100 protein-coding genes, 1 tRNA gene, 1 pseudogene and 2 riboswitches (2 of these 104 cut by a window edge) are annotated in these 114,869 nt (G+C 63.5%); of the genes and pseudogenes, 52 read left to right on the plus strand and 50 right to left on the minus strand.

What is annotated here, in order from left to right; genetic code table 11:
- From B7G53_RS05605 to B7G53_RS05615, 3 genes are all read left to right on the plus strand, one after another.
- A protein-coding gene (locus B7G53_RS05605; protein ID WP_096664803.1) for an ATP-binding protein crosses the window boundary here: on the plus strand, positions 1-905 show its 3' portion. It extends 802 nt beyond the left edge of the window; 905 of the gene's 1,707 nt are visible here — the last part of the coding sequence; its start codon lies off the left edge, out of view; its stop codon occupies positions 903-905.
- 262 nt (positions 906-1,167) lie between these two features.
- Entirely contained in the window at positions 1,168-2,262 is a 1,095-nt protein-coding gene (gene aroC, locus B7G53_RS05610; RefSeq protein WP_096664807.1) for a chorismate synthase, read from the plus strand.
- A gap of 13 nt (positions 2,263-2,275) precedes the next feature.
- Positions 2,276-3,481 (plus strand): MFS transporter, encoded by a 1,206-nt coding sequence (locus B7G53_RS05615; RefSeq protein WP_096664810.1) that lies wholly within the window; start codon positions 2,276-2,278, stop codon positions 3,479-3,481.
- Between the two features lie 92 nt (positions 3,482-3,573).
- Here the strand turns inward: B7G53_RS05615 and B7G53_RS05620 are convergent, their stop codons facing one another.
- Positions 3,574-4,455, minus strand: coding sequence for a DMT family transporter (locus B7G53_RS05620; RefSeq protein ID WP_096664813.1), 882 nt, complete (start codon positions 4,453-4,455; stop codon positions 3,574-3,576).
- Positions 4,456-4,756: 301 nt separating this feature from the next.
- Here B7G53_RS05620 and arfB point away from each other — a divergent pair, with 301 nt between their 5' ends.
- Entirely contained in the window at positions 4,757-5,173 is a 417-nt protein-coding gene (arfB, locus tag B7G53_RS05625) for an alternative ribosome rescue aminoacyl-tRNA hydrolase ArfB (protein WP_096664816.1), read from the plus strand.
- A 105-nt stretch (positions 5,174-5,278) separates the two neighbouring features.
- Here the strand turns inward: arfB and B7G53_RS05630 are convergent, their stop codons facing one another.
- Together B7G53_RS05630 and B7G53_RS05635 are read right to left on the minus strand one after the other, a co-directional pair.
- Positions 5,279-5,860: an LNS2 domain-containing protein gene (locus tag B7G53_RS05630; RefSeq protein ID WP_096664818.1), complete on the minus strand. Its 582-nt coding sequence runs from the start codon at positions 5,858-5,860 to the stop codon at positions 5,279-5,281.
- A gap of 274 nt (positions 5,861-6,134) precedes the next feature.
- Positions 6,135-7,058: a LysR family transcriptional regulator gene (locus B7G53_RS05635; RefSeq protein ID WP_096664821.1), complete on the minus strand. Its 924-nt coding sequence runs from the start codon at positions 7,056-7,058 to the stop codon at positions 6,135-6,137.
- Positions 7,059-7,207: 149 nt separating this feature from the next.
- Here B7G53_RS05635 and B7G53_RS05640 point away from each other — a divergent pair, with 149 nt between their 5' ends.
- Positions 7,208-8,053, plus strand: coding sequence for a DODA-type extradiol aromatic ring-opening family dioxygenase (locus B7G53_RS05640; RefSeq protein ID WP_096664824.1), 846 nt, complete (start codon positions 7,208-7,210; stop codon positions 8,051-8,053).
- A 48-nt stretch (positions 8,054-8,101) separates the two neighbouring features.
- On the plus strand, positions 8,102-8,767 hold the full coding sequence (locus B7G53_RS05645; RefSeq protein WP_096664827.1) for an alpha/beta hydrolase: 666 nt from the start codon (positions 8,102-8,104) through the stop codon (positions 8,765-8,767).
- A 121-nt stretch (positions 8,768-8,888) separates the two neighbouring features.
- Here the strand turns inward: B7G53_RS05645 and B7G53_RS05650 are convergent, their stop codons facing one another.
- Positions 8,889-9,332, minus strand: a complete 444-nt coding sequence (locus tag B7G53_RS05650; RefSeq protein ID WP_441338964.1) for a phage holin family protein — start codon at positions 9,330-9,332, stop codon at positions 8,889-8,891.
- A 67-nt stretch (positions 9,333-9,399) separates the two neighbouring features.
- Here B7G53_RS05650 and B7G53_RS22985 point away from each other — a divergent pair, with 67 nt between their 5' ends.
- Positions 9,400-9,903 (plus strand): hypothetical protein, encoded by a 504-nt coding sequence (locus B7G53_RS22985; protein WP_217992591.1) that lies wholly within the window; start codon positions 9,400-9,402, stop codon positions 9,901-9,903.
- 3 nt (positions 9,904-9,906) lie between these two features.
- Here B7G53_RS22985 and B7G53_RS05660 read toward each other — a convergent pair whose 3' ends face one another.
- A complete protein-coding gene (locus B7G53_RS05660) occupies positions 9,907-10,917 on the minus strand; it encodes a ribonuclease Z (protein WP_096664832.1) in 1,011 nt (336 codons plus the stop codon).
- 308 nt (positions 10,918-11,225) lie between these two features.
- Here B7G53_RS05660 and B7G53_RS05665 point away from each other — a divergent pair, with 308 nt between their 5' ends.
- Together B7G53_RS05665 and B7G53_RS05670 are read left to right on the plus strand one after the other, a co-directional pair.
- Positions 11,226-11,459 (plus strand): hypothetical protein, encoded by a 234-nt coding sequence (locus B7G53_RS05665; RefSeq protein WP_096664835.1) that lies wholly within the window; start codon positions 11,226-11,228, stop codon positions 11,457-11,459.
- Positions 11,460-11,630: 171 nt separating this feature from the next.
- On the plus strand, positions 11,631-12,107 hold the full coding sequence (locus tag B7G53_RS05670) for a hypothetical protein (protein ID WP_141396296.1): 477 nt from the start codon (positions 11,631-11,633) through the stop codon (positions 12,105-12,107).
- Between the two features lie 332 nt (positions 12,108-12,439).
- Here B7G53_RS05670 and B7G53_RS05675 read toward each other — a convergent pair whose 3' ends face one another.
- The 9 genes from B7G53_RS05675 to B7G53_RS05715 form a co-directional block, all read right to left on the minus strand.
- The gene (locus tag B7G53_RS05675; protein ID WP_096664841.1) at positions 12,440-12,892 is read right to left on the minus strand and encodes a pyridoxamine 5'-phosphate oxidase family protein; all 453 of its coding nucleotides are present in this window, start codon (positions 12,890-12,892) and stop codon (positions 12,440-12,442) included.
- A 314-nt stretch (positions 12,893-13,206) separates the two neighbouring features.
- Positions 13,207-16,101 (minus strand): aminomethyl-transferring glycine dehydrogenase, encoded by a 2,895-nt coding sequence (gene gcvP, locus B7G53_RS05680; RefSeq protein ID WP_096664843.1) that lies wholly within the window; start codon positions 16,099-16,101, stop codon positions 13,207-13,209.
- A gap of 106 nt (positions 16,102-16,207) precedes the next feature.
- Positions 16,208-16,576 carry a glycine cleavage system protein GcvH gene (gene gcvH / locus B7G53_RS05685; RefSeq protein ID WP_096664846.1) on the minus strand — a complete coding sequence of 123 codons (369 nt, stop codon included), beginning with the start codon at positions 16,574-16,576 and terminating at the stop codon, positions 16,208-16,210.
- 25 nt (positions 16,577-16,601) lie between these two features.
- On the minus strand, positions 16,602-17,744 hold the full coding sequence (gcvT, locus tag B7G53_RS05690) for a glycine cleavage system aminomethyltransferase GcvT (protein ID WP_096665122.1): 1,143 nt from the start codon (positions 17,742-17,744) through the stop codon (positions 16,602-16,604).
- A gap of 43 nt (positions 17,745-17,787) precedes the next feature.
- Positions 17,788-17,889: riboswitch (glycine riboswitch) on the minus strand.
- Positions 17,890-17,912: 23 nt separating this feature from the next.
- Positions 17,913-18,015: riboswitch (glycine riboswitch) on the minus strand.
- Between the two features lie 182 nt (positions 18,016-18,197).
- Complete coding sequence (locus B7G53_RS05695) at positions 18,198-19,475, minus strand: TRAP transporter large permease (RefSeq protein WP_096664850.1); 1,278 nt, start codon at positions 19,473-19,475, stop codon at positions 18,198-18,200.
- A gap of 49 nt (positions 19,476-19,524) precedes the next feature.
- Positions 19,525-20,019 carry a TRAP transporter small permease gene (locus B7G53_RS05700; RefSeq protein WP_096664853.1) on the minus strand — a complete coding sequence of 165 codons (495 nt, stop codon included), beginning with the start codon at positions 20,017-20,019 and terminating at the stop codon, positions 19,525-19,527.
- A gap of 87 nt (positions 20,020-20,106) precedes the next feature.
- The gene (locus B7G53_RS05705) at positions 20,107-21,093 is read right to left on the minus strand and encodes a TRAP transporter substrate-binding protein (RefSeq protein WP_096664856.1); all 987 of its coding nucleotides are present in this window, start codon (positions 21,091-21,093) and stop codon (positions 20,107-20,109) included.
- Positions 21,094-21,179: 86 nt separating this feature from the next.
- Positions 21,180-22,178, minus strand: coding sequence for a D-erythronate dehydrogenase (gene denD, locus B7G53_RS05710; protein WP_096664859.1), 999 nt, complete (start codon positions 22,176-22,178; stop codon positions 21,180-21,182).
- Positions 22,179-22,295: 117 nt separating this feature from the next.
- The gene (locus B7G53_RS05715) at positions 22,296-23,981 is read right to left on the minus strand and encodes an electron transfer flavoprotein-ubiquinone oxidoreductase (protein WP_096664862.1); all 1,686 of its coding nucleotides are present in this window, start codon (positions 23,979-23,981) and stop codon (positions 22,296-22,298) included.
- A 139-nt stretch (positions 23,982-24,120) separates the two neighbouring features.
- Between B7G53_RS05715 and B7G53_RS05720 the strand changes: the two genes are divergently transcribed.
- From B7G53_RS05720 to B7G53_RS05730, 3 genes are all read left to right on the plus strand, one after another.
- A complete protein-coding gene (locus tag B7G53_RS05720; RefSeq protein ID WP_096664865.1) occupies positions 24,121-24,903 on the plus strand; it encodes an SDR family oxidoreductase in 783 nt (260 codons plus the stop codon).
- Between the two features lie 88 nt (positions 24,904-24,991).
- Entirely contained in the window at positions 24,992-25,411 is a 420-nt protein-coding gene (locus B7G53_RS05725) for an acyl-CoA thioesterase (RefSeq protein ID WP_096664868.1), read from the plus strand.
- Positions 25,412-25,610: 199 nt separating this feature from the next.
- Entirely contained in the window at positions 25,611-28,037 is a 2,427-nt protein-coding gene (locus tag B7G53_RS05730) for a Lon protease family protein (protein ID WP_096664870.1), read from the plus strand.
- A gap of 19 nt (positions 28,038-28,056) precedes the next feature.
- Here B7G53_RS05730 and B7G53_RS05735 read toward each other — a convergent pair whose 3' ends face one another.
- Positions 28,057-28,632 carry a peroxidase-related enzyme gene (locus tag B7G53_RS05735; protein WP_096664874.1) on the minus strand — a complete coding sequence of 192 codons (576 nt, stop codon included), beginning with the start codon at positions 28,630-28,632 and terminating at the stop codon, positions 28,057-28,059.
- A gap of 206 nt (positions 28,633-28,838) precedes the next feature.
- Positions 28,839-30,272 (minus strand): catalase, encoded by a 1,434-nt coding sequence (locus B7G53_RS05740; protein ID WP_096664877.1) that lies wholly within the window; start codon positions 30,270-30,272, stop codon positions 28,839-28,841.
- A 217-nt stretch (positions 30,273-30,489) separates the two neighbouring features.
- On the opposite strand from B7G53_RS05740, the gene B7G53_RS05745 reads away from it, so the two are divergent.
- From B7G53_RS05745 to B7G53_RS05770, 6 genes are all read left to right on the plus strand, one after another.
- The gene (locus B7G53_RS05745) at positions 30,490-30,858 is read left to right on the plus strand and encodes a carboxymuconolactone decarboxylase family protein (RefSeq protein WP_096664880.1); all 369 of its coding nucleotides are present in this window, start codon (positions 30,490-30,492) and stop codon (positions 30,856-30,858) included.
- Between the two features lie 117 nt (positions 30,859-30,975).
- Complete coding sequence (locus B7G53_RS05750; RefSeq protein ID WP_217992592.1) at positions 30,976-31,893, plus strand: hypothetical protein; 918 nt, start codon at positions 30,976-30,978, stop codon at positions 31,891-31,893.
- A 128-nt stretch (positions 31,894-32,021) separates the two neighbouring features.
- Positions 32,022-32,360 carry a hypothetical protein gene (locus B7G53_RS05755; RefSeq protein WP_096664882.1) on the plus strand — a complete coding sequence of 113 codons (339 nt, stop codon included), beginning with the start codon at positions 32,022-32,024 and terminating at the stop codon, positions 32,358-32,360.
- Between the two features lie 294 nt (positions 32,361-32,654).
- Positions 32,655-33,014, plus strand: coding sequence for an HPF/RaiA family ribosome-associated protein (locus B7G53_RS05760; RefSeq protein WP_096664885.1), 360 nt, complete (start codon positions 32,655-32,657; stop codon positions 33,012-33,014).
- 228 nt (positions 33,015-33,242) lie between these two features.
- Positions 33,243-33,995, plus strand: a complete 753-nt coding sequence (locus tag B7G53_RS05765; RefSeq protein ID WP_096664888.1) for a metallophosphoesterase family protein — start codon at positions 33,243-33,245, stop codon at positions 33,993-33,995.
- The gene (locus B7G53_RS05770) at positions 33,992-35,485 is read left to right on the plus strand and encodes a serine/threonine protein kinase (protein ID WP_096664891.1); all 1,494 of its coding nucleotides are present in this window, start codon (positions 33,992-33,994) and stop codon (positions 35,483-35,485) included. Before B7G53_RS05765 ends, B7G53_RS05770 begins: the two co-directional genes overlap by 4 nt.
- Before the next feature lie 59 nt (positions 35,486-35,544).
- On the opposite strand, the gene B7G53_RS05775 is transcribed toward B7G53_RS05770, so the two are convergent.
- The gene (locus B7G53_RS05775) at positions 35,545-36,099 is read right to left on the minus strand and encodes a PAS and helix-turn-helix domain-containing protein (protein ID WP_096664894.1); all 555 of its coding nucleotides are present in this window, start codon (positions 36,097-36,099) and stop codon (positions 35,545-35,547) included.
- A 113-nt stretch (positions 36,100-36,212) separates the two neighbouring features.
- On the opposite strand from B7G53_RS05775, the gene B7G53_RS05780 reads away from it, so the two are divergent.
- The 3 genes from B7G53_RS05780 (at position 36,213) to B7G53_RS05790 (ending at position 40,546) form a co-directional block, all read left to right on the plus strand.
- Entirely contained in the window at positions 36,213-36,917 is a 705-nt protein-coding gene (locus B7G53_RS05780; RefSeq protein ID WP_096664896.1) for a CoA transferase subunit A, read from the plus strand.
- Positions 36,918-36,928: 11 nt separating this feature from the next.
- A complete protein-coding gene (locus tag B7G53_RS05785) occupies positions 36,929-37,567 on the plus strand; it encodes a CoA transferase subunit B (RefSeq protein WP_096664899.1) in 639 nt (212 codons plus the stop codon).
- Positions 37,568-37,825: 258 nt separating this feature from the next.
- Positions 37,826-40,546 carry an ABC transporter substrate-binding protein gene (locus B7G53_RS05790; RefSeq protein WP_096664902.1) on the plus strand — a complete coding sequence of 907 codons (2,721 nt, stop codon included), beginning with the start codon at positions 37,826-37,828 and terminating at the stop codon, positions 40,544-40,546.
- Between the two features lie 34 nt (positions 40,547-40,580).
- Here B7G53_RS05790 and B7G53_RS05795 read toward each other — a convergent pair.
- From B7G53_RS05795 to B7G53_RS05805, 3 genes are all read right to left on the minus strand, one after another.
- A tRNA-Gly gene (locus tag B7G53_RS05795) sits at positions 40,581-40,654 on the minus strand.
- 69 nt (positions 40,655-40,723) lie between these two features.
- Positions 40,724-41,155 carry a DsrE family protein gene (locus B7G53_RS05800; protein ID WP_096664905.1) on the minus strand — a complete coding sequence of 144 codons (432 nt, stop codon included), beginning with the start codon at positions 41,153-41,155 and terminating at the stop codon, positions 40,724-40,726.
- Positions 41,152-42,630, minus strand: coding sequence for an NAD-dependent succinate-semialdehyde dehydrogenase (locus tag B7G53_RS05805; RefSeq protein WP_096664908.1), 1,479 nt, complete (start codon positions 42,628-42,630; stop codon positions 41,152-41,154). The genes B7G53_RS05800 and B7G53_RS05805 overlap by 4 nt, the downstream gene beginning before the upstream one ends.
- Before the next feature lie 208 nt (positions 42,631-42,838).
- On the opposite strand from B7G53_RS05805, the gene alaS reads away from it, so the two are divergent.
- A complete protein-coding gene (alaS, locus tag B7G53_RS05810; protein ID WP_096664911.1) occupies positions 42,839-45,481 on the plus strand; it encodes an alanine--tRNA ligase in 2,643 nt (880 codons plus the stop codon).
- A 75-nt stretch (positions 45,482-45,556) separates the two neighbouring features.
- On the opposite strand, the gene B7G53_RS05815 is transcribed toward alaS, so the two are convergent.
- The 4 genes from B7G53_RS05815 to B7G53_RS05830 all read right to left on the minus strand — a co-directional run bounded on the left by B7G53_RS05815 (position 45,557) and on the right by B7G53_RS05830 (position 53,687).
- Positions 45,557-46,027, minus strand: coding sequence for a RidA family protein (locus tag B7G53_RS05815; RefSeq protein WP_096664914.1), 471 nt, complete (start codon positions 46,025-46,027; stop codon positions 45,557-45,559).
- A gap of 144 nt (positions 46,028-46,171) precedes the next feature.
- Positions 46,172-47,116, minus strand: a complete 945-nt coding sequence (locus B7G53_RS05820) for a transglutaminase family protein (protein WP_096664917.1) — start codon at positions 47,114-47,116, stop codon at positions 46,172-46,174.
- 44 nt (positions 47,117-47,160) lie between these two features.
- Entirely contained in the window at positions 47,161-49,956 is a 2,796-nt protein-coding gene (locus tag B7G53_RS05825; protein WP_441338965.1) for a circularly permuted type 2 ATP-grasp protein, read from the minus strand.
- A 131-nt stretch (positions 49,957-50,087) separates the two neighbouring features.
- The gene (locus tag B7G53_RS05830; RefSeq protein WP_096664920.1) at positions 50,088-53,687 is read right to left on the minus strand and encodes a transglutaminase family protein; all 3,600 of its coding nucleotides are present in this window, start codon (positions 53,685-53,687) and stop codon (positions 50,088-50,090) included.
- A 225-nt stretch (positions 53,688-53,912) separates the two neighbouring features.
- On the opposite strand from B7G53_RS05830, the gene B7G53_RS05835 reads away from it, so the two are divergent.
- The 7 genes from B7G53_RS05835 to B7G53_RS22990 all read left to right on the plus strand — a co-directional run bounded on the left by B7G53_RS05835 (position 53,913) and on the right by B7G53_RS22990 (position 61,780).
- The gene (locus B7G53_RS05835; protein ID WP_096665130.1) at positions 53,913-56,450 is read left to right on the plus strand and encodes a DNA internalization-related competence protein ComEC/Rec2; all 2,538 of its coding nucleotides are present in this window, start codon (positions 53,913-53,915) and stop codon (positions 56,448-56,450) included.
- Between the two features lie 100 nt (positions 56,451-56,550).
- A complete protein-coding gene (locus B7G53_RS05840) occupies positions 56,551-58,077 on the plus strand; it encodes a circularly permuted type 2 ATP-grasp protein (protein ID WP_096664925.1) in 1,527 nt (508 codons plus the stop codon).
- 17 nt (positions 58,078-58,094) lie between these two features.
- Positions 58,095-59,054, plus strand: a complete 960-nt coding sequence (locus B7G53_RS05845; RefSeq protein WP_096664927.1) for an alpha-E domain-containing protein — start codon at positions 58,095-58,097, stop codon at positions 59,052-59,054.
- A 157-nt stretch (positions 59,055-59,211) separates the two neighbouring features.
- Positions 59,212-60,033: a transglutaminase family protein gene (locus B7G53_RS05850; RefSeq protein ID WP_096664930.1), complete on the plus strand. Its 822-nt coding sequence runs from the start codon at positions 59,212-59,214 to the stop codon at positions 60,031-60,033.
- A gap of 90 nt (positions 60,034-60,123) precedes the next feature.
- Positions 60,124-60,429: a type II toxin-antitoxin system prevent-host-death family antitoxin gene (locus B7G53_RS05855; RefSeq protein WP_096664933.1), complete on the plus strand. Its 306-nt coding sequence runs from the start codon at positions 60,124-60,126 to the stop codon at positions 60,427-60,429.
- A complete protein-coding gene (locus tag B7G53_RS05860) occupies positions 60,426-60,857 on the plus strand; it encodes a type II toxin-antitoxin system VapC family toxin (protein WP_096664935.1) in 432 nt (143 codons plus the stop codon). Before B7G53_RS05855 ends, B7G53_RS05860 begins: the two co-directional genes overlap by 4 nt.
- A gap of 188 nt (positions 60,858-61,045) precedes the next feature.
- Entirely contained in the window at positions 61,046-61,780 is a 735-nt protein-coding gene (locus B7G53_RS22990) for an FRG domain-containing protein (protein ID WP_141396297.1), read from the plus strand.
- 38 nt (positions 61,781-61,818) lie between these two features.
- On the opposite strand, the gene mltB is transcribed toward B7G53_RS22990, so the two are convergent.
- The 4 genes from mltB to B7G53_RS05885 form a co-directional block, all read right to left on the minus strand.
- A complete protein-coding gene (gene mltB, locus B7G53_RS05870; RefSeq protein ID WP_096665133.1) occupies positions 61,819-62,937 on the minus strand; it encodes a lytic murein transglycosylase B in 1,119 nt (372 codons plus the stop codon).
- Between the two features lie 97 nt (positions 62,938-63,034).
- Positions 63,035-65,044 (minus strand): transglutaminase family protein, encoded by a 2,010-nt coding sequence (locus B7G53_RS05875; protein WP_096664940.1) that lies wholly within the window; start codon positions 65,042-65,044, stop codon positions 63,035-63,037.
- Between the two features lie 160 nt (positions 65,045-65,204).
- Positions 65,205-66,206 (minus strand): DUF58 domain-containing protein, encoded by a 1,002-nt coding sequence (locus B7G53_RS05880; RefSeq protein ID WP_096664943.1) that lies wholly within the window; start codon positions 66,204-66,206, stop codon positions 65,205-65,207.
- An 82-nt stretch (positions 66,207-66,288) separates the two neighbouring features.
- Positions 66,289-67,209, minus strand: coding sequence for an AAA family ATPase (locus tag B7G53_RS05885; RefSeq protein ID WP_096664946.1), 921 nt, complete (start codon positions 67,207-67,209; stop codon positions 66,289-66,291).
- A gap of 29 nt (positions 67,210-67,238) precedes the next feature.
- Between B7G53_RS05885 and B7G53_RS05890 the strand changes: the two genes are divergently transcribed.
- The 3 genes from B7G53_RS05890 to B7G53_RS05900 are packed head-to-tail and all read left to right on the plus strand — an operon-like array spanning position 67,239 to position 70,321.
- A complete protein-coding gene (locus tag B7G53_RS05890; RefSeq protein ID WP_096664950.1) occupies positions 67,239-68,192 on the plus strand; it encodes a histone deacetylase family protein in 954 nt (317 codons plus the stop codon).
- 42 nt (positions 68,193-68,234) lie between these two features.
- Entirely contained in the window at positions 68,235-69,023 is a 789-nt protein-coding gene (locus tag B7G53_RS05895; protein WP_096664953.1) for an enoyl-CoA hydratase, read from the plus strand.
- Complete coding sequence (locus tag B7G53_RS05900; RefSeq protein ID WP_096664957.1) at positions 69,008-70,321, plus strand: mechanosensitive ion channel family protein; 1,314 nt, start codon at positions 69,008-69,010, stop codon at positions 70,319-70,321. The genes B7G53_RS05895 and B7G53_RS05900 overlap by 16 nt, the downstream gene beginning before the upstream one ends.
- 42 nt (positions 70,322-70,363) lie before the next feature.
- On the opposite strand, the gene B7G53_RS05905 is transcribed toward B7G53_RS05900, so the two are convergent.
- The 3 genes from B7G53_RS05905 to B7G53_RS05915 form a co-directional block, all read right to left on the minus strand.
- Positions 70,364-71,656 carry a TRAP transporter large permease gene (locus B7G53_RS05905; RefSeq protein WP_096664960.1) on the minus strand — a complete coding sequence of 431 codons (1,293 nt, stop codon included), beginning with the start codon at positions 71,654-71,656 and terminating at the stop codon, positions 70,364-70,366.
- Positions 71,653-72,138 (minus strand): TRAP transporter small permease, encoded by a 486-nt coding sequence (locus tag B7G53_RS05910; protein WP_255249918.1) that lies wholly within the window; start codon positions 72,136-72,138, stop codon positions 71,653-71,655. Before B7G53_RS05910 ends, B7G53_RS05905 begins: the two co-directional genes overlap by 4 nt.
- Before the next feature lie 81 nt (positions 72,139-72,219).
- On the minus strand, positions 72,220-73,230 hold the full coding sequence (locus tag B7G53_RS05915) for a TRAP transporter substrate-binding protein (RefSeq protein WP_096664963.1): 1,011 nt from the start codon (positions 73,228-73,230) through the stop codon (positions 72,220-72,222).
- A 377-nt stretch (positions 73,231-73,607) separates the two neighbouring features.
- Between B7G53_RS05915 and B7G53_RS05920 the strand changes: the two genes are divergently transcribed.
- The 6 genes from B7G53_RS05920 (at position 73,608) to B7G53_RS05945 (ending at position 80,606) form a co-directional block, all read left to right on the plus strand.
- The gene (locus B7G53_RS05920; protein ID WP_096664966.1) at positions 73,608-74,357 is read left to right on the plus strand and encodes an electron transfer flavoprotein subunit beta/FixA family protein; all 750 of its coding nucleotides are present in this window, start codon (positions 73,608-73,610) and stop codon (positions 74,355-74,357) included.
- Between the two features lie 9 nt (positions 74,358-74,366).
- The gene (locus B7G53_RS05925) at positions 74,367-75,299 is read left to right on the plus strand and encodes an electron transfer flavoprotein subunit alpha/FixB family protein (RefSeq protein WP_096664969.1); all 933 of its coding nucleotides are present in this window, start codon (positions 74,367-74,369) and stop codon (positions 75,297-75,299) included.
- A gap of 93 nt (positions 75,300-75,392) precedes the next feature.
- Positions 75,393-77,183 carry an acyl-CoA dehydrogenase gene (locus tag B7G53_RS05930; protein WP_096664972.1) on the plus strand — a complete coding sequence of 597 codons (1,791 nt, stop codon included), beginning with the start codon at positions 75,393-75,395 and terminating at the stop codon, positions 77,181-77,183.
- 105 nt (positions 77,184-77,288) lie between these two features.
- Entirely contained in the window at positions 77,289-78,251 is a 963-nt protein-coding gene (locus tag B7G53_RS05935) for an NAD(P)H-dependent flavin oxidoreductase (RefSeq protein WP_096664976.1), read from the plus strand.
- A 12-nt stretch (positions 78,252-78,263) separates the two neighbouring features.
- Positions 78,264-79,358, plus strand: coding sequence for an acyltransferase family protein (locus B7G53_RS05940; protein WP_096664979.1), 1,095 nt, complete (start codon positions 78,264-78,266; stop codon positions 79,356-79,358).
- Between the two features lie 159 nt (positions 79,359-79,517).
- Positions 79,518-80,606: a PA0069 family radical SAM protein gene (locus B7G53_RS05945; protein ID WP_096664982.1), complete on the plus strand. Its 1,089-nt coding sequence runs from the start codon at positions 79,518-79,520 to the stop codon at positions 80,604-80,606.
- 7 nt (positions 80,607-80,613) lie between these two features.
- Here the strand turns inward: B7G53_RS05945 and fghA are convergent, their stop codons facing one another.
- The 15 genes from fghA to B7G53_RS06020 form a co-directional block, all read right to left on the minus strand.
- Complete coding sequence (gene fghA / locus B7G53_RS05950) at positions 80,614-81,483, minus strand: S-formylglutathione hydrolase (RefSeq protein WP_096664985.1); 870 nt, start codon at positions 81,481-81,483, stop codon at positions 80,614-80,616.
- On the minus strand, positions 81,480-82,394 hold the full coding sequence (locus B7G53_RS05955) for an alpha/beta fold hydrolase (protein ID WP_096665138.1): 915 nt from the start codon (positions 82,392-82,394) through the stop codon (positions 81,480-81,482). The genes fghA and B7G53_RS05955 overlap by 4 nt, the downstream gene beginning before the upstream one ends.
- Before the next feature lie 16 nt (positions 82,395-82,410).
- Positions 82,411-83,517, minus strand: coding sequence for an S-(hydroxymethyl)glutathione dehydrogenase/class III alcohol dehydrogenase (locus tag B7G53_RS05960; protein WP_096664988.1), 1,107 nt, complete (start codon positions 83,515-83,517; stop codon positions 82,411-82,413).
- A gap of 266 nt (positions 83,518-83,783) precedes the next feature.
- On the minus strand, positions 83,784-84,929 hold the full coding sequence (gene dnaJ, locus B7G53_RS05965) for a molecular chaperone DnaJ (RefSeq protein ID WP_096664991.1): 1,146 nt from the start codon (positions 84,927-84,929) through the stop codon (positions 83,784-83,786).
- Between the two features lie 114 nt (positions 84,930-85,043).
- Positions 85,044-86,981 (minus strand): molecular chaperone DnaK, encoded by a 1,938-nt coding sequence (dnaK, locus tag B7G53_RS05970; RefSeq protein WP_096664994.1) that lies wholly within the window; start codon positions 86,979-86,981, stop codon positions 85,044-85,046.
- Positions 86,982-87,118: 137 nt separating this feature from the next.
- The gene (grpE, locus tag B7G53_RS05975) at positions 87,119-87,679 is read right to left on the minus strand and encodes a nucleotide exchange factor GrpE (protein ID WP_096664997.1); all 561 of its coding nucleotides are present in this window, start codon (positions 87,677-87,679) and stop codon (positions 87,119-87,121) included.
- Positions 87,680-87,934: 255 nt separating this feature from the next.
- Positions 87,935-88,258, minus strand: a complete 324-nt coding sequence (locus B7G53_RS05980; protein WP_096665000.1) for a winged helix-turn-helix transcriptional regulator — start codon at positions 88,256-88,258, stop codon at positions 87,935-87,937.
- A gap of 202 nt (positions 88,259-88,460) precedes the next feature.
- On the minus strand, positions 88,461-88,946 hold the full coding sequence (locus B7G53_RS05985) for a MarR family winged helix-turn-helix transcriptional regulator (protein ID WP_096665003.1): 486 nt from the start codon (positions 88,944-88,946) through the stop codon (positions 88,461-88,463).
- A gap of 150 nt (positions 88,947-89,096) precedes the next feature.
- On the minus strand, positions 89,097-89,840 hold the full coding sequence (locus tag B7G53_RS05990) for an ABC transporter ATP-binding protein (RefSeq protein ID WP_096665004.1): 744 nt from the start codon (positions 89,838-89,840) through the stop codon (positions 89,097-89,099).
- 172 nt (positions 89,841-90,012) lie between these two features.
- A complete protein-coding gene (locus B7G53_RS05995) occupies positions 90,013-91,779 on the minus strand; it encodes a branched-chain amino acid ABC transporter ATP-binding protein/permease (RefSeq protein ID WP_096665007.1) in 1,767 nt (588 codons plus the stop codon).
- Position 91,780: 1 nt separating this feature from the next.
- Positions 91,781-92,821 (minus strand): branched-chain amino acid ABC transporter permease, encoded by a 1,041-nt coding sequence (locus B7G53_RS06000; protein ID WP_096665010.1) that lies wholly within the window; start codon positions 92,819-92,821, stop codon positions 91,781-91,783.
- A gap of 90 nt (positions 92,822-92,911) precedes the next feature.
- On the minus strand, positions 92,912-94,051 hold the full coding sequence (locus B7G53_RS06005) for an ABC transporter substrate-binding protein (RefSeq protein WP_096665013.1): 1,140 nt from the start codon (positions 94,049-94,051) through the stop codon (positions 92,912-92,914).
- A 117-nt stretch (positions 94,052-94,168) separates the two neighbouring features.
- Positions 94,169-94,933 carry an SDR family NAD(P)-dependent oxidoreductase gene (locus tag B7G53_RS06010; protein ID WP_096665016.1) on the minus strand — a complete coding sequence of 255 codons (765 nt, stop codon included), beginning with the start codon at positions 94,931-94,933 and terminating at the stop codon, positions 94,169-94,171.
- On the minus strand, positions 94,930-96,813 hold the full coding sequence (locus B7G53_RS06015) for a feruloyl-CoA synthase (RefSeq protein WP_096665019.1): 1,884 nt from the start codon (positions 96,811-96,813) through the stop codon (positions 94,930-94,932). Before B7G53_RS06015 ends, B7G53_RS06010 begins: the two co-directional genes overlap by 4 nt.
- 29 nt (positions 96,814-96,842) lie before the next feature.
- Positions 96,843-97,637 carry a crotonase/enoyl-CoA hydratase family protein gene (locus B7G53_RS06020; protein ID WP_096665022.1) on the minus strand — a complete coding sequence of 265 codons (795 nt, stop codon included), beginning with the start codon at positions 97,635-97,637 and terminating at the stop codon, positions 96,843-96,845.
- Positions 97,638-97,761: 124 nt separating this feature from the next.
- Between B7G53_RS06020 and B7G53_RS06025 the strand changes: the two are divergent.
- The 5 genes and pseudogenes from B7G53_RS06025 to B7G53_RS06045 form a co-directional block, all read left to right on the plus strand.
- A pseudogene (locus tag B7G53_RS06025) lies at positions 97,762-97,917 on the plus strand (4-hydroxyphenyl-beta-ketoacyl-CoA hydrolase); the annotation flags it as partial.
- A 385-nt stretch (positions 97,918-98,302) separates the two neighbouring features.
- Positions 98,303-99,448 (plus strand): tyrosine-type recombinase/integrase, encoded by a 1,146-nt coding sequence (locus B7G53_RS06030; protein WP_255249919.1) that lies wholly within the window; start codon positions 98,303-98,305, stop codon positions 99,446-99,448.
- 221 nt (positions 99,449-99,669) lie between these two features.
- Positions 99,670-100,047, plus strand: a complete 378-nt coding sequence (locus B7G53_RS06035) for a DUF2384 domain-containing protein (protein ID WP_096665028.1) — start codon at positions 99,670-99,672, stop codon at positions 100,045-100,047.
- Positions 100,028-100,783: a hypothetical protein gene (locus B7G53_RS22815; protein WP_176491296.1), complete on the plus strand. Its 756-nt coding sequence runs from the start codon at positions 100,028-100,030 to the stop codon at positions 100,781-100,783. Before B7G53_RS06035 ends, B7G53_RS22815 begins: the two co-directional genes overlap by 20 nt.
- A 91-nt stretch (positions 100,784-100,874) precedes the next feature.
- Positions 100,875-101,381 (plus strand): helix-turn-helix domain-containing protein, encoded by a 507-nt coding sequence (locus B7G53_RS06045; RefSeq protein ID WP_176491297.1) that lies wholly within the window; start codon positions 100,875-100,877, stop codon positions 101,379-101,381.
- Positions 101,382-101,614: 233 nt separating this feature from the next.
- Here the strand turns inward: B7G53_RS06045 and B7G53_RS06050 are convergent, their stop codons facing one another.
- The gene (locus B7G53_RS06050) at positions 101,615-102,397 is read right to left on the minus strand and encodes a hypothetical protein (RefSeq protein ID WP_096665035.1); all 783 of its coding nucleotides are present in this window, start codon (positions 102,395-102,397) and stop codon (positions 101,615-101,617) included.
- Between the two features lie 161 nt (positions 102,398-102,558).
- On the opposite strand from B7G53_RS06050, the gene B7G53_RS06055 reads away from it, so the two are divergent.
- From B7G53_RS06055 to B7G53_RS06070, 4 genes are all read left to right on the plus strand, one after another.
- Positions 102,559-102,861 (plus strand): hypothetical protein, encoded by a 303-nt coding sequence (locus tag B7G53_RS06055; RefSeq protein ID WP_141396298.1) that lies wholly within the window; start codon positions 102,559-102,561, stop codon positions 102,859-102,861.
- A 232-nt stretch (positions 102,862-103,093) separates the two neighbouring features.
- The gene (locus B7G53_RS06060; protein WP_096665041.1) at positions 103,094-104,302 is read left to right on the plus strand and encodes an ABC-three component system protein; all 1,209 of its coding nucleotides are present in this window, start codon (positions 103,094-103,096) and stop codon (positions 104,300-104,302) included.
- A gap of 2 nt (positions 104,303-104,304) precedes the next feature.
- The gene (locus tag B7G53_RS06065; RefSeq protein ID WP_096665044.1) at positions 104,305-104,799 is read left to right on the plus strand and encodes a three component ABC system middle component; all 495 of its coding nucleotides are present in this window, start codon (positions 104,305-104,307) and stop codon (positions 104,797-104,799) included.
- Complete coding sequence (locus tag B7G53_RS06070; RefSeq protein ID WP_096665047.1) at positions 104,799-106,793, plus strand: DUF3732 domain-containing protein; 1,995 nt, start codon at positions 104,799-104,801, stop codon at positions 106,791-106,793. The genes B7G53_RS06065 and B7G53_RS06070 overlap by 1 nt, the downstream gene beginning before the upstream one ends.
- 155 nt (positions 106,794-106,948) lie before the next feature.
- Here B7G53_RS06070 and B7G53_RS06075 read toward each other — a convergent pair whose 3' ends face one another.
- Positions 106,949-107,686, minus strand: coding sequence for an SDR family oxidoreductase (locus B7G53_RS06075; protein WP_096665050.1), 738 nt, complete (start codon positions 107,684-107,686; stop codon positions 106,949-106,951).
- Between the two features lie 97 nt (positions 107,687-107,783).
- Here B7G53_RS06075 and B7G53_RS06080 point away from each other — a divergent pair, with 97 nt between their 5' ends.
- Positions 107,784-108,725: an AraC family transcriptional regulator gene (locus B7G53_RS06080; RefSeq protein WP_096665053.1), complete on the plus strand. Its 942-nt coding sequence runs from the start codon at positions 107,784-107,786 to the stop codon at positions 108,723-108,725.
- Between the two features lie 83 nt (positions 108,726-108,808).
- Here the strand turns inward: B7G53_RS06080 and B7G53_RS06085 are convergent, their stop codons facing one another.
- Positions 108,809-109,258 (minus strand): helix-turn-helix domain-containing protein, encoded by a 450-nt coding sequence (locus B7G53_RS06085; protein ID WP_096665056.1) that lies wholly within the window; start codon positions 109,256-109,258, stop codon positions 108,809-108,811.
- A gap of 893 nt (positions 109,259-110,151) precedes the next feature.
- Between B7G53_RS06085 and B7G53_RS06100 the strand changes: the two genes are divergently transcribed.
- The 4 genes from B7G53_RS06100 (at position 110,152) to B7G53_RS06115 (ending at position 111,949) form a co-directional block, all read left to right on the plus strand.
- A complete protein-coding gene (locus B7G53_RS06100) occupies positions 110,152-110,535 on the plus strand; it encodes a type II toxin-antitoxin system RelE/ParE family toxin (RefSeq protein WP_096665062.1) in 384 nt (127 codons plus the stop codon).
- Entirely contained in the window at positions 110,532-110,861 is a 330-nt protein-coding gene (locus tag B7G53_RS06105; RefSeq protein ID WP_096665073.1) for a helix-turn-helix domain-containing protein, read from the plus strand. Before B7G53_RS06100 ends, B7G53_RS06105 begins: the two co-directional genes overlap by 4 nt.
- 98 nt (positions 110,862-110,959) lie before the next feature.
- Positions 110,960-111,325, plus strand: coding sequence for a hypothetical protein (locus B7G53_RS06110; protein ID WP_096665075.1), 366 nt, complete (start codon positions 110,960-110,962; stop codon positions 111,323-111,325).
- 9 nt (positions 111,326-111,334) lie between these two features.
- On the plus strand, positions 111,335-111,949 hold the full coding sequence (locus B7G53_RS06115) for a BRCT domain-containing protein (protein ID WP_096665078.1): 615 nt from the start codon (positions 111,335-111,337) through the stop codon (positions 111,947-111,949).
- 303 nt (positions 111,950-112,252) lie between these two features.
- Here B7G53_RS06115 and B7G53_RS06120 read toward each other — a convergent pair whose 3' ends face one another.
- Positions 112,253-114,869, minus strand: the 3' portion of a protein-coding gene (locus B7G53_RS06120) for an ATP-binding protein (RefSeq protein WP_096665081.1). Its footprint extends 1,127 nt past the window's final position; only the last 2,617 of its 3,744 coding nucleotides appear in the window; its start codon lies off the right edge, out of view; it ends in the stop codon at positions 112,253-112,255.

Here is a 114,869-nt window from a genome sequence, read left to right on the forward strand (position 1 = left end):
TGGCCAGCGGCATCATTGAGGACATTCCGGAAGACCGGTTTTTCTCGCACAGCAAAGGCATGCGTTTGCTGCACACCCGCAAGGTGCCGGTTTTTGGCGAGGCCGCTGAGCCCACGCATGTGCTGGGAATTTCTCAAGACATCACCCAGAAGAAGGAACTGGAAAAGGTGATCGCCGATCTTCATTCCGCCCTGAAGGTGCGGGCCGACGACCTGGAGGCCACCAACAAAAGCCTGGAAAGCTTCACCTCGGCGGCCTCGCATGACCTGCGTTCGCCGCTGAGCGTCATTGGCGGCTATGCGGGCCTGCTGGAGAAAAATTACGCCAGCTGCCTCGACGAAAACGGCCTGCATTACCTGTCCGTCATCGGCAAGCGGGTCAAAAGCATGGCCAGACTGATTGATGACCTGCTGTCGTTTTCGCGGCTCAGCCTGCAGGAGGTCCAGAAAACCGATGTCGACATGAACGGGCTGGTGGCGCAGGTGGTGGCCGACCTGCCGGTCAGCGGCCCCGGTGCCAATAAACCTGCCATCCAGCTGGGCATGCTGCCATCAGCGCCGGCCGACACCGGGCTGCTTCGGCAGGTGTGGGTGAACCTGCTGTCCAACGCGGTGAAGTACAGCCGCCACACCGCCAGCCCGCTGATCGAAGTCAGTGGACGCGTCGAGGGTGGGGAGGCCATTTATTCAGTGCGCGACAACGGCGCGGGGTTCGACATGGCGCACTGCGACAAGCTGTTCCAGGTGTTCGAGCGGCTGCACACCGACCAGGAATTCGAAGGCACCGGCGTCGGCCTGGCCACCGTGCGCCGCATGGTCACGCGCCATGGCGGACGGGTGTGGGCGGAAGGCGTGGTGGACCAGGGGGCGGTGTTTCATTTTGCGTTGCCGGTGCAGGGCGGCTGAACCAGGCTGCCAGCCCCGACGCAGAACACGAATGGGCAAGACGACGGGCGCCTGCGTTTGGGGAGGCACCTAAAGCTTGTTGCGCTCCAGAGTCGTGAAGAATCGTCAACGTGGAGCCCAGGCTTCCCCTTCGCAGCCTCGACCACACAGTCTTTTTTTCCCCTTTACTGTCCGCCGTCCAGGTTCGACGTGCGATCATGACGTTGATCCGGCCTTCTGGCTCGTTCCCCCCGTACCAAAGCCATCTGGGATAATCTCCCGCATGAGCGGCAACACCTTCGGCACCCTATTCGCAGTCACCAACTTCGGTGAATCCCACGGCCCGGCCATTGGCTGCGTGATTGACGGCTGCCCGCCCGGCATGGCGCTGAGCGAGGCGGACATCCAGGGCGACCTGGACCGGCGCCGGCCCGGCACCAGCAAGTATGTGACGCAGCGCAACGAGCCGGACGCGGTGGAGATCCTTTCCGGCGTGTACGAAGGCAAGACCACCGGCACGCCGATCTGCCTGCTGATCAAGAACACCGACCAGCGCAGCAAGGACTACGGCAACATCCTGGACACCTTCCGGCCCGGCCATGCCGACTACAGCTACCTGCAGAAGTACGGCATTCGCGACCCGCGCGGCGGCGGCAGGGCCTCGGCCCGGCTGACCGCGCCCATGGTGGCGGCGGGTGCAGTGGCCAAGAAGTGGCTGCTGGAAAAATACGGCACCACCTTTCGCGGCTGCATGACGCAGATCGGCGACATCGCGATTCCTTTCGAGGCTTGGGCGCATGTGCCCCACAACCCGTTTTTTGCGCCTGTGGCTGACGTGTCAGCGCTGGAGGCCTACATGGACGAGTTGCGCAAGGCCGGCGACTCCTGCGGCGCGCGCATCCGCGTCACCGCCACCGGCATGCCGGTCGGCCTGGGCGAGCCGCTGTTTGACAAGCTCGACGCCGACATCGCCTTTGCCATGATGGGCATCAACGCCGTCAAGGGTGTGGAAATTGGCGCGGGGTTTGCCAGCGTCACGCAGCGCGGCAGCACGCACGGTGACTCGCTGTCGCCCGCGGGCTTCAAGTCCAACAACGCCGGCGGTGTGCTGGGCGGCATCAGCACCGGGCAGGATCTGGAAGTGTCGATTGCCATCAAGCCGACCAGCTCCATCCTCACACCGCGCGAGTCGGTGGACATGGCCGGCGCGCCGACCACCGTGGTCACCAAGGGCCGGCACGACCCCTGCGTGGGCATACGCGCCACGCCGATTGCCGAGGCCATGCTGGCGCTGGTGGTGATGGAGCATGCCCTGCGCCAGCGCGCGCAATGCGCCGACGTGGTGCCGCCCATGCAGGCGATCAAGGGCTCCGTGTGAACCGGGCCTGACCATGCCAGAAGCTGCAGCCAGGCGCCGCCAGCTGGTGCCGTTTGCGGCGCTGTCGGCCAGTTATTTTGCGCACATCGGGTTTTTCAACCCCTACCTGCCGCTGTGGCTGCAGGACCTGGGCTTCAGCATCCTGGCGATCAGCCTGCTGACTTCGGTGCAGGCCGCCACGCGGCTGTTTGCGCCCTACGGCTGGGGCGCGCTGAGCGACCACACCGGAGAGCGCGTCAAGCTGCTGCGTTACGGCGCCACGGTGGCGCTGATCTCGTCCCTCGGTCTGTGGCTGGACTTTGAATCCACTTACGGCGTCTGGTGGCTCACGGCGGTGCTGCTGGTGATGTTCACGCACACGAGTTCCATGATGCCCATGAGCGAAGCCGCCATGGCACACCTGATCAGCCAGGGCGGTGCCTTTGATGCACGGCGCTACGGCCGCGTGCGCCTGTGGGGCTCGCTGGGCTTCCTGTTCACGGTGTTTGCCGCGGGCAGCTGGTTCGAGATCTTTGGCATGAAACACTTTCCGGCCTGGACCTTCTTGTCGCTGCTGGCCGTGACGGTCAGTGTCTGGCTGCTGCCGGACCTGAAGGAGGCGGTCAGTGCCCACGACCTGAAGCTGCCGGTGTGGCCGATTTTTCGCCAGCGTGCCGTGGTGTGGTTTTTTGCGTCGGCTTTTTTTCATGTGCTGGCGCACATCAGCATCTATGTCTTTTTCTCGCTCTACCTCGACGCGAATGGCTATAGCAAAACCATGATCGGCGTGTTGTGGGCGTTTTCGGTGGTGGTGGAAATCGGCTGGTTCTACACCCAGGGCCGCTGGCTGCCGCGGCTGAGCCTGACCGCCTGGCTGATGGTGTGTTCGGCCGCCATGGCGCTGCGCATGGGCATCACCGCCGTCTGGCCCGGTGTGCTGCTGCTCATGCTGGTGGCGCAGGCGCTGCATGCGCTGACGTTTGCGACGCACCACACGGTCTGCATTGCGCTGCTGTCGCACCATTTCCCCGGACGGCTGCGCGGCCGCGGCCAGGCGCTGTACGTGGTGGTGGCTTACGGCCTGCCGGGCGTGCTGGGTGGACTGGTCGGCGGGCTGCTGAGTTCTGCGTTCGGGCTGGTCAGCGTGTACTGGGCCTGCCTGGCCGCCAGCCTGGTTGCGACAGCGTGTGCCTACCAGGCCTGGCGCGTGCAGCGCAGTTTGGAGGCTACCGCACCCTGACCGGCGGCAAATCTACACGCGTTTTACGCTTGTAGCCCTTGTGTCACGGGTGCTGGTAGCTATCAATACAGTAGCGTACGGCGCTGCGCCGCTCAGCGTTCCGGCGGGGCGCGGAAGGGGTTGAAGCCGGTGATCAGCGCCGTGGCGGCCAGTACCAGTACGCAGCCCGGCGCCATGCCCCAGGTGACCGGCTCGCCCAGGAACAGGCCGCCCCAGGCCACGCCGAACAGCGGAATCATGAACGCCGCCGAGGTGGCGGCGCTGGCCGTGATCTCGCGCATCAGGCGCATGCTGATCCAGTACATCAGGCCCGAGGTGAAGATGCCCAGCACCGCCACCGCGATCAGTGCGCCGCTGGTGTAGTGGGCCGAGGGCAGGGCCACACCTGAGGGCAGCAGCAGGAACAGCGCGGCCGCCACATGCACCACGGCCGAGGCCGGCAGTGGGTCGTGCGCCATGGTTGCGCGTTTCATCAGGATGGCGCCAAAGCCATAAGCGGCGGCTGCGGCGGTGCAGGCCAGCGCGGCCAGCACGACGCGCGGCGTCACCGCCACCGGCCCCAGCTGCACCAGCAGGGCGACACCGGCAAACCCCACGGCACAACCGAGCAGGCGGCGCGACGAGAGCCGCTCCTCGCGCGCCAGCGCGGCGCCCAGCACGCCAAACAGCGGCGCCGTGGCGTTGAGCACGGCCGAATACCCGGCCGGGATCACCAGCGCGGCCCAGTTGAACAGCACAAAGGGCGCGACCACGGTCAGCACACTGAGCAGCGCCAGGCGCGGCCAGGCGGCACGCGGCGGCCACTGCTCGCGCAGCGCGCGCATCAGCAGCGTCAGCACCAACGCCGCCAGCATGCAGCGCACGCCGGCCAACAGCCATGGGCCGAAAGCCGGGCTGGCAATGCGAAGCAGGGGAAAGGAGCCACCCCACAGGGCGGACAGGGCGATGAGCTGGAGGAAGTGTCGGGTGTGCATGAAAAGCCGGTGGGATCAGGGGATTGTCCGGGATTCGGGGCGGGTGTGCAGGGGGAACTCAGGCGTGTCCTGGCTCTTGTTCGCTTTTCTGACGTCATGGGTTTGCTGGTGCTCAGATAAGGAACGAAGAAGCTACAGACTTGGTTCATCCCATGGCAGCGTCTTCTAGAATGTCCCATGCCACTCCGCGACAACACCCTTCCACGCTCGCTGATGGACACCGCGCACTTGAATACGGTGTTCGTCCGGTTGCAGCCGGATTTTTTCGACGCGCAGCGTTCTTGATTAAAGCCGCTGCGTCATGCCACCTGCCATGCCCCTGGAAGTCAACGAAGCCGAAGTCGAGATCACTGCCATCCGCGCGCAGGGCGCGGGCGGGCAAAACGTCAACAAGGTGTCCAGCGCGGTGCACCTGCGCTTCGACATCATGGCCTCGTCGCTGCCCGAGGAGGTGAAGGAGCGGCTGCTTTGCCTGCGCGACAGCCGCATCACGCAGGAAGGCGTGCTGGTGCTCAAGGCCCAGCAACACCGCAGCCAGGAGATGAACCGCGCCGACGCGCTGGCCCGCCTCAACGAAATTGTCAACAGCGTCGCCACACCGCCGCGCGTGCGCCGCGCCACCAAGCCGACCTATAGCTCGAAACAGCGGCGCCTGGCGGGGAAAAGCCAGCGTTCGGAGATCAAGGCGTCACGCGGCAAGGGCGGGGTCAGCGAGTAGCTGGCTGTAAACATCAAGATTTCTTGGGCTCTGGCCCTTGTGGCACGGGGGCCATCCGCTATTGAATCGATAGCGGTTCGAGCGAAATCGTGACAAGGGAGGCCGTCAGTTGGCCAGCGCAGACGGCACGGATCGCGTCACGAAGTCCATGTGTTCAGTCCACCCCTTCAGGCAAGCCTTCCACTCGCCCGGTTGGCAATCGGCCTCGTACCTGCGCAGCAGCGCGAAGACACGTTCCTTCGGGATGCCGGTTGCTGCGTAGGCTGAAAAATCGGTGCTGGAATCTCCATAGGCAAACCTGACACGCCAGCCATGGGCCATGAAGTCTTTCAACATGCGTGTCTTGTAGGCATCGGGACGGTTGCGGTCTTCATCCGTTTGCGCCACATGGAGGCTGCCGGCAGGAAAACCGTTGTCCTTCAGCCAGCCGGGAATGTTGGCCGAAAACCAGCTGACACGGGTGCTGAGGTAGATGATGGTGTAGCCCTTGTCGGCGAACATGCGCACGCCCCTGGCCGCATCCTCGCGCGCTTCAAAAATGGTCGACACGGCGGGTGTGAGCGTCCCGTCGATGTCGAACACCACGGCTTGCGCCTGCCTGGGCGGCGCATCCGCCACCGCGGCAGGAGGAAGTTGCGCGCAACTGCTGCACAACACGGCGACCGAAAGAATGATCAGGTGGCGCATGGGAGCTCCTTTGCAGGGACTGTTGATGTTTTCGTCGCTTATGACACCACACCGTTCGGGCGAACGGTAGCAAGTTGCCTTGTCATGATTTATGGAGGTCTCGATGGTTCTTTTTATTGCGCAATTCTGATCGCGTGCCGACCGGAATGCATCCTCCAAATGGAGGAGCGCAGCGGCGAAAAAAACCAGTACCGGCCGATCTCCGAAAATTTCAGTAAAAAAGGCCTTTAGCCCTTATTCAATGGGCGCCAGCAGCCCCTGATTTAATAGCTAATCAGCGACCCGCCGGCACTACCTCCGCAGCCGCCCAGGCGGGCTTCTCAAACGCAGCCGCCAGAAACTTCACCATGCGCCTGACCTTGACCGACAGGTGTTGCCGGCTCGGGTACACCGCCTGGATGTCCAGCGTGGGCGCCTGGAAGCGGGGCAGCACCTCTTTCAGGCGGCCGTCGTGCAGGGCTGGCCCGACGATGAAGCTGGGCTGCAGGATCAGGCCCTGGCCGGCCAGCGCGGCGGCCAGGCAGGTGTCGCCGGAGTTGGTGCGCAGGCGTGGCTGGGTGAGCACGTCCTCTTTGCCATTCGGCCCTTCCAGCGACCAGGTGTCGCCGCCCGACCAGTAGGTGTAGGCAATCACCGTGTGCGCGGCTATGTCTGCCAGCGTGCGGATCGCGGTGTGCCGCTTCAGGTAGCCGGGTGCGGCACACAGCACCAGGCGCGTGGTTGCCAGGCGCCGCGCCACCAGGCTCGAATCTGGCAGGCGTGTGATGCGGATGGCGAGGTCATACCCTTCATCGACCAGGTCCACCACGCGGTCGGACAGGGTCACGTCCAGGTTGACCTGCGGGTACTGCTGCAGGAAGCGGCCCCACAGCGGCGCCAGGTGCAGGTTGCCGAAGGTCACCGGGGCATTGATGCGCAGGCGGCCGACCGGCTGCACGGTGTTGGCGCTGGCGGCAGCGTTGGCCTCGGCCAGATCGTCGAGGATCTTGAGGCTGCGCTCGGCGTACGCCACACCGGCTTCGGTCAGCGACTGGCGGCGTGTGGTGCGGTTGAGCAGGCGCACGCCCAGGCGCGCCTCCAGTTCCAGTACCAGGCGCGACACCATGGCTTTGGAGCTGCCCAGCCGCTCGCCCGCCTTGACAAAGCTGCCGCTCTGCACGACGGCCACAAAGGCTTCCATCTGGCGAAACTGGTCCATGGCGGGGCTTGGGTGAAGGGGAAACAAGAGGGGTGGAAAACTGGATTGTCTTTCATATAAGGACAATCAATCAATAAATCTGATATTTATCTTTCATGGGTAGACAACTACATTGGACGGATCCATCCCTGTCGTCAAGGAGTCCTGCCATGTCTGCCCATTCCCTTTCTGCCGTGTCTAGCGCTGCCCTTCCTGCCCTGTTCATCTCGCACGGGGCGCCGCTGTTTGCCACCGAGCCGGGGACGAGCGGGCCGGCGTTGACGCGCTGGGGCCAGGCCCTGAAAGAGACGACCGGGCCGGGCCTGCGCGGCATCGTGATCATGTCGCCGCACTGGATGGCGCGAACGCCCTCGGTGATGACCAACCCCGCGCCGGCCACCTGGCACGACTTTGGTGGTTTTCCGCAGGCCCTGTATGCCTTGCACTATCCGGCGCCCGGCCATCCGGAACTGGCGCGTGAGGTGCTGGGCTTGTTGCAGGGCGCGGGGATTGCCGCGCAGGGCGATGACCAGCGGCCGCTGGACCACGGCGCCTGGGTGCCGCTGATGCATTTGTTTCCGGACGCCAGCGTACCGGTGGTGCAGGTGGCGCTGCCGGTGTCTTATGGCCCGGCCGAAACCTATGCCCTGGGCCAGGCCCTGGCCGGCCTGCGCGAGCGCGGCGTGCTGGTGGTCGGCTCGGGCAGCATGACGCACAACCTGGGCGAATTTTTTGGCGGTGCGCGCGCGCCGGCGCCTTATGTCGTCGCTTTCAGCCGCTGGGTCGAGTCCACGCTGGAAAGCGGTGATTTTTCTGCCATGCTGGACTACCGGCGCCAGGCCCCCGGCGCGCAGCGCGCGCACCCGAGCGAAGACCACTTCCTGCCGATCTTCTTCGCGCTGGGGGCGGCAGGTTGGGGCGGCCCACAGGGTGCGCGGCCCGACTACCTGAGCCGGGAGGTGATGTACAGCATGCTGGCGATGGACGCTTTTGCCCTTTCCGCGCCCGCGCAATAAAGACCAATGAAGACAGCTGTTCCTGTTTGCCCAACCCGGAGTTCCCTGATGACAATGGATTTGCCCCTTTCTTTCCTGCACCGTCCCGCGGCGGCGGGTACGGCCCAGCCCTGGCTGCTGGTGCTGATGCATGGCGTCGGCAGCAATGAGGATGACCTGTTCAGCCTGGCGCCGCACGTGCCGACCAATTTCCACGTGCTGAGCCTGCGCGCCCCGAACGTGATGGGTGCCCGCGCCTATGCCTGGTTCGAGTTTGGCGTGACGCCGCAGGGTGAACGAGTCATCAACGAAGCACAGGAAGTCGCCAGCCGGCAGACGGTCGCGCAGACCGTGGCCGCGGCGGCAACGCAACTGGGCATCGCTCCCGGGCGTGTGGTGGTCGGCGGTTTCAGCCAGGGCGGCATCATGGCGCTCTCGCTGCTGCTGACGCAACCCGCGCTGCTGCAGGGGGCGATGGTGATGCACAGCCGCCTGCTGCCGCAGGTGCTGCCTTTGCTGGCGCCGGCCGAGGCGCTGCAGGGCCGGCAGCTCTGGCTCAGCCACGGCACGCGCGACCAGGTGATCCCGCTGGCCAATGCGCATGCAATTCGCTCGCTGGCGCAAACACTGCCGATCACGCTGCGTTATGCCGACTACCCGAGTGCGCACGAGATCATCCAGCAGGAGCTGGGCGAGGCGATGGCCTGGTTGCAGCAGCTCGCTGCCGCGGGCTGAGGACCCTGCGCCCCGGTGCCGGGCTGGGTGTGCTATTTAAAAGATAGCTGCTGGCGCCCGTCCTGTCTGGGCTGATGGCCGATTTGGTGTGATGTCTGGGCCGAACCGGTGTCTGCCGGACTCAGAGCCACACGCCGCTGCCGGGCATCTGCATCTGGATGGCATCCGGCCCGCTGCCCACCAGCACGAAGGCACCGATCACCCAGCTCAACACGGCGATGAAGATGCTGGCAAAAAAGGCCGTCCAGAAGCCCGAGACCTTGAAGCCCCGCACCAGCGCGGAGACCAGCAAAATCATCAGGGCATTGATGACCAGCAGGAACAGGCCGAAGGTCAACAAGGTCAGCGGCAAGGTCAGGACAATCAGCAGCGGCTTGACAATGGCATTCGCAAAACCGAGCAGCAGGGCCGAGATGACCAGCGACGAGGTGTCGTCAAAGCTGATTCCCCGGAAGACGCGACTGGCCAGCCAGAGCGACAGCGCGGTGATGGCCCAGTGCAGAAGGAAAAGGATCAGGTGGTCGAACATGGCAGATGAGCGGGTGGGTGCATGGCCGGGAATCATACCGGGCTGTCCCTGACCAGCGGCTGTACCTGTTTTTCGTGATCATTTGTGAGAAGGAGCGCCAGCGATGATTCACCAGCTGCATTCAGACGATTGGGTGGCCAACGGCGCCGAGACGGCGATCTGCCGGCTGCCCTTCACCGTGGCCCAGGCGGAAGGACAATTTGGTCTTGCATTTGCGCAAGGGGAGCCCGGCACGCCCGGCCAACCCGGGCAGTGGCACGCAGTCATTGAACACGATGGCCAGGTCTACCTTTTGCATGCGGCGCGTGAAGCCCCGCCACCCGACCATCTGCTGGAGGTGTTGGCCCGGGGCGACGTTCGTTATCCGGCGCCGCTGGTGGCCAAGATCTGCGCCGCGTTTCGCCTGGCACCGCAAGACCTGCCGTGGGTGTCCCAAGATCTGGGTGAACGCCGCTGGCTGCTCTGGCGACGCGATGACAACAACAACCGTGCGGTCATGGGCTACTTCAAGGACAGGCAGGTGGCCGAACGTGTGGCGCAGAGGTACACCGACCGGGGGCACAAGCAGCTGTATGGTGTGGACGAGGCGCCGGCTGACGCGCCGTGATCTTCAGACTTCTTGCCGCGCCGCCTCCATCTCCGCGCGCAGTTCGTCTTCGCGGCCGGCATAGCGGGGTGAGAAATGGAAGGGAATCACCAGCCTGGCGCCGGCCGCACGCGCGATGTGGCCGGCCTGCCGTGCGGTGAGATGCAGCTTGCGGGCGCCATGGCCGGCGTCCTGGTCGAGGAACACACATTCGATGAACAGCTGCGTGGCATCGGCCACCAGGGCCGTGATGCGTTGCACGTTGTCCGGGTGAAAGGCGACGTCGGTCACGTAGCCGATCTTCTCGCCCGGCACCAGCCGCAGGACCCCGGCCTTGAGTTCTCCCAGAGGCAACACGCGTTCATGCGCGCCGTGGCGGTCGCGCCAGAAGGCACGCACTGGCGTGGTGTCGGGTTCGCCCTGCATCACTGCCGCCTTGAGGTCCTTCAGCCAGGGCCCGACGGCCAGTCCGAGCCCGGCCAGCCGGTTCTTCCAGACGTTGACGTGGACTTTTTCCTCGACCGCAAAGCCGAGGCAGGGCGTCCCATGGTCGAGAAACGCCGCGCGAACGCGGAAACCCGGCTCATCGAGCAACACCCCGCCGTGCAACTGCCGCGGCGCGAGGGGCTCCGGCTGGAAATGCCGATGGCAGCGCAGGCGCGTGCCCCGGGCCTGCCAGGCGGCGTCGATCTCCCAGACATCGATCACGAAGTCGCCGGGATAGTTGTCAACCAGGTTCCAGGTGTAGGCGGCAAGCTTGTGCCCGACCTGCGCCGTAAAACCGGGCGGGCCGTACAGGCGGATGTGTTTGTGACGGCCCAGGCAGAGGCGAAGCAGCCGGTCGAAACCGTAGAAGTGGTCCATGTGGGTGTGCGTGACAAACACATCCGAGATCCGCAGTATCTTTTTGGCCGGCAGCACCGTGAGGTCGCCCAGATCGAACAGCAGCGCCCGCTTCTCGAACATGAAATCAACATACAGCCCGGCGTCGTCCAGCGGGTTGTTGACGAGTTCAGTGCTGAAGGTGGAGCGCATGGCGGAGGCCTTGGGCTGGGAGGTTGGCTCATTATCCCGCTTGTGCACGGCCAGGAGCGTCGATGTCGCGTGGATGCTGCATTTGGCCCCTGGCGACCATGCCGGCTAACGGAAACCCCACCTGATGCAGAGCAACCTTCCCGGTGCTGAGGCTATAGTGCTCCTACCATGCGCGCTCGCGCATCTGATCCAGCAAGCGAGTGGACATCAGCGGAGGAGTGCCGGATTTCATGGGAAATTTATAAGTGTTTATTTGTACGGCATATCCATGGGTAGCCGAGGCTGCAAGCCACTTTCAGGAGAAAGTAATGGCCAGAATATCGAACACGGGCCAGCAAGAAAAACTGGATGAGAAAGAATACTGGGAATATCAAGCGAAGCACCGCGCTATTCGCGCCAAGTACGACCCTAGCAATGAATGGAACGAAGCCACATCAGTGCCGCGCGAATACCTGACGGAGATTCACGATCTCAACCTTCAGCACGGCAGCATGCTGCAGCGTCGCAATGGATGGACCGCCGAAGATTTCGAAGATCAATGATGGTGATGCCTAACTACCCACTTCACCCCGACGCGCTGACGCGCGCGGGTGGGCGCGAACGTTAGGCTGTGTATGGACGCGATTCGTTTGCGTGAAGCAGCAAGACGAGAGTACCGTGATCCTGTGCCGTTTTTGAGACGCTTGCGGCGCATTGAGGAACGGATCCTGACGGTGACGATCGATCCCGAGATAAGGACGCTCCGGACGAACAAACTCAAAGAGTGGCGTGAGGCCAGGCTTGGAGCGCTGTTTTGCCATGGCTTCAGTGAGCGAACCGGACTGAAAGTCTTCTTCTCAAAAGGTGAGTTCGAGGATGCTGATTTCGTCTCGACCTGGATCGAAGACGATGTTCGGCACTTCGCGCCGGTTCAGATAAAGGAGCTAGTACCCGAGGAGAGGAACGCGAGTGCAACCTTCGATGCAGTGGTCCATGGGCTGTCGAAGTACACCGGCGCCAATGACCTCACGGTTCTGATCCACGTGAATAGAAGAATCCACTTCGATCCCACTTCGGTCACACTGCCGCGGCAACTTCCTATTGCAGCGCTCTGGGTCCTAGCCTGCCTAGATCCTGCGCAGGCCGAATGGGCGATATGGGGGAATCTTCTCGAGGAAGCGGAGGGCACGAGGTTTGTGTACCCAGCCTAACAAGGCAACGCGGACGCCCAAAGTCGATCCGCAGCTGCGCCGCTCCTTTTCTTGTTTGCCGGTCACGTCCGACGTTAAGCAGCTTCAAGAATGGCGAAGCAACCACGCTCCGAGAAGTCGGCTGAGTTCGACGCGTTATTGGAAATCCTTTCGCATTTGTACCCCGAGGAAGGCGCCGCCGCCATTCGAAGCCAGATCCGGCAACGGGTGCGTTTAACGGGTCTATCCTACGGACCGGCAAGCCGCTGAAGCCCCCATCGGCCAGATTCGGCCATTCGGGTCCGCAGAACGTCCGGTTTGCGGAAGAGAGCAAGGCCGCGAGAACGACGCCATCAGCAAGTGACCAGATCCGTATGCCCGAAGCCCTGGGTGTAATCAAGGACGGAGATGACCGCGGGTGTGACGCGGAAGATGCGGACCTCGTCCGGCTCCGGCATCTTCATCGGCAGGGGTTTTGCCTCCGGGTATTTCAGCGGCAGCATGCGCAGGACTTTCTCCGCTTCGGCCCGGTCGGTCACCGCCTGCGCGTGGGCGGCCATCGACAGGCCGGTGATGGCCATCAGGTCCGCCGTGTCGTCATCGATGGTCAGCGAGAGCCGATTGTCCCGCGCCAGGTTGTTTGCCTTCTGGCTGTCCAGCCCGCAAAGAAAATAAAGCGTCAGGCCCTCGTTCACATAGCCGACCGTCGTGGCCTGGGGCCAGCCATCGGGCCGCAGCGTCGCCACCGTCATGATGCGATGCTGGTCCAGCAGCGCCAGGATTTTCCGCTTGATGTCGTCGTTCATGGGTCACCTCCACAATCGTCAAAAGGGAAAGTTCGACGACATTCTGGGCTGGCATGGCCGCGCGGCCTTGATCGCCGTCAAGGGCTGACGACATCGGGTCGGGTTCGCCCGCTGGCGCAGTGACCGTGACCGGCCGCTCCGTGTGGGGCAGGTGGCCTCCCACCCGCCTGGCCATCGGGCGTCAGGCGGCAGCGCGATTGGCTACCACCTCCGGCTTCAAGTGAAATCGGCCTCCAACCCTTTTAAGACGGGCGGAGACTGCTATTGAATCAGTAGCAAAAAGGCCCGGGGCTGCGGGCGCCCGGGACGCTGGTTCACGCGTAATCGGCCACCGGCACGCAGCTGCAGAACAGGTTGCGGTCGCCGTAGACGTTGTCGACGCGGCCCACGGGCGGCCAGTACTTGACCTGCTTGAGCGAGGCCAGCGGGAAGGCACCGGTTTCGCGCGAATACGGCCGGTCCCACGTGTCGCCCAGCAGGCTGGCGGCGGTGTGGGGCGCGTGTTTGAGCGGGTTGTTGTCCTGCGGCCAGCTGCCGTTTTCGATCTGGCGGATTTCTTCGCGGATGGCCACCATGGCGTTGATGAAGCGGTCCAGCTCGGCCAGGGTTTCGCTTTCGGTCGGTTCGACCATCAGCGTGCCGGGCACGGGGAAGCTCAAGGTGGGCGCGTGGAAGCCGTAGTCCATCAGGCGCTTGGCCACGTCTTCGGCGCTGACGCCGCTGGTTTCCTTCAGCGGGCGCAGGTCCAGGATGCACTCGTGCGCCACATGGCCGTTCTCGCTGGCGTACAGCGTCGGGTAATGGTCCTTCAGCCGCGCGCTGATGTAGTTGGCGCTGAGGATGGCCACTTCGGTCGCCTGTTGCAGGCCTTCGGGGCCCATCATGCGGCAGTACATCCAGCTGATCGGCAGCACGGCCGCATTGCCCAAAGGGGCTGCTGAAATCGCGCCCACGCCGTTGACCGGCAGGCCCGCCGTGGCGTGGCCAGGCAGGTAGGGCACGAGGTCGGCTACGACGCAGACCGGGCCGACACCGGGGCCGCCGCCGCCGTGCGGAATGCAGAAGGTCTTGTGCAGGTTCAGGTGGCTCACGTCGCCGCCGAACTCGCCGGGGGCAGCCACACCGACGAGCGCGTTCATGTTGGCGCCGTCCACGTAAACACGGCCGCCATGGCTGTGGACCAGGGCGCACAGCTCTTTCACCTGCGTCTCGAACACGCCGTGGGTGCTGGGGTAGGTGATCATCATGCAGGCCAGGTTCGCGCTGTGCTGTTCGCACTTGGCTTTCAGGTCGGCCATGTCAACGTTGCCCTGGGCATCGCAGGCGGTCACCACCACTGTCATGCCGGCCATCTGCGCGCTGGCCGGGTTGGTGCCATGGGCCGACGAAGGGATCAGGCAGATGTTGCGGTGGCCCTGGCCATTGGCTTCCAGCCAGGCCTTGATGACCAGCAGGCCGGCGTATTCTCCCTGCGAGCCGGCGTTGGGCTGCAGGCTGATGCCGGCGTAACCGGTGGCCTGGCACAGCCAGTCGCGCAGCTGCTGGTCGAGTTCGGCATAACCCTGCAACTGGTCGGGCGGCGCAAACGGGTGGATGTTGGCAAACTCGGGCCAGGTGACGGGAATCATCTCGCTGGTCGCGTTGAGTTTCATGGTGCAGCTGCCCAGCGGGATCATGCTGCGGTCCAGCGCCAGGTCCTTGTCGCTGAGCATGCGGATGTAGCGCAGCATGCCGGTCTCGGAGTGGTGGGTGTTGAACACCGGGTGCGTCAGGAAGTCGCTGGTGCGGCGCAGATCTTCGGGGATCAGCGGCTCCACGCCTTTTTCAAAGTCGCTCAGGCGCGGCATCGGCTGGCCGGGCTTGACGAAGAAGGACCAGAGCATCTCCAGGTCTTCGCGCGTGGTGGTTTCATCCAGCGACACGCCCAGGTGGTTGGTCAGGCGGCAGCGCAGGTTGGCCCCCGACTGGCGCGCGCGTTCAGCGATCGCATGGGTCGCGTCATCGGTCTTGATGGTGACCGAGTCGAAGGCGCTGGCGTTGGCGATGTCGTAGCCCATCTGCTGCACGCCGCGCGCAAAAATCGCGGTGTAGCTGGCCACGCGCTGGGCAATACGCTTGAGGCCCTGCGGCCCGTGGTACACCGCGTACATGCTGGCCAGCACGGCCGGCAGCACCTGCGCGGTGCAGATGTTGGAGGTGGCTTTTTCGCGGCGGATGTGCTGCTCGCGGGTCTGCAGCGCCAGGCGGTAGGTCGGGTTGCCATGCACGTCGATGCTGACGCCCACCAGCCGGCCCGGCATGGAGCGCTTGAACTCATCGCGGCAGGCGAGGTAGGCCGCGTGCGGCCCGCCGTTGCCCATGGCCACGCCGAAGCGCTGGGTGTTGCCCAGCACGATGTCGGCGTCCCATTCGCCGGGAGGCGCCAGCAAGGTCAGTGCCAGCAGGTCGGCGGCCACACACAGGGCGGCGCCATCCACATGGGCCTGGCCGGCCAGCGGCCGCAGGTCATGGATGCTGCCGGTGGTGGCCGGGTACTGCGCCAGCACGCCGAAGTAGGGGCCCTCGGCCATCAGCTGCGGCACGGTCGCGGCGGCGGTGCTGACCTTGACCTCGATGCCCAGCGGTTTCGCACGCGTCTGGATCACCTCGATGGTCTGCGGGTGGCAGTCGCCGGCAACGATGAAGACATTGCTTTTGCTCTTGACGCTGCGTTTGGCCAGGGTCATGGCTTCGGCGGCGGCCGTGGCTTCGTCGAGCATGGAGGCGTTGGCGATCGGCATGCCGGTCAGGTCGCAGACCATGGTCTGGAAGTTGATGAGCGCCTCCATGCGGCCCTGGGAAATTTCAGCCTGGTAAGGCGTGTAGGCGGTGTACCAGGCGGGGTTTTCCAGGATGTTGCGCAGGATCACGCCGGGCGTGTGCGTGCCGTAATAACCCTGACCGATGAAACTCCTGAAAACCTTGTTCTTCGCCGCCATGGCTTTCAGTTCGGCCAGGGCGGCCGCTTCGGTGACGGGCGCCGGGATGGCCATCGCCTGGCTGCGGGCAATGCTGCGCGGCACAATGCCGTCGATCAGCGCACGCCGGGACGCAGAACCCACGACGCTGAGCATGTGGGTTTCGTCAGCCTCATCGATGCCGATGTGGCGGGCAATGAACTCGGAAGTATTTTCAAGCTCGCGCAGCGGCTTGGCGGTGGGCATCAACATGGCGGTTTCCAGGATTCGTTGGCCCCGAGCTTGTCGAAGGGGCAGTGAACAGTGAGGCAAGACTTCGACAGGCTCTGTCCGAACGGTGGGGCGGGAGGGCTGCTATTTACGCTGTTGCGGAAAAGGTGGTGTAGCTGGTCTCATCCATCAGCGCGTCCAGTTGCGACTTGTCAGACAGCTTCACCTTGAAGAACCAGCCGGCGCCCAGCGGGTCGGTGTTGGCCAGCGAGGGGTCGTCGCGCAGGGCTTCGTTGACTTCGGTGACCTCGCCGCTGATGGGCATGTAGACGTCGGCCGCGGCCTTGACCGATTCGACGACACCGGCGACCTCTTTTTGCGCCAGCGTGCTGCCGACGGAAGGCAGGTCGACAAACACCACGTCGCCGAGTGCGTCCTGCGCGTGGGGGGTGATGCCGACGGTGGCGATGTCGCCGTCAACGTTGATCCATTCGTGGTCTTCGGTGTACTTGATCATGGGGTTCTCCAGAATAATAAAAATTTCAACCGCGGAAATAGCGATTCGGAACAAAAGGCATGGGGCTGACTTCCATGGGCACAGGTTTGCCACGCACGATGGCGTTCACGCGTGTACCGATGGCCGAGAACTCAGGCTTCACGTAGCCCATGGCCACGGGTTTGTCGATGCTGGGGCCGAGCAGGCCGCTGGTGACTTCGCCCATCGGCGTGCCGTCCAGGCTTTGCAGGGCCGTGTGGTCGCGCACGGGAATGCGCTCCAGCGCCACCAGGCCCACGCGTTTGCGCGTCAGCGCGGCGGGGTCGGCCAGTTGCGCCAGCACCCTGTCGGCACCCGGAAAACCGCCGGCCCGTGCACCGCCGGTGCGGCGCACTTTCTGGATCGCCCAGTTGAGGCTGGCTTCGACCGGTGTGGTGGTGGTGTCGATGTCGTTGCCGTAGAGGCACAGGCCGGCTTCGAGCCGCAGCGAATTGCGCGCGCCCAGGCCGACCGGTTTGACTTCGGGCTGGGCCAGCAGGGCGCGGGCCAGCGTGTCGGCCTGCGCGGCAGGCACGGAAATCTCGAAACCGTCTTCGCCGGTGTAGCCGCTGCGGGTGAGAAAGCAGTCGCAACCGGCGACGCTAAAACGCCCGCCGGTCATGAACACCAGCTTCTCGACGCCGGGGGCTAGGCGCGACAGCGCGGTGACGGCCTGCGGGCCCTGCAGTGCCAGCAGCGCCATCTCGGGCATGGGAATGACCTCGCAGCGCGTGCCGATATTTGCCTGAATATGCGCGATGTCGCCGACCTTGCAGGCGCCGTTGACGATGACGAAGATGTCGCCGCCGTTCAGGTAGTCGCGGTTGAAGAACATCAGGTCGTCGATGATGCCGCCGTCCTCATTGAGCAGCAGGCCGTAGCGCTGCTTGCCGGCGGGCAGGTCGATCACATCGACCGGGATCAGGGTTTCCAGCGCGGCCGCGGCGCCGGCACCGACCAGGCGCAGCTGGCCCATGTGCGAGACATCAAACAGGCCGGCGGCCTGGCGCGTGTGGTGGTGCTCGGCCATCAGGCCGGCCGGGTATTGCACCGGCATGGCATAACCGGCAAACGGCACCATGCGCGCGCCCAGTTCCAGGTGCAGGTCGTAAAGCGGTGTTTTCAGCAGTTCAGGGGCGATGGCGGACAAGGCGTTCTCCGGGGCAAACATACAACATGGCCATAAGCCATGGGCTGCCCCTGCTGTCCTCTTTACCTGAGAGATTCGCCTGGCGATGCAGGTTTGCTCCTTCGGTGGACCACCTCGAGGATGGCCTCTCTCCAGTAGGGAACGCCGCCCGGAAAATGATCGCCCGGGTGGCGGTTGCCAGTCCTTTTGCCTGAGCGTTCAGCGCACCATTGGGGTGCCGCATGCGCCTTCGGCGGTTTTCGCGAGGAAAACTCTCTCCTGACCGCGTAAGTGTAGCCCAAGGCCGGGACAGCCGGCCCGCAGGCGCAGCGCGCTGTCGAGGCAACGCCCCATGTTTCGGGCGCGTGGATCTTTTCAAGCAGGGGCCGCGGAGCCGGCTTTGCCGGTCCGCAGGCGCAGCGCCCCCTCGGGGGGCAGCGACCCACACGCAGTGGGGGAGCGTGGGGGCCCTATTTACTTGGCATAGACCAGATCGCGCAGGGTCAGCGCGACGGCCGGGAAATAAGTGATCACCATCAGGCAGGCCAGGATCACCAGCACGAACGGGATCAGGTGGGTGATGATCCGGTCCAGCGATATTTTGGCGACAGTGCAGGCCGCAAACAGGTTGACGCCGAACGGCGGCGTGATCATGCCGAGCGCCAGGTTCACGACCATCACCAGGCCGAAATGCACCGGGTCGATGCCGAAGTGCATGGCCACGGGGGCCAGGATGGGCGCCAGCACGATGATGGCGGCGCTGGTTTCGATGAACATGCCGATGATGAACAGCGCAGCGTTGACACCCAGCAGGAAGAGGGCGGGGGACTGCAGCACGGCTTCCAGCCAGCGGCCAATCGCATCGGGCACGCCGGCACGCGTGATCAGGAAGGCGAACAGCCCGGCATTGGCGATGATGAACATGATGACGGCGCTGGAGATCACCGACTTGCGCAGCACCAGCGCCAGCGTCGGCAGCTTGATTTCGCGGTAGATCACCCCACCGACGATCAGCGCGTAGAACACCGCCACGGCCGCCGCCTCGGTCGGCGTGAAGATGCCGCCATAGATGCCGCCAAGAATGATGACCGGCATCAGCAGGGCCCAGCCGGCCTGCAAGGTGGCCTTGAAGAAACCCAGGCGCCCGTCGCCGTCGTTCTTGCCCCAACCCTTGATCTTGCAATACACATAGACAAACGCCATCAGCGACAGGCTGATCAGGATGCCCGGCCCGACGCCGGCGATGAACAGCTCACCGATCGAGACCTCGGCGCTGACGCCGTACAGGATCAGCGGAATCGAGGGTGGAATGATCACGCCGAGTTCGGCGCTGGTGGCCTGCAGGGCCGCGGCGTAGCTGGTGGGGTAGCCGTGTTTGATCAGGGCGGGAATCAGGATCGCGCCGACCGCAAACGTGGTGGCCACCGACGAGCCGGAGACCGCGGCAAAAATCATGCAGGTCAGCACGCAGGTCATGGGCAGGCCGCCCTGCACGCCGCCGACAATGCTTTTCGCAAACTCGACCAGGCGGCGCGAAATGCCGCCGGTCTCCATCAGGTTGCCGGCCAGGATGAAAAACGGAATGGCCGCCAGCGGAAACTTGTTGATGGCGTTGAACATCTCCTTGACGGAGATCAGCATGTGGGCGTTGGACGCCTGGATGCCGAAGATGGAAGCCAGTCCGATGGACACGGCAACGGAGATCGTCAGTGCAAAACACACGATCATGGTGGTCAACATGACGGCGGTCATTGTGCAATCCCCGGAAAAAAGTTGTTGTCAGTGGTGTTGATGATGCAGCTCATGTCGCCGTCTCCAGTTCTTCGCGCTGCGGATCCAGCAGGTTGCCGATGATGCCGATCACGCAGAACATGCCGCCTATCGGCATGGCCACATAACCCCAGAACATGGAAATGGACTCCAGGCCCGCCATGGACTGCACCTGCCCGCGGATGGCGTAGTCCCAGCCCCACCAGATGATGACGCCGATCAGGGCCAGGGCGGCCAGGCAGACCACCCAGTCGAGGAGGCGCTTGACCTTGATCGGGCTCCAGCGGTACAGCACATCGACGCTGACCATGGCGCCCTGGCGGAAGGCCGCCGGTATGCCCATGAAGACCATCCAGATCAGCGACAGGCGGATCAGGATCTCGGTCCACTCGGCCGGCTGCTCGAGCACGAAGCGCGTCACGATCTGGAACATGCCCAGCGAAGATGCAATCACCATCATGAGGCAGGCCACCAGCGTGGCAAACCCCGTGGTCCAGCGTTCGATTTCGAGAAAGGTGTTTTTCATGGGAATACCGGTTCTACAAGGAAAACGCCCGCAAGCCTAATGGCTGCGGGCGTGTTCAGCTACAAAAAAAGTAGCGAACGAGGCCGCTTACTTGACGCTGCGGATCTTGTCGATGTTGGCCTTGCCGAACTGCTTTTCAAATTCGGCGTTCACGGGTGCCAGGGCGGCGACGAACTTGGCCTTGTCGACGTTGTCGATCACGGTCATGCCCTTGGCGCGCAGGTCGGCCACGCCCTTGGCGTCGTCTTCGTCGACACGGGCGCGGTTGGCCTTGGTGCCTTCAGCGGCAGCTTCGAGGAAGGCCTTCTTGTCGGCAGCGCTGAGTTTGTCGAAGACGGCCTTGTTCATCACCCAGATGCAGGGCGAGTAGACGTGGCCGGTCAGCGACAGGTGTTTCTGGACCTGGTCAAACTTGGACGCAATGATGACCGACAGCGGGTTTTCCTGGCCGTCAACCGTGCCCTGCTGCAGAGCGGTGAACACCTCGGGGAAAGCCATGGGGGTGGTGATGATGCCGAAGCCCTTGTAGGCTGCAATGTGCACCGGATTTTCCATGGTGCGCATTTTCAGGCCCTTCAGGTCCTCGGGCACCTTCACGTCACGCTTGCTGTTGGTCATGTGGCGGAAACCATTTTCGCCCCAAGCCAATGCCTTGAAGCCCTTGGCTTCGAACTTGACGAGCAGGTCCTGGCCGATCGGGCCGTCCAGCACCGCACGTGCGTGGGCCTTGTCGCGGAACAGGAAAGGCACGTCGAGAATCTTGGTTTCCGGCACGAAGTTGGGGACCGGGCCGGTCGACGAGAAAGCCAGTTCCTGGGTGCCCAGCTGCACGGCCTCGATGGACTCGCGCTCGCCGCCGAGGGAGCCGTTGTAGAAGGTCTGGACCTTGTAGCGGCCACCGGTGCGCTTTTCCACTTCCTTGGCGAAGGTGTCGATGGCCACGCCCTGGTGGGAGTTCTGCGACGTCGAGATGCTGATCTTCATGGTCGTCTGCGCTGCTGCACCAGCTACCAGGCCGAGTGCCAGCGTCATGCCCAGGGCGAGCCGGGTCAGCGTGGGTTTGAAAAAAGTCATGGAGTGTCTCCTCGGGGTGAAAAAAGGGGTGGAGGGAAAAGTTGTCATACAACTTGCAATTTTCACCTCCTGGCGGACTGTGCCGCCTAGGGGTTTTCGCTTAAGTACTCTCCGATGATGGCATCGAAATTGGCGTCGGGCAGCAAGCCCAGCCGGCGAGCCCGCGCCGCGTCGATGTGGGCCGGCCAGCTGGTCACGATGTTGGCAATCGCGGCGTCCGGCGTCCAGTCGATCAGCCCGGCAACCTCCTTGCCTGCCAGGCGCTCCAGCGCCGCCGCCATCTCGCCGGGGGTTGTCTTGAGGGCTGGCAGGTTGATGGCGGTGCGCGCGCCCCAGTCGGCGTCGCTGGCCTCGGCGGCCCGGATCAGGCCGTGGATGGTGCGGCTGGGCGAGGACAGCGCCACCGGGGTGTCGGGCGCCACCGGGCACGCGGCTCGCACGCCGGCCAGCGGCTCACGGATCATGCCGCTCAGGAAGCTGGAGGCCGCGCCGTTGGGTTTGCCGGGGCGCACACTCACGGTCATCAGGCGCACATTGCGGCCGCGGACAAAACCCTTGCGGGCATAGTCGGCCACCAGCTGCTCGCCGATGAATTTCTGGATGCCGTAGCTGTTCTGGGGCGTCGGCAAGGTGGTGTCTTCAATCACCGCGGGCAGGGGTTGTTCGGGGGAATTGCCGAACACGGCCAGTGAACTGGCAAACACCACTGTCGGCGAGGTCTTCAGGCGCCGGCAGGTCTCCAGCAGGGCACGCGTGGCGTCGAGGTTGCTGCGCATGCCGAGGTCGAAATCGGCTTCGCATTCACCGCTGACCGCAGCGGCGAGGTGAAAAACCACGGCTGTGTCCCTGGCGATCACGGGGCTGGAGGCCGGGTCTGCTTCGAGCAGGGCGTTCAGGTCCCCCTCGACCGCGCGAACCCGGCTGTCGGCCATCAGGTCGGCCGGTGGTGCCGCCCTGTCCACCAGGGTCACGCGGGTGATGGGTTGCGCGGGGCTGCCAGCCAGGGACAGCGTGCCTTGTCGGAGCAGTTCACGGGCCAGGCGAACGCCCAGGAAACCGGCGCCGCCGGTAATGACAATGTTCATGGGAGATCGGGTCTTTTCTGAATGTTGATCGGAAAGGGCGTTGCGGCGGGTGAAGGTTCGGGCCGGGCAGGCCGGCGGTTTCCGCTTTTCCAGGGGCGCACGCGCCGGGCGGCGATTTTACATGCCGCTGTAGTTGGGGCCGCCGCCGCCCTCGGGCGTGACCCAGACGATGTTTTGGGTCGGGTCCTTGATGTCGCAGGTCTTGCAGTGCACGCAGTTCTGCGCGTTGATCTGCAGGCGGTCGCTGTTGTCGGGATTTTTCACAAACTCATAGACGCCGGCCGGGCAGTAACGCGACTCCGGCCCGGCATAGGTCGCCAGGTTGATGTTGACCGGCACGCTGGCGTCCTTGAGGGTCAGGTGTGCCGGTTGCTGCTCTTCATGGTTGGTGTTGGAGACAAACACCGAACTCAGGCGGTCAAAGGTGATCTTGTTGTCGGGTTTGGGGTAAACAATCTGCGGGCACTCGGCCGCCGGTTTGAGCGTGGCATGGTCGGCCACCTTGCGGCGCAGCGTCCACGGCGGGTTGCGAATGCCCAGTTTGGGCAGCAGCCACTGCTCGATGCCGGTCATGAAGGCGCCGACATACACGCCTTTCTTGAACCATTGTTTGAAATTGCGTGACTGGTTCAGCTCAGCATGCAGCCAGCTTTTGGCAAAGGCTTGCGGATAGGCGCTCAGTTCGTCGTGCTGGCGGCCCGCGGTCACGGCGTCGAAGGCGGCTTCGGCCGCGAGCATGCCGGTTTTGATGGCGGCGTGGCTGCCCTTGATGCGTGCGGCATTGAGGTAACCGGCTTCGCAGCCGATCAGCGCGCCGCCGGGGAACACGGTTTTGGGCAGGCTGACCAGGCCACCGGCCGTGATGGCACGCGCGCCGTAGCTGATGCGTTTGCCGCCTTCGAGGTAGGCCTTGATGCTGGGGTGCGTTTTCCAACGCTGCATTTCCTCGAACGGGCTGAGCCAGGGGTTGCTGTAGTCGAGGCCGACCACCAGGCCCAGCGTGACCTTGTTGTCTTCCAGGTGGTACATGAAGCCGCCGCCATAGGTCTGGCTGTCCATGGGCCAGCCAGCGGTGTGCACCACCAGGCCCGGCTTGTGTTTGGCCGGGTCGATCTCCCAGAGTTCCTTGATGCCCAGCGCATAGGCCTGCGGGTCCTTGCCGTCGTTGAGCTTGAACTGCGCCATGAGCTGGCGGCCGAGGTGGCCGCGCGCGCCTTCGGCAAAAATCGTGTACTTGCCGTGCAGTTCCATGCCGAGCTGGAAGTGGTCCGTCGGCTGGCCGTCCTTGCCGACACCCAGGTTGCCGGTGGCCACACCCTTGACCGAGCCGTTGTCGTTGTAAAGCACTTCGGCGGCTGCGAAGCCGGGGAAGATTTCCACCCCCAGGTTCTCAGCCTGCTGCGCCAGCCAGCGCACCACGTTGCCGAGGCTGACCACGTAATTGCCTTCGTTGTGAAAACACTCGGGCACAAAAAACGCCGGTGTTTTGGTCGCACCCGTTTCACTGAGGAACAGCACCTCGTCGCTGGTCACGGGTTGGTTGAGCGGGGCTTGGAGTTCTTTCCAGTCCGGAATCAGCTCGGTGAGGGCCTTGGGGTCCATGACCGCGCCTGAGAGAATGTGCGCGCCGGGCTCGGAGCCTTTTTCAAGCACCACCACGGAAAGCTCCGTGCCTTTTTCTGCGGCCAGCTGTTTCAGCCGAATGGCCGTGGCCAGACCGCCGGGGCCGCCGCCGACCACGACCACGTCGTATTCCATGGCTTCACGGGGGCCGAACTGGGCCAGGATCTCTTGGTTATTCATGGTGGACTCGCTGATAATGAATTTCAGGGACGGTTGTCCGTCAGGTAACGGCCGCAGCTCTGCGCCTGATTTTATGTCTTGAATCCACCGGGTCGAACCCTTGTTCGCCTCGGCCCCCTTTTATCGAGAGGACCCTCTAATGGCTTACAGCCTGGATCTTTCAGGGCGTGTCGCGCTCGTGACCGGCGCATCCGGCGGCCTGGGTGCCCAGTTTGCCAAAACCCTGAGCCGTGCCGGTGCAGCGGTGGTGCTGGCCAGCCGCAGGATGGACAAGCTCAAGGATCTGCGCGCGCAGATCGAGGCCGAAGGCGGCGATGCGCATGTGGTCACGCTGGATGTGACCGACCATGCGAGCATCAAGTCGGCGGTGGCGCACGCCGAAACCGAGGTCGGCCCGATTGACATCCTCGTCAACAACTCCGGCGTGAGTACGACGCAGCGCATCCAGGACGTCGGCGAGGATGACTACGACTTCATTTTCGGCACCAATGTCAGGGGCGCTTTTTTTGTGGCGCAGGAAGTCGGCAAACGCATGCTGGCGCGGTCGCGCGGCGCGGCGCCGGGTGCCTTTTCCGGCGCGCAGATCATCAACATTGCCTCCATGGCGGGTCTGCGCGTGTTGCCGCAGATCGGCGTGTACTGCATGAGCAAGGCGGCGGTGGTGCAGATGACCAAGGCCATGGCGCTGGAGTGGGGCAAGTTCGGCATCAACGTCAACGCCATCTGCCCGGGCTACATCGACACCGAGATCAACCACCATCACTGGGAAACCGAGCAGGGAAAAAAGCTGGTGCAGATGCTGCCGCGCAAGCGCATCGGCAAGCCGGAGGACCTGGACGCGCTGCTGGTGCTGCTGGCCAGCGGGCAGAGCCATTTCATCAACGGTGCTGTCATTGCGGCAGACGACGGCTTCGGGCTCTGAGGCAAGCGTCGCCGAGCGCTGGGTCTTCAGTCATCCCCCTTCCGTCTTTTGTTCTTCCTTTTTGACTCTTCCTCTTCTCCACAGCGCCATGAAAATTGACATTCCCGACATCAAGAAACTGGTTTTTGAAATGCGCGTCCCGATCCGGTGGGGTGATATGGACGCCATGGGCCACGTCAACAACACCAGCTATTTTCGTTACCTGGAAACGGTCCGCATCGACTGGATGCATTCGATCGGTTGTGTGCCCGACCCCCAGGGCGAAGGCCCGGTCATCGTCAACGCGTTCTGCAATTTCTACAAGCAGCTCGAATATCCGGGCGACGTGCTGGTCAAGATGTACGTCAGCGACCCGGCACGCACCACCTTCGAGAGCTGGGGCACGATGGAGCGCGCCGACCAGCCCGGGGTGATCTACGCCGCCGGTGGTGCCACGACGATCTGGGTCGACTTTCCGAGCCAGAAGGCCGCCGCCTTGCCGGACTGGATGCGCCAACTGGTCAGTTGAGAGGCTGAGAGTCTTTTGTTCCTACCCGCTTATCACGCCAAAACGCCCCCACTCGTCGTTGCAAATGCGCGCCATAGCCCGAGCTATGGCTGTGCTTTGCGCCTCGATTGGGCCCGTTTTGGCGCGCTACTCGGGCACGACCAACAAACTCTCAGCCTCTGAGCGCAAAATCCGGGAATCCAACCAACTTGCCAGACCCATGCCTGTCGCCAAAGTCCTTCCCGCTGACCTCTGTCTGGCCATCGACCCCGGGCTTCTGGGGTTTGCGGACACGTCCGAACTGCTGGACCAGCCGATGCACTGGATCGGCCAGCAGCGTGCCGAAACCGCGGCCCGCTTTGGCTTGGCGATGGCGCAGCCCGACTACAACCTTTTTGTGCTGGGCGAGGTCGGCACGGGAAGATCGACCCTGCTGCTGCAGATGATGAATGCGGCGGCGGCCAGCCGGCCTGTGCCCCCGGACCTCTGTTATCTCCACAACTTCGACGCCCCGGAGCGGCCCCGGGCCTTGCGCATGCCGGCCGGGCAGGGCCGGCTGCTGCGCCAGCTCATGCTGCAGTTGACCAAAACGCTGCAGGCGGAAATTCCCAAACGACTGGTGGACCAGGATTTCCGCACGGAAAGCGAGCGCATCGAAAAAAGTTACAAGGCGGAAGAGGACCCGGCCTATGCGGAGCTGGATGCGTTTGCCGAAGCCCGGAACTTTTCCTTGTTTCGCGAGGCGGGCCATCTGGTCTTCACCCTGAGGGATGACAAGGGCCGGGCCCTGACCGAAAGCGAGGCGCTGGCCCTGCCGAAAGAGCGGCGTGTCGAGATTGACCGCGCCGAGCAGGAACTGCGTGCCGAAATCGCCCGCTTTCTCGACAAAACCCGGTCCATGGAACGGGTCCTGCACGAAGGCCTGGCGGCCTTGCGCCGCCAGGTGGTCAAGCCGATGGTGGAGCACGAGCTGCAGGAGATCCGCAACGAGCTGCGCAAACAGATCAAGGACTCGGTCAAGCTGGGCAACTACCTCGACCTGGTCCTGCACGATGTGCTTGAAAACCTGGAGCTGTTCCAGGCGGGCGACACGGACGAGGAGGTCCGGCTGGAGGCGCTGGCCTCCGTGCTGGGCCGTTACCGGGTCAACCTGGTGGTGGATAACCATGGCCTGACCGGCGCGCCGGTGATGGTCGAGGACAACCCCCTGCTGCGCCGGCTGTTTGGCAGCATCGAGTACCAGTCCGACAACGACGTGCGGGTGACGGATTTCTCGCGCATACGCGCGGGCAGCCTGCTCAAGGCGAACGGCGGCTTCCTGATGCTGCACCTGAACGACCTGCTGGCCGATGATCTGGTGTGGGAAAAGCTGCGCCGCTTCCTGCGCAGCGGCCTTGTCCAGATCGAGGAGTCCGGCGTGACGTATTCGCCCATGGCCGCCGTGGCGCTGGAGCCCGAACCGGTCGATGCGGATGTCAAGATCATCCTGATCGGCTCGGTCGAGGAGTACTACCTCCTGCAGGAGACCGATCCGGAATTCACCCGCCGTTTCCGCTGCAAGGTGGACGTTGCCGAAAGTTTTCCGGCCAGCGCGGATACCCGCCGGGCGTCGGCGATTTTTGTGGCGCACACCTGCCGCAAGATGGGCTTCCCCCACTTTTCTGCAGCGGCCGTCGCGCGCCTGCTGGAAGACTCCCACCGCGAGGTGGACGACCAGGCCCGCCAGAGCGCCATCTTTGCCCGCACCGAGGCCCTGGTGATGGAGAGCGCCTCCATGTGCCGCGCGCGGGGCGCCCTCCTGGTGGACCTGCAGGACGTCGAGGCGGCGCTTCGTGCCCGCAACTACAGGCACGATTACCTCGAACAGCGCCAGCAGGAAACCATTGCGGATGGGGAGCGGCTGCTGGTCTTGACCGGCGCGAAGGTCGGGCAGCTCAATGCCTTGACCGTGATTGACCTGGGCGACTACCGTTTTGGTTTCCCGGTGGGTGTCACGGCACGCACCTACGCCGGCGACGAGGGCCTGCTCAACGTGGAGCGCGAGGTGGAGCTTTCCGGCCCCATCCATGACAAGGGGGTGCTCATCCTGCACAGCTACCTGTCGGCGCTGTTTGCCCATCTTGCGCCGCTGGCGCTGAATGCGGCCATTGTTTTCGAGCAGGAGTACCACGGCGTCGAAGGCGATTCCGCTTCCTGCGCCGAACTGTATGTGCTGCTGTCGTCCCTGTCGGGGTTGCCGCTGAAACAAGGTGTCGCCGTGACCGGTGCGATCAACCAGCATGGCGACATGCTGCCGGTGGGCGGGATCAACGAAAAAATCGAGGGCTACTTCCGCAGCTGTGAGATTGTCGGGCTGGACGGTAGCCAGGGGGTGCTGATTCCGCACCGCAACCGGCGCCACCTGATGCTTGAGCGCAAGGTGGTGGAGGCGGTGGCCGCGGGACGGTTCCACATCTATACGGCCGAACATGCCAGCGATGGCCTGGAACTGCTCACCGGTGCGTCGTTTGGCGAGTTGAACGCGGCGGGCGTTTACCCGGCTGACAGCGTGCTTGGCGGTGCGCAGAAAACGCTGGAGGATTTCCGGCGTTCCTGCCAGCGCGCGGAGCAGCACAAGCCTGAACGCAAACCCGGCAAACTGCGCTGACCGGGGTCCGTGCTGGCTGCTATTTCTGTTTCGGCAGCCGGCCCATCAGGTAAAACTCGGGGTTGGGCATCATGCTGGAAAAACTGGCGATGCGGTTGGACAGGCCGAAGAAGGCGGTGATCGCGGCGATGTCCCAGATGTCCTCGTCGTCGAAACCGTGGGCATGCAGCGCGGCAAAGTCGGCGTCTTCCACCTCGTCCGACTTCTGGCAGACTTTCATCGCAAAGTCCAGCATGGCGCGCTGGCGCGGCGTGATGTCGGCCTTGCGGTAGTTCACCGCCACCTGGTCGGCCACCAGCGGCTTTTTCTCGTAAATCCGCAAGAGCGCGCCATGCGCCACCACGCAATACAGGCAGTGGTTGGCCGCACTTGTGGTGGTCACGATCATCTCGCGGTCGCCTTTGCTCAGGCCCGACTCTTCGCGCAACATCAATGCGTCATGGTAGGCAAAAAAGGCACGCCACTCTGCCGGGCGGCGCGCCAGCGCCAGAAACACATTGGGGACAAAGCCGGCTTTTTCCTGCACCTCCAGCACTTTGGCTTTGATGTCGTCGGGCAAGGTGTTGAGGTCGGGCAGGGGGTATCTGGTGGTCATGGGGTGTCTCATTGCGGGTGACTGTTTTGGCAATGATACGTTCAGTGTGAGGTGGATCAGGGGAGGTCGGGTCTGCCGGCTGGCCGGGGCGCGAACCGGTCAGCATGACGCCAGGGCAAGCAGTTAGCGCCCATAAAAAAAGCGCGTGGTGAAGGCCACGCGCTTTTTGTCGGGCCGCGCAAGCAGCGCGGGGAGATCACACCAAATCAGCCCAGCGCTTTCAATGCGCTGGCCACCCCCGCGCCATAAGCCGGGTCGGCTTTGGTGCAATTGGCAATATGCCGCTCCTGGATGGCCTTCGAGGCGCCACCAACCGAGCGGGCGGTATTCTCAAACAGCGCCTGCTGCTGCGCCGGTGTCATCAGCCGGAACAGGTTGCCCGGCTGCGAGTAGTAGTCCTCGTCGACGCGGTGGTTCCAGTGATCGGCTGCGCCTTCAATCGACAGCGGCGGTTCGGCAAAATCCGGCTGTTCCTGCCACGAGCCCTTGCTGTTGGGCTCATAGCCAATCTCCGCGCCCTTGTTGTCGTCGACACGCATGGCGCCGTCGCGGTGGTAGCTGTGGAAGGGGCACTTAGGCGCGTTTACCGGAATCTGGTGGTGGTTCACGCCCAGGCGGTAGCGCTGCGCATCGCCGTAGGAGAACAGGCGCGACTGCAGCATCTTGTCGGGCGAGAAGCTGATGCCCGGCACCACATTGGCCGGGTTGAAGGCGAGCTGCTCGATTTCGGCAAAGTAGTTTTCGGCGTTGCGGTTGAGTTCCAGCACGCCGACGTCGATCAGCGGGTAGTCCTTGTGCGGCCAGACCTTGGTCAGGTCGAACGGGTTCAGGTGGTAGGTCGCCGCGTCTTTTTCGGGCATGACCTGGATCTGCAGCTTCCAGCGCGGAAAGTCCTTGTTGTCGATGGCGTTGAGCAGATCGTTCTGCGCGCTTTCGCGGTCCTTGCCGACCAGGGCTTCGGCTTCGGCATCGGTCAGGTTGTCAATGCCCTGCTGTGTGGGCAGGTGGAACTTGACCCAGAAGCGCTCGTTCTGCGCATTCAGGAAGCTGAAGGTGTGGCTGCCGAAGCCGTGCATGTGACGGTAGGACCTGGGCAGGCCGCGGTCGCTCATGACGATGGTGACCTGGTGCAGGGCTTCGGGCAGCAGGGTCCAGAAGTCCCAGTTGTTTTCGGCGCTGCGCATGTTGGTGCGCGGGTCGCGCTTGACGGCGCGGTTCAGGTCGGGAAACTTCAACGGGTCGCGCAGAAAGAACACCGGCGTGTTGTTGCCGACCAGGTCCCAGTTGCCCTCTTCGGTATAAAACTTCATCGCAAAGCCACGGATGTCGCGCTCGGCGTCGGCAGCGCCGCGCTCGCCCGCCACCGTGGAAAAACGGATCGCCAGGTCGGTTTTCTTGCCGATGGCGGAAAAGATTTTGGCTTTGGTGTATCTGGTGATGTCGTGCGTCACGGTGAAGGTGCCGAAGGCACCCGAACCCTTGGCATGCATGCGGCGCTCGGGAATCACTTCGCGGGCAAAATGCGCCAGCTTTTCAAGGTGCCAGACGTCCTGCAGCAGCACCGGGCCGCGCGGGCCGGCGGTCATGGTGTTCTGGTTGTCGGGGACCGGTGCGCCGGCGGCGGTGGTTAATTTGGTCATGGTGCGTTCCTTCCGGTTTATGGGGCTGGCCTTGTCGGCGCAGGCGACAAGGTGGCGGTCAATTAATAGTTTTATGCTATTGGTTGGTGGTTTATTTTCGCTCTTGACTATTTAAAGAGCAATGGCAAGTCCATAGTCATTGCTCAAGGCCGCGATAGGCGCAGGCTTATGGGGAGTCAGCGGCTATGCTGGTGATTTGCCCAGGAGCGCACAACCCATGGAATCTCAATTCGACAAAGGCCTCGCCACCCGCAAGCAGGTGATGGGCGAAGATTTTGTAACCAATGCTTTCGCCAACGCCACCGATTTCACCCGTCCGATTCAGGAACACATCACCGCCAAGGCTTGGGGCGATGTCTGGCAGCGGCCGGGCCTGGAGCTCAAGACGCGAAGCCTGATCACCGTGGCCATGCTCACGGCGCTCGGCAAGCAGCATGAACTCAAGGCGCATGTGCGCGGTGCGCTCAACAACGGCGCAACCTCCGCGGAGATTCAGGAGGTGTTGCTGCACGCCGCCGTTTACTGCGGTGTGCCCACGGCGGTGGATGCCTTCCGCAGCGCGGCCGAGGTGATTGACGGCAAGTAGGAAGGGGAAACTGCCGGCCAGCCGGCCAGCCGGCCGGACGGGGTTTCCTGTGCATTGGTGTGACAGGTCTTGACCTGCCGCAAAGCGCATGGCGAAACGGCTGCCAATAATGGCAACATGATGTGGTTTATCCATGCCATCCGGCGGGTCGCCCGCTACTCGATTGTGTTGCCATTCTGGCTGGGGCTGGCCATGCCCGCCTGGAGTGCCGGTGGCTCACAGGCGCTTGGACCGGCCGCTTTGCGTGCCAAACTCGTTGCGCTGGGTCCTCAACTTGCCAGCAATCAATTCCAGGGTCCCCTGTACCTGGCATCGACTGAACGCGCCGATCAGCTGGAGGGTGACGTCTATGCCCTGGTCAAGCACCCGTTCGGGTCGGTCAGTGCTGCGCTGAGCGACCCCAGGCACTGGTGTGACATGCTGATCCTGCATCTGAACATCAAGTTTTGCCGCGCCAGAACCGACGGGGGGGCGACTGAGCTGGATGTGCGGATCGGTCGCAAGCATGACCGGCCGCTGGTGGAGGCGTCCACGGTTCTCTTTTCCTACCGCGCGGCGGTCGTGGAGCCGGACTACCTCGATATCGAGCTTGAAGCTGCGGATGGTCCGCTGGACACCCACGATTACCGGATCCTGCTGGAGGCCATCCCGCTGGCGGAAGGCCAAAGCTTCATTCATATGCGGTACTCGTTCTCCTACGGTCGCACGGGGCGTGTCGCCATGCAGCTGTACCTGGCAACCCTCGGCCGCGGAAAGGTTGGTTTCACGCCAGTCGCAGCGGGTGCTCCTGGCGAGCCGCAGGCGCTTATCGGCGGGGTGCGCGGTGTGGTGGAGCGAAACACGATGCGCTACTACCTCGCAATCGAGACCTACCTCGACGCACTGTCGGCGCCGCCATCGCAACGGCTGGAGAAAGGTCTGGAGGGCTGGTTCGCGGCGACTGAGAAATATGCCCGCCAGTTGCATGAGGTCGACCGCGCCGCCTACCTCGACATGAAACGCAAGGAGTACCAGCGACAGCAGACGGCACCTTAGGCGGAAAGCCGCATGCCGCGCGTGGGCAGTTCTGGTTCATGCTGTCCAGTTGATAAAGCTCAAGTTCGCAATATCGCCAGCATGAAATACTTGATTGCCTTGTTCATCAACCTTCCTGGAGATTTCTCATGAAAAAACTGTTGCTGCCCTTAAGCCTCGTTATCGCCCAGATGTTGGCCGTGAGTGCCTTCGCCCAAACCAAGGGGGGTGAAGCTGATCCGGAACAATCCAAGGGCCAGACCCCGCCCAAAGCGACGCCTGCCGAGAAGGCCACCGCCAAGGCTGCCCGCAAGGTCGAAGGCGCGGACACTACCGCCAAGACGACCTTGCGGCGCCCTGGTGAAGAGACGGGCGCCGGTACCGCCAAAGCAGCCACCAAGCAGGAGCGCGCTGCGGCCCGGGCCAAGCGCAAAGCCGCTGCCGCCGCCGCCCTCAAGAAAGGCGAAATCGCTTCTGGTGAAAAATAATCCAGCTTGGCGGGTGAGCGAAAAACGGACCCTTCGGGGTCCGTTTTTCATGGCGATGCCTTTTCGCGTATGCGGGGGCTGGCGTGCCCGCAAGCCGCGAAACGACCCTGATGCCCGGGAAGTGACGCTGCAGAAAACAGCCCTGGTTTTCAGTCTCCCTACTTTGGTGGAGGAACGGGGACTACACGCCGCCAGGCGGGCAGGGCGCACAATGAATTTTCAGTCGCCACCGTGTGACTTCATGGCAGCCCGGCCTGCACGCCGCAGGTTGCCGAGCCTGAAAGGAAAAATGACATGCAAGTTCAAGTCAACTCCAACCACACCATCCATACCGGTGAGTCGTTTGAGCGCTGGGCGAGTACGGAACTCAACGAGTCGCTGAGCCGCTTCAAGGACGACATCACCCGCATCGAGGTGCACATGAGCGACGAAAACAGCGACAAGGTCAGCATTGACCACAAGCGCTGCATGATCGAGGCGCGGCTGGCGCACCACGAGCCGCTGGCCGTCAACCACCACGCCTCCAGCCAGGACGAAGCCTTTCGGGGCGCGAGCGAGAAACTCAAGCGGGTGCTGGAACACACGCTGGACAAGCTGCGTGACCACCGTTCACGCGAGTCCATCCGCCGCGAGCCCGATCCGGGCGCCCCCTGAGCGGGCAGTCCGTCAGCGCCGGCAGCTGGCGCTGGCCCCGGAACAAGCCCTCTGTTTGAAGTGTTTTTGGCCGCAAGCCCAATGATTGCATGCGAACTTAGCTATTAATATGATAGCAATCTGGCCGGTGAGTGTAGCTGCCTTCAGGCATGGCGGCGGCCCCATGCCGTCCGCTTGCCGATGCAAGCCTGGCATCAGGTTTACGGGCGATGATGTGCGCAACGACCCATGAAAATTGCCCTGCTGTCCGACATTCATGCCAACCTGCGCGCGCTGGACGCTTGCATGGAGCACGCTGCCGCCCAGGGCGCGCAGCGTTTCGCCATGCTCGGCGACCTGGTGGGTTACGGGGCGCAGCCTGTCCAGGTGGTGCGCAAGGTGCGCGAGCTGGCGCAGAAGGGCGCCATCGTCCTGCAGGGCAACCACGATGCGTTGGCGGTGGCGCCGCAGGGCCAAGCCGGCACGATGGATGCGGGTGGCGCGGCATGGACGCGCGCGCAACTGGCGCCCGCCGACCTGGATTTCCTGGCCGGCCTGCCGCTGACCGCCACCGACGACGCCGTGTTTCTGGTGCATGCCAGCGCCGACGCGCCGCAGCGCTGGCGGTATGTCGACAGCGGGCAACGCGCCGAGGCCAGCCTCCATGCGGCCTGCGCGGATACGCGCGTGCGGTATGTCTTTGGCGGCCACGTGCACCAGCAGACCCTGTATTTCCGGGGCGCGAGCCAGCGCCTCCTGCGTTTTGAACCGACCTCGGGCGCCACCATTCCGGTGCCGCCGCATCGCCGCTGGATTGCCACTGTGGGCTCGGTCGGACAGCCGCGTGATGGGGACACCGACGCGATGTATGCGATGTTTGATGCGGTCCGTGCCGAACTGACCTTTCACCGGGTCGCCTATGACCACCTCGCGGCGGCGGCCGATGTCCGGGCCGCAGGGCTGCCGGAGGATTTTGCGAAACGGCTGGAGCAAGGCCTGTGAAGCTGTTGAACCCGGGCACGGTGATTGACGGCTTCCAAGTCGGCGACTGCCTGCATGCTGGCGGCATGGCCCACATCTACCAGGTCAGTTATGCGGACGCTGCGCAGCGCGAGCCCTTTCCCATGGTCATGAAGGTGCCACGCATGACCGAGGGCGACGGCGCGGAGAACATCGTCGGGTTCGAAGTGGAGCGGCAGATCCTGTCGGTGCTTACCGGGTCGCATGTGCCGCGCCTGGTGGCCGCCGGCGACCTGGCGAAGCTGCCTTACCTGGTCATGGAGCACGTGCCCGGGCGCACCCTGCAGCAACGGCTGGACGACGACCCCGCGCCGCTGCCGGCTGAAGAGATCGCCCGGCTCGGCGCGGCCGTGGCGCAGGCCGCGCACAGCCTGCACCTGCAGGACGTCTGCCACCTGGACCTCAAGCCGGCCAATGTGCTGATTCGGCCGGACGGACTGGCGGTGCTGCTTGACTTCGGCCTGTCTTGCCACGCCCACTACCCGGACCTGCTGGCCGAGGAGTTGCGCCCCGCCGTCGGATCGCCCACCTGGATGGCGCCCGAGCAGGTGGTGGGCATGCGCGGTGACCCGCGCAGCGACATTTTTGCCATCGGTGTCATGCTGTACGAGCTGGCCACGCGCGAGCTTCCTTTTGGCAATCCGCAGACCACCGGCGGACTGCGCCAGCGCCTGTGGATGGACCCGGTGCCGCCGCGCAAGCGGTGCCCGGCGCTTCCCGAATGGCTGCAGGAAGTGATCCTGCGCTGCCTGGAGCCGGAGGCCGCGCGGCGTTATGCGTCGGCCGCGCACCTGGCCTTCGACCTGTCCCATCCGCAGCAGGTGCAGGTGACCGATCGTGGGCGCCGCGTCCGGGCCACCGGGTTCTGGGCGCACCTGAAACGCTGGGTGCGCACCGCCGGCATGCACTACCAGCCCAGCGCGTTGCCGTCGCGGCAGATTGACGAGGTGCCCATCATCATGGTGGCGGTTCCCAACCGTGACGTGAGTGATGCCACCCTGTACTCCCTGCGCGGGGCGGTGTCGCGTGCCCTCGGTACCGTGCCCGGTGCCCGGCTGGCCTGCGTGAGTGTGATTGACCCCGGTGAAACGCCGGGCCACGATAGCGCCTCCAGTGAGACCACGGTGCACCGGCGCTACCTCGGCATGTTGCGGCAGTGGGCCCAGCCGCTGGACCTGAGCGGCCAGACCGCCTCCTTCCACATCCTCGAAAACGGTGACGTCGCCCAGGCCCTGCTGCGTTACGCGCAAGGCAACCAGGTCAGCATGATCGTGATGGGCGCGGCCACCCACGGGCTGCAAATGCAGCGGCTGCTGGCCACGGTGCCCATCCGGGTCGCCATGGCGGCGCCGTGCACCGTGGTGCTGGTCAAGCAGGCGCTGCCGTTCGACCAGCTGGCCGCGGCAGACGGCGGCCCCGAACAGGACAAGCTGGAAGAAAGCCCTGCGCGGGTGTCCAGGGTGATGATCTAGGCAGCCGCCAGCTCTTTACTGGAAAGCGATAGTTGCTATCAATAAAAGAGCACTTTGGCTCAACCCGCCATCAGCTTGTGCACCAGGTCGGCGGTCGTCGATGCCTTGTACTTGCGCATCAGGCGGGCGCGGTAAATCTCGACCGTGCGGTGGCTGATGACCAGGGCGCGGCCGATTTCCTTGGACGTCAGGCCGTCCATCAGGTGCGCGGCCACCTCACGTTCGCGCGCGGTGAGTTCAGCCTTGACGGGCCGGCGTGAACTGAGGTCCTCGAAGGTCCAGATGCCGGACTCGTGCGGCGCCGCCCGGTTCAGCGCGCGCCCTGTCACATGGCACCAGAAGGTCTCGCCCTTGAGGCGGCCGTCCACACGTTTCATGATGCGGTCGTCCGCGTAATGTCCTTTCGCATTGAGGATGGGCAGCATGCGTGCACCCGTACGCTCATATTCGTCCGCGCTGGGGTAGAGAATCTGGAAAGACTGGCCGATCAGCTGCTCACGCGTGGCGCCGAACATCTCGCACAGATGCTGGTTGCAATCGACAATGGCCCGGTTGCGCGACAGCACCAGGCCCACGGGGGCCATGTCGAAGGCCAGGCGGTAATCGATGTCCATGGAGGTGCAGGCGAGCCGGGAGTGCGGGTTTGACTTTAGGGATAACTACGTATGTAGATAGGTAGTATCGTAAGGCTTTTGAAGTTCGTGTTGAAGCTCTGCAGGAGATTTTTGTGAATAAACTTTTCCCCTCCGCTGACGAGGCCCTGAAGGGCATTGTCAAGGACGGTCAGCTGATGGCTGTCGGTGGTTTTGGCCTGTGCGGTATTCCCGAGGCCCTGATCGAAGCGCTGAAAGCCAGCCAGGTCAAAAACCTGACCGTGATCTCCAACAATGCCGGTGTGGATGGCTTCGGCCTGGGCAAGCTGCTCGAGACCCGGCAGATCAAAAAAATGATTTCCAGCTATGTGGGTGAGAACAAGGAGTTCGAGCGCCAGTACCTGGCCGGCGAGCTGGAGCTGGAGTTCACGCCACAGGGCACGCTGGCCGAGAAGCTGCGCGCCGGTGGCGCCGGCATCCCGGCTTTTTTCACGAAAACCGGTGTTGGCACCCTCGTCGCCGAAGGCAAGGAACTGCGCGAGTTCGATGGCGAAACCTATCTGATGGAACGCTCGCTGGTGCCCGATGTGGCGCTGGTCAAGGCCGATGTCGCCGACCGCTCGGGCAACCTGCGTTTCAACCTGACGGCGCGCAACTTCAACCCGGCTGCTGCCATGGCGGGCAGGGTCTGCATCGTGGAAGTGGAGCGCATCGTCGCCACCGGCGAGCTGGCGCCCGACGACATCCATCTGCCCGGTATCTATGTGCACCGCATCGTGCACAACCCCACGCCCGAGAAGCGCATTGAAAAGCGCACCACCCGCGACCGTAAAGTTTGAGGAGCACGAACATGGCATGGACCCAGGATCAAATGGCCGCGCGCGCGGCGCAGGAACTCGAAGACGGTTTTTATGTGAACCTCGGCATCGGCATCCCGACGCTGGTGGCGAACTTCGTGCCCGACCACATCGAGGTGTGGCTGCAAAGCGAGAACGGCATGCTGGGCATTGGGCCTTTCCCGTATGAAGACGAGGTGGATGCCGACCTGATCAACGCCGGCAAGCAGACCGTGACCACCATCAAGGGTTCGTCGATTTTCGGCAGCCACGACAGCTTTGCCATGATCCGCGGCGGCAAGATCAACCTCAGCATCCTGGGGGCCATGCAGGTCAGCGAGCATGGCGACCTGGCCAACTGGATGATCCCGGGCAAGATGATCAAGGGCATGGGCGGCGCCATGGACCTGGTGGCCGGCGTCAAGCGGGTGATCATCCTGATGGAGCATGTCGCGAAGAAGAAAGACGGCACGGAAGATCTGAAAATCCTTGAAAAATGCACCTTGCCCCTGACCGGGGTTGGTGTGGTGGACCGCATCATCACCGATCTGGCCGTGATGGATGTCACGCCGGAAGGCCTGAAAGTGGTTGAACTGGCACCCGGGGTCACCCGCGAAGCTCTGCAGGCCAAAACCGGCTGCAAGCTGCTCTGAGGCTTATCCCGCCTTCAGACGGCGTTCGCGCCATCTGAAGGCCAGGACCGGTTCCCCCACCTCACCTCGCAGGCTGGGGGCGCCGCCGCCCGTCCTCCGGTCACCCGCCTGGATGGCCAGATACCGGAATAGGGCATTCATGGCCATGACGCGCGCTCATCCTGCGGGGATAGCTATCAAAAAAAGAGCGTGACCTGAGGCGCCGGGCGCCGTACTTCCCCCCGGAAAAAGTCATGCGCGTGCTAGACTGAAAACACGATGTTCCGCACGCGCCGCCTGCCCAAGTCCTTGCTGAATCCGGTGGGGCGGTCGGTGGCTGGCACGGCCATTTTTGCGGTCTTTGTCCTTTGGTTCGCATGCGCAGGTTCGGCCCATGCCGCACCCGCCACCAAAGCACCCGAGCGCGTCACCCTGCAGCTCAAGTGGCTGCACCAGTTCCAGTTTGCCGGTTATTACGCTGCCCAGGCCAAGGGGTTTTACCGCGAGGAAGGCCTGGACGTCACCATTCGAGAGGGCGGTGCAGACCGACCGGTCATCGCCACGGTTCTCAAGGGCGACGCGCACTACGGTATTGGCGACTCGGACCTGCTGATCAACCGCATCAACGGGCAGCCTCTGGTGGCGCTGGCGGCGATATTTCAGCACTCGCCCTACGTCCTCATGAGCCGGGCGGACCGCGGGATTCGCGCTCCTAGCGACCTGGTCGGCGCCAGGGTCATGCTCTCCGAAGGTCAGGGCAGCATCCAGCTGCGTGCCATGCTCAAGCGCGAGGGTATTGACCCCCAGCGCGTCAACATCCTCCCGCAGTCCTGGAAGCTCGAGGACCTGATCGAGGGCAGGGTGGACGCGGTGTCGGCCTATTCGACGGTGGAACCCGCCTTGCTTCGCGCCCGCGGCGTGGCGCCTGCGACCATGCGCAGCCTGGACTACGGCGTTGATTTTTATGGCGACATTCTCTTCACGACGGAAACCGAAGTCGCCAAATTTCCCGAGCGCGCCGCAGCCCTCCTGCGCGCCACGCGCAAGGGTTGGGAATACGCCTTCACCCACGAACAGGAAATCGCCGATCTGATCACCGGCATGAAGGGCGTCCGGCAGAGGGGGCTGACCCGGGAGGCCCTGCTCGAGGAGGCAGCGCAGATGCGGCCCTTGGTGCTGCCCGATCTGGTGGAGATCGGGCATCTGAACCCCGGCCGGCTGGAGGCCACCGCGCGGACACTGGCGAGCCTGGGCTTGGTCAAGGCGGACTATTCCCTGGCAGGGCTGACGTTCGAACCACGGACCGGCCTGCCGCCTACTCTGGTGCGGTGGCTGGCCGGTGCGGTTTTTGGCGTCGTCGCCCTGATGGCCCTGGTGCTTCTCTGGAATTTGCAGATGCGCCGCAGTGTTCGCGAGCGCACCTGGCAGCTGCATGCCGAGGTGTTGCGGCGCACCGAGGCGCAGCAGCAGCTCAAGGTCAGCCAGGACATGGTCCAGCTGATGTTTGGCACCGCGGCAACCGGCATCGTGATGAACACGCCCGATGGACGCTTCCTGATGGCCAACCCGGCCTACTACGCCATCGTGGGCTACACCGAAGCCGAGTTGCAGGCCATGGACACGCGCGAGTTGACCCACCCCGATGACCGGGTGCGTTATGCCGCGCAGAGGGACCGCATGCTGTCCGGCGAGCTGGAGAGTTTTTCGGACGAAAAACGGTATGTGAAAAAGGATGGCTCCGCCGTGTGGGTTCATTCCACGGTGTCCATGGTGCGGTCTGCGTCGGGGGAGGCCACACACATCATCTCGGTGACCGAAGACATCACGGAACGCCGGGCTATCCAGGACAGGCTGCGCCAGAGCGAAGCCTTGCTCAGGATCGCAGGGCGCACCGCGCGCATAGGCGGCTGGATGCTGGAACTGCCGTCGAACCATGTGGTCTGGTCCGACGAGGTCTGCAAGATCCACGAGGTGCCGCCCGGAACCAGCCCTTCGCTTCAGGAATCGCTGGGGGTTTATCCACCGCCCCAGCGCGCGAAGATAGAAGCGGCCGTCCAGGCCTGCATCGACAGTCAGACGCCCTTTGATGAAGAACTTGAGATGGTCGTTGCCAGTGGACGCCGTGGCTGGGTGAGGGTGATCGGCGAAGCGGTGCGCGATGAAGGCGCCCTGGTTGTCCGGCTCCATGGATCTGCCCAGGACATCACCGAGCGCAAACAGGCCCAGGAAAGCATCCTGCGCCTCAATGCCGAACTGGAGGAGCGGGTGCGGCAGCGCACCTCGCAACTCGAGGCCGTCAACCGCGAGCTCGAGGCGTTTTCGTATTCCGTCTCACACGACCTGCGTTCCCCGCTCAACACCATTGATGGCTTCAGCCAGCTGATGGAGCGCATGGCATCGGACAAAGTGGGCGAAAAGGGAAAGCACTACCTCAGCCGTATCCGCGCCGGCACCCGTCAGATGGGTGAGCTGATCGAAGGGCTGCTGTCGCTCGCCAAGCTGTCGCGGGACCCGTTGCGCGCCGGGACGGTGGATCTGGCAAGGATCGCCACGCAGGTGGTTCAGGCGTGCCAGGAGCGGGAGCCGGAACGCGAGGTGGAGATCCACATCCAGGAGAACCTGTTGGCGCTGGGCGATCCGCTCCTGCTGTCCGTGGTGATCCAGAACCTGCTGGGCAATGCGTGGAAGTTCACGTCCCTGCAGCCGTCGGCGCGCATCAATGTGGGGTGCAAAACGGGGGAAGACGGCGAAGCCGTCTATTTCGTCCGGGACAATGGCGCCGGCTTCGACATGGCCTATGCCGACAAGTTGTTTGGAACCTTCCAGCGGCTGCATTCCTCCACGGACTACGCCGGTACCGGCATCGGGCTGGCCACCGTCAAGCGTGTCATTGACCGGCATGGGGGCCGGGTCTGGGCCGAGGCTGCCGAAGGGCAGGGGGCGACGTTTTACTTCACCCTTGGCGCGGTGGCGGTGGACAGTCCGGCGGTCGCCGTGTGAGAGTCGCGCCGGCAGGGGCCGGGGTGGGGAGATGTGGAGCGGGTGATGGGAATCGAACCCACGCTATTTGCTTGGGAAGCAAAAGTTCTGCCATTGAACTACACCCGCATGTTTGCCTGCATTATAAAAGCCAACCGGCCGGTTGGCTTTTCTTTCATCAGGGAGCGCGACGGCGCCTCAAGGACGCACGTAGGCCCAGCCTTCATCCTGCCTTTTCATGAGCTGAACCACGCCTGAACGGGCATAGCTGATGGACGCGTTCATGTCTGCCTTGGTGAGTTTTTGGGTCGTCATGGTGTTTTCGCAGGCCACGACCTGGATGCCGGATTTGGTGGCCTCGGTAATGCGGTTGTTTGTCGTGGCGTCGGACTTGAGCATGCCGATGCCGGGGCCGTAGGCCACAATTTCGATGCTTACCTTGTCGGCGCCGCCGTATTCCTGCTGCACATTCTTGGCGTTGTTCAGGGCCAGGTTCCATTTGGCGGCATCGCCGTCGCTGACCTGGAGCACCACCCTGGGCTTGGCCGGCGCTGCGGTGACCGCGCAGCCGGTGAGGAAGGTGGCGCTGAAGGCCAGGACAACGGATTGAATGTATTTATTTATGATCATTTTTGAATGTCTCCTATGCAAAGGTACTTGATTTCCACGTAGTCATCCATGCCGTGATGGGAGCCTTCGCGGCCCAGTCCGGACTGTTTGACACCTCCGAATGGTACATGCTCGGTGGCCAGAACGCCCACATTGATGCCGACCATGCCGTATTCCAGGGCCTCGCTCACCCGGAAGATGCGGCCCACGTCGCGGCTGTAGAAGTAGCTGGCCAGGCCGAATTCGGTGTTGTTGGCCGCATCCACGGCCTCTTGTTCGGTCTTGAAGCGGAACACCGGGGCGAAGGGGCCGAAAGTTTCTTCCCGCGCGCACAGCATGTCGGATGTGGCATTGGCCAGCACCGTGGGCTCGAAGAACTGGCCTTTCAGCTTCTTGCCGCCCACCAGCACCTTGCCGCCCTTGGCGACCGCGTCGGCCACATGGCGGGCCACCTTCTCCACCGCCGCGTCCTCGATCAGCGGGCCTTGCGACACGCCGTTTTCGAAGCCGTTGCCCACCTTCACGGTACGAACCTTGGCGGCAAACTTCTCCACGAACTCGTCGTACACGCCGTCCTGCACATAGATGCGGTTGGCGCAGACGCAGGTCTGGCCGGCATTGCGGTACTTGCTGGCCATGGCCCCTTCCACGGCCGAATCCACGTTGGCATCGTCGAACACGATGAAGGGCGCGTTGCCACCGAGTTCGAGCGACATTTTCTTGACGGTGGGCGCGCTCTGGGCCATCAGGATGCGGCCCACTTCGGTCGAGCCGGTGAAGCTGATGTGGCGCACCACGTCGCTGGCGCAGAGCACCTTGCCCACCGCGATGGAGTTGGCGCCGTCGGCCGTGATCATGTTGAGCACACCGGCGGGGATGCCGGCGCGGATGGCCAGCTCGGCCGCGGCCAGCGCCGTCAGCGGGGTCAGTTCCGCCGGTTTGATGATGACCGGGCAGCCCGCGGCCAGGGCCGGCGCGACCTTGCGCGTGATCATGGCCAGCGGGAAGTTCCACGGCGTGATGGCGGCGCAGACACCGATGGGCTGCTTGATGACCATCAGGCGGCGGTTGTTGTCGAACTGGGGCAGGGTCTCGCCGTTGACGCGCTTGGCCTCTTCGGCAAACCACTCCACGAAGCTGGCGCCGTAGGCGACTTCGCCCTTGGCCTCGGGGAAGGGCTTGCCCTGCTCGGCGGTCATGATGCGGCCCAGGTCCTCCTGGTTGGCCATCAGCAGGTTGAACCACTTCATCAGGATGGCGTGGCGCTCCTTGCCGGTCTTGCTGCGCCAGGCGGGCCAGGCCGCGTTGGCGGCGGCGATGGCGGTCTCTGTTTCAGCCGGGCCGAGGTTGGCCACGTCGGCGAGTTTGAGGCCGGTGGCGGGGTCATTCACGTCAAAACGCGAACTGCCTTTGACCCATTGGCCGTTGATCAGGGCGTCGGTCTTGAGCAGGCTGGGATCTTTGAGCAGCGAAATGGGGGAGGTTTTCATGTCCATGAGGGTCTCTTTAGGGGGTGCCGCTCTGGCGCGGCTCATTGGTACAGCCTGCAAGCATAGCGCGTCGGGCGGTATTGTGTCTAAACCGGGCTGGGTGCCGGCCCCAAACTTATAATCAAAGGTTCAGGCAAATCAAGCATCCAGGTGCGGTCGGCCGCTCCGGGTCCTTCGCCCGGCGGGCGCCGGCGTCACCAGCAACTACCAAAACATGAGCACACCCACTTTCACCGTCGCCGACATCCGCAAGAGCTTCCTGGACTTTTTCGCGTCCAAGGGCCACACCGTGGTGCCGTCGAGCTCGCTGGTGCCGGGCAACGACCCGACCCTGATGTTCACCAATTCGGGCATGGTGCAGTTCAAGGATGTGTTCCTCGGCACCGACAAGCGCTCCTATGTGCGCGCCGCGTCGGTGCAGGCCTGCCTGCGCGCCGGCGGCAAGCACAACGACCTGGAAAACGTCGGCTACACCGCGCGCCACCACACCTTTTTCGAGATGCTGGGCAACTGGAGTTTTGGCGACTACTTCAAGCGCGAATCGCTGAAGTGGGCCTGGGAACTGCTGACCGAGGTCTACAAGCTGCCGGCCGACAAGCTGTGGGCCACGGTGTACATCGACGACGACGAGGCCTACGACATCTGGACGAAAGAAATCGGCCTGCCACCCGAACGCGTGGTGCGCATCGGCGACAACAAGGGCGCCAAATACGCAAGCGACAACTTCTGGATGATGGCCGACACCGGCCCCTGCGGCCCCTGCAGCGAGATTTTCTTCGACCACGGTCCCGAGATTGCCGGCGGCCCGCCCGGCTCGCCCGAGCAGGACGGCGACCGCTACATCGAGATCTGGAACAACGTGTTCATGCAGTTCGACATGCAGCCCGACGGCTCGGTCAAGCCGCTGCCGGCGCCCTGCGTGGACACCGGCATGGGCCTGGAGCGCCTGGCCGCCATCCTGCAGCATGTGCACAGCAACTACGAAATCGACATCTTTGACGCGCTGATCAAGGCGGCCTCGCGCGAGACCGGCGAGAAGGACCTCGGCAACAAATCCCTGTTTGTCATCGCCGACCACATCCGCGCCACCGCCTTCCTGGTCAGCGACGGTGTCAACCCGTCCAACGAAGGCCGCGGTTATGTGCAGCGCCGCATCATCCGCCGTGCGATCCGCCACGGCTACAAGCTGGGCAAGAAAACGCCGTTTTTCCATAAGCTGGTGGCGGACCTGGTCAAGCTGATGGGTGAGGCCTATCCCAAGCTCAGGACCGACGAGGCGCGCATCACCGCCGTGCTCAAGGCCGAGGAAGAACGTTTCTTTGAGACGCTGGAAATCGGCATGACCATCCTGGACACGGCCCTGGCCCCTTCGACGGGCTCAGGACATGCTCCGAAAATGCTGCCCGGTGACGTGGCCTTCAAGTTGCACGACACCTACGGCTTTCCGCTGGACCTGTCGGCCGATGTCTGCCGCGAGCGCGGCGTCGAGGTCGACGAGGCCGGTTTCACCGCCGCCATGGACAAACAGAAAAACCAGGCGCGCGCCGCCGGCAAGTTCAAGATGGACCGCGCGCTGGAATACACCGGCGAAGGCAATACCTTCACGGGTTACGAAGGCCTGGAAGCCAGCGGAAAAATTGTTGCCCTGTATGCCGACGGCGTGCCGGTGGTGGCGCTCAAGACCGGCCAGCAGGGCGTGGTGGTGCTGGACCGCACCCCGTTTTACGCCGAAAGCGGCGGCCAGGTGGGCGACCAGGGCGAACTGGTCAGCGGTTCGGCCCACTTCGAGGTCGGCGACACGCTCAAGATCAAGGCCGATGTGTACGGCCACCACGGCAGCGTGGCGCAGGGCACGCTCAACGTGGGCGACCATGTGTCGGCACGTGTCAACCCGGCCGTGCGCGCCGCCACCGTGCGCAACCACAGCGCCACCCACCTGATGCACAAGGCCTTGCGCGAAGTGCTGGGCGACCATGTGCAGCAAAAAGGCTCGCTGGTCGATGCCGATAAAACCCGCTTTGACTTTGCCCACAACGCACCGGTGACCGACGAACAGGTCCGCGAGATCGAGGCGCGCGTCAACGCCGAGATCCTCGCCAACGCCGCCACCGACGCCAGTGTGATGGACATGGAAGCCGCCCAGAAAACCGGCGCCATGATGCTGTTCGGCGAGAAGTACGGTGACAAGGTGCGTGTGCTCAGCATAGGTTCGAGCAAGGAGCTGTGCGGCGGCACCCACGTGGCGCGCACCGGCGACATCGGCCTGTTCAAGATCGTGGCCGAGGCCGGCGTGGCCTCGGGTGTGCGCCGCATCGAGGCGGTGACCGGCGAAAACGCGCTGGCCTACCTGCAGTCCCTCGAGGATGCGGTCCAGTCAGCGGCCGGCGCGCTCAAGGCCAGCCCTTCCGAGTTGCAGGGCCGCATCGGCCAGGTGCTCGACCAGGTGCGGGCGCTTGAGAAGGAAGTGGCTGCCCTCAAGGGCAAGCTGGCCTCATCGCAGGGTGACGAGCTGATGGCGCAGGCGGTCGATGTCAAGGGCCTGAAGGTGCTGGCCGCCAAGCTCGAAGGCGCGGACGCCAAGACCCTGCGCGACACCATGGACAAGCTCAAGGACAAGCTCAAGACCGCGGTCATCGTGCTGGCCGCCGTGGACGGCGACAAGGTGCAGATCGCGGCCGGCGTGACCGCTGACAGCGTGGGCAAGGTCAAGGCCGGCGAACTGGTCAACTTCGTCGCCCAGCAGGTGGGCGGCAAGGGCGGCGGCAAGGCCGACATGGCCATGGCCGGCGGCACCGAGCCTGCCAAACTGCCTGAGGCGCTGGCCTCGGTCCAGGCTTGGGTGGCCGAGCGCGCCTGAGGCGGCGGGCCGGGCGGCTCTTGGCGCAATAAAAAAGGACGGCCATGCCGTCCTTTTTTCATGGCAGCGAGGTTCTCAGGCGACTTCGGCGATCAGCTCGATCTCGACGCAGGCGCCCATGGGGATTTGCGCGACGCCAAAGGCGCTGCGTGCATGGCTGCCGGCCGGACCGAACACTTCGCCCAGCAATTCGCTGGCGCCGTTGGTCACCAGGTGCTGCTCGGTGAAGTCGCCGGTCGAGTTGACCAGGCTCATGACCTTGACGATGCGCGTGATCTTGCCCAGATCACCGACAGCGGCCTGCAGCGTGCCCATCAGGTCGATCGCAATCGCGCGTGCCGCCGCCTGGCCTTCCTCGGTGCCCATGGTCTTGCCGAGCTGACCGACCCAGGCTTTGCCTTCTTTTTTGGCAATGTGGCCGGAGAGGAAAACCAGCTTGCCGGTCCGTACAAAAGGCACGTAGGCCGCTGCCGGCGTGGAGACCGGTGGCAGGGTGATGCCCAGGGCTTTCAGCTTGTCGTAGATGGGGCCGGTGGGTTGGGTCATGAAACGCTCCTGAAAGGGGTGGTTTGAAAAAATATGAACGAAACAGGTGTCTGGCCCTTATTCGGCGGGCGCAGGTAGCTATGAAAAATATAGCTGTTCTGGGGGCGATCAGCAATTCTAGTCCGGCACCGCTCTCCGGTGGCATCACTCGGGCTCAGGTAGTTTGGTGATGGGTGTCATCGTCACGGCCACGTTCAGCACGTGGCGCGCCCCGCCGCGTATCACGCCGCGCATCGGCGAGACGTCCAGGAAGTCGCGGCCAATGGCCAGCGTGACATAGTCCTCGCCCGGGGCGCGGTTGTTGGTGGGGTCGAAGTCCAGCCATACACCGGGGCTTTGTCCTTCTGCCAGCGCCAGGCCGCCGGCCTCGCTTTCCACCGGGCAATAGACCGAGGCCCAGGCATGGGAGGCATCGCTGCCGATCAGGCGCGGCTGGCCGGGTGCGGGTGTGGTCAGCAGGTAGCCGCTGACGTAACGTGCCGGCACGCCCATGGCGCGACAGCAGGCGACCATGATGTGGGCAAAGTCCTGGCACACACCCTTGCCCAACTGCAGCGCCTCCAGCGCCGGCGTGCCCACCTCGGTGCTTTCGCTGTCGTAGGCCATGCCGGTGTGGATGCGCTCCATCAGGTCCTGCGCCGCTTCAGGCAAGGGCCGCCCGGGCGTGAAGCTAGGCCGGGCAAATTCCGCAAAGGCCTCGTCGCGCGGGATGTAGGGCGATGCGAACAGGAATTCGCAGGCGCTGTCATAGGCGGCGCCGGCGTGGTAGCGGAACTGCTCGCGCACCTGCTCCCAAGGCAGGCCGGCTGGCGCGTCTTCCGGCGTTGCGGCCAGCGCCAAGGTGGAGACGATGCTGTCGGCGACCACCGTCAGCTTGTCATGCGGTGTGTGCAGCGAGAAATAGGTGCGGGTGTTGCCGTACACGTCAGTCAGCTCCTGCAGCCGTGCCGGTTGCGGGCTGATCGTCAGCCGGTGGCGCAGCAGTTGCTGGCCGGCATGGCTGGCCGGCTTGAGGTGCAGCACATGGTGGGCACTTTCCACGGTGGGGCTGTACGCATAACGCGTTTCATGAACAAGGTGAAGCAGCATCGCCAAAAAAGGAAAAGAAAGGTTGTGCGGCCCGAACCCCGGGCTCAGGCGCCCAGGCTGTGTTCGTCCGGGGCCACATGGCTGAAATAGCGCCGGCTCAGCGTGTCCGAGAGCTCGAAGGCGGCGCTGCAGCACAGCTCAAGCTGCGCCAGCAGGCCGGCATACGGTTCGCTGTCCGGTGCGCCGGGGGCGGGGTAGCACAGGTCGTCCAGGCGCCAGCTGCCCGGGTCGGGCAGGGCGGGTGCCAGGTCGGGCACCGGCTGCGGTGCGCCCGCGGTGTTTTCGGCCAGGCGCGCAAGCCGACCGCGCAGCGTCTGGGTGACCCATCCGAGCGAGCGCGGGTTGTCGCGGTCGAGCACCAGCAGGTCCAGCAGCGCCGGCACATCGCGCTGCTGCTGGTACTGGGCATGAAAGGTGATGGTGCTGTCGAACAGCGTGAGGATGGCGCCGAAGCCACCCTCGTCGAACACGGCGCCGGTTTCAAAGCCGAGGATCAGCGAGGAGGCCAGCGTGTTCAGCCGCTCGATGTGGCGCCCCGTGCTGAGCAGGCGCCAGCCATCGTCGCGGCTCATGCGGTCGGTTTGTGCGCCGGTCATGGCGGCCAGGAAGCCGCTGGCCGACTCCAGGGCCGCCAGCGCTTCCACCGAGGAGTATTCGAGCGCCTGGGAGGCGGGGTGGTCGGGGCCGCTGAAGGCTTCGCAGCGTGAGAAAAAATCAGCCTCGGCGCGCATGATCACATGCCACTGCTCCTGCGACAGCCGCTCGCGCACCGCCGAGGCCGCGCCCTTGAGTGCACCCAGGCTGTAACCCACGCTGGCAGCGTTGCGGGTGTCGGCCAGGCTGGCAATCAGCGAGCGTTCGAACACGCGGCGCGACTGCGTCGCGGGCGGCACCGAGTCCATCACCAGGCCGTTTTTCACGGCCAGCTCTGACAGCCAGGCCAGCAGCGGTTGTGAGGACTGGTCTTCACCGTTGAGGGACTGCAGGGTCAGCTGGGCCATGCGGATGGCGTTTTCGGTGCGCTCGGTGTAGCGGCCCAGCCAGTACAGGTTTTCGGCGGCGCGGCTGGTGACCGGGGGTTTGTGCCGCGCAGGCGTCGCCGCCCGGGGCTGGGCGCCCGGTTCCGCCGCCAGGCTGACCGCCGACGGTGGGCCATTGGCGGGGGTGTCCATGGCGGCGCCGGTCCTCGCCCTGGGCGGCGAGGCAGATTCGGCCAATGCCCACACATCGGCGCTGCTGCCGCCTTGCTGCATGGAGGCAATCTTGTCATTGGGGCCGGCCAGCCGCGCGAGCCCACCAGGCAGGACTTGCCAGGAGCCGGCGCCGTCGGCCACCGCAAACACGCGCAGCATGGTCGAGCGCGGGGCGATCCGCTGACCCTGCCAGGTCGGCGTCTGCGACAGCGGCAGGTAGGCCTGCACGGTGTAGTCTTCGCCGCGCCGGACCAGGCGACCGGCCCACTCGTCGAGTTCGCGGCGCGACAGCGTCTGCGCAATCACCGATTCAATGCCGGACTCCGGATAGGTGCCCTTGATGACACATTCCTTCAGCCGCGGCAGCACCGCTTGCAGGGCGGCCTGCTCGCCACACCACCAGGTGGCCAGCGAGGGCAGGGCCAGCGGCTCGTCGAGCAGGTGGCGCGACAGAGCCGGCAGAAAGCCCAGCAGCGCGCTGGATTCGAGAAAGGCCGAGCCCGGGGCATTGGCCACCAGCACGTTGCCCGCGCGTATCGCCTGCAGCAGGCCGGGCACGCCGAGCGTGGAGTCCGAACGCAGCTCCAGCGGGTCCAGAAACTCGTCGTCCACGCGCTTGAGCAGGCCGTGCACGGGCTCCAGGCCCTGCAGGGTCTTGAGGTAGAGCCTGTCGTCGCGCACCAGCAGGTCGCTGCCCTCCACCAGGGTCAGGCCGAGGTAACGCGCGAGGTAGGCATGTTCGAAATAGGTCTCGTTGTAGGGGCCGGGGGTCAGCAGCACGATGCGGCTTTCTTCGCCGCGCGCGGGACTGGCCGCCTTCAGGCCATCGACCAGCGCCTTGTAGGAAGCGGCCAGGCGCTGCACCTTCAGTTCGCGGAACGCCTCGGGAAACAGCCGCGAGATCGCCAGGCGGTTTTCCAGCAGGTAACCCAGGCCCGAGGGCGCCTGGGTGCGTTGCGACACCACCCACCAGCGCCCGTCGGGGCCGCGCGCCAGATCAAAGGCGACGATGTGCAGAAAGGTCCCGCCGGCCGGCCGCACGCCGTGCATGGCGCGCAGGTAGCCGGGGTGGCCCTGCACCAGCGCGGGCGGCAGCAGGCCCAGCGCCAGCAGTTGCTGCGGGCCGTACACGTCGGCCATGACGCGCTCCAGCAGCCGGGCGCGCTGCTGCACACCGGCGGCGATCTGCGCCCAGTCCTGCGCCGACAGGAGCAGCGGAAACAGGTCCAGCGACCAGGGCCGCTGCGGGCCATTGGCGTCGGCATACACGTTGTAGGTCACGCCGTTGTCGCGGATCTGGCGTTGCAGGTTGGTGGTGCGGTGGTTCAGGTCGTCAAAACCGTCGCCGCCCAGAAAGTTGAAGAACCGGCTCCAGTCGGGCGCCAGGCGGGCTGCGGGGGCAGCGGCCGGGCCGGGTGCCGGTGCTGGCGCCGCGGCGGCCCCCGCCCGCTGCCGCATTGGTTGGGTCAGGCTGGTCTGGCTTTGACTCTGGTCCTGCAGCTGGCCGGCCGCAGGCGGGGCCTTGTCCAGGGTTCGGCCGTGCAACTCGTCAAAATGGCCGGGGGAAGCCGGCAGCGCCAAGGCCAGCGCCAGATCGCCAGGCGCTTCCAGTGCGGCGGCTGCAAAAAGGGAGGGGTTGTTTTCCACGGTGGCCCAAGTATGCCTTTATGCTTACCTTGCAGGCCATCTGGGGCGGCATTCGGGCGCGGTTCGGCGCACGATCAGACGGTCAGGGCGCGCCGTTGTTGCTGCCGCAAGACAGGCGTCGGTCGTACGCGTTAGCGCAGGTCCAGCGTGAACGGAAACTCCCGGCTTGGCTGTGCCGGCTGGACGCGCATTTTGCCGGGGCTGTGGCCCATCTGGAAAAAGCGGTTCAGGCGCCGGCTCTCGGCCTCGTAGGAGTTGACCGGCAGGGTGTCGTAGCTCAGGCCGCCCGGGTGCGCCACGTGGTACTGGCAGCCGCCCAGTGAACGTTCCATCCAGGTGTCGACGATGTCGAAGGTCAGCGGCGCATGCACACCGATCGAGGGGTGCAGGGCCGAGGGCGGGTTCCAGGCCTTGTAACGCACGCCGGCCACGTACTCGCCGACCGTGCCGGTGCTTTGCAGCGGCAGGGCCCGGCCGTTGGCGGTGATCACGTAGCGGTTGTCGTTGAGGCCGGTCACATGCACCTCGACCCGTTCCAGCGAGGAGTCCACGTAACGCACGGTGCCGCCGGACGAGCCTTCCTCGCCCATCACATGCCAGGGCTCCAGCGCGCTGCGCAGCGTCAGCTCGATGCTGTTGGCTTTCACCTGGCCAATCATCGGGAAGCGGAACTCGAAATGCGGTTCGAACCAGGCCATGTCGAAGGCGTAGCCGGCTTCGTTAAGCTCGGTCAGCACGTCGGCAAAATCCATGCGCACAAAACCCGGCAGCAAAAAGCGGTCGTGCAATTCGGTGCCCCAGCGCGTCATGCGGCCGTGGTAAGGCTTGTTCCAGAAACGCGCGACCAGTGCACGCAGCAGCAATTGCTGCACGATGCTCATGCGGGCGTGCGGCGGCATTTCAAACGCACGCAGCTCCAGCAGGCCGAGGCGGCCGGTGGCCGAGTCGGGCGAGTACATCTTGTCGATGCAGAACTCGCTGCGGTGTGTGTTGCCGGTGACGTCGACCAGGATGTTGCGCAAGGTGCGGTCGACAATCCACGGCGGCATGTCCTGGCCGTATTTCTCGCGGTTGGCGGCGATTTCGCGCAAGGCGATTTCGAGTTCGTAGAGCTGGTCGTTGCGCGCCTCGTCCACGCGCGGGGCCTGGCTGGTCGGGCCGATGAACATGCCCGAAAAAAGATAACTCAGCGAGGGGTGGTTGTGCCAGTAGGCGATCAGGCTGCCCAGCATCTCCGGCTTGCGCAGGAAAGGGCTGTCCGGCGGTGTCGCGCCGCCGAGCACAAAGTGGTTGCCGCCGCCGGTGCCGGTGTGGCGGCCGTCGGTCATGAACTTTTCGGCCGACAGGCGCGTCTCGTGCGCGATCTTGTAGAGGAACTCGGTGTGTTCGACCAGTTCGTTCCAGTTGTAGGCTGGGTGGATGTTGACCTCGATGACGCCGGGGTCGGGCGTGACCTGCAGCATCTTCAGGCGCGGGTCGCGCGGCGGCGGGTAACCTTCGAGCACGATCTGCAGGCTAAGGGCCTGCGCGCTGGCCTCGACGGCGGCCAGCAGGTCGAGGTAGTCTTCGAGGCGCTCCAGCGGCGGCATGAAGATATAGAGCGCGCCGGCCTCCGCCTTCGCGCCTTTTTCTTTCGGCGCGGCCTTGGGTTTGTCCTGGGGGCCGTTGGCGCGCGTCGGGTCGCGCACTTCCACACATAGCGCGGTGCGGGTCAGCCAGGCGGCGGACTCGCCGGGTTGGGGCAGGCGGGCGTTGTCATCAACGGCGACCGGTGCCGGCTTGGCGGTCACGACGGGTGCTTTGGCGCTTTGGTCGAAGCGCGTGCCGGTGCTGACCGTGGCCGGCCTGAATTGCAGCAGGCGGCTGGCTTCGTTGCGCGGGCCGCTGCCCGTCATGTAGCGCGCCATGTACTGGGCCAGCATGCTCGCACTGTTGTGGCCGGTGGCGGGCGCCGCTGCTGCAGGCGCGGAAACCACCGGTGCGGCCTGCCCAGTGGCCGCGTTGTAACGCGCCGCCAGGGCAGCAGTGGAGGGCAGCTCGTCCCGCGGCGCAAATGGGTCGGCCTCGGTCATGTAGGGGAAGTCGGTTTTCGACACCCAGGGCACCGAGTCCAGCGGCAGGCGGTAACCCATGGGCGAGTCGCCCGGCATCAGGTACATGCGTTCGTCGCGGAAAAACCAGGGGCCGGTGGACCACTGCGGTCCACTACCCGCAGCACTTTCTTCGCGAACCTTCAGCGGCAACACATACCCCACCACCGCATCCAGCCCCTGCGAGAACACACGGCGCAGTCGGGCACGTTCCATGGTGTCGTCGAGCTTGGTGTCGAACGGGTCCACATTGACCGGCAGGCGGCGCTCGCGCCACAGGTAGTACCAGGTGTCTTCGTAGCCGGGCGTGATGTGTTGGGCGGACAGGCCCAGCTTGCCGGCCAGCGTCTCGGTGAAACGGCGCGCATCGTCACTGGTGTAGTGGCAGGGCTGGCGTTCGTCGGTGAACAGCGCCGGGTTCTGCCAGACCGGCTGGCCGTCCTTGCGCCAGAAAATGCTCAGCGCCCAGCGCGGCAACTGCTCGCCCGGGTACCACTTGCCCTGGCCGAAATGCAGGAAGCCGCCGTTGCCGTATTCGGCGCGCAGCTTTTGCACGAGTTCGGTCGCGTAGCCGCGTTTGGTCGGGCCCAGCGCGTCGATGTTCCATTCGGCGGCGTCGCGGTCCTGGGTGGCGACAAAGGTCGGCTCGCCGCCCATGGTCAGGCGCACGTCGCCGGCGACCAGGTCCTGGTCCACCTGGTGGCCGAGCTTGAGCACATCGGCCCACAAGGCGTCGGTGTAGGGCTGGGTCACGCGCGGCGATTCGAAGATGCGCTGCACGCCCATGTGGTGGGCAAAGTCCACTTCGCTTTCGTCCACACCGCCTTCAATCGGCGCCGCGCTCGACGGCTCGGGTGTGCAGGCCAGCGGGATATGGCCTTCGCCGGCCATCAGGCCCGAGGTCGGGTCCAGGCCGACCCAGCCGGCGCCGGGCAGAAACACCTCGCACCAGGCGTGCAGGTCGGTGAAGTCGGTCTCGGCGCCGCTGGGGCCGTCGAGCGACTTGACGTCGGCCTTGAGCTGGATCAGGTAACCCGAGACAAAACGTGCGGCCAGCCCGAGGTGGCGAAACAGCTGCACCATGAGCCAGCCGGTGTCGCGGCAGGAGCCGACGGCCAGTTGCAGGGTTTCTTCCGGCGTCTGCACGCCGGGCTCCATGCGGATCGCGTACTTGATGTCGTGCTGCAGCTTCTGGTTCAGCCCGACCAGGAAGTCGATGGTGCGTTTGGGCGTGCGGTCGATGGTGGCCAGATAACTTTTGAGCAGCGGCGTGGCCGGCTCGGTGGCCAGGTAGGGCGCGAGCTCATGCGCCTGCGCCTTGCTGTACTTGAATGGGAATTCCTCGGCGTCGGGTTCGAGGAAAAAATCAAACGGGTTGAACACCGCCATCTCGACGACCAGGTCCACCGTGACCTTGAACTCGCGTGTTGGCTCGGGAAACACCAGCCGCGCCTGGTAGTTGGCAAACGGGTCCTGCTGCCAGTTGATGAAATGGCCCTTGGGCTCCACCGTCAGCGAATACGACAACACCTTGGTGCGGCTGTGCGGCGCTGGTCGCAGCCGGACCACCTGCGGGCCGAGGCGAACCAGCCGGTCGTATTGGTAGTGGGTGATGTGACTGAGGGCAACATGAATGGACAAGGCAATCTCGCTTTTCGAATATTTCGGGAGCTATGCTGGCACTATGCCGCAGAAACAGCTTGCTTCGGGGGCGGACCCCCTGAACAACGGTTTTAATCCGATCCACACAAGCAAGAGCTGCGCCAAAGGCGGACATGGCTGTCAGCGCAAGGCCTGAGTTCTCCGTTAAGTACAAAACCGGAAACCGCAAGCAGAAAAACAAAAGGGGGGCGTTTGGTGCAAGTGATGTCAGCCGCGACGCCTCCCGGGGCCAGGTTGCTGGGCCCCATCCTGGTCGGCTTTGTGGCGGGCGCCGCCCTGCAGTTGCAGCAGCGGGGGCTGTGGGAGGCCGGAGGGTATGCGGGCATCGCCGTCGGTGCCGCCGTGCTGGCCGGCCTGGCGGCGTTCACCACGTCCCCGGCGAAGGCGGCTTGGTCCGCGCGCAGCCTGGCGGCGCTGCTGCTGGCTCTGGTGGCCGGGTTTGCCTTGACCGGCCTGCGCGCGGCAGCCTTCCAGGCCAGCGCACTGGCCCCGGCGCTGGAAGGCAAGGACATCGAGGTCACGGGGCGGGTGCTGGCCATGCCCCAGCGCAGCGACGACGGCCTGCGTTTCCGGTTTGCCGTGCAGAGCGCCCGGCTGGACGGGCAGCCGGTGGTGTTGCCGGCGCAGGTCTACCTCGGCTGGTATGCGGGTTTTGGCAGCCGGGAGCCCGCCGATGCCGAAAGCCTGGATGCCCCCGCGGCGCTTCTTGCGCTGCAGCGCCAGCCGCAGAACCTGCGCGCCGGTGAGTCCTGGCGCATGACGGTGCGCCTGAAGGCGCCGCACGGCAACAGCAACCCGCACGGCTTTGACTACGAACTCTGGCTGTGGGAGCAGGGCCTGCAGGCCACCGGTTATGTGCGTGCCGGGCCGCGCGATGCGCCGCCGCAACTGCTGGCCGGTGGTTGGCGCCACCCGGTCGAGCGGGCGCGGCAGTGGATGCGCGATGCCGTGTATGCCCGCGTGAGCGATCGCCAGCTGGCCGGCGTGGTGGCGGCCCTGCTGGTCGGCGACCAGAACGCCATCGAACGCGCCGACTGGGATGTGTTCCGGGCCACCGGCGTGGCGCACCTCATGTCGATCTCAGGGTTGCACATCACCATGTTCGCCTGGCTGGCGGCGCAGGCCATCGGCTGGCTGTGGCGGCGTTCGGCGCGCTGGAGCCCGGCCCTGTGTCTGGCGGTTCCGGCGGCGAGTGCCGCAGCCTGGGGCGGCCTGCTGCTGGCCGCGGCTTACGCGCTGTTTTCCGGCTGGGGCGTGCCGGCGCAGCGCACGGTCTGGATGCTGGCGGCCGTGGTGCTGCTGCGCCAGAGCGGCAAACGCTGGCCCTGGCCGCAGGTGTGGCTGCTGGCCATGGCGGTCGTGGTGGCGCTGGATCCCTGGGCCTTGCTGCAGGCCGGCTTCTGGTTGTCGTTTGTGGCGGTGGGGGTGTTGTTTGCTACAGATGCAGGAGCTGGATACGACCGTTCGACAATGGGTACAGGCCAAATCGACTCCCAAGCCTCAGGTGGGACGGCGATGCTGCCCGTCTGGCTGGGGGCGGCGGCTGCGTCTGTGGTTCGCGTTGCCCGCGAGCAATGGGTGGTGACCCTGGCGCTCACGCCGCTGTCGCTGCTGCTGTTCAACCAGGTCTCGCTGGTCGGCCTGCTCGCCAATGGCCTGGCGATTCCATGGGTGACCCTGCTGGTCACACCCCTGACCATGCTGGGCGTGCTCTGGGCGCCGTTCTGGGACCTGGCGGCCGCGGCGGTGGCGGCCCTGATGGTGTTTCTGCAATGGTTGGCACGCTGGCCGCTGGCCAGCATCAGCGTCGCGGCCGCGCCGCTGTGGTGTGCGGTGGCCGGTGTGGCGGGCGGTCTGTTGCTGGCCATGCGTCTGCCCTGGCACTGGCGGGCATTGGGCCTGCCGCTGCTGCTGCCGGTGTTGCTCTGGCAGCCGCTGCGTCCGCCGGCCGGCGAGTTTGAACTGATTGCCGCCGATGTGGGGCAGGGCAATGCACTGGTCGTTCGTACCGCCGGGCACACGCTGGTCTACGACAGCGGGCCGCGCTTTTCGCGCGAGAGCGACGCCGGGCACCGGGTGCTGGTGCCCTTGCTGCGCGCCCTGGGTGAACGCGTGGACACGCTGATGCTGAGCCACCGCGACAGCGACCATATTGGCGGCGCGCCGGCCGTGCTGGCGATGCAGCCCCAGGCGGTCTTGCTGAGTTCTATTGAAGACGGCCACGAACTGCAGGCGCTGCGCCCCGCCACGCGCTGTGTGGCGGGCCAGCGCTGGCAGTGGGACGGGGTCGATTTCGAGGTCCTGCATCCCGCCGCCGGCGACTATGCAACGCCGACCCGGTCCAACGCCATGAGTTGTGTGCTGCGCCTGTCCAACGGCCGGCGCAGCGCCCTGCTCGCCGGCGACATCGAGCTGGCGCAGGAGCAGCGCCTGGTGGCGGCGGGTGCGCTGCTGCGGGCCGACGTGTTGCTGGTGCCGCACCACGGCAGCAAGACCTCGTCCAGCGCAGCGTTTCTGGAGGCCGTGCAGCCCACGTTGGCGTTCGCGCAGGCTGGTTACCGCAACCGTTTTGGCCACCCGGCACCGCTGGTGCTGGCGCGTTACCGCGAGCGCGGGATTGCCGTGGTCACCTCGCCGGTCTGCGGCGCCGCGAGCTGGGCCAGCCAGCACCCGGCCGAGGTCCGCTGCCAGCGGCAGGCGGCACTGCGTTACTGGCAGCACCGGATGGACACGCCGCGCTAGAAATCGGCACAAATAGTGATTCGCCTACGAACGTCTGGCGCATTACTTGCTAAGCTAGCTGCATAACGATCCATTCGTAAACCTGCTGGAGACCAAGCCGATGAGCCGCCCCATGTTTGATGAGATGAATGCAACGGCGTCCAGCGTCCGCGAGCACTACCAGGCGTACCAGCGCTGGCTGGCCAGGCAGCCGGATGCGGTCATGCAGGCCAGGCGTGCCGAAGCCGAAATGATTTTCCGCCGTGTCGGCATCACCTTTGCGGTGTATGGCGACAAGGACGATGGCAACCCCGACAACGGCGGCACTGAGCGGCTGATTCCGTTTGACCTGATCCCGCGCATCATCCCCGCGCACGAGTGGGCCAGCATGGAAAAAGGGCTGATCCAGCGTGTCACGGCGCTGAACCGCTTTATCCACGATGTTTATCACGACCAGGAAATCATCAAGGCCGGCGTGATTCCATCCGAGCAGATTTTCCAGAACGCGCAGTTCCGCCCCGAGATGATGGGCGTCGAGGTGCCCGGCAACATCTACTCGCACATCAGCGGCATCGACATCGTGCGCGCCCCGAACGCGCAGGGCGAGGGCGAGTACTACGTGCTGGAAGACAACCTGCGCGTGCCCAGCGGCGTGAGCTACATGCTCGAAGACCGCAAGATGATGATGCGACTGTTCCCCGACTTGTTCAGCGAAAACCGCGTGGCACCGGTCGCGCATTACCCCGACCTGTTGCTGGAAACCCTGCGCGACAACTCGCCGGCGCACCGCGCCGAACCCACGGTGGTGGTGCTGACGCCGGGCATGTACAACTCGGCCTACTTTGAGCACGCCTTCCTGGCCCAGCAGATGGGCGTCGAGCTGGTCGAGGGGCAGGACCTGTTCGTCAAGGACAACTTCGTCTACATGCGCACCACACGCGGCCCGAAACGCGTCGACGTGATTTACCGCCGCGTCGATGATGACTTCCTCGACCCGCTGGCTTTCCGGCCGACCTCGACGCTGGGCTGCGCCGGCCTGCTCAATGTCTACCGCAGCGGCAACGTGGCGCTGTGCAACGCCATCGGCACCGGCGTTGCGGACGACAAGTCGATTTACCCCTATGTGCCCAAGATGATCGAGTTCTACCTCGGCGAAAAACCCATCCTGAAAAACGTGCCGACCTACATGTGCCGCAACGCGGACGACCTCCAGTACACGCTGGCCAACATGAAAGACCTGGTCATCAAGGAAGTGCATGGCGCCGGCGGCTACGGCATGCTGGTCGGCCCGGCGGCGACGCAGGCCGAGATCGAGGATTTCCGCCAGGCCTTGCTGGCCAACCCGGCCGGCTACATCGCCCAGCCGACGCTGAGCCTGTCGACCTGCCCGACCTATGTCGACAGTGGCATCGCGCCGCGCCACATCGATCTGCGGCCTTTTGTGCTGAGCGGCAAAACCGTGCAGATGGTGCCGGGTGGGCTGACCCGCGTGGCGCTGAAGGAAGGGTCGCTGGTGGTCAATTCCTCGCAGGGCGGCGGGACCAAGGACACCTGGGTGCTCGAAGACGGTGACAGCCCCTTGCAGTCCCAATCGCAGTCCCAGTCGCAGTCCGGACAGTCCCAGACACAGTCGCTGGCCTCCAACTGAAGGAAAAGGGAATCACCATGCTTTCAAGAACCGCTGATCACCTTTTCTGGATGTCTCGCTACACAGAGCGCGCCGAAAACACCGCGCGCATGCTGGATGTGAACTACCAGACATCCCTGCTGCCGCAGTCAACCGCCGTGGCGCAAGTGGGCTGGCAGGGCCTGCTCAGCATCAGCGAGCTCTCGGTCGCCTACGAAAGCAAATACGGCGGCGTGAACGCGCGCGACGTGATGGACTTCATGGTGCGTGACGAGAAAAATTCGTCGAGCATCATCTCCTGCCTGAAAAACGCGCGCGAGAACGCGCGCGCCGTGCGCGGCACGCTGACCACCGAGGTCTGGGAAACGCAGAACCAGACCTACCTCGAAATTTTCCGCATGCTGCGCAACGGCGACTTCGAGCGCGACCCCAGCCAGTTTTTCGAGTGGGTCAAGTTCCGCTCGCACCTGTCGCGCGGCGTCACCGTCGGCACCATGCTGCAGGACGAGGCGCTGTACTTCATGCGGCTGGGCACCTTCCTCGAGCGCGCCGACAACACCGCGCGCCTGGTCGACGTGAAGTTTCATGCGGTGCAGAGCGATTTTTACGGTGCCGCCAGCGAGAAGGACCAGGAGTACGACTTCTACCACTGGAGCGCGATCCTGCGCAGCGTCAGCGCCTTCGAGATTTACCGCCGGGTCTACCGCAACGTGATCAAGCCCGAACGCGTGGCCGAGTTGCTGATCCTGCGCGCCGACATGCCGCGTTCGCTGGCCGCCAGCCTGCAGGAGGTGGTGAGCAACCTGGCGAAGGTGACCGATGACCAGACCTGCGAGACCGTGCGCCGCGCGGGCAAGCTCAATGCCGAGCTGCAGTACGCGCGCATTGACGAGATCCTGGCCACCGGCCTGCACGCCTACCTGACGCAGTTCCTCGACCGCGTGAACGAACTCGGCGCCCACATCAGCCGCGACTTCCTGGTTCCGGCGACGGCGTGAAGCACTACCTCGCGCCGGGCCGCTCCTGGCAAGGCAGGCACCGAGGGGGGGCTTCATCCAAGCAGGGGCCGCGGAACCGGCTTTGCCGGGCCGCAGGCGCAGCGGCCCCCCCGGGGGGCAGGGAGCGACACGAAGTGCGCGACCGTGGGGGCCAGTCATGAAACTCCACGTCCGGCACACCACGCGGTACCGCTATACCGAGCCCCTGCGTTATGCGCTGCAGACGCTGTGGCTGACGCCGAAATCCGGCCCCTCGCAAACCGTCCTCTTCTGGACGCTGGGCGCGCCCGGCGTGTTGCACGAGCAGCATGACGGCTGCGGCAACAGCATCCACTCCTATACCTTTGTTGCAGATGCCGCGGCGCATGTGACGGGCAGCCTGGTCAACGCGGCGGGGCAGGTGGACACGCTGGGCGTGGCCGAATTCACCGACGAGGCGGCGATGCCGCACCCGGCCTTTTTTCTGCGGCCGACGGCATTGGCCGCGCCGCATGCGTCGCTGGCCGGATTCGGCCGCCGCTTTGTGCAGCCGTCCAGCCTGCCTGGCGTCACGGATTTAAACATGCTTTTGGCCCTGAGCCAAGGTGTGGCGGGTGCCGTCAGCTATCAAAAAAATAGCACCAGCGTGACCACCACGGCACTGCAGGCCTTTGAGGCCGGCGCCGGTGTCTGCCAGGACCAGGCCCATGTGATGGTGGCCATCTGCCGCAGCCTGGGCATTCCGGCGCGTTATGTCAGCGGTTATTTCTACGCCGCCAATGAACCCGACCTCGCCAGCCACGCCTGGGCCGACGTCTGCCTCGACGTGGCGGCCCGGCGCTGGGTGAGCATCGACGTGACCCACAGCTGCATGATCGACCAGCGCCATGTGCGCCTGGCCGTCGGCACCGACTACAACGCCTGCCCGCCCATCAAGGGCATACGCCATGGCGGCGGGGAGGAAGAGATGCTCGTGGATATCACGATTGAGCCGGTTTGAAGGGTGCGCTTGAAAGCCATCTTTTTTGAATTGGACGGGGTTGCATTTCCCGCGTAAAATCTGACTAGTTCATCAAACTAGTCAATTAATATGCGAACCGATGCCCCTCAGTCACCCGTACCCGCCTGGCGACTTCAAGATGCCAAGGCGCAATTCAGCGCCGTGGTGGACAACGCCATGCGCGGGGTGCCGCAACACGTCACACGCAGCGGCAAGCGGGCCGTGGTGGTTCTGTCGGAGGAAGACTTTGAAGCCCTGCAGCGCAGCGCGGCCAGCAGGGCTCATGCGCCTGTGAGCCTGATCGAGCATTTGCTGGCCATGCCTAAAGCGCCTCGCGGTGCGCAGACTGATTCGCCCCGCCTCGACATACAGCCCCGCGACGTGGATTTTTCATGATTCTGCTGGACACCATGGTGCTGTCCGAGTTGCGCAAGGCCAGGCCAAATGCGGGTGTGGTGGCGTATCTGAAAAGCCAGTCGCCTGATGCCGTCTTTGTGAGCGCCCTGACCATTGGCGAGATTGAAGCGGGCATTGAAAAGCAACGCAGCACGGCACCCGAATTTGCCGCGGAACTCGCCCAGTGGCTGGCTCTGATGGAATTGCAGTTTGCCCACAACATCCTGCCGGTGACCCCGGCGATTGCCAAACTGTGGGGACGGCTGTGCGTGCAGACGGGTAACAAGGGAATTGACAACCTGATTGCTGCCACCGCCTTGTGTCATAACCTGACGGTGGTCACACGCAATGTGAAGGATTTTGAGCCGACGGGGGTGCGGGTGTTTGATCCGTTTAGTGGGATAAAAGAGAGTGGGAGTTTTGCCTAACGGCCGCACTTATCCTTAAAGATTTTGATGATGCTAAAGAGTTTCTTGTCAGCCTTCGTAGGTCAAATGATGCTTGGTGGAAAAGTGATTCGGTTGCCTCGCCGTGGGTCTTTCGAGGGGTTGGCGATTTGGATAATTGGCGCTTGATCCCCTCTGCTTGGAGGCTTACCGCCAATCCATTGAATCCCTTGATCGAAAGAATCAAATCAGCGTGTCTGCAGTTCGATAGAGATGATGGCAATAACTTGATTTTTAGACGGCATCGTGAGTGGCAAGCCGCCGAGCAAGAAGCATTATTTCAATTCGCTGAGCTTGCTAACTCTGTAGGGTTCGAGACGAAGCCGGCGTTGTTCGGTAGAGACCGTAGCCCACTTGCCGTGGGTTGGTTACGGGGTTTTCGAGGAGATGGGCTATTTCCAGACGTGGAGCTGATGGCCCTGGCTCAGCATCATGGCATTCCGACTCGCCTGTTAGATTGGTCAACTAACCCGATGATCGCGGCCTTTTTCGCAGCAATTGCTGTCGGTAAGAGTAATCCCGATCAAAAAATTTGCGTGTGGGCACTTGACACTAGCGGCCCAGTGCAGTCAAGCGGCCTTATGAATTTCGGGAAATTTCGGATTGCAATCCATGCGCCTGCAAGAAGCAACAATCTCTATTTGCGATCTCAAGATGGGGTGTTAACGGAGCTTTTCGGTACAGACAATTTTTTTTGTGAACATGACAGATGGCCGGCCCTTGAAGATGCTTTTGATGGAACCGAGTTGCAGGAATCTTTACTGATTGGGCACACTTTAAAAGCTCAACATGCTCCTCTTCTTTTGACTTTACTGGAGAGGGAGGGTGTTAATCGTACGATGCTGATGCCATCACTTGATAACGTTGCGAAGTCGGTCATCACCAAATGGGGCATTGACCATTAGAAAAAGTTTTTTGTAGTGTAGGACTTGGGTTTGCGCTACTACCTCACCCGCGCCGCCACTTCCCGCCCCAGCTCGATCACCGCCATCGCGTAATAACTGCTCCAGTTGTAGCGCGTGATGGCATAAAAATTTTCCGTGCCCGCGACGTAACTCGGTGCGCTGCCGCCGTTGTTGGGGTCGCCATTGATCAGCTCGATCAGCGCCAGCGGCCCGGGGTGCTTCAGGGCTTCGCCTTCGAGCACCGCGCCCTTGGCGCTGAAGCTGGGCACGCTGAAGGTCGGCAGGATGTCGGGGGCCATCAGGGCGTCCATGTCCAGCGTGGCCGTGTCAAAACGCACGGGGTAATGCGTGGGCATGCCGGGTTGCCAGTTGAAGGCCTTGAAATAACTGGCGACCGAACCGATCACGTCGGCGGGGCTGTTCCACAAATCCACTTTGCCGTCGCCGTCGAAGTCCACCGCGTACTTGACCCAGCTCGAGGGCATGAACTGCGGCATGCCCATGGCGCCGGCATAGCTGCCGCGCGGGGCCAGCGGGTCGCTGCCCAGGCGGCTCTGGTGGCTGAGGAACTGTTCGAGTTCGCTTTTGAAAAACTCGCTGCGCTCCCGGGCCCGCGGATGGGCGGACGGAAAGTCGAAGGCCAGCGTGGTCAGGGCGTCCAGCACGCGGAACTTGCCGGTGTCGCGGCCGTAAATGGTCTCCACCCCGATGATGCCGACGATGATGTCGGCGGGCACGCCGTATTCCGCCTCAGCACGCGCCAGGCTGGCCTGGTTGTCCCGCCAGAAGGCGGCGCCGGCGGCGATGCGGACCGGGTCGATGAAGCGGCTGCGGTAGGTGCGCCAGTTCTTGGTGAAGGTCTTGGCCGGCGGCTGCATCAACCGCACAACGGTCGGGCTGAAGCGTGCTTGGCCGATGGCGTCGCGCACCCATGCCACGTCGAGGTCGCGCCGGCTGGCCAGGTCTTCGGCAAAACGCATGGCTTCGGGGCGGCTGGCGTAGGCGGTTTCCTGCTCGGCCGCCTGCTGCACCTTGATCCTCCCGGGTTTGAGGTCTTTTGCGGTGCTGGCGCCTGCTGTGCCTGCGCAGACAGCTATCAAAAGAAGAGCGGCCAGGACGCGGGGCGGGGCCGGGGGAGAAAACGGGCGGGCAATCATGCGGAAGGGTCGGGTCCAGAAAAACGGAAAGAAGGCAGGGCAGGCTGACAGTATGGCGCCAAGCGCATCCCCTGCTGTGTCAGGCGGGGAAAAAAAGTCAGGCCGGCCAGCGCAGGCCGGCATATTGCTTTTTGAGCAAGGCCACGCTGGTGGCCGTGCCGCCGGTAGGCGTGACGGCATAACGCTGCGCTTCGAGTTGCAGCAGCCAGTCGTGCAGCGCCTGGCCCTCGTCGCCATACCGCTGCCGGACCTGCAGCGCCAGCTGGCGCGGGGAGGTGGCGCCGTGGCTGTCCAGCCCGGCCTTGGCCAGCTGCTTGCGGACGCGGCCCAGCAGGCGCAGCCAGGGGTCGCGCTGGCTGCGGTCCCACAGGGTCCAGGCCGCACCGGCCAGGCTGACTGCCACGACGATGGCGATCAGCACATACGCCAGGTCTTCCCAGCTTGGGGATTCAAACCCGATGTCCTTGAGCAGTTGCAGCTGCTTGCCCTGCGTGTAGTTGAGGATCAACTGGTTCCAGCGGTTGTTGACCGCCTCCCAGGTGGCGCGCAGTTGCGCCGCCAGTGTCGGGCTGAAGGTGCCCAGGGCCTGCCCAACCAGCCCTTGCGGTGCCGCCAGCCGCTGGAAGGCGCCGGTGCGACCGGGCGCCACGGCCGAGGTCGGGTCCACACGCACCCAGCCCTGGCCGGCCTGCCAGACCTCGGCCCAGGCGTGGGCGTCGCTCTGGCGCAGCGCCCAGAAGCCATCGACTGCGTTGAGCTCGCCGCCCTGGTAGCCGGTGACGATGCGGGCCGGCACGTCCAGGGCGCGCATCAGCACCACAAAGGCGGACGCGATGTGTTCGCAAAAACCTTGCTTGCGGTCGAACCAGAATTCGTCGGCGGTGTTGGCACCGTACACGCCGGGCTCCAGCGTGTAGGTGTAGCCGCCGGTGCGCAGGCGGTCCAGCACGGCCTGCACCAGCGCCTGGGCACCGGCCTGGGCGTAACGCGGGTCGCGCCGGATCTCGGCGGCCAGCGCCAGCGTACGTGGGTTGAAGCCCGGCGGCAGTTCGACAAACTCCTGCAGGCCCACTTCCTGCCGGTCGGGCCCGTGCCTGAACACCGGGTGGCTTTTCACCTGGTAACGGACCAGGTCGGTGATGGGCCGGTCGGTCAACCATTGCAGGTCGCTGCTCATGCGGGTCTGGTAGCCCGGCAGGCGGGGGCTTTCGGCCGCGGCCTCCATCACGAACAGCCAGGGCCGGCTGGTCGGCTCGAGCGTGACCTGATAGGAAATGGGCGCGCCCTGCACGCTCAGGTTGTCGGCCAGCTTGTAGCGGGACGGAAACCCCGAGCGGGACGAGGGCCGCCACTCGCGCCCATCGAAGGCGGAGAGCACCGGCCCGCGAAAGTACAGCTCGCGCTGGGGTGGCGGCCGGCCTTCAAACGCCACGCGCATGGCGATGCTGCTGTCGAGCGCCAGGCTGGCGATGGTGCCGACCTGCATGGTGGCGCTCAGGCCGCTGCGGCCCGTCATGGCGTCCGAGGGAACGCCCCACAGCGGCGCCAGGCGCGGGAACAGCACAAACAGCAGCACCATCACCGGCGCGCCGAGCAGCGCCATCCAGCCGGCGGTTCTGGCGGCCTGCAGCAGCGGCGGTTTGCCGACCGGCATGTGGGCATTGACCAGGGCCGTCAGCAGGCCCAGCAGGCCCAGCAGCATGCTGAAGGCCGTCAGCAGCGACTGGGAGTAGAAAAAGTTGGTGAGCATCGTGAAGAAGCCCAGGAAAAACACCACAAAGGCGTCGCGCCGGGCACGCAGCTCCAGCGTCTTGAGCGCCAGCAGAATCACGATCAACGTGACGCCGGCGTCGCGGCCCAGCAAGGTCCTGTGGGTCAGCCATGTGGCGCCGACCGCCACAGCCAGCAGTACCAGCAGCCACCATTTGTTCGGCAGCGGTTTGCTCCCCAAGGCCAGCTGGCCGCGCCACAGCAGCATGCCGGCCGCCAGCGCGCTGCACCACCAGGGCAGCGCGTTGACTTGCGGCAGCAGCACCCAGGCGATGACGGCCAGCAGGAAGAGGGTGTCGCGGCTGTCGCGGGGCAGGGTTTGGAGGCGGGCTAGCATGTGGCTTTCCCGCACGTCCGTGGGCGTGCCTGCGCCTGTTGGCCGGGCAACCCCCGGCTTGTTGGCCCACCTCCACCGCAGGAGGTGAAGACAGCTTGTACAAGTTCAGCCCCAACCACGCAAGGCTGACGCGCCCAGCTTGCAGGGGTATGCGCGCTAGTCAACATACAGCCAGCGCCTCCAGACATTGCCGTTTGTGCGCCTCACCACTGGAGGGCTTGATCTCCAGCCCCGGCAAGCGCAGGCCGTAATTCAGGCCGAGCCTGTCGGCCTGCAGCACCCAGGCGCACAGCCGCGACAGCCGCGCTTCGGTGCCAAGCGAGCCGGCCTGCAGGAAATCCAGCCAGAGCTCGTGGCGCTGGGCCTGTTGGGTGTCGCGCACCACCAGGCCGTTGCCCTGGTCGTCGGCCTTGGCCGCCTTTTTCCACATGACGAGTTTGAGCGGGTCGCCTCGGCGGTAACCGCGTATGCCGTCGAACTCGCCGGCGCTTTGCCAGCGGGCCGAGGCGTCGGCGCCGCCGGAGCGCGGCTCGCCGGGGGGCAGGGGCGGTGGGCGTGACTCCGGCGCCGGGTAGACCAGCATCTGCGCGGCGGGACGCCAGACGGTCCAGACGCGGAAGGTGCCCAGCGGGAAGCGGGTTTCGGCGGTCAGCGTCGGCAGGCGGTGCAGGCCGCGGCGCTGCGCTGTGAAGGCGACCTGCACCGTGGCGCTGTTTTGCGCCGGCACATCGGTCCAGGCCCAGTGCGGCTGGCCGGTCCCGCCGGGTGCAGCCAGCACGCTGATGCCGATGCCGTGCCGCACGGAACGCCGGCTGTTCGTGAGTTTGACGTCGAAAATGGCTGCAGTGCCCGCGAAATGGGCGGGAGGTGCTATCAAATTCATGGCAAGGCCGCGCAGCGTGCCGTGGCACACATGCATGCCGGTGAGGGCGCTGCCGGCCAGCAGAAAGGTCAGCAGGTAGCCCAGGTTGAGCTGGTAGTTGATGGAGGCGACCAGCAGCACCATCAGCGTGAGCGCCAGCATCAGCCCGGGCCGCGTCGGCAGGATGTAGACATTGCGCTGGGTCAGCAACACGCTGTCGGTCAGCGGCAGGCGGCTTTGCCACCACTGCTGGAAACGGCCACGCACAAACGTCAGGGGGTTGAGAATGGCGACGGTCATGGACCGGTGGCCCCGCCGGGAGGCCTGCCGCAGCCACTGGCCGCCACGGATTGCGGATCAGGCCCGCCATGACCGGGCCGCCTCATGGCAGAGGCACGGCCTCGATCATGGCGCGCACCTGCTCGACCGCGCCGCGCCCGGCGTCGCTGACCGGGATCAGCCGGTGCGCCACGGTTTGCGGCAACACGGCCACGATGTCGTCCGGCGCCACGTAGTCGCGCCCGCTCAGGAAGGCCTGGGCGCGTGCGGCGCGGACCAGGGCGATGCCGGCGCGCGGGCTCAGGCCCTGCAAAAACCAGCGGCCCGAGCGGGTGGCTGCGATCAGGTCCTGCAGGTAATTGAGCAGGGGCTCGGACGCATGCACCTGCTGCACCTGTTGCTGCAGGTCCAGCAGGTCATGGGGCATGAGCACGGTGGCCAGCTTGTCGACCATGTCGCGGCGGTCGCCGCCGCCCAGCAGTTCGCGTTCGGCGGCGCGGTCCGGGTAGCCCAGCGAGATGCGCATGTGAAAACGGTCCAGCTGCGACTCGGGCAGGGCGTAGGTGCCGAGCTGGTCGTGCGGGTTCTGGGTGGCAATCACAAAGAACGGCACGGGCAGGGGCCGGGTTTCGCCCTCGACGGTGACCTGCTTTTCTTCCATGGCTTCGAGCAGGGCGCTTTGGGTGCGCGGGCTGGCGCGGTTGATCTCGTCGGCCAGCAGCACCTGGGCAAAAATCGGCCCGGGGTGGAACACGAAACTCTCCTTCTGGCGCTCGTAGATCGACACGCCGGTCAGGTCGCTGGGCATCAGGTCGGCGGTGAACTGCACCCGTGAAAACTGCAGTCCGAAGGAACGCGAGAGCGCGTGCGCCAGCGTGGTTTTGCCGACGCCCGGCACGTCTTCGATCAGCAGATGCCCGCCGGCCAGCAGGCAGGCGACGCAGTCCTGCACCTGGGCCGGCTTGCCCACAATGACCGTGTTAAGCTGATTCAGAAGCGTTTGAATTTTTTGTTTCGCGTTCATGCCATCAACCTTACCGCAAAATTTCTCCTATGAACGGCACCGCGTATTTCACCCATAAAGACTGCTGGAAACACGAGATGGGTGCCGGTCACCCCGAGTGTCCGGAGCGGCTCGACGCGATTGAAGACCGCCTGCTGATCACCGGCGTCGGCGATGCACTGGACCGGCGTGAAGCGCCGCTGGCCTCCATCAGCGACCTGGAGCTGGCGCATGGCCGCATGCTGATCGCCTCGCTGCGCGGCCTGAGCGACCAGCTCGCCGACGAGATCCTGGCGGGCGGCCCGACCCACGCGCAGATCGACCCCGACACCTCGATGAACGTGCACACCTGGACGGCGGCCCTGCGGGCGGCCGGCGCCACATTGGCCGCCACCGATGCGGTGATGGCGGGCGAGGTCGAAAACGCCTTCTGCGCGGTGCGGCCGCCCGGCCACCATGCCTGCCGTGACAAGGCCATGGGCTTCTGTTTTTTCAACAACATCGCGGTGGCAGCCAAATACGCGCTGGAGCGGCACGGCCTCAAACGCGTGGCGATTGTCGATTTCGACGTGCACCACGGCAACGGCACGGAAGACATCATCCGCGGCGACGACCGCATCCTGATGGTCAGTTTTTTCCAGCACCCCTATTACCCCTATACCGGCGCCGAGACGCAGGCCGCCAACATGGTGAACCTGCCGGTGCCGGCCTACACCAAGGGCATGGACATCCGCGAGCTGATCGAGATGATGTGGATTCCGCGCCTGGAGGCGTTCAAGCCGGAAATGATCTTCATCAGCGCCGGTTTTGACGCCCACCGCGAAGACGACCTGGGCCAGATGGGCCTGACCGAGCAGGACTACGCCTGGATCACCATGCGCATCAAGGACGTGGCCAGGCGTTACGCCAGGGGCCGCATCGTCTCCTCGCTCGAAGGCGGCTACAACCTGGGCGCGCTCGCTCGCAGCGTGGAGGCGCACATCCGCGTGCTTGCCGATTTATAGAACCGAAGACCTGTCGCTTTTCACACCCTCCAGAGTCCTGCCATGAATGATTCTCCGGCCCCCGTGCTGCACACCCGCGACGAACGCGGCGTGAACTGGCTGACGCTGAACCGTCCCGCCGCCTTCAATACCCTGAGCGAAGAGATGCTGGCCGCCCTGCAGGCCGCGCTGGATGCCGTGGGCGCCGACCCTGCCGCACGCATCGTGGTGCTGGCCGCCGAGGGCAAGGCTTTTTGCGCCGGGCACAACCTCAAGGAAATGCGCGCGCAGCCCGACCTGGCCTACTACCAGAAGCTGTTTGCGCAATGCACCCGCATGATGTTGACCATCCAGGCCTTGCCGGTGCCGGTGCTGGCCCGGGTGCAGGGGGTGGCCACGGCCGCCGGCTGCCAGCTGGTGGCGCAATGCGACCTGGCGGTGGCCGCCAGCCATGCCAGTTTTGGTGTCAACGGCATTGACGTGGGCCTGTTCTGCGCCACGCCCAGCGTGCCGCTGGTGCGCAACATTCCCGCCAAGCAGGCCATGGAAATGCTGCTGACCGGCGGCTTCATCAGTGCCGATGAGGCACGCGTGCGCGGCCTGGTCAACCGCGTGGTGGCGCCCGAGGCGCTGGATGCCGAAATAGAGCAGATGCTGCAGGCGATCCTGGCGAAACCGCGCGAGGCGATTGCCATGGGCAAGGCCTTGTTCTACCAGCAGCGCGAAACCGGCATCGCGGCCGCCTACCAGCTTGCCGGCCAGACCATGGCCTGCAACATGGTTCACCCGGTGGCGCAGGAGGGCGTGCAGGCCTTCATCGACAAAAGGAAGCCCCAATGGCCGGCCCTGTGAGCTCCCGGGCGGCGTCAGCCCGGATCGATACGCTCGATGAATGGTTTGCGGCCCTGGCCCAGCCCACGGCGTTGACCGAGCTGGCGGCACTGGTCGCCTGTGTGCTGCTGGCCTGGCTGCTGGTGCGGGTTGCCAGCCGCGCGCACCTGGTGGCCGACGGCAACTCCATCCTGTTTGGCCGGCGCGTGATTGACGGCGTGCTGTTTCCGCTGCTGCTGCTGACGTTTGCCTACGCCGCCCAGACCCTGCTGGCGCGGCTGTTCCCTTTGGCCGTGTTCAAGGTGGCGGTGCCAGTGCTGCTGGCGCTGGCGGTGATTCGGCTGGGCGTCAAGGTGCTGCAGGTCGCCTTCAAGGAAGCCCCGTTTGTGCGGGCCCTGGAGCGCACCATTTCGTGGCTGGCCTGGCTGGCGATGGTGCTCTGGGTCAGCGGTTTGCTCCCCTTGATTCTCGAAGAGCTGGACAACATCAAGTGGAAAGTCGGCAACTCGACCTTGTCGGTGCGCACCATGCTCGAGGGCGCAGTGACGGCCGGGGTGGTGCTGCTGATCGCGCTGTGGATCTCCGCGGCGATTGAAACACGCCTGCTGCGTTCGGCCACCGGCAACGAGCTGTCGCTGCGCAAGGCCGTCAGCAACGCCACCCGCGCGGTGCTGATGTTTGTCGGCCTGCTGATGGCGCTGTCGGCGGTGGGCATCGACCTGACGGCCCTGTCGGTGCTGGGCGGGGCGATCGGCGTGGGCATAGGTTTCGGCCTGCAGAAGCTGGCCGCCAACTACGTCAGCGGCTTTGTGATGCTGGCCGAACGCAGCGTGCGCATCGGCGACAACGTGCGTGTCGACAACTTCGAGGGCCGCATCACCGACATCAACGCGCGTTACACGGTGGTGCGCTCGCTGGGTGGCCGCGAGTCCATCGTGCCCAACGAGATGTTCATCAGCAACCGCATTGAAAACCTCTCCCTGGCCGATTCGCGCGTGTTGCAGGCCACCGTGGTGTCGGTGAGCTACGACAGCGACGTGGAGCTGGTGATGCGTTTGCTGACCGAGGCGGCGCTCGCGCAGGACCGCGTGCTGCGCGATCCCGGGCCGGGTGTCAATCTCACCAATTTCGGGGCCGACGGCCTGGAGTTCACGCTCAACTACTGGATGACGGACCCCGAGAACGGCCAGCAGAACCTGCGCTCGCGCATCAACCTCGCCATCCTGCAGTCCCTGCGCGAGCACCACATCCAGATTCCTTACCCGCAACGGGTGATTCACACGCGGCCCCTGCCGGCGGAAGACGTCAAGCCCGCCTGAGGTCGCCCGTGCCGCCGCGCCCGTTCCGGCGCGACGCTTCCCTTACTTCATGAAGGACGGCAGCCAGAGGCTGAGCCCGGGGAAGGCCAGCAGGATGCCCAGCGCCACCACCTGCATCACCACAAAAGGCCAGACGCCGCGGAAGATGTTACCCAGGCCGACCTTGGGCAGCAGGGTGTTGAGCACAAACAGGTTCATGCCCACGGGCGGCGAGATCAGGCCGATCTGGATCACCATCACGATCAGCACGCCGAACCAGACCGGGTCGAACCCCAGGGACACCACAATCGGGAAAAACAGCGGAATGGTCAGCAGCACCATGGTGAGCTCTTCCATCACGGTGCCCAGCAGCACGTAGATCATCATCATCGCGGCGACGATCATCACCGGCGACAGCCCCAGGTGGGTGATCCACTCCTTGAGGTCGTTCGGCATGGAGGTGAAGTTCACGAAGTTGGCAAAAATGGTTGCCGCGATCAGCAGGGTGAACAGCATGGCCGTGGTGCGCGCCGATTCGACCAGCACCTCGAACGTGGCTTTCACCGTCAGCCGGCGCCGCGCCAGTGCAAACAGGAAGGCGCCCGCCGCACCGATGCCCGCGCCCTCGGTGGCGGTGAACACGCCGCCGTAAATGCCGCCCAGCACCAGCACCACCAGCAGCAACACGCCCCAGATGCCGCGCAAGGCCTTCCAGCGCTCGGACCAGCTCGACTTCTCGCCGGCCGGCGCATGCTCCGGGTCCATGAAGGTCATGAACACCACGGCCACCATCAGCAGCAGGGCGATCAGGATGCCGGGAATCACGCCGGCTGCAAACAGCTTGCCGATGTTGGTTTCGGTCACGATGCCGTAAATGACCATGATGGTCGAGGGCGGAATCATGATGCCCAGCGTGCCGCCCGCGGCAATCACGCCGGTCGAGAGCGAGTCGCTGTAGCCCAGCCGTTTCATCGACGGGTAGGCGACCTTGCTCATGGTGGCGGCGGTTGCAATCGACGAGCCGCAGATCGCACCAAAGCCGGCGCAGGCCGCGATGGTGGCGTGCGCCAGGCCGCCGCGCAGGTGGCCGATGAAGGCGTAGGCGGCATGAAATAGTTCATGGGCCAGCCCGGCCCGTGCGACAAAATTTCCCATCAGGATGAACAGCGGAATCACCGACAGCGTGTAGGCAAAACCGGTTTCATGGACGACCTGGGCCGTGCTGGCAAGCGCCGGGTGCCAGCCGCGTGTCAGGCCCATGCCGACGATGCCGACCAGTCCCATCGCAAAAGCCAGCGGCAGGCGCAGCAGCGCCAGCACGAAAATGGCTCCAAAACCAAGCAGGGCTTCGGTCACAGCGTGACTCCTTCACCCGTGTCGGTATCGGCGGCGGGGCGGAACGCCATGCCCAGGTGGATCACGCCGGCCACGGCGCACAGCAAGGCCATGCCGTAGATAAACGGTGCCTTGAGGATTTTCAGCTGGGCGGTGGTCTCGCCGGTTTCCAGGTACTGGCCGCCGGTTTGCCACATCAGCCAGCCCAGGGCCAGCAACACAACCCCGCAGACCAGCTGCATCAGGGCGCGTTGCACCTTGCGCACAGCCTCGGGCAGGTAGTGGTCCAGCGAGTCGAACACCACATGTTCGCCGCGCAGCGAGACCAGCGGCAGGGCCGCAAAAATCACCACCACCATCAGCAGCTCGGTGAGCTCCAGGGAGCCGGGGATGGAGTTGGAGAGCAGCTTGCGGCCGCCCACGTCAAAAAAAGTCAGCGCCATGATGGCGAACAGGGCAGCTGCGGCCAGCAGGCCGCAGACCCTCTCGATGAGCTTGTTCAATCTATGTGCCTCAATCCATGAAAAAAAGCGCGGCCCTCATTGTCGAGGCCGCGCCGGGGCTGGCGTTCGGACGTCAGTCGCTTATTTTTCCTGGCGGGCGATTTCAGCGCGGAACTCAGCCAGCACCTTGGCCGCGTCTTTCAGGCCCTTGGCTTCGGCGTCCTTGATCCACTTCTTTTCCAGCGGAGCGGTCTTGGCCTTGACGTCGGCGACAAAGGCCGCATCGGCCTTGACGACCTGCACGTTGTTGGCCTGCATCAGACCCATGGCGCGGCGATCCACGCGGTCCCAGCCGCGGCCGTAAATACGCGCAGCCACTTCGCCGGAAATGGCGTCAACCGCTTTTTTCTCGTCGGCCGACAGCTTGTCATATTTGGCCTGGTTCATCATGAAGACAAAGCTGGTGTTGTACAGCCCACCGGGAAAGGTGGTGGCGTGTTTGATCAGCTTGTCGATCTTGAACGACTCGGTGGACTCGGCCGGGAACAGCGTGCCGTCCATGACACCGCCGGAGAGCAGCTCGTACGAGTCGGGCGCGGGCTTGAGCGTCACGTTCATGCCCAGCGTTTTTGCGATCTCGTTGACCATGCCGCCGCCGACGCGCCACTTCAGGCCGCCCAGCTCGGCCACGTTGGTCACGGGCCGTTTGGTGTTGAACACAATCCCGGGGCCGTGGGTGAAGAAGGACAGGACTTTCACGCCCTGGTGTTCCGCCTGGAACTGCGGATTTTTCATGGCCACCTTGTTGAAAGCCACGGAAATCGGCTCCGAGGTGTTGCCCAGGAAGGGGAACTCGGCCATCTGGGTGTAGAGGAAGCGGCCCGGGGTGTAGCCGTGCACGGTGTAGGACACGTCGGCCAGGCCGTTCTTGACGGCATCCATGGTGCCGGGCGCTGCGGTGACGCCGCGCGGCAGGATGTTGCACTTCATCTTGCCGGTGGTGTTTTTCTCCAGCAGATCGCACCATTCCTTCTGGGCCATGCTCAGGGTGTGGGTCGGTGGCAGCCAGCTCGAAACGGTCAGCACGGTCTGGGCGGAAGCAAGGCCGCTGCAGACAGTAAGCAGGGCGGCGGCAATCGGTTTGATTTTCATAAACACTCCGGGCGGTCAGGGGGCTGACCGGATGACTTTGTTGAGGGCTGACTCAGTGGCGGTGCTGCCCTGATTCATTCGGAACGCTCACTTTAAGTCAGCGATGGGCGCCAGTCTGTCCATGCTTACCCCAATTAACCGACCCAACGGTCTGTTAATTTGGCGCGCAAATGTCGCCTGGGCAACAGTGCTTTGGGGCGGCGGCTCTAATTCGGGCGCAAGCGGTCTTTATAATGAAATAGAACGATCGTTCTTTTTTGTTTTCTCCTGCCGGTGCAAGTCCATTCCCAAAGCCTGGGGTTCAGGAAGGCCGGCAGCCGCAGCATAGAATCAAGTGCTTTACGTACACGTCAATTCAATCAACTCTGGAGTCCTGCATGAAGGTCTTGGTACCCGTCAAACGCGTTGTGGATTACAACGTCAAAGTCCGCGTCAAATCCGATGGCACCGGCGTCGATATCGCCAACGTCAAGATGAGCATGAACCCGTTTGACGAGATTGCCGTCGAAGAAGCCACGCGCCTGAAGGAAAAGGGCGTGGTGACCGAAGTGATCGCTGTCAGCTGCGGCGTGGCGCAATGCCAGGAAACCCTGCGCACGGCCATGGCGATTGGCGCCGACCGGGCCATCCTGGTGGAAACCGCCGAAGAGCTGCAGCCGCTGGCTGTGGCCAAGCTGCTCAAGGCCCTGGTGGACAAGGAGCAGCCGCAACTGGTGATCCTGGGCAAGCAGGCGATTGACGACGACTGCAACCAGACCGGCCAGATGCTGGCCGCGCTGCTGGGCTGGCCGCAGGCAACGTTTGCCTCCAAGGTCGATGTCGCCGACGGCAAGGCCGTGGTCATGCGCGAAGTCGACGGCGGCATGGAGACCCTGAGCCTGACCCTGCCGGCCATCATCACGACCGACCTGCGCCTGAACGAGCCGCGTTACGTGACCTTGCCCAACATCATGAAGGCCAAGAAAAAGCAGCTCGACAACATCAAGCCCGAAGAGCTCGGTGTTGATGTCAAGCCGCGCATCAAGACGCTCAAGGTCAGCGAGCCGCCCAAGCGCAGCGCCGGCATCAAGGTGCCCGACGTCGCCACGCTGGTGGACAAGCTCCGCAACGAAGCCAAAGTAATCTAAGGAATTGACATGACCGCACTCGTCATCGCAGAACACGACAACGCCAGCATCCGTCCCGCCACCCTCAACACCGTCACCGCAGCCGCCCAGTGCGGCGGCGAGGTGCATGTGCTGGTGGCCGGCCTGAATGCCGGTGCCGCCGCCCAGGCCGCCTCCACTATCACCGGCGTGGCCAAGGTCATCCACGTGGACGGCGCCCACTTCGAACACGGCCTGGCCGAGAACATGGCTGCCCAGGTCATCGCGCTGGCCGGCAGCTACTCGCACATCCTGTTCCCCGCCACCGCCTCGGGCAAGAACATTGCGCCGCGTGTGGCCGCCTTGCTGGACGTGGGCCAGATCTCCGACATCACCAAGGTCGATGCGGTCGATACCTTCGAGCGCCCGATCTACGCCGGTAATGCGATTGCCATCGTGCAGAGCTCGGACGCCACCAAGGTCATCACCGTGCGCACCACGGGTTTTGATGCGGCGGCGGCCAGCGGCGGCTCTGCCGCTGTGGACGTCGTGACCGGCGTGGCCGACAGCGGCAAGTCGGTCTTTGTCGGCAGCGAAATCGCCAAGAGCGACCGCCCCGAACTGACGGCGGCCAAGATCATCGTCAGCGGCGGCCGCGCCCTGGGCAGCGCCGAAAAATTCAACGAGGTCATGACGCCGCTGGCCGACAAGCTCGGTGCCGCGCTTGGCGCCTCGCGTGCTGCCGTTGATGCCGGTTATGCACCCAACGACTGGCAGGTTGGCCAGACCGGCAAGATCGTCGCACCCCAGCTCTACATTGCCGCCGGCATCAGCGGCGCGATCCAGCATCTGGCCGGCATGAAGGACAGCAAGGTCATCGTGGCGATCAACAAGGACCCGGAGGCGCCGATTTTCAGCGTGGCCGACTACGGGCTGGAGGCCGACCTCTTCACGGCAGTCCCCGAACTGGTCGCCGCCCTGTAATCGGGTGGGATGAACAGGGCATCGCTGGCGGTGCCCTTTTTTTGCGCCGGATCACCGGCCGATGGATTGACTTCTGGACACTGGAGACACGACATGAGCTACAAGGCCCCCCTCAAGGACATGCTGTTTGACATCAAACACCTGGCCAACATCGACGCGGTGGCGCAGATCCCCGGCTTTGAAGAAGCCGGCTTTGACACCGCGCAGGCCGTGCTCGAGGAATGCGCCAAGTTCAATGAAGGCGTGTTGTCTCCGCTGAACTGGGAGGGCGACAAGAACCCGTCGAGCTGGAAAGACGGCGTCGTCACAACGACACCTGGCTTCAAGGAAGCCTACAAGCAATACGCCGAGGGTGGCTGGCAGGGCTTGCAGCATCCTGTGGATTTTGGCGGACAGGGTTTGCCGAAAACCATAGGCGCAGCCTGCGGCGAGATGCTCAACTCCGCCAACATGAGTTTTGCGCTGTGCCCGCTGCTCAGCGACGGCGCGATCGAGGCGCTGCTGACGGCCGGCTCGGACGAACTCAAGGCGGTCTACCTGGAAAAGCTGGTCAGCGGCAAGTGGACCGGCACCATGAACCTGACCGAGCCGCAGGCCGGCTCGGACCTGGCCATGGTGCGCAGCCGTGCCGAGCCGCAGCCCGACGGCACTTACAAGGTGTTCGGCACCAAGATTTTCATCACTTACGGTGAACACGACATGGCCGAGAACATCGTCCACCTCGTGCTGGCCCGTGTGACCGGCGCGCCCGAAGGTGTCAAGGGCATCAGCCTGTTTGTCGTGCCCAAGTTCCTGGTCGGCCAGGACGGCACGCTGGGCGCGCGCAACGACGTGCACTGCGTGAGCATCGAACACAAACTCGGCATCAAGGCCAGCCCGACGGCCGTGCTGCAGTACGGCGACCACGGCGGCGCCGTCGGCTACCTCGTCGGCCAGGAAAACCGCGGCCTCGAGTACATGTTCATCATGATGAACTCGGCGCGTTACGCCGTCGGCATGCAGGGCATCGCGATTGCCGAGCGCGCCTACCAGAAGGCCGTGAGCTTCGCGAAAGACCGTGTGCAGAGCCGCCCGGTCGATGGCTCGATCAACGCCAGCGCGCCCATCATCCACCACCCCGACGTCAAGCGCATGCTGATGACCATGCGCGCCTACATCGAAGGTTGCCGTGCCATGGCCTCGGTGGCGGCGGCGGCGTACGACGCCTCGCACCACCACCCGGACGCCGACGTGCGCAAGCAGAACCAGGCCTTCTACGAATACATGGTGCCGCTGGTCAAGGGCTACAGCACCGAGATGAGCCTGGAAGTCACCTCGCTGGGCGTGCAGGTGCACGGCGGCATGGGCTTCATCGAGGAAACCGGCGCGGCGCAGTATTACCGCGACGCCAGGATCCTGACGATTTACGAAGGCACAACCGCCATCCAGGCCAACGACCTGGTCGGCCGCAAGACCGCGCGTGATGGCGGCCAGACGGCCAAGGGGATTGCGGCGCAGATCGAAACCACCGAGGCGCAGTTGCTCAAGCAGGGCGGCGCCGCGGCGAAGACCGTGGCCAGGCGCCTCAAGGCCGCACGCGAAGCCTTTGTCGATGTGGTGAACTTTGTCGCCGGCAACACCAAGACCTCGCCGAATGCCGTGTTTGCCGGCAGCGTGCCTTACCTGATGCTGGCCGGCAACGTGGTCGCCGGCTGGCAGATGGCGCGTTCGCTGCTGGTGGCCGAAGAGCATCTTGCCCGCGGTGAAGACGCCGCCTTCATGCAGGCCAAGATCACCACGGCGGTGTTCTACGCCGACCATCTGCTGAGCAAGGCGCCCGGCATGCGCGACAGCATTGTCGAAGGGGCCGACAGCGTGACCGCGCTGGCGCTGGAGGCTTTTTAGGCCGCCACTGATTAGCTATTGATTTGATAGCTGTTGTCGCCCGATTGACAAGGGCCAGGCTCATTTTTCGCTCAAAATCCGACAAGAACCATCCCCGGAGACACCATGTCCAGACTTCCCGCCCCGCTGAACGCGCTGCCGCTGCCCATCATCGGCTCGCCGCTGTTCATCATCAGCAACCCCAAGCTGGTGATTGCCCAGTGCATCGCCGGGGTCGTGGGCGCCATGCCTGCCTTGAATGCCCGCCCTGCATCGCAGCTCGACGAGTGGCTGGCCGAGATCACCGAGACGCTGGCGGCCTACAACCAGGCTCATCCCGACAAGCCGGCCGCGCCGTTTGCGATCAACCAGATCGTGCACAAGTCCAACGAACGCCTCGAGCACGACATGGAGATGTGCGTGAAATACAAGGTGCCCATTTACATCACCTCGCTGGGCGCGCGCGAAGACATCAATGCCGCGGCGCACAGCTACGGTGGTGTGGTGCTGCACGACATCATCAACAACAGGTTTGCGCGGAAGGCGATTGAAAAGGGCGCCGACGGCCTGGTCGCCGTCGCGGCCGGCGCGGGCGGACATGCAGGCGTCAAGAGCCCGTTTGCGCTGATCCAGGAAATCCGCCAGTGGTTTGACGGCCCGCTGGCGCTGTCGGGCGCCATCTCCACCGGTGGCGCCGTGCTGGCCGCGCAGGCCATGGGTGCCGACTTCGCCTACATCGGCTCGGCCTTCATCGCCACCGAAGAGGCGCGCGCCTCGGATGCCTACAAGCAGTCCATCGTGGACAGTAACAGCGATGACATCGTTTATTCCAGCCTGTTCACCGGTGTGCATGGCAATTACCTTCGGCCTTCCATTGTTGCCGCGGGCATGGACCCCGACAACCTGCCCGACGGCGACCTGAAGACCATGAACTTTGCAAGCGGCGAGGGCAGCAAGTCCAAGGCCTGGAAAGACATCTGGGGCTGCGGGCAGGGGATTGGCGCGGTTACCAAAGTGCAGAGCACCGCCGACTATGTCGCGCAGGTCAAGCGCGAATACCAGGAAGCGCGTCAAAGGGTTTGCGTTTAGGTTTTCTGCCGCATGAAGACGCCGGTCGCTGTCCTGACGCCATCCGCGCAGCGCCTGCCCGGTGTTGATGCCCTGAAGGCGCTGGGCTGCGTGCTGATCGTCTGGCACCACCTGGCGTTTTACGGCCCCATGAGCGACGTGGTCCACACGGCGGCGCCGGGGCTGATGAACTGGCTTTACGACTACGCCCGCATGGCGGTGCAGGTGTTTCTGGTGGTGGGAGGTTTTCTGGCCGCCAGCGTGCTGGCGCCAGAGGGGGTGGCCGTGTTCCGGCAGCCCGGCCGCCTGATCCTGCGCCGCTACCAGCGGCTGGCGCTGCCCCTCTTCGTGGCCCTGCTGGTCACCACGCTGGTCGCGGCGCTGGTGCGGCCTTGGCTGCCGCATCCTTCGGTGCCCGACATGCCCACCGTCTGGCAGGTGCTGGCCCATGTGTTCCTGCTGCAGGACATCGTGGGGCAGGAGGCCCTGTCGGCCGGCATCTGGTACGTGGCGATTGATTTCCAGCTGTTCGTGATGACGGTGCTGCTGTTCACGCTCACCAGCCACGCGCACAGGCGCTGGCCCGGCCTGCCGGCGCAGGCCGGGGTCTGGGCGGTGCTGGGGCTGGCGGCCGCATCGCTGGGGGTGTTCAACCGGCACGCGGCACTGGACATGACGGGGCTCTATTTTTTTGGCGCTTACGCCCTGGGCATGCTGGCCTGGTGGGCATCGCACAGCCCGCGGCCGGCGCGCTGGCTGCTGGCCATCGCGGTGCTGGGCGTGCTGGCGCTGGCGCTCGACTTCCGCGGTCGACTGCTGGTGGCGCTGGTGGTGGCCCTGAGCCTGGTGGCGCTGCAGCGCAGCCGGCCGGTGCGCTGGCTGCAGGCGCCGTGGCTGCTGCAGCTCGGCCAGATGTCCTACTCGGTGTTCCTGATCCACTTTGCCGTGCTCCTGGGGGTCAATGCCGTGGTCAGCCAGTTCTGGCCCACGCAGCTGGTGGCCAATGCGCTGGGTATGCTGGCGGCCTTCGGCCTGTCGCTGCTGGCGGGCCAGGCGCTGTACCTGGGCGTGGAGTCGCGGCGCCGGCCGGCGCGGGTGTCGCCCGGGTCGGGCGTCAGCGTCCCCTGAAACCCGTTTTATTGATGAAAAGTGATTCCAGCCAAGGAAGAACGGGCGCAGGCTGCTATTGAATAAATAGCGCTTCAGGCGGCGGCGATTGGCGAGCGGCAGGGCGGTGGCGGAGTGGCTATACTGTTCGTTTGTACAGTATATTTCTGTGCGTACCCCATGACCGAAGTCACCATTCCCCTGCACGCCATCAAGGGCCGCGGCACGGCCACGCGCCTGGCCCACCGGTTCGAGAAGGACACGCGGGCCGCTTATGACGACGGCTGGGGCACGCTGGAAGAGTCCGCCGCGGACCAGGCGGCCATCCCGACCGAGGTGGTGTTCGAGGACGCGCGCAGCGCGATCTGCCGCAATGATTCGCCCGACATCTACTTCGACTATTCGGTCAATCCCTACCGCGGCTGCGAACACGGCTGCATCTACTGTTACGCGCGGCCGACGCACAGCTACCTCAACCTCTCGCCGGGCCTGGACTTTGAAACCAGAATCATCGCCAAGCGCAACATCGCCGCCATGCTGCGCGCCGACCTGGGCAAACGCAGCTACGTGCCCAAGCTGATCAACATCGGCTCGGCCACCGATTGTTACCAGCCGGTCGAGCGTGAGCTGCGCCTGACGCGCGGCCTGATCGAACTGATGCAGGAGGTGCGGCACCCGCTGGCGCTGGTCACCAAGTCCAGCGGCGTCGAGCGCGACCTGGACCTGCTGGCGCCGATGGCGGCCGGCCATCTGGCGGCGGTCTACGTGACCATCACCACGCTGGACGGTGAACTCGCGCGCAAGCTGGAGCCGCGGGCGGCCGCGCCGCACCGGCGCCTGCGCACCATCCGGGCGCTGGCCGACGCCGGTGTTCCCGTGGGTGTGAGTGTGGCGCCGCAAATCCCGTTTGTGAACGACGACATGGAACAGGTGCTGCAGGCCGCCTTTGAGGCCGGCGCACGCACGGCGTTTTACACCGTGGTCCGCCTGCCCTGGGAAGTGGCGCCGCTGTTCAAACAGTGGCTGGCGCTGCATTACCCGCAGCGCGCGGACCGCATCATGGCGCGCATCCAGGAGATGCGCGGCGGCAAGGACTATGACAGCGACTTTGCCTCGCGCATGAAAGGCAGCGGCCTGTGGGCCGACCTGATCAAGCAGCGTTTTGAAAAAACCTGCCACCGGCTGGGCCTGAACCGCCAGCGCACCGAACTGGACTTCAGCCAGTTCAGGCCGCCGGTGCGGCCCTCCGCGCAGGGCAGCCTTTTCTAAACGACTGCTACTGCGACAGCTGCCGCGCGTGGTGCTGCAGGTGGTCGTCCATGAAGGTGGCGACGAAGTAATAACCGTGGTCGTAGCCCGCATGGCGGCGCAGCTGCAAGGGCTGGCCGGCTTGGGCACAGGCGGCTTCAAAAAGATGCGGGTGCAACTGCTCCGGCAAAAACTTGTCGGCCAGGCCCTGGTCGATCAGGATGCCGCCCGGGTAGGGCGCCCAGTGCGTGCTGGCTATCAAGGCCGTGGCATCGTGGGCCGACCAGGCGGTGGTGTCGGCGCCCAGGTAGCCGCTGAAAGCCTTGTGGCCCCAGGGGCACTGGCTGGGCGCGCAGATCGGCGCAAAAGCCGAGACCGACTTGAACAGGCCGGGGTGGCGCAACGCCAGCGTCAGGGCGCCGTGCCCACCCATCGAATGGCCGAAGATGCCGATGCGGCTGGCGTTCAGGGGCAGGGTGCCGGTCAGTAGTGGCAGCAACTCGCCGGTGAGGTAGCTTTCCATGCGGTAGTGCTGCGACCACGGCGCCTGCGTGGCATCGAGGTAAAAGCCGGCACCGACGCCGAAGTCCCAGCTCTCGGCTTCGCCGGGAAGGTTCGCGTCGCGCGGGCTGGTGTCGGGCGCGATCAGCGCCAGGCCGAGGCTGGCGGCCAGGCGCTGCGCACCGGCCTTGACCATGAAGGTCTCCTCGTTGCAGGTCAGTCCCGCCAGGTAGACCAGCGCAGGCAGGCTGCCGCCGGCGGCATCTATCGCGGCCTGCGGCGGCAGGAACACCGAAAACTTCATCGGCAGGCCGATGGTGCTGGAGGGGTGCTGGTAAAAACGCTGCACACCGCCGAAGCAGGCGTGTTCGCTGAGCAGTTCGGGCGATGTGTTCATGTCTGGAGTCGCTGTTGCACGAGTTCAAGCACGGCGTCGGCAAACAGCTGCGGCTTTTCCTGCGGCAGGTTGTGGCCGGCGCCGGGCACGATGCGGTGGGACCGCGGGCCGGTAAACAGGCGCGCGTGTTGGGCTGCGGCGGCGGGCGGGCGCACCCCGTCATCGCTGCCATCGAAGGTGATGCTGGGCACGCTGATGGGCGGCTGCGCCGCCAGGCGCCGCTCGATGTCGGCCAGCGTCGGATCACCCGTCACCAGGCCGAAGCGGTGGCGGTAGGACTGGATGACAACCTCCACGAAGTCCGGGTTGTCGAAGGCGGCGGCGCTGCGCTCAAAGGTAGCGTCATCAAAGGCCCAGGTCGGCGACCACAGTTTCCAGAGCAGGCGGCAGAAGGCACGCCGGTTGGCCGTCAGGCCCGCGCGGCCGCGCTCGCTGTGAAAGTAATACTGGTACCAGAGGCTGTGCTCGTTCTCTGGTGAGTCCGGCACCATGGCCCTGGCGATGTTCTGGATGTTGTAGCTGTTGAGCGACACCAGCCCGGCGCAGCGTTCCGGCCAGAGGGCGGCCACCACGCAGGCCGCACGGCCACCCCAGTCGTACCCCGCGAGCACGGCGCGTGGCACGGCCAGCGCATCCATGAGGGCCAGCAGGTCGGCGCCGATCGCGGCCTGTTCGCCCGATCGCGGCGCGGCGTCGCTGAGAAAACGCGTGGCGCCAAAGCCGCGCAGGCTCGGCACATACACCCTGCAGCCTTGCGCTGCCAGCAAGGGCGCCACCTCAGCGTAGGCATGCATGTCGTAGGGAAAACCGTGCATCAGGAACACCGGCGGGCCGTCCGCTGGTCCGGTCTCGTAGAGGGCCACATCCAGCACACCGGCGGTGACATGGCGCAGGGGCTGGAGCGTGTTCATGGGCATGACATCCGGTTCAGTAAAGCACCACGCCGCGGATCGACTCGCCGCTTTTCATCAGCTCGAAGCCCTTGTTGATGTCTTCGAGCGGCATGGTGTGGGTGATCAGATCGTCGATGTTGATCTTGCCGTCCATGTACCAGTCCACAATTTTCGGCACGTCGGTGCGGCCGCGCGCGCCGCCGAAGGCCGAGCCTTCCCATTTGCGGCCGGTGACGAGCTGGAAGGGCCGCGTGCTGATTTCGGCGCCGGCCTCGGCGACGCCGATGATGATGCTGCGGCCCCAGCCCTTGTGGGTGCATTCGAGCGCCTGGCGCATCACGGTCGTGTTGCCGATGCATTCGAAGCTGTAGTCAGCGCCGCCGTCGGTCAGCTGCACGATGGCGTCCACCACGTTGTCCACTTCCTTCGGATTGATGAAGTGGGTCATGCCGAACTTGCGCGCCATGGCCTGGCGGGCCGGGTTGATGTCCACGCCGATGATCTTGTCGGCGCCCACCATGCGGGCGCCCTGGATCACGTTCAGGCCGATGCCGCCCAGGCCGAACACGACCACGTTGGCGCCGGCCTCGACCTTGGCGGTGAACAGCACCGCGCCGATGCCGGTGGTCACGCCGCAGCCGATGTAGCAGACCTTGTCGAACGGCGCGTCCTCGCGGATCTTGGCCAGCGAAATTTCAGGCGCCACCGTGTAGTTGCTGAAGGTACTGGTGCCCATGTAGTGGAAGATGGGCTGGCCGTCCAGGCTGAAGCGGCTGGTCGCGTCGGGCATCAGGCCCTTGCCCTGGGTGCCGCGTATCAGCTGGCACAAATTGGTCTTGCGGGACAGGCAGAACTTGCACTGGCGGCATTCCGGCGTGTACAGCGGAATGACGTGGTCGCCCTTTTTGAGCGTGGTCACGCCGGGTCCGACATCGACGACGATGCCCGCGCCTTCATGGCCGAGGATGGCCGGGAAGATGCCCTCCGGGTCGGCGCCCGACAGCGTGTAGTAGTCGGTGTGGCAGATGCCGGTGGCCTTGATCTCGACCAGCACCTCGCCGAACTTCGGACCCTCGAGGTCCACGGTTTCAATGGTCAGGGGCTGGCCTGCTTTCCAGGCGACGGCGGCTTTGGTTTTCATGGGGGGCTTGTGTGTGAGGAAGGAGGAGAAGTTGGCACTATATGCCAGCGCCCGCGCGATCGCAGGCCGGGTCATGCATGACCCGCCTGCGCCGGTGTTTCAGGGGGAGAAAAATCGCGGTGGCCGATGGCCGGGTGGTCCCACCCGGCCATACTCCGCGCCGTTTTCTGTAATAAAAAGTGCCCGTAGCCCTTTCCTGCCGGATGCAGGTAGCTATGTTTTCGATAGCGGACTGCGGACTGCGGACTGCGGACTGCGGCCTGGCCTCAGGCGCTGAAGAAGCCCTTGAGCTTGTCGGTCCAGCTTTCTTCGGTCGGCGAGTGTTTGGCGCCGCCCTTTTTCAGGGACTCGTCGAGTTCCTTGAACAGCTTGCGCTGGTGCTCGGTCAGCTTGACCGGCGTTTCCACCGTGATGTGGCAGTACAGGTCGCCGGGGTAGCTCGAACGCACACCCTTGATGCCCTTGCCGCGCAGGCGGAACTGCTTGCCGGTCTGCGTGCCTTCGGGGATGTCGATGGCGGCCTTGCCGGCCAGCGTCGGCACCTCGATCTCGCCGCCCAGCGCGGCGGCGGGCATGCCAATGGGCACCACGCAGTGCAGGTCGTCGCCGTCGCGCTCGAAGATGTCGTGTTTCTTCAGGCGGATCTCGATGTAGAGGTCACCCGGCGGGCCGCCGTTGGTGCCGGGCTCGCCATTGCCGGTGGAGCGGATGCGCATGCCGTCGTCGATGCCGGCCGGAATCTTGACTTCCAGGGTCTTGGTGGTTTTGGTCTTGCCGACGCCGTGGCAGGCGACGCAGGGCTCGGGGATCAGCTTGCCGGTGCCCTTGCACTGCGGGCAGGTCTGCTGCACGCTGAAAAACCCCTGGCGCATCTGCACCACGCCGTGGCCGTGGCAGGTGGTGCAGGTGACCACCTTGGTGCCGGGTTTGGCACCGGTGCCGTGGCAGGTGTTGCAGTCGTCCCAGCTCGGGATGCGGATCTGCGCGTCCTTGCCGGTGGCCGCTTCTTCCAGCGTGACTTCCATCGCATAGCTGAGGTCGCCGCCGCGGTAGACCTGGCGGCCGCCGCGCTGGCCGCCGCGCCCCTGCTGGCCGCCAAAGACGTCGCCAAAAATGTCGCCGAAGGCTTCGGCGAAACCACCGAAACCTTCCGCGCCGGGGCCGCCGCCGCGGTTCGGATCGACACCGGCGTGGCCGTACTGGTCGTAGGCGGCGCGTTTTTGCGCATCGGAAAGCATCTCGTAAGCTTCCTTGGCTTCCTTGAATTTCTCCTCGGAGGCCTTGCTGGCGCTGCCCTGGTTGCGGTCAGGGTGGTGCTTCATCGCCAGCTTGCGATAGGCTTTCTTGATGTCTTCATCGCTGGCGTTTTTCGGAACACCCAGCGTGTCGTAGTAGTCTTTTTTGATGGCCATGGGAATTGCGTGTTCAGTGGAAAGGATTCCTGTGCCCCGGATACGGCAAAGCGGAATGCGGGGAAAACCCCCGATTCCGCTTCGCTGCCCGGAGGCGATGCATCAAAAAGGGGATCAGCCCTTTTTGACTTCCTTGACTTCGGCGTCCACCACATTGTCGTCGGCGGCCGGTTTGGCGGCGGCTTCTTCGCCACCTGCCGCGCCGCCCGCCTGGGCAGCCTGCGATGCCTGCATGTCGGCGTACATTTTTTCACCGAGCTTCTGGCTGGCTTCCATCAGGGCGGCGTTCTTCGCGTCGATGGCGTCCTTGCTCTCGCCCTTGAGCGCTTCTTCCATGTCCTTGATGGCCGCTTCGATCTTTTCCTTCTCGCCAGCGTCCAGCTTGTCGCCGTACTCGGTCAGCGATTTTTTCACGCTGTGCACCATGGCTTCGGCATTGTTCTTGGCCTGCACGAACTCGACCCGCTCCTTGTCCTCGGCCGCGTGGAGTTCCGCATCCTTGACCATTTGCTGGATCTCGGCTTCGGACAGGCCCGAGTTCGCCTTGATGGTGATCTTGTTTTCCTTGCCGGTGCCCTTGTCCTTGGCGCCCACGTGCAGGATGCCGTTGGCGTCGATGTCGAAGGACACTTCGATCTGCGGCGTGCCGCGTGCGGCCGGCGGAATACCCTCGAGGTTGAACTCGCCCAGCGCCTTGTTGCCCGAGGCGATTTCGCGCTCGCCCTGGAACACCTTGATGGTCACGGCCGGCTGGTTGTCTTCAGCGGTCGAGAAGGTCTGTGCAAACTTGGTCGGGATGGTCGTGTTCTTCTTGATCATCTTGGTCATCACGCCGCCCATGGTTTCGATGCCCAGGGACAGCGGGGTCACGTCGAGCAGCAGCACGTCGGAGCGGTCGCCCGACAGCACCTGGCCCTGGATCGCGGCACCGACGGCAACGGCCTCGTCGGGGTTCACGTCCTTGCGCGGCTCCTTGCCGAAGAATTCCTTGACCTTTTCCTGCACCTTGGGCATGCGGGTCTGGCCGCCGACCAGGATCACGTCATGGATGTCGCTGCTGGCGACGCCGGCGTCCTTGACCGCCACGCGGCAGGGCGCAATCGTGCGCTCGACCAGTTCCTCGACGAGTTGCTCCAGCTTGGAGCGCGTCATCTTGATGTTCAGGTGTTTCGGGCCCGAGGCGTCGGCCGTGATGTAGGGCAGGTTGATGTCGGTCTGCGCGCTCGACGACAGCTCGATCTTGGCCTTCTCGGCGGCTTCCTTCAGGCGCTGCAGGGCCAGCACGTCGTTCTTGAGGTTGACGCCGGATTCCTTCTTGAACTCGTCGATGATGAAGTCGATGATGCGCTGGTCGAAGTCCTCGCCGCCCAGGAAGGTGTCGCCGTTGGTGGACAGCACTTCAAACTGTTTCTCGCCGTCGACATCGGCAATCTCGATGATGGAGATGTCGAAGGTGCCGCCGCCCAGGTCATAGACCGAGATCTTGCGGTCGCCCTTTTCCTGCTTGTCCATGCCGAAGGCCAGCGCCGCGGCGGTGGGCTCGTTGATGATGCGCTTGACGTCCAGGCCGGCAATGCGGCCGGCGTCCTTGGTCGCCTGGCGCTGTGCGTCGTTGAAGTAGGCGGGCACCGTGATCACGGCTTCGGTGACCGGCTCGCCGAGGTAGTCTTCGGCGGTTTTCTTCATCTTGCGCAGGATGTCGGCGCTGACCTGCTGCGGCGACATCTTCTTGCCGTGCACCTCGACCCAGGCGTCGCCGTTGTCGGCGGCCACGATCTTGTAGGGCATCAGGTCGATGTCCTTCTGCACTTCTTTTTCGGTGAACTTGCGGCCGATCAGGCGCTTGACTGCGTAGAGCGTGTTCTTGGGGTTGGTCACGGCCTGGCGTTTCGCCGAGGCACCGACCAGCACTTCACCGTTTTCGAGGTAAGCCACGACCGACGGTGTGGTGCGCGCACCTTCCGAGTTTTCGATGACGCGGGGAACGTTGCCCTCCATCACAGCCACGCAGCTGTTGGTGGTGCCCAGATCGATACCGATGATTCTGCCCATGATTTACTCCTAGATTTTCTTGGTTAAGTTGTTTGAAGACGGGTGGCCGGGGATGTCAGCCGGGGGTCATGCGACCGTGGTGTTGACTTGTGGATAACTTGTCATGTTTCAAGTGCACCTCCCTCGATTCGCGGCGTTTATTTGGGCGCGGCCACGGTGACCAGCGCGGGCCGCAACACGCGGTCGGCGATCAGGTAGCCTTTTTGCAGCACGCCGACCACGGTGTTGGCATCCTGGTCGGCCGGCACCATGCTGATGGCCTGGTGCTGGTGCGGATCGAAGCGGGTTCCGGCAACGGGGTTGATCTCGATCACCTTGTTGCGTTCGAGCGCGCTCTTGAGCTGCTTGAGCGTGGCTTCGGTGCCTTCGCGGATCTGGGCAGCCGTGGCGTCCGCCTGCAGCAGGCCGGCTTCCAGGCTGTCGGTGACCGGCAGCAGGCTTTCGGCAAAACTCTCGACGGCGAACTTGCGCGCCTTGGCGATTTCGTCGTCGGCGCGGCGGCGGGCGTTTTCGGCCTCGGCCTTGGCGCGCAGGAAGTTGTCGGCCAGTTCGGTGTTTTTGGCCTGCAGCACGGCCAGTTCAGCCTGCGCTGCGCTCAGTGCATCGGCCTCGTTGGCGGCTTGGGCGGCCTCCAGCTCTTCCGGGCTGGGGGCGCCGCTAAGGTCTTGATTTTGTTCAGGTTGTTTGTTGTCGGACATGGTCGAAGGCGGTTGTTCAGGAGGACAAGAGGGCAGCTTGGGGCGGAAAAGCCCTTTTCAAGACAAGGAATTGCAGCCAGGTGCTGCGTTGTTTGCCGCCGCCGGTCGCAGATCGGTGCTATTGAATTAATAGCTGACTGCGCAGGTTCTAAAAGGGCTAGGGCCAGATTTTATGCCTGAAAACCGGCGCTGAAAGCGACCGCCACAAATAAAAAGACAGGCCCAGGGCCTGTCTTTTGTGGGGGCGGCGGTGCCTTATTTTTTCTTGACGGCCGCGACCTTGGTCTGGCTGGCGGTCCATTTGGCGGCGAAGGCCTGCACGTCGTTCAGGCGTTTGAGCAGGTCGGCGCCGAGGGCGGTGACGATGTAGCCGTCGTTGCCGTGACCCATCAGGCCGGCGGCGCGCAGTTCCTTGATGCGGGTGTTCAGGGTGTTCGGGGTGATGCTGCCCACGCTGTCCTGCAACAGCCGGAACGTCTGCGGATGACCGTCTTTGAGCGCCCACAACACCCGCAGGGCGTAACGCGATTCAAGCAGTTCAAACAGCTGTCCGACGGCGGCATTTTCTTTGGCACTCATGGGGGGCATCTCCTGGTCACGTTTTTTTGTCAGAGTTGATGGGCAAGCACGGGCCGGCAAGCGCGGGCTTGGAAGGCGAATATAGCGCAAATTCCGGACTGCTACTAGTTTTATAGCTGCCTGCGCCCGCAGGGTGTAGCTTCACAGCCAAAAGGGCTTGAAAAGTTGGAACGAATGCGGTAAGGGTGCGGGTCGCCAGGCCTCACAGGTAGATCTTTTGCAGCAGCCTGAGCAGGGTTTTGGTCTCGCTGGCAGAGAGCCGGGAGGCGACTTCGGCTTCCAGCGCTGCCGCGGTGTGTTCGGCGTCGCGCATCAGCTTGCTGCCGCTGGCGGTGAGGTGCAGGCCCATGGCCCGGCCGTCGCGTGGGTGCGGCTTGCGCGCAATCAGCTCACGCTTTTCCAGGCTGTTGACCATGGCCACCAGGTTGGGGGGCAGGATGCCCAGCGCCGTGCAGAGCTGGCGCGAGGTGATGCCGGGGTTGTGCGTGACCAGCGACAGCACCGAAAAATCCACCACCCGCAGGTCATAAGGCGCCATGCGCTCCATGAACACTTCGATGACCGCCAGCGCCGCACGCCTGGCGTTGTAGCCGATCAGGCTTTCCAGGTAGCTGGTGTCGACCTGGTCCACTGTGGCCGTGGCTGTGGCGGCCGGACCGGGCGGTTTGGGAAGATCGCGGGCGCTCATGGGTTGGGGTCTTTCTCTGTGCCTGGGTGTCGCGGAGGTGACTCTGTCAGCGGGCCGCGCAGCCCGTTGTTTGCGCCGGGGCGTCCAGCACCTCGTGCCGGATGCTCCGGATGTTGTCGAGGCAGGGCTGGCCGTTCATGCGTCAGGCGTTCAGGCCGCCGCCGCAGGTTTGCGCGACGCGCCCAGGTAAGTGTCCACCACGCGCGGGTCTTTCGCGAGGTTGGCGGCCGGGCCGCTCAGGCCGATCTCGCCCATCTCCAGCACGTAGCCATGGTCGGCCGCTTCGAGGGCGGCGCGCGCGTTCTGCTCCACCAGCAGGGTGGTCACCCCGGTCAGGCGCAGCGCCTCGATGGTGCGGAAGATTTCACGCACGATCAGCGGCGCCAGGCCCAGGCTAGGTTCGTCGAGCATCAGCAGGGTGGGGCGCGACATCAGGGCGCGACCCAGGGCCAGCATCTGCCGCTCGCCGCCGGAGAGGGTGCCGGCCTCCTGCGCGCGGCGCTCCTTCAGGCGCGGAAACAGTTCGAACACCACCTCCATCTGGTCGCGCCAGGCCTTGTTGTGCAGGCGCACCTGGCGAAAGGCGCCGAGCACGAGGTTGTCTTCCACCGACATGCTGCCGAACAGCTCGCGTTTTTCCGGCACCAGGGCGATGCCGAGCATGACGCGTTCCTCCAGCGGCAGGCCGATGATGGAGCGGCCGGCGTATTCGATGCTGCCAGTGGCCGGCAACACGCCCATGAGCGCGTTGAGCAGGGTGGACTTGCCGGCGCCGTTGGGGCCGATGACGGTGATGATGCTGCCGGCTTCGGCCTGCAGGGCGATGCCGCGCAGGACCTCGGCCTTGCCGTAGCCGGCGTGGAGGTTGTTGACCTGGAGGAGGGGGGTGCTCATGCTGGAAAACCTAGTAGGCTGAATCAGTGAAAACGCTGGCAAGCGGCTGCCCAGCGGTGTGCCAGGCAAGGCGCAAAGCACAGGCGGGCCCGCAGGCCCGACGCGCATTTGCAACGCCGCATGGCGCGGCGAGGGGCGGTCGAGTGACAGTGAATTTCATTGATTCAGCCTACTAATGTTCTGTGCCGAGGTAGGCGGCGCGTACCGCCGGGCTGGCCTGGATCTCTTCCGGCGTGCCTTCGATCAGGCGGGTGCCGAACTCCATGACCACGATGCGGTCGGTGATCTGCATCACCAGGTCCATGTCGTGCTCGACCAGCAGGATGCTCATGCCCTCGGCCTTGAGCTGGCGCAGCACGTCGATCAGCGCCTGCTTTTCCAGGTAGCGCAAACCGGCGGCGGGCTCGTCGAGCAGCAGCAGGGCCGGGTCGTTGCACAACGCACGCGCAATTTCCAGCAGCCGCTGCTGGCCCATGGCCAGGTTGCCGGCCAGCTCATGCAGGTGGTTGCCCATGCCGACGCGGCGCAGCTGCTGCTCGGCCTCGCGCAGCAGGCGCTGTTCCTCGGTGCGGTCCAGCCGCAGCATGGCCGACGGCGCGCCCTTGCTGCCGCGCAGGTGCGCGCCCAGCGCCACGTTTTCGAGCACCGTCATGTCGGCAATCATCTTGACGTGCTGGAAGGTGCGTGAGATGCCGCGTTTGGCGATCTCGCGCGAGGGCAGGCTGCTGATGGTTTCGCCGCGGAAGGTGACGCTGCCGCGTGTCAGGCTCAGCACGCCGGTGATCAGGTTGAAGGTGGTGGACTTGCCGGCACCGTTCGGGCCGATCAGGCCGACGATCTGGCCCGAGGCCACCGAGAAGTTGATGTCGTTGACCGCCACCAGGCCGCCGAACTCCTTGCGGATGTTGCTGGCCTGCAGCACGACTTCGCCGGCGGCCGGCTTGGCGCGGTGCGGCAGCGGGGCGGCATTTTGCCAGTCCACCTTGCGCGGGGCCTTGGGCAGCTTGCGGTCCACAAAGGCCCAGATGCCGTCAGGCGCGTACTTGAGCGTGAGCACCAGCAGCACGCCGAACACGATGGTCTCGTAGCTGCCGCTGGTGCCTATGAACATGGGCAGCAGCACCTGCAGCTGGTCGGCCATGAGTTTGGTGATCGCCACGCCGGTGATGGCGCCCCACACATGGCCGGCGCCGCCGAGCACGGCCATGAACAGGTACTCGATGCCCACATGCACGCCGAACGGCGAGGGGTTGACCGAACGCTGGAAGTGCGCAAACAGCCAGCCGGACACCGAGGCAAACAGCGCGGCAATCAGGAAAATGCCGATCTTGAAGCGCAGCGTGTCGATGCCCATGGACTCGGCCATTTGCGAGCCGGTCTTGAGCGAACGGATCGCACGGCCCACACGCGAATCGAGCAGGTGAATCAGCGCCAGCGTGCCCAGCAGCACCAGCGACCATGTCAGCAGCAGGTAGACCCGCCCCTGGCCCAGCTCCCAGCCGAACAGCGTCAGGCCGGTGACACCGAGAATGCCGTCGTATTTGCCCAGCGCGTCCAGGTTGCCCATGGTGTAGTACAGCGACAGGCCCCAGGCCAGCGTGGCCAGCGGCAGGTAGTGGCCCGACATGCGCAGCGTGATCCAGCCCAGCACCACGGCACAGGCCGCGGTCAGGCCCAGGCCGACGAGCAGCGTGACCCAGGGCGAGAGCCCGGCGTTCACTGTCAGGTAGGCGCTGGTGTAGGCGCCGATGCCGACAAAGGCCGCCTGCCCGAAGGAGGTCAGGCCGCCGACGCCGGTCAAGAGGATCAGGCCCAGCACGGTCAGGCTGGAGATGCCGATGTAGTTGAGCTGGGTGATCCAGAACTCCGGCACGGGCAGGATACAGACCAGCAGCAGCGCGGCGACCAGGACCCACGGGCCCCATTTGCGGAGGGTCATGTCAGTGCTCCTCATCCGAGTGCCCGCCCTTGAGCGAGCGCCACAGCAGCACCGGCAGGATCAGCGTGAAGACGATGACTTCCTTGAAGGCGCTGGCCCAGAAGGAGCCGAAGGCTTCGATGATGCCGACGGCCAGCGCGCCTATGGCCGCGCCCGGGTAGCTGGCCAGGCCGCCGATGACGGCCGCCACAAAACCCTTGAGGCCGATGAGAAAACCCGAGTCGTAAAACACGGTGGTGGTGGGGCCGATCAGCAGGCCCGACAACGCGCCTATCAGCGCCGCCATGGCCAGGGTCAGCTGGCCGGCGGTTTGCGAGGAGATACCCATCAGGCGCGCGCCCAGGCGGTTCACCGCGGTCGCACGCAGGGCCTTGCCATACAGCGTGCGCTCAAAAAACAGCCACAACATCACGATCAGCGCCATCGACGCCAGCGCAATGATCACCGCCTGGCCGGACAGGTTGACCGCCCCCAGGCTGAAGCGCGCGTCCCAGAAGGGCGGGTTGCGAAAACCTTCGGCACCAAAAAACAGCAGGCCCAGGCCGGTCAGCGCAAAATGCACGCCCACCGAGACAATCAGCAGCACCAGCGAACTGGCATCGGCCAGCGACTGGTAGGCCAGGCGGTAGACCAGCGGCCCGAAACAGGTGACGATGCAGACCGACAGCAGCGCCTGCACCAGCAGCGAAAACTGCTGCGGCGCGGCCCACAGCGTGAACAGCGACACCGCGGCCGGGGCGACCAGCACCTTGAGGCCGGCCAGCAGGGCGGTGCCGGCAAGCCGGTAACGCTTCCAGGTTTGCCAGGCCTCGGCCAGCGCGGCCAGGCCGGCCAGCAGCAGCAGCAGCCAGATCGTGCCCGGCACCTTGCCGGTCTGCAAAATCGCCAGCGTCAGCGCGCCATAGGTGACGAACTCGCCCTGCGGAATGAAGATGACGCGGGTCACGGCAAACACCAGCACGGTGGCCAGTCCCAGCAGCGCATAAATAGCGCCATTGGTCAGGCCATCGACCAGCAGGATGCTGGCAATTGAAAAATCCATAACTACCTTCAGGAAACCCGTGAAAACGGTGGGCGCCGGGCGGGGCGGCTGGAGGCCGACCCGCCCGCTGGCATCCGCAATGCCGCTTGCTTATTTAGGCTGCAACTTCCAGTCGCCATTGACGATCTGCATGATCACGCCGGTGTCGTCGGTGTAACCCGCATGGTTGGTTGCGGTGTAGTTGACCGTGCCATGGAACAGCGGGATCGGGCCGGCGTTTTCCAGCGCGGCCTTGAGCGCACCGCGGAACTCCTTGGTGCCGGGCTTGGCGGTCTTCAGGGCGATGGGAATGATCTTCTGCAGGATCACGGACGCGTCATAGGCGTGGCCGGCAAACGGGTTGCGGCTGTTCGGGCCGTAGATTTTTTCCCAGGCCGTCACGTGGGCCAGGGCCACCTGCTTGCTGGGGTGGTTGGCGGGCAGTTGCTCGGCCACGACGCCGGGACCGGCCACGACAAACGCGCCTTCCACGTCCTTGCCGCCGACACGCATCAGGTCGCGCGAGGCTGCGCCGTGGGTCTGGTAAATCTTGCCCTTGTAGCCGCGCTCGATCAGCGCCTTGTGCGGCATGGCGGCACCGCTGCCCGAGGCGACGATCAGGATGGCGTCGGGATTGCCGGCCGTGACTTTCAGGGCCTGGCCGGTGACGCTGGTGTCGGTGCGGGCAAAACGCTCTTCGGACACAAACTTCATGTCGGTGCCGGCCATCTTGACCTTCATGTCGCGCAGGAAGAGTTCGCCGTACGCGTCGGCGTAGCCGAGGAAGCCGACCGTCTTGACGCCGGTTTTTTTCATGTGGGCCGCGATGGCGTGCGACATCACCAGCGTGGACTGCGGCGTGTTGTAAGACCAGGGCGCCTTGCCGGTGGACACGTCGATGGGGGCAAAGGTCAGGTGCATGGTGCCGGTTTCCGCGGCGACGGCGGCGACGGCGTTGGCCGGCGGCGTGGCGGCCGAACCCATCAGGATGTCGACCTTGTCGTCCGTCACGAAGCGGCGCGCGTTTTTCGTGGCGTTGGTGGGGTCGGTGGCATCGTCAAGAATGATGACGTTGAGTTTTTCCCCGCCAATGCTGGTGGGCCACAGGGCAATGGCGTTCTTGATCGGGATGCCCAGTGCCGAGGTCGGCCCGGTCAGCGGCAGGCTGACGCCGATGTTGATGTCGGCCAGGGCGGCGCCTGCCGCCGAACCAGCCAGGGCGAGGGCGAGTAGGGATTTGGTAAAGGTCATGCTAGGTCTCCTGTTGTAAAAATGGACACGAAAATCAAGGCGGGAACAAAGTCAGAAAAGTCAGCCAGGTCAGCCAGGTCAGCCAGGTCCGGCAGGCGGGTTGCGCCTGCGCCTGTTTCAGCGCGGCGCCATGCGCAGGGCGCCGTCGAGCCGGATCACTTCGCCGTTGAGGTGGTTGTTGGTGACGATATGGCATGCCAGCTGCGCGAACTCTTCGGGTTTTCCCAGGCGCGGCGGAAAAGGAATCGAGGCGGCGAGCGACTGTTGCACCGGTTCGGGCAGCTGCTTCATCAGCGGCGTGCTGAACAGGCCGGGCGCGATGGTGCAGACGCGGATGCCGTGTTGCGCCAGGTCGCGCGCCATCGGCAGGGTCATGCCGACCAGGCCGCCCTTGGATGCGCTGTAGGCCTGCTGGCCCACCTGGCCGTCGAAAGCGGCGACCGAGGCGGTGAACATCATGACGCCCCGCTCGCTATCGTCCAGCGGGTCCAGCTTCACACAGTCGGCCGCAAACAGCCGGCTCATGTTGTAGCTGCCAATCAGGTTGACGTTGATGACTTTCGCAAAATCTTCCAGCGGCGCGGCCTGGCCGTCCTTGCCGACCACGCGTTTGGCCGAGCCGATGCCGGCAATGTTCATCAGGATGCGCGCCGGGCCATGCGCCGCCGTGGCCTTGGCCAAGGCTGCGGCCACGCTGTCGGGGCTGGTGATGTCGCACAGGCAGGCCACGCCGCCGATGTCGGCCGCCACTTTTTCGGCCAGCGCGAGGTTGACGTCGAGCACCGCGACCTTGGCGCCCAGCCGCGCGAGTTCGCGTGCAGTGGCTTCGCCCAGGCCCGAGGCCCCACCGGTGACGAGGGCGGCTTGTCCGTCGATCTTCATGGCTTGTCCTGTTGTGGCTGGATGGTGAAAGGCAGCGTGCCGCCGTGCATCGCGTCGGCAAGTGCGGCGCGGTGTTTGAGTACGGCGCGCTGGTTGATGGAACCCTTGTCGGTGACCTCGCCCTTGTCGATGGACGGCGGCTCGGCCATCAGGTGCAGCCGGGCCACGCGGCTGGCGCTGCCGGTGGCACTGGCGGCCAGCGTGTTGGCCACCTGCTGGAAATGCGCCTGCACCGGCGCGCTTTCCAGCACCTGCTGCAGGGGCGCATGGTCCGGCAGGCCGGCCAGCTTGCGCACGGCCGGGGTCGGAAAAATGAGCGCCCCGACTTCATTGAGGTTGAGCCCGGTGATCACCGCGTCCTGCACATAAGGTGCGCCGGCGGCAATGATTTTTGCGCGCAGCGGCCCCACGCTGACAAAGGTGCCGGTCGCAAGCTTGAAGTCTTCGGCAATGCGGCCGTCAAAACGCAGGCCCAGGTGCGGGTCGTTTTCGTCGATCCACAACACGGCATCCCCCGTCGAGAAAAAGCCTTCCTCGTCGAAACTCTCCCGCGTGGCCTCTTCGTTGCGCCAGTAGCCCGGTGTGATGTTCGGGCCTTTGTAGCGCACTTCGGTCTTGCCGTCGACCGGCACCAGCTTGAGCTCCAGGCCGGGCGTCGGCACACCGAGGTGACCGGCCTTGACATTGGGGTTGGTGACGAACACCGCAAAAGGCGAGGACTCGGTCATGCCCAGACCCGTGCCCATGACGATGCGTTCGCCGATCTCGCGTTCCTGGGTCTCGTGCAGCGCATCCCACACGGGCTGGGCCAGTGCCGCGCCGGAGTAGAAAAACATCTTCACGCGCGACAGCAGGTTTTTGCGCAGGACGTCGTCGGTCTTCATTGCGTTGGCGATGGCCTCGAAGCCGGTCGGTACATTGAAGTACAGCGTGGGTGCAATTTCGCGCAGGTTGCGCAGGGTCTCGCCCATCAGTGCCGGTGTCGGTTTGCCATCGTCGATGTAAAGCGTGCCGCCGTTGTACAGGGTCAGCCCGACGTTGTGGTTGCCGCCGAAGGTGTGGTTCCAGGGCAGCCAGTCCACCAGCACAGGCGGTTCTTCGGCCAGCACCGGCATCGACTGGCGCATCTGCTGCTGGTTGGCGCACCACATGCGGTGGGTGTTGACCACCGCCTTGGGCATCTTGGTCGAGCCCGAGGTGAACAGGAACTTGCTGATCGTGTCCGGCCCGGTCGCCTGCATCGCGGCGTCCACCTGCGCAGTCGGCACGGTGGCCAGCAGCGAGGCCAGCGACGTCGTCGGACGGCCTTCGAGCGAACCCTCGTGCAGCACCACTTCCACGTCGGCACCGACGGCCGCCTGGATCGCCTTGCCGTAACGCGCGGCATCGGTGGCAAACACCAGCCCCGGGGTCAGCGTGTGAAGAATGTGGCGCAGCTTGTCGTAGTCCTGGCTGACCAGGCAATAGGCCGGCGAGGCCGGGGAGTAAGGAATGCCGGCATACAGGCAGCCCAGCGCGAGCTGCGCATGCTCCAGCCCGTTTTCGCTGAGGATCACCACGGGGCGGTCGGCGCTCAGGCCGCGGTCCAACAGCGCTTGCCCGAGGGCGCGTGCGCTGGCCAGCGCCTGGCCGTAGCTCAGGTGCTGCCAGTCGCCGGTGCTGCCGTCGGCCTGGCGGACCCGGCGCGCCAGAAAGCTGCGTTCCGGCACGGTTTGTGCCCAGTGGAGAAAGCGGTCCGTGATGCGCGCCGCATAGTCGCCCAGGGGCTGGTCCGCCTTGATGTAACGCGTTCCACCGGCGCCTTCGCGAGCGGCGATACGTGTCACGCCGAAGGTCAGGGGCCGGTAGCGGGGGGCGGAAGGAATTTTTGTCTCGCTCATGTCTTTTCTTGTCGTGGCTGGGGAGGGGATCAGTCTTTGCTGACCTTGTTGGCCTTGCCATCGAGGAAGGCCTGGACCCGGGCCTTGGCCTCGGGCGCGCTCTGTGCAATGGCGGCCATCAAGGACTCGGTGAAAAAGCCCTGGTCGGCCGGTTGTTCGGCGATGCGGGGCAGGGCGTGCATCAGCGCGTAGTTGGTCAGCGGTGCATTGGCGGCCACCCGCTGTGCAAGCTCCAGCGCCTTGTCGAAGGCCTGGCCCTCGGGCACCAGGTACTGCGCAAAACCGGCGCGTTCACCGTCCTGGGCGTTGTAGACACGGCCGGTCAGCATCATGTCGGTCATGCAGGCGACACCCACCAGCTTGGGAATGCGCACCGATCCGCCGCCGCCGACAAAAATGCCGCGCGAACCTTCCGGCAGTGCGTAAAACGCGGACGCATCGGCCACACGGATGTGACAGGCGCTGGCCAGCTCCAGCCCGCCGCCGACCACCGCGCCGTGCAACGCGGCAATCACCGGCACCGGGCCGTACTGGACCCGTTCCAGCGCGGCGTGCCACATGCGGGAGTGGTGCATGCCCTGGCCCGCATCACGCTCCTGCAGTTCGCCAAGATCCAGCCCGGCGCAGAAATGGGCGCCTTCACCGTGGATCACGGCGGCGCGCACGGTGGCCGGCAGGTTGTCAAACATGTCTCGCAGCGCCAGGATCAGCCCGTCGTTGAGGGCGTTGCGTTTGGCGGGGCGGCTCAGGCGGATCACGGCGATCTCCTGGTGGTCGCCGCGGAGCTCAAGCTGGAGGTCGGTGGAAGGTTTTTTGGTGCTCATGGGAGGTTTGCAAGTTGCATCGATTATTGTTATAAACAATAACCAATTCAATTGACTTTTCGCCTTCATTTCTCAGTGTTAACCCGCATGAGATGGGCAACCGGTCGAACCACCAGGAGACAGCATGGACTACGAGAACCTCATTGCGATTGACATCCACACCCATGCCGAGGTCAGTTGCTGGAATCCCTTCGACAACTACGGCGAGGAGTACGACCGCGCTGCCGACAAGTACTTCAAGAACAGCCGCCGGCCGACGATCGAGGATCCCACGCCATATCGCGTCAAGTGGGATCAAGACGTGTCAGAACGCATCAAGGCGATTTGTAAATATCCTTATAAATCAGTCACTTAGGTGGATTTTTCTACTCGACAGTCATACATTGACGAACGAAGGAGCAACAACACGCCTACGAAATAGGTAACTGGCTACGACGTTAACAATGCACCAGCGACTAAATTCGTCAAGGATCAAAAAATCCACTGAACTCGCCCGCTCAACAGGCCGCGATCTGTGGTTGAGTGACGACCATGGGGCTTACGGGATGGGCAGGTTGGTTTTGCGAATCTCACCAGGCGGGGCAAGGCGCTTTTACTACAGACCGCTCCGTGCGGCCGGAAGATCAAAAGCCATTCCTCTAGGACTCTATTCCCGAACAAAGCAGGTGGGACACTTGACCCTTACCCAGGCACGGAAACAGGCCTCCAATTTAGCCGTATCGCTTGACACCCGCTCGGCCGTCGGCACGGCAGAAACAGTCCGTCAGACGTGGCCATCTCCAGCGACATCACAGATATCGACCCAGCCGAGACCCACAACAATGGCACCCTCGAATCATTCTCTTATTCAACTGTGTCGTTCTTACGCCCGGCACCTAAAGGACAATAACAAAGCCTCCGCGCGGGCGGTGGAACTAGCTTTCGAGCGCTTCATTGCGCCAACTGAGCTAGCAGACCAACCTGCACGGCAGATCAGCCCCACGGCGTTCACCGACCTATTGAGAGGCATCATCAGCGCCTCCTCGGGCTACTCTGCGAGCAAAGTTCGCTCTTACGTGCATTCGGCCTATGCATATGCACTAAGCGCGAGGTTGAATCCTTCAGCGCCTAAGTCGCAACTCGACTATGGAATCGAATCAAATCCAATCGCCGGAATCGATGCACTGGCGAAATACAAAATTGCCCGAACACGCTACCTGCGTGACGATGAGTTCAGGGCAATCTGGCGCGGCCTTCAGTCGACGAAGAAATTCACCATACCCGGACGAGGTTTACGCCTTTGCATATTACTGGGCGGGCAGCGTGCTGAGCAGGTGGTGTCGGTTAAGACTTCACAGGTTGACCTTGAAGCCGGAACGATCTTGCTCCTTGATGGAAAAGGAAACCGCCCAATACCTAGGCAACATCTGCTCCCCCTTCCCCCGCAGGCGCTGGAAGAGGTTCGGTGGCTATTGAGTTACGCCCAAAGCGTCAAGTCGCCCTACTTGCTGCCAAGCAAAATGCCCAATACCGCGGTCAGTGCGGGATCGATTTCTAAAGAAGTACTGTGTATCCGCCACAAAATGGAGGCGGATGATCCGCATCAAGAACATTTTCAATTTTCGGACTTTCGTCGCACGATAGAAACAAAATTGGCATCGTTAGGCGTCTCAAAAGACTATCGAGCACAGCTTCAGTCTCACGGACTTAGCGGTGTTCAGAACAAGCACTATGACCGGCACGACTACATGCGGGAGAAGCGAGATGTTTTGATTCTCTGGGAGAAATATCTATCGGCGTTAACAGACGACATCTTGTCAACCGCAAGTTGAGCAGAAATGCGTGCACGAAAGGAATCGTCAGTCGCATAGTATGAGTAAGCAGCGAAATGAATGAGGACGACTTCTTTCTCGCCGAGCTTGACCGAAGCCAGTGCGAGGAAAAAGCTGACTGATGAACACGATCCCGAACGGCGCGATTATCTAAGCTCTTCTGGGGTCCGGCATGGTAGAAGTTCAACGCGTTCAGCAGAAATTAGTCGGAGGCATACTCAATGGATAGCCAACACGACGCCAAGTTTATTGAAGACCTGCAGGAGGCAGGGCTTGCGCCGATGCTTTCGCCAACTCGGTACATCAGTGCTCTCGGCATAGACGCCAAAACATTGGCTCGAAACGCAGGTGTACCAGTGAGCGCGGTCACCAAGGCTCCGGATGCCGCCAATATCCAACGGTATCTTAGGAACAATCTCCGCGTCATTAAGGCGGCATATGACGTCTCGGGTGGTGACCTGGCGAAATCGTTGCATTGGTTTCGAACAGAACCACTTCCAATGTTCGGCCAGAGAACCGCGGAGCAAATGGTTTCTGCTGGCCAGGTGGACGACGTTATCCGTCTGATTGATTCTTTCCATGCCGGCGCTGCAGGCTAGCTATCTGCAATTTCGCGAGGAGTATTCAATGCAGCTTAAAGGTGTTGAGCCTGTCAGCGTGGTCAATCAAATCAGATGTGATCGATGCGATAAAGAAGTCCATCGCACCGGGTCCGATTTCGAACAAATGACGTCCATTGGCTTTGACGCGGGCTATAGTTCGATTTTTGGTGATGGGAATAGAGTGGAAATCGACTTATGTGAGCCATGCTTGCGTGCCACCCTGGGTACTTGGCTTAGAGTGCGGTCTCCCTGGAGCATCGATCAAATGCCCCAGAGAAGAATTATGGCCACTGCCGAGCGTCCTCCACCAACCATCGACAGTCAGGACCCCGGCCGCTTTGCGCACCTATACGGTGTGCTGACAGTCCAGGAGATGGCTGATCATCTAAAGTGCACGCCCGAGGCGATTTATGAGCGCGCGGTCGCCGGCGAGTTTATTTTCCTTTCGTCGCCAAAGCGAGTCGATGAGCGACGCTACCCTGCGTTTCAGATCGACGAACGTTTGGACAAGTCGCTGTTGAAGCAAACCATCCAGAAATACCTAGAAGCCGACGTCAATTCGACCTTGCTCTGGAGTTTCCTGCGGAGCCCGCAAAAGATATACGCCGGCCTGACCGCTATTGAAATGCTGCTGGGCGGTATGCCGCCTCAATATGACACGCTGACGCCCGAGGAGAGGGCCGACGTATTCCTCGACGTGGTGGACGAAGAGATTTCGCGCGTGCGGTGGTAGCTCCTGTTTATGAGTAACTTGATACTCATCCTCGAAATCGATGGTGTGTTGCATCTGTGGAGGCGCGCGCCCAGGCTCCTCTACCGCTCCCATGTATGAATTTGCAGAGATAGGCTCAGCCATTCGTACCCGCCGTTCCGACATGGGCTTAACTCAGGCTCGCGTTGCCGAACTGTGTGGCCTATTGCCGACTACAGTGGAGCAACTGGAAAACGGATCGATTGAAAAGCTTGATTGGGCAGTGGCAATACGAATTACTGCACAACTGGGACTGAACGTCCACATTTCGAACCCACGGCCGACCAGACGCCAAATGGAAAGAGTGAAATCTGCACTAGACGCGGCCGCGATCACAGCAAGCGTAAGTTACAAAAATCCAGTAAGGGCAGAGGATTTACGTGCAGCATTTTTGACTGCAAACAACCCACCAGACTATACGTATCATGTTCTCACCTTACTAGATGAAGCGCCAATATCGCAGATTGCTGGCGTAGTTGAGCAGCTTCACCACGAAAACGACGTCAGTCGTAATGAAATATGGAAGAACATGCGAAAAATGGCAAACGCCGCTCACCTACTTCGGGATATCTGGCAATGATGCATCCCGCCGCGCTAGACTATTAGAAGGCTGAGTTGTAGAGCACAATAGTTGATGACCCAGTACACACATGGAGGTCCCTTTCGCAAAAATTCAGGGATCGCCAGCGAAGGCCTGCGCTACCCGCTGGCGAGTGCAATCCGGCACCCTTGATCGAGTAAGCATGACGAACGCGATGGCTCAGGCTGAGCCCACAGCCATCGCGGAGAAATAACAATTGCAGCGCGCGTGCCTTACGCTTCTTCTTCGATGTCGTCCGAGCTCATGATCGGATAGATCATTGACTGTCGCGGGCGTGAGAACTGTGCGCCAGCCGCTATCGCCTCATTGATGATTTCTTCCGAATAACCTTTAGCCGTCAATATTGCTTTGTTGGCGTCATCAATGGGCTCCAAGCCTTCGCCCATGAATATCTGACGAAACATGGCTTGCGCGTCTGGATTCTCAGGGTCATGGAAAGTTAGATCAAATTTCTCATCGTCATCCTCTTTAGTTGACTGGGCGATGCGATCATGCAGTAGGCCTTCATCGACTGGGATTCGATGCACAGCACCCGTCACCTTGTCTGTGGCGACCAAGCAATCAGTTTCGAGGGTATAGGTGGCATTCCAGGCGATTTTTGTGTCTTCGCCCTCACCTTCAATTGCCCATTTCACCTCTTGCCCTTCGACCACGAGAATCAGGCAGTCTGGCGACTCGCTGGCGATAAGCGCCCCTGTCTGTTTGCCGTTGGCAAGGAGGACAAATGGTACTGGTTCAAAGAAAGCAAGGTAGTGAGTCTCGCCCTTCAAGGCATCCTTTGTCATGCTTTCGCAAAGAAAAGTCACGGTTAGGTGCCGCGCTTTTCGGTCTGACTCTTGCTGGCACAAGGTCACATGGTGCCAATGAAGATAGCCAGCCTCACGGGCAGCCTTTTCCAAAGCCTCACGGTGCTTGATTTTGAACTTGCGTTTGAGAACTTTGGCCCGAGATTTCAACTTCTCGACGTCGGCCACTGTGGTCGGGATAAATTTCACTTAGAACTCCAGCGTAGTTACGCGGAAAGCAAGCGGTGCCCACTGCCGGATTCCGCAGACGATGGAATTCGCGGAAACAAGGTCGTCTCTCTCTGAGTTGGCTATTGTGGGCAGCAGGCTTAGACCGAAAGCCAGCTGCCAGTATATCCATACTTCTTGGATTGAGTCCTTCCACTGAGCAGGGCAACCTGGTTTCGCCTTTGCTCTCGATTATTGAGGGAGAGCGAGGCCGCCACGACAGTCCGGGAGAGAAGACCGCTTGCGCGTACAAGGAGGCCGAGGCGGTCAAGGCCTTTTACCGCATAGCGCGTGCTGATGAGTTTCTGTTGGAAAACGCGGATAAGACCGGTGAGATTTTTGCGGAAAACCGCGAAGAGGCTTGGCCGTTTCGCGCGCAGTTCCTGGGCTTTACGCTACCGCTGTTGGGCGCTGGCGTCGCGAGAGAGAAACGCGCCAAATTGTAGCGAGACTTACTTCAGCTTACCAGCCAGCTTGGGCTGTTCCCGGGCGACCCCATCGTAGTGCTCACTCTTGCGGCGTTGTATGGCGGTAGCTCATCCGAAGCATGCTGGTCTCCAGCCCCATCGGACAGATTTTTGCGGAATCTGACTGGATTTCTGTTGATGAAGACTCGTTGCTCCGAATTTTATCGATGCATTTGTAAGAGGATGTTGCTATTATGTGTAAGGGGTCAACATGACAACATCAAAGGGCAGAGGCACCTCTCCACGAAAACGCAAGACCGAAGTCCCGGGCCAGGCGCTGGGCATCGGGCTTCAGTACACCTGGCTATTGCAAATGTTGCTGCAGGCTCCTCCTGGCAGTGCCTGCAGCATGGAGTACCTGGACGACGTCGCAGAGGAAGGCCCCAAAGGCGTCAAGCTTGGTCAAAGCAAGAGCGCGCTCACGGCAAATCCAGTGGCGGATCGGGCCAAGTCGCTGTGGAAGACCTTGTCGAACTGGGTCACACTGGCAATGGAGAGCGAATGCGATCCGGATCGCACTGTCTTCGAGATGTACGTGTCGCGCCCCGTGTCGGGGCCGCTGGTTGATGCCTTTTCCGTCGCCACCACACTGGACGCCGCGGAGGTCGCTCTCCAGCTGGCGCGCAGCACGCTATGGGGCAAGGCGCCGAAGTATCCCAAGCGCAGCGAGGTAGCCGCGGAGATCGCGCCCTATGTCGACAGAGTCTTCACTGCCGACCCGGCTCTGGTAGTGCGGGTCATCAAGAACTTCACGCTCACGTGCGCCTCGGGTAGCCCTCAGGCAGACGTCGAAGCCATCCTTAAGACGCACCCCATCATGCAAAGCAAGATTCGCGACATCGCGGACCACATGAGCGGCGTCGTCAAGCGTCGCGTCGACGAATTCTTGGAGGCTGGCAAGCCGGCCATTATCACAAGCGATGAGTTCCATACCTGGTACACCGCTTACGTGCAAAAGGTCGACCGAGACATGGTGCTGCGAAGTCATGCCAAGCGACCTAGCGACAAGGAGGCCGAAGGCCATATGCCGAGAGTATTTGTGCAGCAACTTGACCTGATCGGTTTGCCGTTCGAAGACAAGCTCGAGGCGGTGGGCGACTACTTGATGGCCGCCGCGGACCGCACGGAGTGGGCCGCCAGCGGCGACGTAGATGCGACCTCGTTCGTTGAGCTCGACACCAGCCTAAAACGCACTTGGAAGAACAAGCGGCTTGCTTGCAAAGTGGCACATGGCGGCAAAGCCTTTGACGAGCAGGGTCTAGCGCTGTATGCCGACTGCATGGACGTGAACGTGGCCGTGCAGCAAAAGGGGACGCCTGACCACTTCATCCCGGGCTGCTTACACCGGTTGGCTGACGACCTGTCCATTGGCTGGCATCCCGAATTCGCGGGGAAGCTAAAGTCCAAAAAAGCGGCCTGAAGATGCTGGCTAGGGAGGCTCAGAACGTACAGAACCCCGCGCTGGGCGCAGCCATCCTTTGGCGCTTCTGCTGCTCCTATACGACAACCCATCCGACGAGCGATGCGCCTGCGCTGCCCACGTTGTTCGTGGTCCTGCCGATCGTGCTGCACCAGGCCACCGCCGAGTTATTGCGTCGCACCCGGCCTAGCTCGGGGCTGCGGGCCTTCGCGGCCAAGTTTGGCGAAAGCGCGGTCGCCAAGCAGGACCTGTTGCTTCAGATACATGAGCGGTCGCTGCGCTGGCGTACGCTGACGATGCAGTCGATCGAGTTAGCCGCGGCCGGAAGTCTGATTCATCTTTCCGAGTCCGGTGAGGTCATGCCCCTGTCCAAGACTAAGGCGCGCGGCCTGCCCGATGAAGTCAAGCAGTTGATGAGCGATGCGGAAAAGCTCGGTGCCTGGTGTGGCCAGTTGACCCTGCACGAGGTAACGGCAACACTGAAGGTGAGGCTCTGATGTTCTTCCAGATCCGCGCGATCCTGCTCTGGCCGCGCAATCCAGCTTTCAAGCCTCGTCGATTGCGTTTCGACCTAGGCAAGGTCAACGTAATCAGCGGCGCCTCGCGGACCGGCAAATCAGCGGTTATCCCCATCATCGACTACTGCCTCGGCGCCAGCACCTGCTCAATCCCCGTCAACACTATCCGCAAGCACTGCGAGTGGTTCGGTGTGATCGTCGCGACTGATCAAGGGGATAAGCTGCTGGCTCGGCGCGAGCCCGGCGCACAGCGCAACACTGACGACATGTTCCTGATGGAGGCCGACACCATCGTCGACATCCCCCAGCGCATCGTCAAGAACACCAACGCCGACGCGGTGAAGCGGCTGCTCGACGACCTCGCCGCACTGTCCAAGCTGGATTTCACAGGGGGCGAGGAGTCGACGGGCTTCGACGGTCGACCCAGTTTTCGAGATTTAGCGGCCTTCACGTTCCAGCCGCAGAACATCGTTGCCAACCCCGACGTGTTGTTCTTTAAGACCAACACCTATGAGCACCGAGAGAAGCTGCGCAAGATCTTCCCCTATGTGCTGGGGGCCGTGACGCCTGGTCTTATGGCCAAGCAGTTCGATCTGCAGCGGACCAAATCGGAACTGCGACGTAAGGAGCGGGAACTCAAGGAAGCGCAGGAAGTATCGGCACGCTGGCTGGCAGACCTTACCGCTAAGTTCAGCGAGGCGCAGGAATTGGGCTTGACACCCAAGCCCGAGCAACCGTCCACACGGGGGCAGATGATTGAGTTGCTGGAAGAGGTTGTCGCACGGACGGACCTAACAATCACGGTCAGCACGGCGACGATCTCCGAAGCGTTGAGCGAGCTCACTGACCTGGAACGCGAGGAGCGCGAGGTGTCGCGCGAGCTGACCACGTTGCGGCACCGGCTAGAAGAAATGAACCGCATGCGCGTGGGCGGTGATCAGTACGACGCGGCCATCGGCCTGCAGCGCGGCCGCCTACAGTTGTCCAGCTGGCTGGTCGGCCACACCGACGGCGACGCCGATTGCCCCATGTGCGGCAGCCATACGACATCGGCCCGCAGCAAACTTGAAGTGTTGTCAGCTCGGTTGCAGGAGGTCGAAGCCGAGGCTGGCGTGGATAAGGAGGTGCCGGCAGCCTTTGATCGCGAACTTCAGCGCGTGATGACTGAGGTCGGCGTGACAACGGAGCGCCTTCGTTCGGTCCAGATCCGCAAGCGGGCGTTATCGGGTCGCTCGAAGGAAGCCAGTGAGAGGCAGTTTGGGGCCAAGAAGGCGGAGCGCTTCGTCGGGAACCTCGAAGCTGCACTGGACCTGCACCGGCGCCTGGGCAGCGACAGCAGGTTAGTTGATGAGGTGAGTAAACTGCGCGAGAGGGTGCAAGGGCTGGAGGCTGAGTTGCGGGCACAGGATGTTGAGTCTCGCAAACGCCGCGCACTGAATGCCGTCAACAGCTACGCCGGAAGGCTCTTGCCTTTTCTGGATATCGAGAACCCAGACGATCCCATCTCACTGGAGATCAGCGACCTTACGATCAAAGTCCGCGGCACGGACCGCGACGACTACCTATCAGAGATCGGCAGCGGGTCCAACTGGCTTTCTTACCACCTAGCCATGCTTTTGGCGCTGCATCAGTTTTATCTATCCCAGCCGAACAGCCCAGTGCCAGGCTTTTTAGTGCTCGATCAGCCCAGCCAGGTCTATTTTCCCAAGAACGTGGTGCGACGTCCGGACGAGGAAGAGCAGGAATTACGGTTGCGCGACGAGGACATCGACGCTGTGCAAAAGGCCTACGAGGTCTTGGGCAAGGTGGTGCTACAGGCCAAGGGTAAACTTCAGGTGATCGTATTGGATCACGCGTCGCGTGACCTTTGGGGCAACATACCCGGAGTCGTCGGTCTGAAAGAATGGCGCGACGGCATCAAGCTCGTACCAATGAAGTGGTTACAAGATGATGGTAATGAGATAACTACATAGCGGCGAACCGGGCGTCGCCGGCGTTCGCAACAACCTTGACTGCGACTCCACCGCTGCGTCCGCTCCGCTGCAAAGCAGTCACTCGGAATGAGGGAGTGGAAGACCGCAACGGGCCCTGAACCGATCTTCGGTTCGCGTCGTCAAAGGGCTGCTTCTCAACCCTGAGCGGTAGGACGCACGATGATCTCACCGACATCCACGTCCGCAGGTTGCTCGATCGCAAACGCGATCGCTCTGGCGATAGCGTCCGGTGGAATAGCGAACTTGTCCATAGATGCGAGCGTCTGGGCCTTCAACGCCGGGACCGTCATGGACTCGGCGAAGTTGGTTCGCGTGAAACCGGGCGAGACCACAGTCACCCGCAGCTTGTCCCCCGCTTCCTGCCGCAAGCCTTCAGAGATGGCCCGCACAGCCATCTTCGTGGCCGAGTAGACCGCCATGTTGGGGACAATGCGATGCGCGGCCGTCGACGCTGTATGGACGAATTGCCCGAAACCCTGCGAACGAAACACCGGCAACGCAGCGGCAATGCCGTAGAGCACGCCCTTGATGTTGATGTCGACCATGCTTTCCCAGTCCTCGACGCGCAGGTCATCCAGCGGTGAAATCGGACCGATGCCGGCGTTGCTTACCAACACGTCGAGTTTTCCGTAACGCTCCAGTGCCAACGTAACGAGCTTCGACACATCTCCTCGCCTCGTCACATCTGTCGCCACATAGGCGACGTCACCGCCAGAGCTGGTGATGCGCTCTGCGAGCGTCGCAAGCCGCTCCAAGCCTCGGGCGCCCAGCACGACCTTTGCTCCGCGCGCTGCCAGCAACAGCGCAGCGGCCTCGCCGATGCCGCTGCTGGCCCCCGTGATGATGATGACCTTGTCTTTGATCCCAAGCATGAAAATCCTTTTGTGATGGAATCCCCTATGATGTGCGCTTAGCGTTGATCGGACCAGAATCGATCCGCCGGAATTCATCATCGAACGTACGCACTCAATGGACCCGCTGTCGGATGTCTTCTCGTTACTCAGAGTCGAGAGCGTCGTAGCGGCGCACCTCGAGGTGCGAGGGGCTTGGGCGTTGCGCTTTACCGGGCTTCGCCACATCAAGTTCGCCGGCGTTCTCGAAGGATCCTTCTGGCTCTGGATTGAAGACGGAATGCCGCCACTGCGGCTTGAGGCGGGCGACTTTTATCTGCTGACGCGTGGGCAATCGTATTGCACAGGAAGCGATCCGACGCTCGAACCCATCGATGGTCGCGTGGTTCTGGCCAGATGTGTTGGCCCGGATGGCGTCGTTCGCTACGGCAACGAAGGAGAACGTACCACTGCGTCGGGTGGCCGATTCATCTTTGAAAACGACACGAGCGACCTGTTGTTGACGCTCCTACCACCGGTCGTGCACGTGCCCGCTGCCTCGGAGAGTGCCGCATCGCTACGCGCGGTACTTGAGTTGCTGCGTCTTGAATCACAGACGGAAAAACCCTGCGCCTCGATCGCTGCGGCAAGCCTCGCCAACATGGTGCTGGTTCAAATCCTTCGCACCCATTTAAGCTCGGGCATTCCGACGCCCGGCTGGCTTGGTGCCCTCGCGGACCCGAAGATCGGCGCCGCCCTCGGCTTGATGCATGCGGACATTGCCCGTCAGTGGAGGGTCGATGACCTCGCCTGCGCAGTCGCCATGTCTCGCACCGCGTTCTCAGAACGATTTAAGGCATTGGTCGGCGTCCCGCCGCTAACGTACCTTACGGGTTGGCGCATGGCTGTGGCCAGCTTCGCGCTGAAGACGAGCGACATGAGCCTTTCTGGAATTGCTGAAAGCGTAGGCTATGGATCCGATGTTGCATTCAGCTCGGCGTTCAAGCGGGCTACGGGTCGCAGCCCTGGGCGATCGAGATCAAACCGCTCGTATCAAGTGGAAGACCCCCGTCCCAACTAAAGCAATAAGGAGTTTGCGGGAGCGATGTACTTGTCGATAGTCATGGGTACTGAGAAGCGATGTCTGCTTCGGGCCCAAAGCGGTCAAACGCTGGCGACCTCCGCCAACTCGTTCAATCGGGCTGCGGCTTCCTTCTTGCCCAAGCCTCGCAGGGCCGCGATCGACGCAAACTGGCTGGCCCGGGGCCGGGTTTTGCCGTTCTCCCACTTGTAGACGGATTGATCAGATACACCCAGCAGAAGGGCCACTTCCGAGGCCGACAGGCCCAGCCGCTTTCTTTGCGCTTGCAGGCCGCTGGCGCTGAACCGGAAGGCGCCCCCAGGCTGCTCGACTGGGGCGGCCGGCGCTGTTTTGGCAGCAGCCTTGCCCAGGCGACCGACGAGTTGCTCGAGGGCGGTGATTCGGCGTTTCAAGGCGGCAATGTCCGAGCGGTAGTGGGCGGACGCCTTCTTCAGCTGTTGGGTGTCGGCCCGGGCTTCCTTGCGGGCCACACGGGAGATTTCTGTTTTCAGAATGGTAGCGATATTGGGCATGACTTCTGTTTGGTATCCACGGAAGTTCCATCATAAATCGCTGAGCCAGCCTGGCTTGGTGGGCAGATGGCTGCTGTGAGGCTCAGCTGCAAGCTGCTGTCGGCTGTGTCTACAGCCTCGGCGATGTGTGCGCTAGGACTGCTGGCAAGCCACAGGACTGAGCCACAACGCTGCGGCCTCTGCAGGGGGCAGCGCTCGAAGGTGTGAATCGCGCCAGAGCTCCATCGCTACTTCTTCCAGTTGCGCAGGCTCCACCGTGTGCCAGCGGTCGTGCAATCGCTCGGCACACCTGGTAACCCATTGGGAAGGGGAAAGCTCGTCCATGGTGTTTATGATACTGTACATAAATACAGTTGTCCAGTAGGATGGCTGGCCCATGAGACCTGACAGAGACGACCCCATGCAAGCATTTAATACCCAGCAGCAGCGCGCGCCGGTAGTACCGTTCACCCTGCCGCCCAACATCCGGCGGTACCCACCCTGGCCATTTCCAGCCGCCCCGGTCAGGCGTCCCTCCAGCGATGTCGCTGCCAATGCAAGAAAGGTCATTGCGACCACGGCGCGAGCGTTCCTGGTGCACCTTTCATGAGGGCCGGCGCTTTACGACTGCCATCGCGGCTTTTTGACCGCAGGGTGTGGCGTGACCTGCTGTTTCGGTTTTGGCACTGGGCATTTCCGCGGTTGCGGTTGCGGTTGCGGTTGCGGTTGCGGTTGCGGTTGCGGTTGCGGTTGCGGCCGTATTGGACGGCAAGGTGGTGGCCGTGAGCGACGGTGAAGGGTCATTTGGCGCCATAAGCGCGTTTATGCGCCCGTGCGGAAGAAATTCACCTGCCGCCAAAAGTCCGGCCTCGGCAAATTGACGAGAATATGTCCAAACAGGCATAATTGAGGCAATGTCGAAGCAAGCCCGTAAACCCCTCAAATGGGTCGGTTCCGCCAAGCGGGACCTCAATGCGATGCCCGACGATGTCAAGGATGTTTTTGGCCATGCCATCGACCTGGCCCAGGCCGGCGGCAAGCACCAGGATGCCAAGGTCATGACGGGTTTCGGTTCGGCCGGCGTGCTGGAGGTGGTCGAGGACCACCAGGGCGACACCTATCGGGCCGTCTACACCGTCAAGTTCGCCGGCTGGGTCTATGTCCTGCACTGCTTCCAGAAGAAGTCCAAAAGCGGCATCGCGACGCCGAAACCGGACATGGATTTGATCAACATCCGCCTGAAGGCCGCGAAGCGGGATTTCGAAGCCTGGCAGGCACAGCAAGGAGCACGCAAATGAATGAGCACAACGAAATCACCATCGAAGAAGGCAGCACCAATGTCTACGCCGACCTGGGTTACACCGACGCGGCCGAGATGCAGCGCAAGTCCCAGCTCGCCGGCGAGATTGCCCGTGCGATCAAGGCGCGCCGCCTGACGCAGGAAGACGCAGCTACGCTGCTGGGCATCGATCAGTCCAAGGTGTCACGTATCACCCGCGGCCAGTTCCGCGGCGTCAGCGAGGCCAAGCTGCTCGAACTGGTGGCCCGGCTGGGCCACGACGTGAAGATCGTGGTCGGCCCCGTGCGGCGGCGCGCCGGCAAAATCGAGCTGCAGTTTGCTTGAGCCCACCTTGTCCTCTGTGAAGGCTTGATGGCGTACTCGAATTTTCCCGCTATTTTTTTTCGACTACCCCCCGACATCCCGCCCAAGAAGCCATCATCATGAAGATCACCCGACAACTCGACGAGGCACCCCGCACGGCGTTAACTTGGGAAGCACTTTGGCAAGGCCCCGATAAAGGCATCATCGCCTGCTGGGAGCGCGGCCTGGAGAAGCGCCAAGAGACCCCTTCGATGGCTGTACGCGCTCTTGCGGGAGAACTGCCTGTGTTGCCGTGGAAGGGGGGAGTTGACAAGCCGATCAAGGGCGAAAAGTTCGGCACCCACTTCTATCTCGCCATGTGGCAGGGGTTACGCGGTGAAAAGCTAGAGATCGACACAAATAGAGAGGTGACCATCGTGTGCTCGAAAACTAATGTACCCGTTACCTACACTTCGGACCAGAACAAGTACGCCAACGCTGTCTAAGGAAAACACATGCTAAACATCTATCAGCGGCAAGCAGCCTCGTTCCGAAACGAACTGCGAACTTCTTGTGGCGCACTTGTGGGCATAGTTCAGGGATTGATGGCAGATGAACAACTCAACGATCAAGAGATAAGGTTCTTGCACGGGTGGCTGAAGGAGGCCCAAGCCCTGACCCTTACTTGGCCATGCACGGTTATCTGCGCCCAGGTGTCAGCTATCCTTGAGGACGGCATCATCACGGAGGAGGAGCGTGATCACCTCGCAGAGACTCTCCGACAGTTGGTTGGGGGGAAATTGGATGAGGTTGCGGATGCAGGCTATGTCAGCAAATTACCGCTCGACCGCGTGGACACTGTCGAAGTCTCTGGAAAGATGTTCTGCTTCACCGGAGATTTTGTGTTTGGACCCCGAAAGAACTGCGAAAAAGCCATAGAACTGCGCGGCGGCTCCATCGGAGGGGTCACGAAGAAACTTCACTGTTTGGTCGTGGGTGGCCTTGGTAGTCCAGAATGGAAGCATGGCAGCTTCGGCGCCAAAATCGAGAGAGCTATTCAGCACAAACAGGCAGGTGTTCCGCTCTTGATCGTTCACGAGGACGTCTGGGCCGGGTCATTGCATGGATGATTCTGCGTTTTATCTTCAACTTATTCTCGAGCCCACGCGGCAACGCACCACCGAAGCAGGTGCATATTCCGGTCTACTTGACCATCTGTGCCGGTATTCGTTGACCAGCAGCCCTAAAAGTTCTGGTCTTGACCATGTGGACTACTGACTTACACGGCAGAGCGACTTGGATCTATCGGTCAAGCAATAAACATTTGCTTAGATGGCAGAATGCGGCCATGAGCGGACGCTCACGAACGTCTGCTCACCGTATGTTTTTCGCGCGCCGCGACACCTGGATCGGCAAGTGCGTTTTATCCCCACCTAAGCAAGATGATCGTTCGGCGGAAGAGCGGCAATGAGGCAGTCAAGCAGGGTGAGGCTCTGTACAAAAGTATCGACGAGTGCGACTGTGGAAGTGCGTTCGCCTTGCAGCAACTTTGCGGCGGCATCTGCAAGAGGAATTTCACCTCGTAGACCGGCCTCCATGAAGTTCAGCCCCTCCTCCCTGAAATCATCTGGAAGCATTAGGTTGCCCCAGTCCGCTCTGGCCTTGTCGAGTGTGTCCAAGACCGCCTGATACGTCCGCTCTTCTTCGGGCGTCCTTCCCTTCTTGCTGTTCCAGTAGGCGTCGATTCCCTGGAGCTCCGCTAAAGGGTTCGTGAGGCGAGTGAAGGAATTCACTAACCCCAACGGCGCCACCCCTACTCTCGCAATGGAACACCATGGTTGCGCTTCCTCGGGAGGAAGCACGGGAAAGAGCGTGTCGAAGCCATACGTGGCGAGATTCGTCAACCCGAGCCCGTGCATAACGGGCAGGATACAAATCTTGCGACCGTCGTCGACGGCCGCGCGCCAAGTTGGCCAAATCTCTGCCACAACGACCGTCGTTCCATCGGTATTCAACGGCACGGTGACCAGCACGTCAGCCGGTGGCCATACGGCGGGTATCGCGGCGTCGGCCAACAGGTGAACACCAATGCCTTCACTGACAGCACAAAGCTCAGCCCTCAGCCTAGCCTCCAAAGCCCTGAACTCAGCTTCGCGATACTGGCATGCGGCCTGTCCGGCCTTGTCAAACGCGGTGCCTTTCGTAGCAGTTTTTCTAAGGTGCGTGACGAAAGGTGAACGACCTCTTCTATGCGCTTCACCGGCCATTGCCTGAAAGGCTTCGACGATGCGATAAAGCTCACCCAACTCCTTCGGTGGCTCGGGCGACAACACTTCCCAAGGCTCCTCTGCTTGAGCTGTCGAGATGCTTTTCAGAAGGTCGCCAAGCCAGCCCAGATAGGCGGGAGCACCTTCTGGAAGCTCATAGAACCTTCGGATGAGGTTTGTGGAGCAATCAGACAGAATTGACTGCAATCTGGACCACCTCTTCTGCTCGTCTGCGGTTTGTTCCTCCTGCGGTGCGACCAAAATTTGACTGCGCTCGTAGACGCGCCCCAAAGCTTCTATGGCGGCCGGTTCTGTCTTGCCCCTAAACTGGCCATCTAGTAACAACTTCAGGTTCCGTTTGACGATCCGAATAAGATCAAGGCATTCCGCCAAGTAAGCCGTGTAACTCTCGAGAGCAAGCTGCGCATTGAGTATGGCCAGCCATTCACGATTGCGAGTCACCTGTGCAGGCGAAGGTAGGTTTTCTCTGGGTATTCTCTTGCTTACAAGGGGGTAGTCTCCGACCATAGACCGAAACACTGTGCCGTCCGCGCCTAGCGCATCGCTCGAGACCACGTCAGCGATTGGCGTCAGTGCCAGTAGAACTTCGCACGTCCGCACCACCTCTTTGTTGACGTCAGTCTGGACAGACGTGGCAACAAACCACACGTTGGACCGAACTTCTTGCCCCTCCTCACAGGGGGTCAGGCTCGGGACGTTAGCCCAAGAGACGTGTTCGGAAAATCGCTGGAACATGGCAGCCTGACCGATGGCATCGACCCAGCCTATCGCCAAGGGCCTATCGACCCGCGCGGCCACCTCAAGCAACGAAACCACGTCTGGAAAATTAGCAGCAGTGAGCGGCGGGGTCAGCCGGGCGAATTCCGATAGATGCTGCGACGGAATGACTTGGCCCAGCAGCGCCGTAAGGCATTGGGTCAAGTCTCGAACGTCGACAGCGGCCTCCAGAACTCGTCGCAGATCGCTCGGGGCTAACCGCGCAAGGAAGCGGGCTGTCAAGCCTGCGGCGACAACTTCAGACCGAATCGTCGTGAAGCGACGGCATGCCGGCACCGTCGGTCCGATGTCTGGGGGCTCAACTTCTCCAATCGCAAGGCCGGCGGGCATCCCTTGCAGCGACTTCGGCACGGCCAGGGCTTCCGGGCTCTCCCGCCACAAGCGGATGACCCGATGTGCGTTTGCACGGTCCAAACCTGTCAGGGTCGAGCTAAACAACGCCGGGGTAGGCGCTGCTTCCAGACGAAGCGCAAGAGCTTCAAGCACTGCCTCGTCGCACCCATCATGCTTTGAGAGAGTGCGCTCCAGGAACCGAGCCAATTCACCTGTCGGAACAAGCCACGTTGCCGATGCGGCGGTCGCTGACAACAACGGCGGCGGGAACTCATGAGACAGGTGGAGCAGTTTTGTTGATCTCAGCTCGTGCAGACCAACGATTCGCCCGTCGCTTGTATCCTGCACCAAGTGCTCATCCTTCAGCCTCGTAAGCGCGTTTGACACCGCCGACGGGGGCTTGCCCAAGATCTGAGGCAACTGCGCGATTTCGGCACTGCAGCCGGTTGCGTTCGCGCACGCCACGACCCTCAAAACGTCCAGTTCATCGTGTCGAGCGAAGTCGTTCATCCTGACTGCAACCTGAGTGTGCAGCGTTTCGCTCAATCGGCGCCCCTGAGTGAGCACGTGTGTGTACTCAAGCAAGTGCCCAGTGGCCAGGTTCCAAGGCTCTCTCCAGCCTTGCCAAGAGGTTTGCCCCCTATCCCGCAGT

Origin of the sequence: Polaromonas sp. AET17H-212, from assembly GCF_002379085.1 — a bacterium.
In the GTDB taxonomy this organism is placed as follows: Bacteria; Pseudomonadota; Gammaproteobacteria; order Burkholderiales; family Burkholderiaceae_C; genus Polaromonas.

Coding starts and splice junctions, on each gene's coding strand:
- aroC (WP_096664807.1), top strand. CDS start 1,168: ATGAGCGGCAACACCTTCGGCACCCTATTCGCAGTCACCAACTTCGGT.
- B7G53_RS05615 (WP_096664810.1), top strand. CDS start 2,276: ATGCCAGAAGCTGCAGCCAGGCGCCGCCAGCTGGTGCCGTTTGCGGCG.
- B7G53_RS05620 (WP_096664813.1), bottom strand. CDS start 4,455: ATGCACACCCGACACTTCCTCCAGCTCATCGCCCTGTCCGCCCTGTGG.
- arfB (WP_096664816.1), top strand. CDS start 4,757: ATGCCACCTGCCATGCCCCTGGAAGTCAACGAAGCCGAAGTCGAGATC.
- B7G53_RS05630 (WP_096664818.1), bottom strand. CDS start 5,860: ATGCGCCACCTGATCATTCTTTCGGTCGCCGTGTTGTGCAGCAGTTGC.
- B7G53_RS05635 (WP_096664821.1), bottom strand. CDS start 7,058: ATGGACCAGTTTCGCCAGATGGAAGCCTTTGTGGCCGTCGTGCAGAGC.
- B7G53_RS05640 (WP_096664824.1), top strand. CDS start 7,208: ATGTCTGCCCATTCCCTTTCTGCCGTGTCTAGCGCTGCCCTTCCTGCC.
- B7G53_RS05645 (WP_096664827.1), top strand. CDS start 8,102: ATGACAATGGATTTGCCCCTTTCTTTCCTGCACCGTCCCGCGGCGGCG.
- B7G53_RS05650 (WP_441338964.1), bottom strand. CDS start 9,332: ATGATTCCCGGCCATGCACCCACCCGCTCATCTGCCATGTTCGACCAC.
- B7G53_RS22985 (WP_217992591.1), top strand. CDS start 9,400: ATGATTCACCAGCTGCATTCAGACGATTGGGTGGCCAACGGCGCCGAG.
- B7G53_RS05660 (WP_096664832.1), bottom strand. CDS start 10,917: ATGCGCTCCACCTTCAGCACTGAACTCGTCAACAACCCGCTGGACGAC.
- B7G53_RS05665 (WP_096664835.1), top strand. CDS start 11,226: ATGGCCAGAATATCGAACACGGGCCAGCAAGAAAAACTGGATGAGAAA.
- B7G53_RS05675 (WP_096664841.1), bottom strand. CDS start 12,892: ATGAACGACGACATCAAGCGGAAAATCCTGGCGCTGCTGGACCAGCAT.
- gcvP (WP_096664843.1), bottom strand. CDS start 16,101: ATGTTGATGCCCACCGCCAAGCCGCTGCGCGAGCTTGAAAATACTTCC.
- gcvH (WP_096664846.1), bottom strand. CDS start 16,576: ATGATCAAGTACACCGAAGACCACGAATGGATCAACGTTGACGGCGAC.
- B7G53_RS05695 (WP_096664850.1), bottom strand. CDS start 19,475: ATGACCGCCGTCATGTTGACCACCATGATCGTGTGTTTTGCACTGACG.
- B7G53_RS05700 (WP_096664853.1), bottom strand. CDS start 20,019: ATGAAAAACACCTTTCTCGAAATCGAACGCTGGACCACGGGGTTTGCC.
- B7G53_RS05705 (WP_096664856.1), bottom strand. CDS start 21,093: ATGACTTTTTTCAAACCCACGCTGACCCGGCTCGCCCTGGGCATGACG.
- denD (WP_096664859.1), bottom strand. CDS start 22,178: ATGAACATTGTCATTACCGGCGGCGCCGGTTTCCTGGGCGTTCGCCTG.
- B7G53_RS05715 (WP_096664862.1), bottom strand. CDS start 23,981: ATGAATAACCAAGAGATCCTGGCCCAGTTCGGCCCCCGTGAAGCCATG.
- B7G53_RS05720 (WP_096664865.1), top strand. CDS start 24,121: ATGGCTTACAGCCTGGATCTTTCAGGGCGTGTCGCGCTCGTGACCGGC.
- B7G53_RS05725 (WP_096664868.1), top strand. CDS start 24,992: ATGAAAATTGACATTCCCGACATCAAGAAACTGGTTTTTGAAATGCGC.
- B7G53_RS05730 (WP_096664870.1), top strand. CDS start 25,611: ATGCCTGTCGCCAAAGTCCTTCCCGCTGACCTCTGTCTGGCCATCGAC.
- B7G53_RS05735 (WP_096664874.1), bottom strand. CDS start 28,632: ATGACCACCAGATACCCCCTGCCCGACCTCAACACCTTGCCCGACGAC.
- B7G53_RS05740 (WP_096664877.1), bottom strand. CDS start 30,272: ATGACCAAATTAACCACCGCCGCCGGCGCACCGGTCCCCGACAACCAG.
- B7G53_RS05745 (WP_096664880.1), top strand. CDS start 30,490: ATGGAATCTCAATTCGACAAAGGCCTCGCCACCCGCAAGCAGGTGATG.
- B7G53_RS05750 (WP_217992592.1), top strand. CDS start 30,976: ATGATGTGGTTTATCCATGCCATCCGGCGGGTCGCCCGCTACTCGATT.
- B7G53_RS05755 (WP_096664882.1), top strand. CDS start 32,022: ATGAAAAAACTGTTGCTGCCCTTAAGCCTCGTTATCGCCCAGATGTTG.
- B7G53_RS05760 (WP_096664885.1), top strand. CDS start 32,655: ATGCAAGTTCAAGTCAACTCCAACCACACCATCCATACCGGTGAGTCG.
- B7G53_RS05765 (WP_096664888.1), top strand. CDS start 33,243: ATGAAAATTGCCCTGCTGTCCGACATTCATGCCAACCTGCGCGCGCTG.
- B7G53_RS05775 (WP_096664894.1), bottom strand. CDS start 36,099: ATGGACATCGATTACCGCCTGGCCTTCGACATGGCCCCCGTGGGCCTG.
- B7G53_RS05785 (WP_096664899.1), top strand. CDS start 36,929: ATGGCATGGACCCAGGATCAAATGGCCGCGCGCGCGGCGCAGGAACTC.
- B7G53_RS05790 (WP_096664902.1), top strand. CDS start 37,826: ATGTTCCGCACGCGCCGCCTGCCCAAGTCCTTGCTGAATCCGGTGGGG.
- B7G53_RS05800 (WP_096664905.1), bottom strand. CDS start 41,155: ATGATCATAAATAAATACATTCAATCCGTTGTCCTGGCCTTCAGCGCC.
- B7G53_RS05805 (WP_096664908.1), bottom strand. CDS start 42,630: ATGGACATGAAAACCTCCCCCATTTCGCTGCTCAAAGATCCCAGCCTG.
- alaS (WP_096664911.1), top strand. CDS start 42,839: ATGAGCACACCCACTTTCACCGTCGCCGACATCCGCAAGAGCTTCCTG.
- B7G53_RS05815 (WP_096664914.1), bottom strand. CDS start 46,027: ATGACCCAACCCACCGGCCCCATCTACGACAAGCTGAAAGCCCTGGGC.
- B7G53_RS05820 (WP_096664917.1), bottom strand. CDS start 47,116: ATGCTGCTTCACCTTGTTCATGAAACGCGTTATGCGTACAGCCCCACC.
- B7G53_RS05835 (WP_096665130.1), top strand. CDS start 53,913: ATGTCAGCCGCGACGCCTCCCGGGGCCAGGTTGCTGGGCCCCATCCTG.
- B7G53_RS05840 (WP_096664925.1), top strand. CDS start 56,551: ATGAGCCGCCCCATGTTTGATGAGATGAATGCAACGGCGTCCAGCGTC.
- B7G53_RS05845 (WP_096664927.1), top strand. CDS start 58,095: ATGCTTTCAAGAACCGCTGATCACCTTTTCTGGATGTCTCGCTACACA.
- B7G53_RS05850 (WP_096664930.1), top strand. CDS start 59,212: ATGAAACTCCACGTCCGGCACACCACGCGGTACCGCTATACCGAGCCC.
- B7G53_RS05855 (WP_096664933.1), top strand. CDS start 60,124: ATGCGAACCGATGCCCCTCAGTCACCCGTACCCGCCTGGCGACTTCAA.
- B7G53_RS05860 (WP_096664935.1), top strand. CDS start 60,426: ATGATTCTGCTGGACACCATGGTGCTGTCCGAGTTGCGCAAGGCCAGG.
- mltB (WP_096665133.1), bottom strand. CDS start 62,937: ATGATTGCCCGCCCGTTTTCTCCCCCGGCCCCGCCCCGCGTCCTGGCC.
- B7G53_RS05875 (WP_096664940.1), bottom strand. CDS start 65,044: ATGCTAGCCCGCCTCCAAACCCTGCCCCGCGACAGCCGCGACACCCTC.
- B7G53_RS05880 (WP_096664943.1), bottom strand. CDS start 66,206: ATGACCGTCGCCATTCTCAACCCCCTGACGTTTGTGCGTGGCCGTTTC.
- B7G53_RS05885 (WP_096664946.1), bottom strand. CDS start 67,209: ATGAACGCGAAACAAAAAATTCAAACGCTTCTGAATCAGCTTAACACG.
- B7G53_RS05890 (WP_096664950.1), top strand. CDS start 67,239: ATGAACGGCACCGCGTATTTCACCCATAAAGACTGCTGGAAACACGAG.
- B7G53_RS05895 (WP_096664953.1), top strand. CDS start 68,235: ATGAATGATTCTCCGGCCCCCGTGCTGCACACCCGCGACGAACGCGGC.
- B7G53_RS05900 (WP_096664957.1), top strand. CDS start 69,008: ATGGCCGGCCCTGTGAGCTCCCGGGCGGCGTCAGCCCGGATCGATACG.
- B7G53_RS05915 (WP_096664963.1), bottom strand. CDS start 73,230: ATGAAAATCAAACCGATTGCCGCCGCCCTGCTTACTGTCTGCAGCGGC.
- B7G53_RS05920 (WP_096664966.1), top strand. CDS start 73,608: ATGAAGGTCTTGGTACCCGTCAAACGCGTTGTGGATTACAACGTCAAA.
- B7G53_RS05925 (WP_096664969.1), top strand. CDS start 74,367: ATGACCGCACTCGTCATCGCAGAACACGACAACGCCAGCATCCGTCCC.
- B7G53_RS05930 (WP_096664972.1), top strand. CDS start 75,393: ATGAGCTACAAGGCCCCCCTCAAGGACATGCTGTTTGACATCAAACAC.
- B7G53_RS05935 (WP_096664976.1), top strand. CDS start 77,289: ATGTCCAGACTTCCCGCCCCGCTGAACGCGCTGCCGCTGCCCATCATC.
- B7G53_RS05940 (WP_096664979.1), top strand. CDS start 78,264: ATGAAGACGCCGGTCGCTGTCCTGACGCCATCCGCGCAGCGCCTGCCC.
- B7G53_RS05945 (WP_096664982.1), top strand. CDS start 79,518: ATGACCGAAGTCACCATTCCCCTGCACGCCATCAAGGGCCGCGGCACG.
- fghA (WP_096664985.1), bottom strand. CDS start 81,483: ATGAACACATCGCCCGAACTGCTCAGCGAACACGCCTGCTTCGGCGGT.
- B7G53_RS05955 (WP_096665138.1), bottom strand. CDS start 82,394: ATGAACACGCTCCAGCCCCTGCGCCATGTCACCGCCGGTGTGCTGGAT.
- B7G53_RS05960 (WP_096664988.1), bottom strand. CDS start 83,517: ATGAAAACCAAAGCCGCCGTCGCCTGGAAAGCAGGCCAGCCCCTGACC.
- dnaJ (WP_096664991.1), bottom strand. CDS start 84,929: ATGGCCATCAAAAAAGACTACTACGACACGCTGGGTGTTCCGAAAAAC.
- dnaK (WP_096664994.1), bottom strand. CDS start 86,981: ATGGGCAGAATCATCGGTATCGATCTGGGCACCACCAACAGCTGCGTG.
- grpE (WP_096664997.1), bottom strand. CDS start 87,679: ATGTCCGACAACAAACAACCTGAACAAAATCAAGACCTTAGCGGCGCC.
- B7G53_RS05980 (WP_096665000.1), bottom strand. CDS start 88,258: ATGAGTGCCAAAGAAAATGCCGCCGTCGGACAGCTGTTTGAACTGCTT.
- B7G53_RS05985 (WP_096665003.1), bottom strand. CDS start 88,946: ATGAGCGCCCGCGATCTTCCCAAACCGCCCGGTCCGGCCGCCACAGCC.
- B7G53_RS05990 (WP_096665004.1), bottom strand. CDS start 89,840: ATGAGCACCCCCCTCCTCCAGGTCAACAACCTCCACGCCGGCTACGGC.
- B7G53_RS05995 (WP_096665007.1), bottom strand. CDS start 91,779: ATGACCCTCCGCAAATGGGGCCCGTGGGTCCTGGTCGCCGCGCTGCTG.
- B7G53_RS06000 (WP_096665010.1), bottom strand. CDS start 92,821: ATGGATTTTTCAATTGCCAGCATCCTGCTGGTCGATGGCCTGACCAAT.
- B7G53_RS06005 (WP_096665013.1), bottom strand. CDS start 94,051: ATGACCTTTACCAAATCCCTACTCGCCCTCGCCCTGGCTGGTTCGGCG.
- B7G53_RS06010 (WP_096665016.1), bottom strand. CDS start 94,933: ATGAAGATCGACGGACAAGCCGCCCTCGTCACCGGTGGGGCCTCGGGC.
- B7G53_RS06015 (WP_096665019.1), bottom strand. CDS start 96,813: ATGAGCGAGACAAAAATTCCTTCCGCCCCCCGCTACCGGCCCCTGACC.
- B7G53_RS06020 (WP_096665022.1), bottom strand. CDS start 97,637: ATGAGCACCAAAAAACCTTCCACCGACCTCCAGCTTGAGCTCCGCGGC.
- B7G53_RS06035 (WP_096665028.1), top strand. CDS start 99,670: ATGGATAGCCAACACGACGCCAAGTTTATTGAAGACCTGCAGGAGGCA.
- B7G53_RS22815 (WP_176491296.1), top strand. CDS start 100,028: ATGCCGGCGCTGCAGGCTAGCTATCTGCAATTTCGCGAGGAGTATTCA.
- B7G53_RS06045 (WP_176491297.1), top strand. CDS start 100,875: ATGTATGAATTTGCAGAGATAGGCTCAGCCATTCGTACCCGCCGTTCC.
- B7G53_RS06060 (WP_096665041.1), top strand. CDS start 103,094: ATGACAACATCAAAGGGCAGAGGCACCTCTCCACGAAAACGCAAGACC.
- B7G53_RS06065 (WP_096665044.1), top strand. CDS start 104,305: ATGCTGGCTAGGGAGGCTCAGAACGTACAGAACCCCGCGCTGGGCGCA.
- B7G53_RS06070 (WP_096665047.1), top strand. CDS start 104,799: ATGTTCTTCCAGATCCGCGCGATCCTGCTCTGGCCGCGCAATCCAGCT.
- B7G53_RS06075 (WP_096665050.1), bottom strand. CDS start 107,686: ATGCTTGGGATCAAAGACAAGGTCATCATCATCACGGGGGCCAGCAGC.
- B7G53_RS06080 (WP_096665053.1), top strand. CDS start 107,784: ATGGACCCGCTGTCGGATGTCTTCTCGTTACTCAGAGTCGAGAGCGTC.
- B7G53_RS06085 (WP_096665056.1), bottom strand. CDS start 109,258: ATGCCCAATATCGCTACCATTCTGAAAACAGAAATCTCCCGTGTGGCC.
- B7G53_RS06100 (WP_096665062.1), top strand. CDS start 110,152: ATGTCGAAGCAAGCCCGTAAACCCCTCAAATGGGTCGGTTCCGCCAAG.
- B7G53_RS06105 (WP_096665073.1), top strand. CDS start 110,532: ATGAATGAGCACAACGAAATCACCATCGAAGAAGGCAGCACCAATGTC.
- B7G53_RS06110 (WP_096665075.1), top strand. CDS start 110,960: ATGAAGATCACCCGACAACTCGACGAGGCACCCCGCACGGCGTTAACT.
- B7G53_RS06115 (WP_096665078.1), top strand. CDS start 111,335: ATGCTAAACATCTATCAGCGGCAAGCAGCCTCGTTCCGAAACGAACTG.